The organism is Lactobacillus sp. M0390, assembly GCF_016102085.1.
Classification (GTDB): domain Bacteria; phylum Bacillota; class Bacilli; order Lactobacillales; family Lactobacillaceae; genus Lactobacillus; species Lactobacillus apis.
On record NZ_JACFPH010000003.1, the window covers coordinates 57672 to 173014 of the forward strand.

The 115343-nt window shown below is 36.7% G+C and carries 113 protein-coding genes, 2 pseudogenes, 1 riboswitch and 1 other annotated feature (2 of these 117 cut by a window edge); of the genes and pseudogenes, 34 read left to right on the forward strand and 81 right to left on the reverse strand.

Annotated features, from left to right (window positions below; genetic code table 11):
• Positions 1–1029 carry the 5' portion of a sigma 54-interacting transcriptional regulator gene (locus H3R25_RS06635; protein WP_198194661.1) on the reverse strand. The gene continues 1533 nt to the left of window position 1, outside the view, so 1029 of the gene's 2562 nt are visible here — the first part of the coding sequence; the start codon lies at positions 1027–1029; the stop codon falls past the left edge of the window.
• Positions 1030–1497: 468 nt separating this feature from the next.
• Between H3R25_RS06635 and H3R25_RS06640 the strand changes: the two genes are divergently transcribed.
• The 4 genes from H3R25_RS06640 (at position 1498) to H3R25_RS06655 (ending at position 5572) form a co-directional block, all read left to right on the forward strand.
• The gene (locus tag H3R25_RS06640; protein ID WP_198194662.1) at positions 1498–2469 is read left to right on the forward strand and encodes an ABC transporter substrate-binding protein; all 972 of its coding nucleotides are present in this window, start codon (positions 1498–1500) and stop codon (positions 2467–2469) included.
• Between the two features lie 402 nt (positions 2470–2871).
• Positions 2872–3843 (forward strand): ABC transporter substrate-binding protein, encoded by a 972-nt coding sequence (locus H3R25_RS06645; protein WP_198194663.1) that lies wholly within the window; start codon positions 2872–2874, stop codon positions 3841–3843.
• 30 nt (positions 3844–3873) lie between these two features.
• The gene (locus tag H3R25_RS06650; protein WP_109715083.1) at positions 3874–4791 is read left to right on the forward strand and encodes an ABC transporter permease; all 918 of its coding nucleotides are present in this window, start codon (positions 3874–3876) and stop codon (positions 4789–4791) included.
• Positions 4769–5572 carry an ABC transporter ATP-binding protein gene (locus tag H3R25_RS06655; RefSeq protein WP_109715082.1) on the forward strand — a complete coding sequence of 268 codons (804 nt, stop codon included), beginning with the start codon at positions 4769–4771 and terminating at the stop codon, positions 5570–5572. The genes H3R25_RS06650 and H3R25_RS06655 overlap by 23 nt, the downstream gene beginning before the upstream one ends.
• A gap of 40 nt (positions 5573–5612) precedes the next feature.
• Here H3R25_RS06655 and H3R25_RS06660 read toward each other — a convergent pair whose 3' ends face one another.
• The 19 genes from H3R25_RS06660 to rsmG form a co-directional block, all read right to left on the reverse strand.
• Positions 5613–6098 (reverse strand): TetR/AcrR family transcriptional regulator, encoded by a 486-nt coding sequence (locus H3R25_RS06660; protein WP_074425993.1) that lies wholly within the window; start codon positions 6096–6098, stop codon positions 5613–5615.
• 27 nt (positions 6099–6125) lie between these two features.
• Entirely contained in the window at positions 6126–7487 is a 1362-nt protein-coding gene (locus H3R25_RS06665; RefSeq protein WP_198194664.1) for a DHA2 family efflux MFS transporter permease subunit, read from the reverse strand.
• A 337-nt stretch (positions 7488–7824) separates the two neighbouring features.
• Entirely contained in the window at positions 7825–9369 is a 1545-nt protein-coding gene (locus tag H3R25_RS06670; RefSeq protein WP_198194665.1) for an ATP-binding cassette domain-containing protein, read from the reverse strand.
• A gap of 411 nt (positions 9370–9780) precedes the next feature.
• Positions 9781–10488, reverse strand: coding sequence for a coenzyme F420-0:L-glutamate ligase (locus H3R25_RS06675; protein ID WP_198194666.1), 708 nt, complete (start codon positions 10486–10488; stop codon positions 9781–9783).
• A gap of 95 nt (positions 10489–10583) precedes the next feature.
• Positions 10584–11330: an aspartate/glutamate racemase family protein gene (locus tag H3R25_RS06680; RefSeq protein ID WP_198194667.1), complete on the reverse strand. Its 747-nt coding sequence runs from the start codon at positions 11328–11330 to the stop codon at positions 10584–10586.
• 16 nt (positions 11331–11346) lie between these two features.
• Positions 11347–12915, reverse strand: coding sequence for a UDP-N-acetylmuramoyl-L-alanyl-D-glutamate--2,6-diaminopimelate ligase (locus H3R25_RS06685; RefSeq protein WP_122034203.1), 1569 nt, complete (start codon positions 12913–12915; stop codon positions 11347–11349).
• Between the two features lie 43 nt (positions 12916–12958).
• Complete coding sequence (locus H3R25_RS06690) at positions 12959–14113, reverse strand: cell wall metabolism sensor histidine kinase WalK (RefSeq protein ID WP_198194668.1); 1155 nt, start codon at positions 14111–14113, stop codon at positions 12959–12961.
• A gap of 6 nt (positions 14114–14119) precedes the next feature.
• Positions 14120–14806, reverse strand: coding sequence for a response regulator transcription factor (locus H3R25_RS06695; RefSeq protein WP_046305986.1), 687 nt, complete (start codon positions 14804–14806; stop codon positions 14120–14122).
• 165 nt (positions 14807–14971) lie between these two features.
• Positions 14972–15952, reverse strand: coding sequence for an ABC transporter ATP-binding protein (locus H3R25_RS06700; RefSeq protein WP_198194669.1), 981 nt, complete (start codon positions 15950–15952; stop codon positions 14972–14974).
• Between the two features lies 1 nt (position 15953).
• Positions 15954–17480 carry an ABC transporter permease/substrate-binding protein gene (locus H3R25_RS06705; RefSeq protein WP_198194670.1) on the reverse strand — a complete coding sequence of 509 codons (1527 nt, stop codon included), beginning with the start codon at positions 17478–17480 and terminating at the stop codon, positions 15954–15956.
• A 216-nt stretch (positions 17481–17696) separates the two neighbouring features.
• Positions 17697–19565 carry an ABC transporter ATP-binding protein gene (locus H3R25_RS06710; protein ID WP_109715077.1) on the reverse strand — a complete coding sequence of 623 codons (1869 nt, stop codon included), beginning with the start codon at positions 19563–19565 and terminating at the stop codon, positions 17697–17699.
• Positions 19566–19568: 3 nt separating this feature from the next.
• Positions 19569–21293 (reverse strand): ABC transporter ATP-binding protein, encoded by a 1725-nt coding sequence (locus H3R25_RS06715; protein WP_122034197.1) that lies wholly within the window; start codon positions 21291–21293, stop codon positions 19569–19571.
• 143 nt (positions 21294–21436) lie between these two features.
• Positions 21437–22219: a DUF1129 family protein gene (locus H3R25_RS06720; RefSeq protein ID WP_187158522.1), complete on the reverse strand. Its 783-nt coding sequence runs from the start codon at positions 22217–22219 to the stop codon at positions 21437–21439.
• 9 nt (positions 22220–22228) lie between these two features.
• Positions 22229–23329 carry a redox-regulated ATPase YchF gene (gene ychF / locus H3R25_RS06725; RefSeq protein WP_074426017.1) on the reverse strand — a complete coding sequence of 367 codons (1101 nt, stop codon included), beginning with the start codon at positions 23327–23329 and terminating at the stop codon, positions 22229–22231.
• A gap of 27 nt (positions 23330–23356) precedes the next feature.
• Positions 23357–23632, reverse strand: a complete 276-nt coding sequence (locus H3R25_RS06730; protein WP_187158523.1) for a DUF951 domain-containing protein — start codon at positions 23630–23632, stop codon at positions 23357–23359.
• Positions 23625–24512 (reverse strand): ParB/RepB/Spo0J family partition protein, encoded by an 888-nt coding sequence (locus H3R25_RS06735; protein WP_187158524.1) that lies wholly within the window; start codon positions 24510–24512, stop codon positions 23625–23627. Before H3R25_RS06735 ends, H3R25_RS06730 begins: the two co-directional genes overlap by 8 nt.
• Entirely contained in the window at positions 24490–25269 is a 780-nt protein-coding gene (locus H3R25_RS06740; protein WP_122034307.1) for a ParA family protein, read from the reverse strand. Before H3R25_RS06740 ends, H3R25_RS06735 begins: the two co-directional genes overlap by 23 nt.
• Positions 25270–25285: 16 nt before the next feature.
• Positions 25286–26122 carry a nucleoid occlusion protein gene (gene noc, locus H3R25_RS06745; protein WP_198194671.1) on the reverse strand — a complete coding sequence of 279 codons (837 nt, stop codon included), beginning with the start codon at positions 26120–26122 and terminating at the stop codon, positions 25286–25288.
• Positions 26123–26137: 15 nt separating this feature from the next.
• Positions 26138–26860, reverse strand: coding sequence for a 16S rRNA (guanine(527)-N(7))-methyltransferase RsmG (rsmG, locus tag H3R25_RS06750; protein WP_198194672.1), 723 nt, complete (start codon positions 26858–26860; stop codon positions 26138–26140).
• A 158-nt stretch (positions 26861–27018) separates the two neighbouring features.
• Here rsmG and H3R25_RS06755 point away from each other — a divergent pair, with 158 nt between their 5' ends.
• Together H3R25_RS06755 and H3R25_RS09185 are read left to right on the forward strand one after the other, a co-directional pair.
• Positions 27019–27555, forward strand: a complete 537-nt coding sequence (locus tag H3R25_RS06755; protein ID WP_122034185.1) for a CvpA family protein — start codon at positions 27019–27021, stop codon at positions 27553–27555.
• Positions 27556–27717: 162 nt separating this feature from the next.
• Entirely contained in the window at positions 27718–28806 is a 1089-nt protein-coding gene (locus tag H3R25_RS09185) for a C39 family peptidase (RefSeq protein WP_370567447.1), read from the forward strand.
• Positions 28807–28884: 78 nt separating this feature from the next.
• On the opposite strand, the gene H3R25_RS06765 is transcribed toward H3R25_RS09185, so the two are convergent.
• The 11 genes from H3R25_RS06765 to yaaA form a co-directional block, all read right to left on the reverse strand.
• Complete coding sequence (locus H3R25_RS06765; RefSeq protein WP_198194673.1) at positions 28885–29814, reverse strand: FAD:protein FMN transferase; 930 nt, start codon at positions 29812–29814, stop codon at positions 28885–28887.
• An 8-nt stretch (positions 29815–29822) separates the two neighbouring features.
• The gene (locus H3R25_RS06770) at positions 29823–30614 is read right to left on the reverse strand and encodes a tyrosine-protein phosphatase (protein WP_198194674.1); all 792 of its coding nucleotides are present in this window, start codon (positions 30612–30614) and stop codon (positions 29823–29825) included.
• Positions 30615–30698: 84 nt separating this feature from the next.
• Positions 30699–31247 carry an NADPH-dependent FMN reductase gene (locus H3R25_RS06775; RefSeq protein ID WP_187158530.1) on the reverse strand — a complete coding sequence of 183 codons (549 nt, stop codon included), beginning with the start codon at positions 31245–31247 and terminating at the stop codon, positions 30699–30701.
• An 11-nt stretch (positions 31248–31258) separates the two neighbouring features.
• Positions 31259–31798 carry an NADPH-dependent FMN reductase gene (locus tag H3R25_RS06780; protein ID WP_187158531.1) on the reverse strand — a complete coding sequence of 180 codons (540 nt, stop codon included), beginning with the start codon at positions 31796–31798 and terminating at the stop codon, positions 31259–31261.
• A 144-nt stretch (positions 31799–31942) separates the two neighbouring features.
• Entirely contained in the window at positions 31943–32581 is a 639-nt protein-coding gene (locus H3R25_RS06785) for a TetR/AcrR family transcriptional regulator (protein ID WP_187158532.1), read from the reverse strand.
• Positions 32582–32685: 104 nt separating this feature from the next.
• On the reverse strand, positions 32686–32904 hold the full coding sequence (locus H3R25_RS06790) for a hypothetical protein (RefSeq protein ID WP_122034173.1): 219 nt from the start codon (positions 32902–32904) through the stop codon (positions 32686–32688).
• Between the two features lie 484 nt (positions 32905–33388).
• Positions 33389–34063 (reverse strand): ABC transporter ATP-binding protein, encoded by a 675-nt coding sequence (locus tag H3R25_RS06795; protein ID WP_198194675.1) that lies wholly within the window; start codon positions 34061–34063, stop codon positions 33389–33391.
• A 1-nt stretch (position 34064) separates the two neighbouring features.
• A complete protein-coding gene (locus H3R25_RS06800; protein WP_198194676.1) occupies positions 34065–35126 on the reverse strand; it encodes an FtsX-like permease family protein in 1062 nt (353 codons plus the stop codon).
• Positions 35126–35647, reverse strand: coding sequence for a TetR/AcrR family transcriptional regulator (locus tag H3R25_RS06805; RefSeq protein ID WP_198194677.1), 522 nt, complete (start codon positions 35645–35647; stop codon positions 35126–35128). The genes H3R25_RS06800 and H3R25_RS06805 overlap by 1 nt, the downstream gene beginning before the upstream one ends.
• A 157-nt stretch (positions 35648–35804) precedes the next feature.
• A complete protein-coding gene (locus H3R25_RS06810) occupies positions 35805–36410 on the reverse strand; it encodes a histidine phosphatase family protein (RefSeq protein ID WP_198194678.1) in 606 nt (201 codons plus the stop codon).
• A 29-nt stretch (positions 36411–36439) separates the two neighbouring features.
• Positions 36440–37207 carry a peroxide stress protein YaaA gene (gene yaaA / locus H3R25_RS06815; protein WP_198194679.1) on the reverse strand — a complete coding sequence of 256 codons (768 nt, stop codon included), beginning with the start codon at positions 37205–37207 and terminating at the stop codon, positions 36440–36442.
• A 62-nt stretch (positions 37208–37269) separates the two neighbouring features.
• Between yaaA and H3R25_RS06820 the strand changes: the two genes are divergently transcribed.
• Entirely contained in the window at positions 37270–37926 is a 657-nt protein-coding gene (locus tag H3R25_RS06820) for a hypothetical protein (RefSeq protein WP_198194680.1), read from the forward strand.
• 189 nt (positions 37927–38115) lie between these two features.
• On the opposite strand, the gene H3R25_RS06825 is transcribed toward H3R25_RS06820, so the two are convergent.
• The 5 genes from H3R25_RS06825 to H3R25_RS06845 are packed head-to-tail and all read right to left on the reverse strand — an operon-like array spanning position 38116 to position 41147.
• The gene (locus tag H3R25_RS06825; RefSeq protein ID WP_278956181.1) at positions 38116–38460 is read right to left on the reverse strand and encodes a DUF202 domain-containing protein; all 345 of its coding nucleotides are present in this window, start codon (positions 38458–38460) and stop codon (positions 38116–38118) included.
• Positions 38432–39274 (reverse strand): PTS system mannose/fructose/sorbose family transporter subunit IID, encoded by an 843-nt coding sequence (locus H3R25_RS06830; RefSeq protein ID WP_198188964.1) that lies wholly within the window; start codon positions 39272–39274, stop codon positions 38432–38434. The genes H3R25_RS06825 and H3R25_RS06830 overlap by 29 nt, the downstream gene beginning before the upstream one ends.
• A 2-nt stretch (positions 39275–39276) precedes the next feature.
• Positions 39277–40140 carry a PTS sugar transporter subunit IIC gene (locus H3R25_RS06835; protein WP_198188963.1) on the reverse strand — a complete coding sequence of 288 codons (864 nt, stop codon included), beginning with the start codon at positions 40138–40140 and terminating at the stop codon, positions 39277–39279.
• Between the two features lie 45 nt (positions 40141–40185).
• Positions 40186–40689 (reverse strand): PTS sugar transporter subunit IIB, encoded by a 504-nt coding sequence (locus tag H3R25_RS06840; RefSeq protein WP_187158540.1) that lies wholly within the window; start codon positions 40687–40689, stop codon positions 40186–40188.
• 17 nt (positions 40690–40706) lie between these two features.
• Entirely contained in the window at positions 40707–41147 is a 441-nt protein-coding gene (locus H3R25_RS06845) for a PTS sugar transporter subunit IIA (protein ID WP_198188962.1), read from the reverse strand.
• Between the two features lie 199 nt (positions 41148–41346).
• Between H3R25_RS06845 and H3R25_RS06850 the strand changes: the two genes are divergently transcribed.
• The 4 genes from H3R25_RS06850 to H3R25_RS06865 are packed head-to-tail and all read left to right on the forward strand — an operon-like array spanning position 41347 to position 45646.
• A complete protein-coding gene (locus H3R25_RS06850; protein ID WP_198194681.1) occupies positions 41347–42360 on the forward strand; it encodes a substrate-binding domain-containing protein in 1014 nt (337 codons plus the stop codon).
• Positions 42360–43682 carry a sensor histidine kinase gene (locus H3R25_RS06855; protein WP_232354580.1) on the forward strand — a complete coding sequence of 441 codons (1323 nt, stop codon included), beginning with the start codon at positions 42360–42362 and terminating at the stop codon, positions 43680–43682. The genes H3R25_RS06850 and H3R25_RS06855 overlap by 1 nt, the downstream gene beginning before the upstream one ends.
• The gene (locus H3R25_RS06860; RefSeq protein WP_187158544.1) at positions 43675–44364 is read left to right on the forward strand and encodes a response regulator transcription factor; all 690 of its coding nucleotides are present in this window, start codon (positions 43675–43677) and stop codon (positions 44362–44364) included. The genes H3R25_RS06855 and H3R25_RS06860 overlap by 8 nt, the downstream gene beginning before the upstream one ends.
• Before the next feature lie 19 nt (positions 44365–44383).
• Positions 44384–45646, forward strand: a complete 1263-nt coding sequence (locus tag H3R25_RS06865; RefSeq protein ID WP_198194683.1) for an ABC transporter substrate-binding protein — start codon at positions 44384–44386, stop codon at positions 45644–45646.
• 57 nt (positions 45647–45703) lie between these two features.
• Here H3R25_RS06865 and H3R25_RS06870 read toward each other — a convergent pair whose 3' ends face one another.
• The 7 genes from H3R25_RS06870 to H3R25_RS06900 all read right to left on the reverse strand — a co-directional run bounded on the left by H3R25_RS06870 (position 45704) and on the right by H3R25_RS06900 (position 52337).
• A complete protein-coding gene (locus tag H3R25_RS06870) occupies positions 45704–48034 on the reverse strand; it encodes an SLAP domain-containing protein (RefSeq protein ID WP_198194684.1) in 2331 nt (776 codons plus the stop codon).
• A gap of 204 nt (positions 48035–48238) precedes the next feature.
• A complete protein-coding gene (locus tag H3R25_RS06875) occupies positions 48239–48586 on the reverse strand; it encodes a hypothetical protein (protein WP_198194685.1) in 348 nt (115 codons plus the stop codon).
• Between the two features lie 100 nt (positions 48587–48686).
• Positions 48687–49535 carry a PTS system mannose/fructose/sorbose family transporter subunit IID gene (locus H3R25_RS06880; RefSeq protein ID WP_198194686.1) on the reverse strand — a complete coding sequence of 283 codons (849 nt, stop codon included), beginning with the start codon at positions 49533–49535 and terminating at the stop codon, positions 48687–48689.
• Positions 49532–50353, reverse strand: coding sequence for a PTS sugar transporter subunit IIC (locus tag H3R25_RS06885; protein ID WP_198194687.1), 822 nt, complete (start codon positions 50351–50353; stop codon positions 49532–49534). The genes H3R25_RS06880 and H3R25_RS06885 overlap by 4 nt, the downstream gene beginning before the upstream one ends.
• A complete protein-coding gene (locus H3R25_RS06890) occupies positions 50350–50826 on the reverse strand; it encodes a PTS sugar transporter subunit IIB (RefSeq protein ID WP_198188956.1) in 477 nt (158 codons plus the stop codon). Before H3R25_RS06890 ends, H3R25_RS06885 begins: the two co-directional genes overlap by 4 nt.
• Positions 50807–51256: a PTS sugar transporter subunit IIA gene (locus H3R25_RS06895; RefSeq protein ID WP_198188955.1), complete on the reverse strand. Its 450-nt coding sequence runs from the start codon at positions 51254–51256 to the stop codon at positions 50807–50809. The genes H3R25_RS06890 and H3R25_RS06895 overlap by 20 nt, the downstream gene beginning before the upstream one ends.
• Positions 51243–52337: a tyrosine-protein phosphatase gene (locus tag H3R25_RS06900; RefSeq protein WP_198194688.1), complete on the reverse strand. Its 1095-nt coding sequence runs from the start codon at positions 52335–52337 to the stop codon at positions 51243–51245. Before H3R25_RS06900 ends, H3R25_RS06895 begins: the two co-directional genes overlap by 14 nt.
• A gap of 297 nt (positions 52338–52634) precedes the next feature.
• On the opposite strand from H3R25_RS06900, the gene H3R25_RS06905 reads away from it, so the two are divergent.
• Both H3R25_RS06905 and H3R25_RS06910 read left to right on the forward strand, forming a co-directional pair.
• On the forward strand, positions 52635–53435 hold the full coding sequence (locus H3R25_RS06905; RefSeq protein WP_198194689.1) for a MurR/RpiR family transcriptional regulator: 801 nt from the start codon (positions 52635–52637) through the stop codon (positions 53433–53435).
• A gap of 149 nt (positions 53436–53584) precedes the next feature.
• Complete coding sequence (locus H3R25_RS06910) at positions 53585–54031, forward strand: hypothetical protein (protein WP_198194690.1); 447 nt, start codon at positions 53585–53587, stop codon at positions 54029–54031.
• A 45-nt stretch (positions 54032–54076) separates the two neighbouring features.
• Here the strand turns inward: H3R25_RS06910 and efp are convergent, their stop codons facing one another.
• The 4 genes from efp to helD all read right to left on the reverse strand — a co-directional run bounded on the left by efp (position 54077) and on the right by helD (position 58572).
• Entirely contained in the window at positions 54077–54649 is a 573-nt protein-coding gene (efp, locus tag H3R25_RS06915) for an elongation factor P (protein WP_122034148.1), read from the reverse strand.
• Positions 54650–54796: 147 nt separating this feature from the next.
• Positions 54797–55711, reverse strand: coding sequence for a type I pantothenate kinase (gene coaA, locus H3R25_RS06920; RefSeq protein ID WP_198194691.1), 915 nt, complete (start codon positions 55709–55711; stop codon positions 54797–54799).
• 105 nt (positions 55712–55816) lie between these two features.
• A complete protein-coding gene (locus tag H3R25_RS06925) occupies positions 55817–56266 on the reverse strand; it encodes a GNAT family N-acetyltransferase (protein ID WP_198194692.1) in 450 nt (149 codons plus the stop codon).
• An 11-nt stretch (positions 56267–56277) separates the two neighbouring features.
• Positions 56278–58572 carry an RNA polymerase recycling motor HelD gene (gene helD, locus H3R25_RS06930; protein ID WP_198194693.1) on the reverse strand — a complete coding sequence of 765 codons (2295 nt, stop codon included), beginning with the start codon at positions 58570–58572 and terminating at the stop codon, positions 56278–56280.
• A 206-nt stretch (positions 58573–58778) separates the two neighbouring features.
• On the opposite strand from helD, the gene H3R25_RS06935 reads away from it, so the two are divergent.
• The 3 genes from H3R25_RS06935 to H3R25_RS06945 all read left to right on the forward strand — a co-directional run bounded on the left by H3R25_RS06935 (position 58779) and on the right by H3R25_RS06945 (position 60914).
• Positions 58779–59408 carry a matrixin family metalloprotease gene (locus H3R25_RS06935; RefSeq protein WP_187158555.1) on the forward strand — a complete coding sequence of 210 codons (630 nt, stop codon included), beginning with the start codon at positions 58779–58781 and terminating at the stop codon, positions 59406–59408.
• A 28-nt stretch (positions 59409–59436) separates the two neighbouring features.
• Entirely contained in the window at positions 59437–60084 is a 648-nt protein-coding gene (locus H3R25_RS06940; RefSeq protein ID WP_198194694.1) for a histidine phosphatase family protein, read from the forward strand.
• A 212-nt stretch (positions 60085–60296) separates the two neighbouring features.
• Positions 60297–60914 carry a matrixin family metalloprotease gene (locus H3R25_RS06945; protein WP_198194695.1) on the forward strand — a complete coding sequence of 206 codons (618 nt, stop codon included), beginning with the start codon at positions 60297–60299 and terminating at the stop codon, positions 60912–60914.
• A 70-nt stretch (positions 60915–60984) separates the two neighbouring features.
• Here H3R25_RS06945 and H3R25_RS06950 read toward each other — a convergent pair whose 3' ends face one another.
• The 10 genes from H3R25_RS06950 to H3R25_RS06995 all read right to left on the reverse strand — a co-directional run bounded on the left by H3R25_RS06950 (position 60985) and on the right by H3R25_RS06995 (position 72077).
• A complete protein-coding gene (locus H3R25_RS06950) occupies positions 60985–61695 on the reverse strand; it encodes an ABC transporter ATP-binding protein (protein WP_122034135.1) in 711 nt (236 codons plus the stop codon).
• Positions 61696–62478, reverse strand: a complete 783-nt coding sequence (locus H3R25_RS06955; RefSeq protein WP_198194696.1) for an ABC transporter ATP-binding protein — start codon at positions 62476–62478, stop codon at positions 61696–61698.
• A gap of 3 nt (positions 62479–62481) precedes the next feature.
• Positions 62482–63438, reverse strand: a complete 957-nt coding sequence (locus H3R25_RS06960) for a branched-chain amino acid ABC transporter permease (protein WP_046305924.1) — start codon at positions 63436–63438, stop codon at positions 62482–62484.
• An 8-nt stretch (positions 63439–63446) separates the two neighbouring features.
• Positions 63447–64325 (reverse strand): branched-chain amino acid ABC transporter permease, encoded by an 879-nt coding sequence (locus tag H3R25_RS06965; protein ID WP_046305923.1) that lies wholly within the window; start codon positions 64323–64325, stop codon positions 63447–63449.
• A 48-nt stretch (positions 64326–64373) separates the two neighbouring features.
• Positions 64374–65570 carry an ABC transporter substrate-binding protein gene (locus H3R25_RS06970; RefSeq protein WP_198194697.1) on the reverse strand — a complete coding sequence of 399 codons (1197 nt, stop codon included), beginning with the start codon at positions 65568–65570 and terminating at the stop codon, positions 64374–64376.
• A 399-nt stretch (positions 65571–65969) separates the two neighbouring features.
• Entirely contained in the window at positions 65970–67781 is a 1812-nt protein-coding gene (locus H3R25_RS06975; RefSeq protein ID WP_198194698.1) for an FtsX-like permease family protein, read from the reverse strand.
• A 28-nt stretch (positions 67782–67809) separates the two neighbouring features.
• Positions 67810–69636, reverse strand: coding sequence for an FtsX-like permease family protein (locus H3R25_RS06980; protein ID WP_198194699.1), 1827 nt, complete (start codon positions 69634–69636; stop codon positions 67810–67812).
• 11 nt (positions 69637–69647) lie between these two features.
• A complete protein-coding gene (locus H3R25_RS06985) occupies positions 69648–70397 on the reverse strand; it encodes an ABC transporter ATP-binding protein (RefSeq protein ID WP_198194700.1) in 750 nt (249 codons plus the stop codon).
• A gap of 149 nt (positions 70398–70546) precedes the next feature.
• Positions 70547–71161: an ECF transporter S component gene (locus H3R25_RS06990; protein ID WP_109715047.1), complete on the reverse strand. Its 615-nt coding sequence runs from the start codon at positions 71159–71161 to the stop codon at positions 70547–70549.
• Positions 71162–71288: 127 nt separating this feature from the next.
• On the reverse strand, positions 71289–72077 hold the full coding sequence (locus H3R25_RS06995; protein ID WP_198194701.1) for a DUF4931 domain-containing protein: 789 nt from the start codon (positions 72075–72077) through the stop codon (positions 71289–71291).
• Positions 72078–72188: 111 nt separating this feature from the next.
• Here H3R25_RS06995 and H3R25_RS07000 point away from each other — a divergent pair, with 111 nt between their 5' ends.
• A complete protein-coding gene (locus tag H3R25_RS07000; RefSeq protein WP_198194702.1) occupies positions 72189–73400 on the forward strand; it encodes a L,D-transpeptidase family protein in 1212 nt (403 codons plus the stop codon).
• Positions 73401–73518: 118 nt separating this feature from the next.
• Positions 73519–73935 (forward strand): hypothetical protein, encoded by a 417-nt coding sequence (locus H3R25_RS07005; RefSeq protein WP_198194703.1) that lies wholly within the window; start codon positions 73519–73521, stop codon positions 73933–73935.
• A 127-nt stretch (positions 73936–74062) separates the two neighbouring features.
• Here the strand turns inward: H3R25_RS07005 and H3R25_RS07010 are convergent, their stop codons facing one another.
• The gene (locus tag H3R25_RS07010; protein WP_198194704.1) at positions 74063–76600 is read right to left on the reverse strand and encodes a M1 family metallopeptidase; all 2538 of its coding nucleotides are present in this window, start codon (positions 76598–76600) and stop codon (positions 74063–74065) included.
• Positions 76601–76758: 158 nt separating this feature from the next.
• Between H3R25_RS07010 and H3R25_RS07015 the strand changes: the two genes are divergently transcribed.
• Complete coding sequence (locus tag H3R25_RS07015; protein WP_198194705.1) at positions 76759–77124, forward strand: aggregation promoting factor surface protein; 366 nt, start codon at positions 76759–76761, stop codon at positions 77122–77124.
• 55 nt (positions 77125–77179) lie between these two features.
• Here H3R25_RS07015 and H3R25_RS07020 read toward each other — a convergent pair whose 3' ends face one another.
• From H3R25_RS07020 to H3R25_RS07055, 8 genes are all read right to left on the reverse strand, one after another.
• A complete protein-coding gene (locus tag H3R25_RS07020) occupies positions 77180–77707 on the reverse strand; it encodes a hypothetical protein (RefSeq protein ID WP_198194706.1) in 528 nt (175 codons plus the stop codon).
• Positions 77708–77778: 71 nt separating this feature from the next.
• Positions 77779–78045, reverse strand: a complete 267-nt coding sequence (locus tag H3R25_RS07025; RefSeq protein WP_074426060.1) for a hypothetical protein — start codon at positions 78043–78045, stop codon at positions 77779–77781.
• A 175-nt stretch (positions 78046–78220) separates the two neighbouring features.
• Positions 78221–79036, reverse strand: a complete 816-nt coding sequence (locus H3R25_RS07030; protein WP_198194707.1) for an alpha/beta hydrolase — start codon at positions 79034–79036, stop codon at positions 78221–78223.
• Positions 79033–79794 carry a YibE/F family protein gene (locus tag H3R25_RS07035; RefSeq protein WP_046306197.1) on the reverse strand — a complete coding sequence of 254 codons (762 nt, stop codon included), beginning with the start codon at positions 79792–79794 and terminating at the stop codon, positions 79033–79035. The genes H3R25_RS07030 and H3R25_RS07035 overlap by 4 nt, the downstream gene beginning before the upstream one ends.
• Complete coding sequence (locus tag H3R25_RS07040; RefSeq protein ID WP_370567451.1) at positions 79791–80873, reverse strand: YibE/F family protein; 1083 nt, start codon at positions 80871–80873, stop codon at positions 79791–79793. Before H3R25_RS07040 ends, H3R25_RS07035 begins: the two co-directional genes overlap by 4 nt.
• A 163-nt stretch (positions 80874–81036) precedes the next feature.
• Entirely contained in the window at positions 81037–81816 is a 780-nt protein-coding gene (locus H3R25_RS07045) for a transcriptional regulator (RefSeq protein WP_198194708.1), read from the reverse strand.
• Between the two features lie 27 nt (positions 81817–81843).
• The gene (locus H3R25_RS07050) at positions 81844–82929 is read right to left on the reverse strand and encodes a D-alanine--D-alanine ligase family protein (protein WP_187158571.1); all 1086 of its coding nucleotides are present in this window, start codon (positions 82927–82929) and stop codon (positions 81844–81846) included.
• Between the two features lie 229 nt (positions 82930–83158).
• On the reverse strand, positions 83159–84205 hold the full coding sequence (locus tag H3R25_RS07055; RefSeq protein ID WP_198194709.1) for a helveticin J family class III bacteriocin: 1047 nt from the start codon (positions 84203–84205) through the stop codon (positions 83159–83161).
• A gap of 125 nt (positions 84206–84330) precedes the next feature.
• Between H3R25_RS07055 and H3R25_RS07060 the strand changes: the two genes are divergently transcribed.
• Complete coding sequence (locus H3R25_RS07060) at positions 84331–85317, forward strand: CAP domain-containing protein (RefSeq protein ID WP_198194710.1); 987 nt, start codon at positions 84331–84333, stop codon at positions 85315–85317.
• Positions 85318–85360: 43 nt separating this feature from the next.
• Here H3R25_RS07060 and H3R25_RS07065 read toward each other — a convergent pair whose 3' ends face one another.
• The 6 genes from H3R25_RS07065 to H3R25_RS07090 all read right to left on the reverse strand — a co-directional run bounded on the left by H3R25_RS07065 (position 85361) and on the right by H3R25_RS07090 (position 90153).
• Complete coding sequence (locus H3R25_RS07065) at positions 85361–85834, reverse strand: nucleoside 2-deoxyribosyltransferase (RefSeq protein WP_187158574.1); 474 nt, start codon at positions 85832–85834, stop codon at positions 85361–85363.
• Positions 85835–85882: 48 nt separating this feature from the next.
• A complete protein-coding gene (locus tag H3R25_RS07070) occupies positions 85883–86710 on the reverse strand; it encodes a hypothetical protein (RefSeq protein WP_198194711.1) in 828 nt (275 codons plus the stop codon).
• 11 nt (positions 86711–86721) lie between these two features.
• On the reverse strand, positions 86722–87405 hold the full coding sequence (locus H3R25_RS07075) for a TetR/AcrR family transcriptional regulator (RefSeq protein WP_187158576.1): 684 nt from the start codon (positions 87403–87405) through the stop codon (positions 86722–86724).
• A gap of 139 nt (positions 87406–87544) precedes the next feature.
• Complete coding sequence (locus tag H3R25_RS07080) at positions 87545–88525, reverse strand: ribose-phosphate pyrophosphokinase (RefSeq protein ID WP_046305895.1); 981 nt, start codon at positions 88523–88525, stop codon at positions 87545–87547.
• A gap of 129 nt (positions 88526–88654) precedes the next feature.
• Positions 88655–89311 carry an alpha/beta fold hydrolase gene (locus tag H3R25_RS07085; protein ID WP_046305893.1) on the reverse strand — a complete coding sequence of 219 codons (657 nt, stop codon included), beginning with the start codon at positions 89309–89311 and terminating at the stop codon, positions 88655–88657.
• The gene (locus H3R25_RS07090; protein ID WP_046305891.1) at positions 89308–90153 is read right to left on the reverse strand and encodes a glycosyltransferase family 2 protein; all 846 of its coding nucleotides are present in this window, start codon (positions 90151–90153) and stop codon (positions 89308–89310) included. Before H3R25_RS07090 ends, H3R25_RS07085 begins: the two co-directional genes overlap by 4 nt.
• 141 nt (positions 90154–90294) lie before the next feature.
• Between H3R25_RS07090 and H3R25_RS07095 the strand changes: the two genes are divergently transcribed.
• On the forward strand, positions 90295–91260 hold the full coding sequence (locus H3R25_RS07095) for a DUF1002 domain-containing protein (protein WP_198194712.1): 966 nt from the start codon (positions 90295–90297) through the stop codon (positions 91258–91260).
• Here the strand turns inward: H3R25_RS07095 and H3R25_RS07100 are convergent, their stop codons facing one another.
• The gene (locus tag H3R25_RS07100; protein ID WP_198189070.1) at positions 91261–92061 is read right to left on the reverse strand and encodes a ribonuclease H family protein; all 801 of its coding nucleotides are present in this window, start codon (positions 92059–92061) and stop codon (positions 91261–91263) included. It abuts the gene before it with no gap.
• Positions 92062–92133: 72 nt separating this feature from the next.
• On the opposite strand from H3R25_RS07100, the gene H3R25_RS07105 reads away from it, so the two are divergent.
• Together H3R25_RS07105 and cls are read left to right on the forward strand one after the other, a co-directional pair.
• A complete protein-coding gene (locus H3R25_RS07105; protein ID WP_046305886.1) occupies positions 92134–93066 on the forward strand; it encodes an alpha/beta hydrolase in 933 nt (310 codons plus the stop codon).
• 18 nt (positions 93067–93084) lie between these two features.
• Positions 93085–94542, forward strand: coding sequence for a cardiolipin synthase (gene cls / locus H3R25_RS07110; RefSeq protein ID WP_198189069.1), 1458 nt, complete (start codon positions 93085–93087; stop codon positions 94540–94542).
• A 60-nt stretch (positions 94543–94602) separates the two neighbouring features.
• Here cls and H3R25_RS07115 read toward each other — a convergent pair whose 3' ends face one another.
• On the reverse strand, positions 94603–95079 hold the full coding sequence (locus tag H3R25_RS07115) for a hypothetical protein (protein WP_046305882.1): 477 nt from the start codon (positions 95077–95079) through the stop codon (positions 94603–94605).
• A 131-nt stretch (positions 95080–95210) separates the two neighbouring features.
• Positions 95211–95452 (forward strand) — a binding site (T-box leader).
• A 59-nt stretch (positions 95453–95511) separates the two neighbouring features.
• Here H3R25_RS07115 and asnA point away from each other — a divergent pair.
• Positions 95512–96525 (forward strand): aspartate--ammonia ligase, encoded by a 1014-nt coding sequence (asnA, locus tag H3R25_RS07120; RefSeq protein ID WP_122034085.1) that lies wholly within the window; start codon positions 95512–95514, stop codon positions 96523–96525.
• A gap of 121 nt (positions 96526–96646) precedes the next feature.
• Here asnA and H3R25_RS07125 read toward each other — a convergent pair whose 3' ends face one another.
• Positions 96647–97288 (reverse strand): hypothetical protein, encoded by a 642-nt coding sequence (locus H3R25_RS07125; RefSeq protein ID WP_198194714.1) that lies wholly within the window; start codon positions 97286–97288, stop codon positions 96647–96649.
• Between the two features lie 230 nt (positions 97289–97518).
• On the opposite strand from H3R25_RS07125, the gene H3R25_RS07130 reads away from it, so the two are divergent.
• Entirely contained in the window at positions 97519–98223 is a 705-nt protein-coding gene (locus H3R25_RS07130) for an NAD-dependent protein deacylase (RefSeq protein ID WP_046305875.1), read from the forward strand.
• Positions 98224–98344: 121 nt separating this feature from the next.
• Positions 98345–99118: a TerC family protein gene (locus H3R25_RS07135; RefSeq protein ID WP_198194716.1), complete on the forward strand. Its 774-nt coding sequence runs from the start codon at positions 98345–98347 to the stop codon at positions 99116–99118.
• Here the strand turns inward: H3R25_RS07135 and H3R25_RS07140 are convergent.
• Positions 99119–99478: pseudogene (locus H3R25_RS07140) on the reverse strand (DUF488 domain-containing protein).
• A gap of 45 nt (positions 99479–99523) precedes the next feature.
• Between H3R25_RS07140 and H3R25_RS07145 the strand changes: the two are divergent.
• The 5 genes and pseudogenes from H3R25_RS07145 to H3R25_RS07165 all read left to right on the forward strand — a co-directional run bounded on the left by H3R25_RS07145 (position 99524) and on the right by H3R25_RS07165 (position 103793).
• A complete protein-coding gene (locus H3R25_RS07145) occupies positions 99524–100156 on the forward strand; it encodes a DNA-3-methyladenine glycosylase (RefSeq protein ID WP_198194719.1) in 633 nt (210 codons plus the stop codon).
• Between the two features lie 104 nt (positions 100157–100260).
• Positions 100261–100436, forward strand: a riboswitch (Lysine riboswitch).
• 111 nt (positions 100437–100547) lie between these two features.
• Positions 100548–102167: an ABC transporter substrate-binding protein/permease gene (locus H3R25_RS07150; RefSeq protein WP_198189064.1), complete on the forward strand. Its 1620-nt coding sequence runs from the start codon at positions 100548–100550 to the stop codon at positions 102165–102167.
• Complete coding sequence (locus H3R25_RS07155; RefSeq protein WP_198183768.1) at positions 102167–102916, forward strand: amino acid ABC transporter ATP-binding protein; 750 nt, start codon at positions 102167–102169, stop codon at positions 102914–102916. Before H3R25_RS07150 ends, H3R25_RS07155 begins: the two co-directional genes overlap by 1 nt.
• 152 nt (positions 102917–103068) lie before the next feature.
• Positions 103069–103281: pseudogene (locus tag H3R25_RS09065) on the forward strand (NUDIX domain-containing protein); the annotation flags it as partial.
• Between the two features lie 110 nt (positions 103282–103391).
• The gene (locus H3R25_RS07165; RefSeq protein ID WP_198183766.1) at positions 103392–103793 is read left to right on the forward strand and encodes a hypothetical protein; all 402 of its coding nucleotides are present in this window, start codon (positions 103392–103394) and stop codon (positions 103791–103793) included.
• Between the two features lie 87 nt (positions 103794–103880).
• Here H3R25_RS07165 and H3R25_RS07170 read toward each other — a convergent pair whose 3' ends face one another.
• Positions 103881–105203 carry a replication-associated recombination protein A gene (locus H3R25_RS07170; RefSeq protein WP_198194721.1) on the reverse strand — a complete coding sequence of 441 codons (1323 nt, stop codon included), beginning with the start codon at positions 105201–105203 and terminating at the stop codon, positions 103881–103883.
• A gap of 161 nt (positions 105204–105364) precedes the next feature.
• Here H3R25_RS07170 and H3R25_RS07175 point away from each other — a divergent pair, with 161 nt between their 5' ends.
• Together H3R25_RS07175 and H3R25_RS07180 are read left to right on the forward strand one after the other, a co-directional pair.
• Positions 105365–106888 (forward strand): SLAP domain-containing protein, encoded by a 1524-nt coding sequence (locus tag H3R25_RS07175; RefSeq protein WP_198194723.1) that lies wholly within the window; start codon positions 105365–105367, stop codon positions 106886–106888.
• A 197-nt stretch (positions 106889–107085) separates the two neighbouring features.
• Positions 107086–108609, forward strand: a complete 1524-nt coding sequence (locus H3R25_RS07180; protein WP_198194725.1) for an SLAP domain-containing protein — start codon at positions 107086–107088, stop codon at positions 108607–108609.
• 57 nt (positions 108610–108666) lie between these two features.
• On the opposite strand, the gene H3R25_RS07185 is transcribed toward H3R25_RS07180, so the two are convergent.
• Entirely contained in the window at positions 108667–110502 is a 1836-nt protein-coding gene (locus H3R25_RS07185; protein ID WP_198194727.1) for a BspA family leucine-rich repeat surface protein, read from the reverse strand.
• Between the two features lie 180 nt (positions 110503–110682).
• Here H3R25_RS07185 and H3R25_RS07190 point away from each other — a divergent pair, with 180 nt between their 5' ends.
• A complete protein-coding gene (locus tag H3R25_RS07190; RefSeq protein WP_198194729.1) occupies positions 110683–112206 on the forward strand; it encodes an SLAP domain-containing protein in 1524 nt (507 codons plus the stop codon).
• Positions 112207–112275: 69 nt separating this feature from the next.
• Here the strand turns inward: H3R25_RS07190 and H3R25_RS07195 are convergent, their stop codons facing one another.
• From H3R25_RS07195 to H3R25_RS07205, 3 genes are all read right to left on the reverse strand, one after another.
• Positions 112276–114216, reverse strand: a complete 1941-nt coding sequence (locus H3R25_RS07195; protein ID WP_198194731.1) for a BspA family leucine-rich repeat surface protein — start codon at positions 114214–114216, stop codon at positions 112276–112278.
• Positions 114217–114257: 41 nt separating this feature from the next.
• A complete protein-coding gene (locus H3R25_RS07200; protein ID WP_198194733.1) occupies positions 114258–115184 on the reverse strand; it encodes an HNH endonuclease signature motif containing protein in 927 nt (308 codons plus the stop codon).
• Positions 115185–115294: 110 nt separating this feature from the next.
• Positions 115295–115343, reverse strand: partial view of a hypothetical protein gene (locus H3R25_RS07205; protein ID WP_090094091.1) — the 3' end only. 92 nt of this gene lie beyond the right edge of the window; only the last 49 of its 141 coding nucleotides appear in the window; its start codon lies beyond the right edge, outside the window; its stop codon occupies positions 115295–115297.

Sequence of the window (115343 nt, forward strand, 5' to 3'; positions counted from 1 at the left end):
CTGACCATAATCTTTAAAAAGTGGTAAAGAATTGGTCCGTAAATTCTTTAATGCCAAAGTAATGACATCAGCATCTTGCTCATCATGATAAGCAGCAGCACATGAAACCTTGATAATGTTTTTTAAATGGCCAATATTACCTGAGTGGTTGAGCTGAACAAGCGATGAAACGACTCGCTTATCAACTATTATTTGTTTATCGATTTTTTGAGCTTCTACATAGAAAAGCGAACTAATTAATTCCAAGCGCTCATCAACTGGCCGATCGATAAAATCAGGCAAATCCACTCTTACTGGTATTCTACGTAAAAAAGTTGGGAGCAAAACTTGCTCTGGCTTCTCTGTAGTTGCCATCACTAGACGGACACTTGCACTTACGGGATGAACATTATCACCAACTTTATAAAATTGTCCTGTGTCTATAAAACTGAATAATTTCTCTTGATTTTCATTGCTCAAGCGATGAACTTCATCTAAAAAAAGATACCCACCGTCTGCTTGCTTTAATAAACCTTCTTTTTCGTTATCAGCTCCTGTATATGCACCTTTAACATAGCCAAATAACATACTGGATATCAACTCTGGATTATTAGCATAATTAGCACAGTTTAGAACAACATAGGGTGCTTTTTCTGTGATAGCACCTTCTTTTTTAGCGTATGTAAAAATTTTGCTCGCCAGATAGCTTTTTCCTGTTCCCGAATTGCCAGTAATTAGCACATCCAACCCGTTTGGTGGATAAGTTACTGCTGCACTTACCTGCTCAAGCACTTTTTCTAGTGAGCCATGATTTCCAATAACGTCGTCAAACTCAGGTGGATTTCTTGTAACTTTTCCTGAAACTTTAGTCCACTTTACAGGACGCTCATCAATCTTTTTTACTTTACCATCCTTAACCAATTGATTAAGATAATGGCTTACAACTGATCTTGATAAATCCAACTCATCAGCTAACTCACTAGTGCCAATTGCTGCATTAGTGGGCAAATTATCAATTTGTCTTAGGACTCGGTTCTTAGCAGTACCCATTATTTCAAACTCCCTCAACTTAACTACCTGTTATAGTTATAAATAATAGCGCTTTCCATTGCAAAAAACTAAAGAAATTTTGAAAAATGTTTTTCCTAGGCGAAAACACTAATTAATAAGCCTTTTGCACTGCCGCATATATTTAGATCCAGTTGACACTTTTTTATTAATAATTTATGCTAAAAGTATTAAAGGTTTGGAGGTAATTTGATGATTTCTAATCAACAATTACAGCAGAATAACCGTTATTACTATAGCTACTATAGATAAGGTCTAAGTTCATCTAGATGAATTTAGACTAAAAAGTTTAAATTTATCTATGATGGCTATAGCTTTTTGAGTGTAATTAGTCACATAGGTTTCTAAGTGGCTAATTATTAGAGCAAAATAGTACTAATAATTAATTTACAGATTAGTTAATGATACCCACTTAGAAATAAGTGGGTATTTTTTATGGAGGATTGCAAAATGCAAATCAAAAAATTAATGGCAGGATTAAGTTTAGCTGGATTACTATTATTAGGAGGCTGCAGCAATGATAAAAAAGCTGATAATGATTCAGACGTAAAACACGTTGGTGTTTTACAAGTCGTTCAACACCCTTCTTTAGACAAAGCATACAAGGGCTTTAAAAAAGGGTTAAAGGAAGAAGGCTATGTCGAAGGTAAAAACCTTAAGATTGATTACCAGAATGCACAGAATAATCAAGATAATCTGAAGAGTATGAGTGAAAAATTGGTTAATGAGAAATCCGATTTAATGCTTGGTATTGCAACTCCTGCTGCTCAAAGTTTGGCAAATGCTAGTCAAGATATCCCAATTGTGGTTACCGCAGTCACCGACTTAAAGGCAGCTAAGCTAGTTAAGTCCGATGCTAAACCCGGTAAAAATGTTACTGGGACCACTGATATGGTTTCAATCGAGAGACAGATTAAGCTACTTCTATCAATTGTTCCCAAGGCTAAAACAAGCGGTATTATGTACAATGCCGGTGAGTCAAATTCAAAAATTCAAGCAGATTTAGCTACAGCTGTTCTTAAAAAAGCAGGAGTCAAAGTTTTAATTAAGACCGCTAACTCAACTAACGATGTTCAACAAGTAACTGAAACTTTAGCTTCAAAGGTTGATGGTATTTTCGTTCCTACTGACAATACTTTTGATTCCGCTGCAGACGTTGTTGGTAAAGTTGTTAAAGAAAAGAAAGTCCCACTAGTGGCAAGTTCAGTTGATCAGGTAAAAACTGGTGGACTTGCTTCAGTCGGAATTGATTACGAATTACTTGGTGAACAAACTGGGAAAATGGCAGCTAAGATTTTAGCTGGTAAAGCTAAACCAGCTGAAATGCCGGTTGAGAAAGCTCATGACATGAAATTAGTTGTCAACAAGAAAATGGCTAAGGCACTTGGAATTAATCCCAAGTCAATCAAAGCACCTAAATAACTGTAAGAAGTATGATTCTGGTCGCTGATATCAGCGACCTTTTTTATTCTGCTAAAACATCCTCCTTCCCTTTTTCCAGATACAACTATTACAAAACTTGACTTTTTCTTCTTTTTTTCCTATAATTTTTTCATCAAGGTTGGAGGTATTTGATAATGAATATTTGTCAAAATTCACAACTGAATAACCGTTATTACTTTAGCTACTTTAGATAGTGTTTGAATTCATCAAGGTGAGTTCAAACAAAACGCAAGTTTGAGTTTATCTATGATGGCTAGAGCGATTTGTTTACGGTTAGCCACATAACTTTTAAGTGGCTAGGCGCAACTATTAAAATTACAAAATAATTTTTGTGATACCCACTTAGAAGTAAGTGGGTATTTTTTTATGGAGGATTGCAAAATGCAGATCAAAAAATTAATGGCGGGGCTAAGTTTAGCCGGATTACTCTTATTGGGTGGATGCAGCAATAATAAAAAAGCTGATAACAGTTCAGAAGTTAAGCATGTGGGGGTTTTGCAAGTTGTACAGCACCCATCCCTTGACAAAGCATATGCTGGATTTAAAAAGGGTCTAAAAAAAGGTGGTTACGTTGAAGGTAAAAACCTTAAGATTGACTACCAAAACGCTCAAAATAGTCAAGACAACCTAAAGAGTATGAGTGAAAAACTTGTGAACGAGAAGTCAGACTTAATTCTTGGAATAGCAACTCCAGCAGCACAAAGTGTGGCTAACTCAACTCAAGATATCCCAGTAGTTGTCACTGCCGTAACGGATTTAAAAGCTGCTAAGTTAGTTGATTCAACCGCAAAACCAGGCAGAAATATTACTGGTACAACCGACATGGTTTCAATTGACAAGCAAATTAAATTGCTTTTATCAATTGTTCCAAAAGCTAAAACAATTGGTGTTATGTACAATGCTGGTGAATCAAATTCAAAGATTCAGGCAGATTTAGCAATCAAGGCTCTTAAAAAAGCTGGTGTAAAAGTAGTAGTTAAAACAGCTAATACAACTAATGACGTTCAACAAGTAACTGAAACTTTGGCAGGAAAAGTTCAAGGCATCTATGTTCCAACTGACAATACCTTTGCTTCAGCTGCTTCAATCATTGGTAAAGTTGTTAAAGAAAAGAAAATTCCGTTGGTTGCCGGCTCAACTGACCAAGTTAAAACTGGTGGTTTAGCTTCAATCGGTATCGACTATGAATCACTTGGCGAACAAACAGGAAAAATGGCCGCTAAAATTTTAGATGGTAAAGCTAAACCTGCTGATATGCCAGTTGAAAAAGCAGAAAAATTACAATTAGTTGTTAACAAAAAGATGGCTAAGGCACTTGGAATTGATCCTAATTCCATTAAAGCCCCTAAATAAATAGCAGAAAGGTAGCGTGAATGTAGAACAATGTTAAATACTTTTTGGGAATTACTTCTCTCAGCATCCTCACAAGGATTGCTTTGGTCACTAATGGCCATTGGCGTATACTTAACTTTTCGGATTCTTGACTTGGCCGATATGACCGCAGAAGGCAGTTTTCCCTTGGGCGGAGCAATCGCCACAATGTGTCTAGTTAAAGGTGTTAACCCTTTTATAGCTACACTAGCAGCTTTTGGCGGTGGCTTAATTGCAGGACTAGTGACAGGAGTTTTAAATACTAAATTACGAATTCCGTCGTTATTAGCCGGAATCATCACAATGACTGGTTTGTACTCGATTACTTCAAGAGTCATGCAAAATGCCGCTAATGTTTCTCTCTTAGGTAAAGAAACAATTTTCTCAATCGCGCAAAAATGGGGCTTATCCAGAAATAATGCAGTTATAGTTATGGGATTAATCATTGCCCTACTAGTAATAGCTTTACTTGTAATTTTCTTCAGAACTGAAATTGGTTTAGCAATGCGTGCAACTGGTGATAATCCACAAATGAGTGCCGCAAATGGTATCAAAACTGAACAAATGAAGATTTTAGGTTACATGATTTCTAACGGTTGTATTGCTCTTTCCGGTGCGTTACTTGCCCAAAATAATGGTTTTGCAGACTTAAACTCTGGTGTAGGTACCCTAGTTATCGGTTTAGCTTCAATCATTATCGCAGAAGTTCTTGTACGCAACTTGCCAATCTGGGGACGTTTACTAACTTTAGTCTTGGGTGCAATTATTTACCGCTTGATTTTAGCGCTAGTTTTCCAGATGAACGTTGAACCTGCAGATGCCAAATTGGCTTCTGCCTTAGTTCTAGTTGTTTGTCTTGTATTACCTAATTTCCATTTACCGCGTAATCTAAAGGGAGGAAAAAATCATGCCAGAAGTACTAAAGATTAAAAATTTACACCAAACTTTTGAAAGTGGAACCGTTAATGAAAACAGAGTGCTGCGCGGCGTTAATTTAGATTTAGAGGCTGGTGATTTTGTTACCATTATCGGTAGTAATGGTGCTGGTAAATCCACTTTACTAAACAGTATTGCTGGAACCATTCCGGTGCAAGAAGGACAAATCATTTTAAACGGAACTGATATTACCAAATTGCCTGTTACCAAGCGTGCTAAAAATATAAGCCGAGTTTTTCAAGACCCTAAAATGGGAACAGCAGTAAGATTGACTGTAGAAGAAAACTTAGCCTTGGCAATGAAACGTGGACAAAGACGTGGCTTTCGTCCGGGAGTTAAAAAGCAAGATCGCAAGTTCTTCAAAAAACAACTCGCTCAGTTAGGACTTAACCTTGAAAACCGTTTGGATACAGAAATTGGTTTATTATCAGGTGGTCAACGTCAAGCAATTACATTATTAATGGCCACATTGCAACGGCCAGATTTAATTTTACTTGATGAGCACACTGCTGCTCTTGATCCCAAAACTTCAATCACAGTAATGGAATTAACCGAAAAGCTAATCAATGACCAAAAGCTAACTGCTTTCATGGTTACACACAACATGGAAGACGCTATTCGCTACGGTAATCGACTAATTATGTTGCATCAAGGAAAAGTTGCAGTTAACTTAGCAGGTGAAGAAAAGCAAAGCTTAACAGTGCCTAAGTTAATGGAATTATTCCAAAAACAAGTTGGTGCTGAAGTTGAAGACGATGCTATGTTACTAGTATAAAAATAAAAAAGCTAATCTACATAAGTAGGTTAGCTTTTTATTATGAACTATGAAGATGTGTTTGAATTACTTTAACAAGATCATCAACTGGCTCTAAACAATCATTTTTTAACCATTCATCTATGACAGCGACTATACCGTTGCGGAAAAAAATTTTGTCATAGTAATTAGTACCTTGCTCCTTTTTACTATTTACAAATCTGTCAGCAATTCCGTTTTGTAAATTTAATTTAAAAAATAAACGATATAGCTCTTGATGTTCTTTAACATGCTGTAATAAATTTGAAAAAGATGGCTCTTCCATATCTTCTTGTATACGAACATACTCGCTAACTAGATATTCTCGAAGTTTATCAATTAAATCATAAATATCCGTGTAGTTATCATAAAACGAAGATCGATTAATTTGTGCTTTTTTACATATCGTAGTAACTTTTAAATCATGTAATTCATGATCTTTCAAAAGTTCAACTACTGCAGTTTGAATTTTCTTACGTGATTCTGTTCGCTTTCGTTTTTTGTCCATTACGTTTAATATAACCTTAAAATTGTACTATTGCTTCTTTCTTAGTCCAATTATACTTATAATCAATTGAATTAAAGCCAAAAGTGTCATTATTTTGAAAGTAAATTTAACACCATAATAGTTTGCAGTTGAATTTGCATTATAAAAATGACTTGCACTAGTCATCACTTCCATAAAAACTGCAGTACCTAATGCACCACTTAGAGTCCTCAGAGCAGTTATAATTGCTGTTCCATTTGCCATCTCTTCTTCAGGCAAACTTTGCATTCCCCATGTAACTATCGGCATCATAAGACATCCAACACCCAAAAGGCGAAGTAAATATAGTATACCTAATAAGAAAACATCCCTCGTTGAATTAATAAAGGTTATTCCAAAGCAACTAATCATAATTAGCAAACTGCCACTAATTGCCAACTTATTGATTCCAAACCGATCGTAGAACATCCCTGTAAGTGGATTAATTAGTGCCATTGCCAACGATCCTGGCAGCATTATTAGGGCAGAAACAACTGCTGATTTCTTCATCACTGTCTGAACTAATATTGGATAAATAGTTGAACTGCCCATCATTACAGCATATAAAAGCATACTAATAATTACCGCCATTCTAAACTTACTATTTTTTAAAATTTTTAAGTTTAAGAAAGGTAGATCACTACTTATTTGTCTTCTACTAAAAATAAAGATTAGTATAATACCAATAACCAGTAAAATTATGCTCTCATATAAATTTGTACTGATGCTACTTAGTCCTACTAAAATCCCTGTTAAACCACCGCTACACAATAATAATGAAACATAATCAAGTTGAATCTTATTCACTGGTGAAACATTTTTAACGCTAAAAGTAGCAAAAATAACAATTACTAATGAAATTATTCCTGTAATTAAAAATATACTGCGCCATCCCCAAGAATCAATTACTATCCCAGTCAGTGTTGGGGCAATTACGGGAGCAGCCCCTGAAGCTAGCCCTAAAATCCCCATAGCCGTACCTTGTTTTTCTGTAGGATAGAGCGTCATAATCACCACTTGTGTCAAGGGTAATACAATACCACTACCTAATGCTTGAAAAATACGACCTAATAATAAAACAGTAAAATTACTTCCATACCAACTAAGTAATGAACCAAATGAAAATAAAATCATTGAAGAAATAAATATTTGTCTTGTAGTATATCGTTTAATCAAATAAGCAGAAATCGGAACCATTATTGCCATTGCTAAACTAAAAGCGCTAGTAAGCCACTGTGCTTTTAGAGCAGTTAATGATAATTCCTGCATAATTTTAGGTAGAGCAGTTGTTAAAGATGTTTGCAATAAAGCCGTAACAATTGCTCCAGTTAATAAAGTGGTAAAAACAAGATTAGCTTTTTTTGTTGTCATTTTTTTATACTCCTTTTTTAATTGTTTCCAATTATATCTGTATAAAAAAAGCAAACAACCAACAATTTGTGTTGATTTGTTGGGAAATATAGAATTATGCCCTCTTATCAAAAGCCCAAAAGGCATACCTTAATATGATACAACAATGACATTATCATAAAATTTATGTAGTTTCCCTGATATACGTTTTGATAGTTAATATCAGTTTTTAAAAAAGGCAGCTATGGTTTTTCTTATCACACTTGTTTCTTTTATCATTTCAGAAACTATGTATCTACACGACAGAATGGAAAAAAATGAATTTTAAAGTAAGCCTCAATTTTTGAATAGCAAGGAACTATTTTTGTTCTTTCTCTAATTCTGCTATCTGCTTAGACATTTCTTGAATCTGGGAAATAGGAATCGAAGTGTCAGCCATCATTTCATCTCGCTTGTATCTTAACAAGCTTAATTCAGCGTTTGTATCCTTGCTTGCTGCATTTGGCAACAGTAACTTGCCTTTAGCAATTTGCCATTTTGGAAAATTCAACTCGTTTATGATACTTTTATCATGCGTAACGATTATTACGGAAAAAGGATAATTTTTTAGAAATGAAGTTAATGCTGTTATAGACGAAATATCTAAAAAGTTATCTGGTTCATCAAGTATTAACATATTATGTTCACCTAACAAAATTTGAGCTAACTTATAGCACACTAATTGTCCCCCACTCAGGCTTGATACTGATATATTCAAGCAATTACCTAAGTGTAAGTCGCCCAATAGCTGCCTAGTAGTCGTTTCATCAAAAACAGTGCTTTTTTTGATTTCATCACCGACTTTTTTAGAGTTGTTAACCTCACTTATAACATCTTGTGTAAAAAAGCCTATTTTTGCTTTAGGATTTATCCACTCAGCTAATAAATTGTTTATCAATTCAGTTAAAAAGAATGTTTTTCCAGAGCCATTTTCCCCAGTCAAAATAATTTTCTCTTTATTCTTTATTTTTAATGTTTCATCAATTTTGAAAAGCGCTCTATTTTCCCGATAAATAGTTTGTGCATCAATTCTTACCAAACTGTCTTTTGCCTTCAACTCTAAATCGGAGACTTTGAAATTATTCAATGTAATTGGATGCCGCGTAACTGGCTTTTTTAATTGACTCACTTCGCGGTCTATCTTTTTAGACATAATTTTGCTTGAGTGTAATAGCTTTTTTTCAATTTTATTCGAGTCCTTTATTTTCCAATCAGACCAAGAGCTATTCTTTTTCTTCTTAGTGGCACTATGCCCTTTACTCTCCAATTGCCTTTGTACTTTTCTTAAGTTGTTAATTTTCTTTTTCTTTAATTGATATTGTGTTTCTTCACGCCGTATATCATCTTCTTCCTTTTTTTGATACTCAGCATATGTGCCCTTAAATTCATTGACGCTATTATCTTCGATATACCAAACGGTATTTACAACTTCTCTAAGAAATTCTTGGTCATGACTTACGATTAGCACCGGCTTACTGAAACTATTAAGTGTCTCAACCAACCATTTTTGTTGAACAATATCTAAATTAGCTGTCGGCTCATCAAGTAATAACACAGCTTGTTTACTTTTATTTACCTTTTTGATTGCAGAAGCAATAGCTTCTTTTTCCTTTTCTCCCCCACTTTTTCTGTCATGATTTAAAAGCTGTGGCACCATATATGTATCACAAAGCCTTACTATATTTTCTTTTATGTCCATTGTACTTGGTTGCTTATTAATTATTCTTAACATAGTAGTCTTGCCAGAGCCGTTAAGTCCTATTAAGCCTATTTTTTGGTGTTGAGTGATGCTTAAGTTGGCAGCAGTAAATAGTTCTTGACCATTATTGTTTACTTGTAGATTTACAATTTTTATATATTCCATAATTAATCTCCTTACATGCTTAGCGTAAAGACTGATATGCAAGTATATTTAAAGTTTCAATATTTTTAGCAAGACATGCTTAAGCTCACCACTGAACTTCGTTATAAAGAAAAAAGATCAATATGTTAATAACATATTGATCTTAGTTTTTTATTCAGATAAACAAAAAATTATCGTATGCGGTAAGACAGTCTAGTAAGATTGATTGGCTCACAAAGACTAGCAAAAGATGGTGCATCTTCTATATCAATATCTTTAACATTTAAATTCAAGTGCATATTTAATCTTCTGCTAATCATCTTTATAATTCCTTAATTTTTATTGTTTATTATACACGTTTTTGCACTTAATAGGCAAAAATTTAATCAGACCTACCATAGCCTCTTTAAAAATTTCCATCAACGTTTTATTTTAATTAACCGTATCCTCAATACTGCTTTGGAAATCCTCTTCATATTTCAGTCCATGTATGCAAGCTAAAGGAATATTAACTCCGCGTTGACCCATTACTAAGCCTGCAGCAGACGCCAACATGTCACACAGTGTTTCAGCAGTTCCGGCAGCCTCATTAATTCTTAAACCTTTTAGACCATACAATCCAACAGCTATTTGGTTTGCACCTTTTTTATCTTTCCTTCCATCACTATCAGTGATAATCACACCAACTTTAACACCTAATTCTTGTAAAAAAGTTTGGCTAATTTTTTGCGCAGACGCATCACAATTTTTCGGTAAGGTAATTGCAGTATTATTTTCACCCCTATCCACTCCGCCACTGGTCAAGCAAAGTCCATTAGGTAACCATGCCCCAATATAGCCACCATCCATTTCTAGCCTTTTGCCAGTTGGATCCCCAGTTTGATCAATTATCACTTGAATTAGACGAGAATCCTTTCTTGGAATTTGTTTATGAATTTTCTGTGCTAAAGCAGAAGGTAATACTTGGTTTAAGTCGACAATATTACCTTCTGCCAATGAGCATATTTTAGAAGCCACACAAATAATATCGCCATTGGATACATTAAATTTCTCTTTTTTTATAGTTTTTGCCAATATCTTTGGTAAATCACATACTGTAGTAATTTTTGGTACACCATTAAGTCCGTTAATTGTAATCATCTTTGTCCCTCTACAATATATTTCGCCTTTTAATAACGAAATATCATTTATATAAAAATAAAAAGTTTCACTCACAATTGCAAGTGAAACTTTTTTTAGTATAAATATTTCTTTACTGCCTCTTTAGAATTCATCCCCGCACGAATTTTCAATTCTAATTCAATCGCTACATCAGCAATGATTGATTGAGGATCAATCACCTTATAAGGATGATCAGGAGCTTTTTCTTGGGCTAAGGAAAGTTCAGTGCAGCCTAACAAAATAACATTACAGCCGTACTCATCATGCATCTTACGCAAAATGCTATGATATAATTCTGCATCCACTATACCCTTTTGCTTGATATTAGTATAAATCAGTTCAGTAACCATCGGCTGAATCTCAGGCCCACCTAGTTCTGCCTGACGGCCAACTGCCGTAATTTCATCAACATATAAATGGTCATAAATTGATCCCTCAGTCGCAATTACACCAATTTTCTGTTCATTAGGATATTCTTCAACAAACCGGTGCACTGCAATCCGCATCATATGCAAAAAAGGGACATCGGTTAGACCAGCAAGGTCATCATAAAAATAGTGTGCTGTATTACACGGCATGATAAAGAAATCTGGACCTAATTGCGCCTGTTGTAAAACATCTTCACGCAAATTGATGAAAAAGTTAGGTTTGGAATGGTCTTTAATATATGCTGTTCGATCAGGTACTTGGGCGTCATTAACCAAAATATAATTTAAATAGTCTTGGTCTTTAGTGATTTTAATTCGGTGGTTAAGCTGCCTTGCAAGACTTTCAGTTGCAATTGTCCCCATACCACCAAGAATTGTAAAAAAGTTTCTCATTTTTGCGCTTTTCTCACTATTTAAAGTGCTCGTTCTGTCCTTCCAGCTCATTAATCATTTGCTGGGCTACATTGATGTCAGAAGGATAAGGAGTATTGACTCCACGAACTTTTTGGAAGCCATCTTCACCCTTACCACAGATTAGAACGACGTCACCATTTTTTGACATACTAATTGCATCATAAATTGCTTTTTGTCGATCTAATTCGATTGTGACATCAACTTTAGAGTGGTCAATTCCCGCGTCAATTTCCTGGCAGATCTCCATTGGATCTTCAAAACCTGGATCGTCAGTTGTCAAAAAGGCCTTGTCAGCATAGGCATTCAAACTCTTACTAAAACCAGGACGTCGTGAAATACCCTTATCACCAGGTGCACCGACTACTACTATGATTTTTGGATTATCAAATTCGCGTTGCATGAAGCCCATTAAAGCCATCATTGATGCTTCATTATGAGCATAGTCAACAACTACCACACCATGATCCTTGGTAACTTCAGTTTGCATTCTTCCGGGAACAGATACTTGGCTTATCCCTTTGGCAGCAGGATCATGTTCCATGCCAGCCAAACCTGCACCAATAACTGCTGCAGTTCCGTTGGATTCGTTAAAATCACCAAGCATCTTCAACTGATAATCACCAGCTATCTTAAGCTGCTTTGCCTTGTCACTAACACAAAGAACTTGGAACTTCGTACGAGCCATATCAAGTTCTTCCGTAGAAAAGCGGAAGTCAATTGTTTGCTTTAAGCTCGGATTGGTGAACTTTTCATCCGCAAATAAGTAAATGCTATCGGGATCTGTTGTTGTGGTAGCTGCTGCGTAGACTTCGTCAAAGTGGGCTGTTTGCGCATTGATAATACACTTGCGCGCATTAACCAACAGCTGTAACTTACAATGCAGATAATCCGCAAAGTTGGGATGTTCATTTGGTCCAATATGATCAGGCGAAATGTTCAAAAAGAAGCCTAAATCATAAGTTAAGCCAAAGACGCGGTTACGCTTATAAGCCTGACTAGAAACTTCCATTACCAAATGAGTCATTCCGTTGTCAACTGCTTCACGCATATCACGGAACAAATCAAGCGACTCTGGTGTAGTTAAACTCGACTTAAAAGTATCTTCTGGCTTTTGACCAACAACATTGTTAACAGAAGAAATTAATGCAGTACGTCCACCATTAACCTGATCTAGCATCCCCTTTAAAAAGTAAGAGGTTGTTGTCTTGCCCTTAGTTCCAGTAATTGCAATTACATACAAATCATCTTGTGGAAAACGGAAAAATGCCGCAGATAGCAATGCCATTGCCTTTGAAACATCGCGAACAATCAGTGCGTGCATCCCTTTACCTTCTGGGTATGGCTGTTCAGCCACATAACAGTTAGCACCATTATCTTTTGCCATTGATAAATAAGTTGGTCTAAAACCGGCACCTTTGCAGAAAAACAAGGTGTTGGTTTTAATATCACGTGAATCGTATGACACATATTCCATTTTGGTCATAACAGTATCTTGAACTGCGCTCGATTTAAGTAAGTGATGTTCTTTTAATATTAAAATACAGGTATTTAAAGAAATACTCATGCTATACCCCTCTATTTGTTATCTAGTCAAAATTATAACACAGCTAGGCTAGAGATTTTGTATTCTTTGGGTCTAATGGCAAACAAATGATAAAACGTGTCCACTTATCGTCGGATTCACAGCGAATGTTGCCATGGTGCAAGTCGACTATGCTCTTCGTAATAGCTAAGCCAAGTCCAGTTCCACCAGTTTGAGTATTCCGCGAGCCTTCCATACGATAAAAGCGCTCAAAAATTTTCTTTAAAGAGTCCTTGGGAATGCGCTCACCGTTATTTTCTACCCGTAATTCAACCTCATTGTTATTAACTAAATTGGCAATCAAGTTTATTTGGGTAGCACCGGTACCATATTTCAAGGCATTAGTAATCAAGTTATTATACACACGCACTAATTTTTCTGGGTCAGCTTGAATCGTCAAGTCTTTGGGTCTTGTTTCAATGTTAAAAACAACCCCCTTTTCATCTGCTTCAAATTCAAAACCAGCTGCTACTTGTTCAAGCATTGAAAAAATATGCAGGGAGGTCAGGTTCAAACTAGTATTAGTAGATTTTAGCGTTGTATATTCAAGCAAATCATGTGCAAGTGACTTCATTTGTTCCGCTTTAGAATACGCAATGTTAAGGTAGCGTTGCTGTTCTTCTGGATCGTCTACACCAGATTTAAGCAAGCCGAGATAACCGATAATTGATGTTAATGGCGTCCTAATATCATGTGAGACGTTGCTAATTAATTCATCTTTTGATTGCTCAATTGCCCTTTCTTCATTAATTGCATTTACAGTACTGTCAACTAAAGAATTGATTGAATCAATTACCTTTTGTAAATCGGTTTTCACTTTAAACGAAATAGTGTGGTCAAAATGACCTTGAGCAATATAGTGCAGCTCTGAAATAACATGGCGCAACTGCATTTGATGATATCGTCTAATTAAACGCCAATATAAGACAATCAAATCGCCGATGCCCATCATGACCAAAAACGTATTTTGCCAGGACCATAGGTGCCGACCCCCAGCAAACGTGATTGTTTTTTTCAAAAAATAAATACCGTTTACTAAGTTCTTATTTTGCAAAATCGTTAAATTGATCAAAATAACAATGGATAAATTGAGTAATAGGAGTAGCACAATTGTAATCACGCCTTCAGCAAACAGTTCACTTTTTTCCGTAGCTGTTAACTTGACATGTTCTTTATTCATTTTTATTTAGGCCTCAACCTTATAACCTACACCCCAGACAGTCTGGATAACGTCTTCGCCGCCAGTAGCTTTCTGGATTTTGTCACGCAAATGCGAAACGTGGACCATTACAGTCTTGGCCGAGACAATAGATTCCTGTTGCCATACTCGTTCGAAAATTTCGTCGGCAGAAAAAACACGATTTGGGTGACTAGCAAGTAAATACAAAATGCCAAATTCCAAAGCTGTTAATTGAATATCTTTGCCATCAATTGTTTTTACTTCGTGTGAATCGCGGTTAATAACTAGAGGGCCGATTTCCAAAACATCTGGTTCATCATCCTTAACTTGCTTTTGACTCCGACGTAAAAGTGAACGTACCCGAGCCATTACTTCAAGCGGATTAAATGGCTTTGAAACGTAGTCATCAGCACCAGTAATTAGGCCCTGAATTTTATCCATGTCGCCGGTTTTAGCTGACACAATAATAATTGGAATATCAGAGTCCTTCCGAACTTCTTTAATTACATCAATTCCGCTCATACTTGGCATCATTACGTCCAAAATCATTAACGAAATATCAGGTGTAGTAGTTAATTTAGTGATAGCTTCTTTACCACTATATGCTATAACCGGAGTATAACCTTCATTCTTTAGATAAATACTCAATAATTCGACAATTTCTTTATCGTCATCGACTACTAAAATTTTCATAGGGCTTTGTCCCTTCTTTTTATTTATTAATTATTGTGAATAATCTCTACCACTTATAGTGTAGCAGACTCTATAATTCATATTTTAGCTAATTTTGTTACAATCACCTAACATTCACACATAACTTATCTTTTTGTTAAAAAAGCTGGGCACTTGGCCCAACTTTTAGCTAAAATCATTTATTCCATTTAAGTATTTAATTATCCATTGCCGGTCAATTAAACCAATAAATTTACCATCATGATCCTGAACCGCAACTTTTTCGGCATTACATAAAAGGCTGAGCACTTTAGCCAACTTTTCATCAACGCTGATTGTTGGAAGCTGCTCGCTTTCTTGTCCATAATCTTCAGCCAGCTGATTGAAGAGGATTGCTTGTCTTACAGGCGTTTCGTAGATATCCTTACCCAAGCTGCCACGGAAAAAGTCTTGGACGAATTGATTAGCCGGATGACGCAAGATTTCATTGGGCTCGCCCACTTGAAGCAGCTCACCATCTTTCATGATTCCAATTCGATCTGCTATTTTAAGTGCCTCGCTCATATCATGGGTGACAAAAACAATTGTGTTATGTAGATTTTCATGCAGGTCGACAACTAAGTCTTGTAAATTAGTTCGAGATAATGGATCAAGCGCACTAAACGGTTCGTCCATTAAAACAATTGGCGGCTGAGAAGCAATCGCACGTAAAATACCTATTCGTTGCTGCTCTCCGCCAGATAGTTCACTAGGATAGCGAGAAGAATAGCTTTTAGGATCAAGTCCTACTTCGGCTAACAATTGCTCAGTTTTCCTTTGCTGCTTCTTATCATTGCGCCGACATTCGCCCTTAATTTCTGGAATTAGCGAGATGTTTTGAGCAACGGTCATATTCGGAAATAATGCAATTTGTTGTAAAACATAACCAATATTCCAGCGCAATTTCTGTAAATCATATGAAGTAGTTGGTTGCTCATTTACCAGTACTTGTCCGGTCGTAGGGTCTTCCAATCGGTTAATCATCTTAATTGATGTTGTTTTACCACTACCTGAATTTCCAACTAAGACGAACAATTCACCCTGCTTAATTTCAAGATTAAGGTCATTAATTACTAACTTATCGGCAAAAGATTTTTTTACATGCTCAAATTTTATTGCTGTCGTCATCTTAATTCTCCTTAATCAAATGATGCTTAACCAAATATTGGTGTGCAACTTTGCCAGGATCAACGTTTTTTACGTTAACTTCATAGTTCATTTCCTGCATTTCTTTTTCAGTAATCTTACCGGCAAGCTTATTTAGGCTTTGAACAATCTTTGGATGTTTATTGGCAAAATCTATGCTCATTAAAGGCGCACCCTGATAAATGGGAAAATTATGTTTATCATCCCGCAGAATGCTCAAGTGGTATTGTCGTAGCTCACTGTCAGTAGAATAAGCATCAACAACATTTACCTTATTTTGTTGAATTGCTTGGTAACGTAGCGCTGGTTCCATTGACTTAACAGGAAAGTCAATATCATAACGCTTTTTAATTCCTTTGAAACCATCACCACGATCAATGAATTCCATGGTCATTCCACCCTTTAATTGAGACTGAATTGGTGCTAAATCGCTGATTTTATGCAGATGATGCTTGTTCATAAACGAAGTTTTTACTGCTAACGCATATGTATTGTCGTACGCCATTGGCTTTAACAAAGCCAACTTGTCTTGCTGCTTCATTAATTGCCGAGCTTTTTGATAAGTTTGCTGTTCATCAAGTCCGGAAGTTGAAATTGGCTTTTTAGCAAAAGTCTCTAAGATTGTTCCGGTAAATTCTGGATAAATATCAATTTTATTATTTTTAAGTGCACTATATAAAAAAGTAGTCTTACCAAAATTCGGCTTCAAAACAACTTTAACGTGTGCATCACCATCTTCAATTAATTCCTTATACATATTAATCAAGATTTCTGGCTCTGAGCCAAGTTTACCTGCAATAGTAATTGTTTCCGTGCGATTCTCCACAGCCTGATAAATGCCTGAGCCTGCTAGGAAAAACAGACAAACTGCAAAAACGCCTAAAGCCTTTTTCACAGATGCATGCTCAAGCCATTTAATTAGAGCACTCAAGCAGATTGCCAGCGCACCTGAACAAACCGCACCAATAATAATCAAAGCAGTATTATTGCGATCAATTCCCAGTAAAATAAAACTACCTAGACCACCCGCACCAATTAATGCAGCCATTGTCGCCGTTCCAACAATTAATACCAGCGCAGTTCGAATACCAGAGATAATTGTTGGTAACGCTAGCGGTATCTCAACCTTGCATAACTTCTGCATCCTTGACATTCCGAAAGCATTTGCAGCTTCTTCTAGTGCCGGATCAATTCCAGTTAAGCCAATATAAGTGTTCTGAAAAATTGGCAGTAATGCATAGACAACAAGTGCAATCACTGCTGGAACAGTCCCAATTCCAACAAGTGGAATTAATAATCCTAAAAGGGCTAGCGAAGGAATCGTTTGTAAAATACTAGTCACCTGTAAGAGAAATTCCGCCGCCTTTTTGTGCTTCGTTGCCCAAAAAGCAAGCGGCATGGCAATTATCATCGCCAACAATAGCGAAACAAGCGAAATTTGTAAGTGCTGTAAGAGTGCTACCCACAAATCGCCCCTGCGTTCGCTCAGAATTTGAAGTATTTGGTTCATCACTAATTTCCTTTTATTAATACCACATGCATGCTAATGCTGAATATAGTATTTTTAACCTATCATTATAATTTTATCTTTGTATAATGATAACACAAACAAGTGTTCTAAGCCAAACATCTGCTTTACGGTATTTCCTTTATTTGAGCGCTTTTTATGAGCATACAAAAAATCCCAACCTCTTCTAATAAGAGATTAGGATTTCTTAATTTAAGACTATTCGATTTCCTTTTTACCAGTATATAACTCGTAGTAATAGCCTTTTTCTTTCAATAGTTCTTGGTGATTACCAGCTTCAATAATGTGACCATGGTCGAGAACCAGAATCAAGTCAGAGTTAACAATTGTCGATAACCGGTGGGCAATTACAAAACTAGTTCGTCCAGCCAACAGGTTATCCATTCCTGCTTGAACAAGTTTCTCAGTTTGAGTATCAATACTTGAAGTTGCTTCATCCAGAATCATTACTGGCTCATCAGCAATCATTGCTCGTGCAATACTTAGTAACTGCATTTGACCTTGAGAAAGATCTCCACCATTACCATCAATTACAGTCTTATAGCCTTCATCTAGATTATGGATGAATTCATCAGCATGCGATAAATGCGCTGCTTGGTAAACATCATCATCACTTGCTTCCATATTACCAAATCTGATGTTATCCATTACAGTTCCGGTAAACAGGTGAGTTTCCTGCAAAACAATTGATAGTGAATGACGCAAGTCATCCTTCTTGATTCTGCTAATTGGAATGCCATCGTAGGTAATTGTTCCTGAATTAATCTCATAAAACCGATTAATCATATTGGAAATAGTTGTTTTACCCGCACCGGTTTCACCAACAAGTGCAACTTTCATTCCTGGTTTTGCATCAAGAGAAATGTTATACAAAATTTGTTTATTTGGTGAGTAGCCAAAGTTAACATTGTCAAATACAATGTGCCCTTTGACAGTTACTTGCTTAACAGATCCATCTTTTTGAGGAACATTCCAGTGCCATGCACCCTTAACGTCACGGTCCTTAGTGATAGTTACATCACCATCATCAGTTTCAACCGGTTCATCTTCCAAATCAAAAATTCGTTTAGCACCAGCCAAAGCCATTACGATTGAGTTTAACTGTTGCGAAATTTGTGCAATTGGCATTGAGAACTGTTTTGCTAGCTGCAAGAAGGCACCAATCACACCCAATGAAATTGGTGCGAGGTGGTTAAGTGAAACGGCACCACCAATAACTGCAATTAAAACATAAAGTAAGTTACCCATGTTGCCCATAATGGGGAACAAGACAGTAGCGTATGTATTTGCCTTACCAGCTGCATTTTCTAGGGCATGGTTGTAAGTTTCAAACTCCTCTTCAACTTCTGGCTCATGACTGAAGACCTTGATAACTTTCAGTCCATTAAGCATTTCTTCGTTATAGCCGTTAACTTGCCCAAGTTCTTTTTGTTGCAATTGGAAGTAGTGCGATGAACGAGAAGTTAGGAAACGCACAATTCCTAGTGACAGCACAAACATCACTAAAGTGAAAATTGTTAACTGCCAACTTAAAGTAAACATTGCCACTAAGGCGAAGACAATGTTTAAAGTTGAGTTCATAAATTGCGGAATTGACTGGGAGATCATTTGCATTAATGTATCAATATCGTTTGTATAACGACTCATGATATCGCCATAGTCATTTTCATCAAAATATGAAATTGGCAATTTTTCCATGTGCTCAAACATTTCATTACGTACCCGATACTGAACCTTTTGAGCTAAAACAGCCATTAAGACGGCAAACAGGTAACTAGAAATAAAACCAATTGCATAAAAACCAAACATCACCACAATTGCTTGCCAAAGTGGACCAAAATTTGGATGTGCTTGTTTTGTTAGAGGAATAATATAAACATTAATTAACCGTTCAATAAATAGTGATCCAATTATGTTAGCCCCTGCCGACAAAATAATGGCGATGATAGATGTAATAAGCATCCAAGGACTAGTATTTGCGATTAACTTCAATAATCTAAATAAGGTAGTAGTTCGCTGCCCCTTCATTTCTGCATTTTTATTTGTCACTGCTTTATCCAAATTCATCACCTACTTCTTTTGTTCTTCTTGGAATTTAGCAATTGAGCTATACAGATCGTTACGTTTCATCAACTCATCATGGTTACCAATATCTTGAATGTTTCCATCATCCATTACGATAATTCGATCTGCATCCTTAATTGAAACAATTCGTTGGGAAATGATAATTTTAGTTGTATCCGGCATTTCTTGTGCTAACGATTCACGAATTTCACGTTCCGTTTGCGTATCAACAGCCGAAGTCGAGTCGTCCAAAATTAAAATTTTCGGTTTCTTCAAAAGTGCTCTGGCAATAGTAATTCTTTGTTTTTGTCCACCAGAAACGTTGTTACCGCCTTGTTCAACCATTGTGTCGTATTTATCAGGCATTTCTTGAATAAAATCATCCGCGTGGGCAATCTTTGAAGCAGCTAAAATTTGCTCGTCAGTTGCATTCTCATTTCCCCATTTCAGATTGTCCTTAATTGTGCCAGAGAATAACACGTTGTTTTGCAAAACAACTGCAACATTATCACGTAAAGTCTTTAAGTCATAAGATTTAACGTTATGTCCAGAAACGCGAACTGCACCCGAGTCCGTATCATATAAGCGCGGAATCATTGAAACTAAAGTTGATTTTGATGAACCAGTTTTACCAATGATACCTAGTGTTTCACCAGGCTTAATTTTTAAGTTTATATCATGCAAAGCATAGTTCTTATCATCCGGATTGTACTTAAAGTTAACGTGATCAAAGATGACTTCACCATTAGTAACTTCTTTTAATGGCTTACGTGGGTTTTCAATAGATGGCTTCTCATTGATTACTTCAGCAATTCTTCGACCACTAGCGGCTGAAACGACAAGCTGGGTAAAGATCATTGCTAAAATATTCAGACTGTTTAAAACGGAGTTTGAATATGAGAACATTGAAATCAATTGACCGGCTTGTAAAGTACCACCAACGATTTCCTTTGCACCAAACCAGCAAATTGCTAAGTTTGAAATATTCAAAACAGCTATCACAACCATTGAGTTAAGTGACATGATTTTTTGTGCTGTTGAAAATAGCTTGTAAATAAAGCCAGACGACTTCTTAAACTTAGTCGTTTGCTCATCTTCTTGAACATATGTCTTAACTTCACGAATACCACGAATGTTTTCACGAACCACTTGGTTCATCTGATCGTAGCCCCTAAAAATTTTAGGGAAATATGGGTTAGCACTTTTAATAATAAGTGCCATGATAATCACGAAAACAGGAGCAATAACGACAAAGATTAACGACAATCTAGGGCTGATGATTAGAGACATAATGATTGAAACAATCAACATCATTGGTGCTCTAACAGCAATTCTGATCAGCATTTGATATGCCATTTGAATGTTGTTAACATCTGTCGTCATTCTAGTTACAAGACTGGAGCTGGAAAATTTATCGATATTTTCAAACGAAAAGTCTTGAACATGGTAAAACATATCTTTTCGCAGATTAGCAGCAAAACCTGCTGCAGCGTGAGCGGAGAAATAGCTCGCACCTGCACCTAAAACAAGTGACACAATTGTAATCACGAACAACAGCAAACCTGTTTTCATGATATACGGCATGTTACCCTTCATGATTCCATTATCAATTAAAATACCAACTAAATATGGTATCAGCATTTCAATGATAACCTCACCAATAACAAAAAGTGGGGACAGCAAAGATTGCTTCTTGTACTGCCTAATTGATTTACGCAGTGTATTAATCATTAAGTACCTCTTTCTATCCACGGGAAAATAGCTATTTCTCGGAGTGCAAATTTTAATTTAAAAGGATAAATAGACTTAAAAATCTATTTATCCTTGTAAATATATAGTTATTTAATTATAGACCTTTTTTTTACAAAAAGCACCTATTTGTTTGTTGTCGCCGGATTAAAAACTGAACCAATTATTTGGAAGTGACGACGGAATACCCAACGAATTCCATATGCTGCAACTGCAATAATAATGTTAGCTACTCCAGACAAAACAGGATTAATAATTCTTAATGCTGGAATTGCCAATACCCAGAAGCAAGCAAACAGAATTACCAGCATCAGGACAAAGCCCCAAATCAATTTTGACCAAGGAATTTTTCTGTTCTTTCCAGCTGAAGGTAAAACCCATTCATTATATTTGGTCATGAAAACGCCCATTACACCACCTACAAGAACTAGTGACAAAATTCCCATTTGCGAATTATTCTTTGAGTTTGGCGTAAAGAGTGCAATAACACCAAAAATACCAACAAATAATGCAATATATAAAAGTGCACTGTCTACTGCATATTGCCAAAATGGAATATCAGCCGCAGTCTTTTTCTTTGGCTTTAACATATCAGCTGCCTTGAGCTTTGGTGCCATGCCATAAAAAGTAGAAGCTGGTTGACCATGACGTTGAGCAACGACTAGGTCAGCCAATAAATCATCAACCCGTTTATTTGCATCTTCAGCGCTCATTTTGCCTTGAGTTTCTAATTCTTTTTGCAAGCGATAAATGTAATCAGAGTTTTTATTACTTAACTGCTGACGCAGTTGCTCCGGATTCATTTCCTTCACTTCATCGTCTTTGTTTTGACTCTCAACTTTTTCTTTCAGCTTTTCCTGCTTACTCGTATCTATTTTTACTTCTTCTTCAGTTTTCTTTTCAGCCATTATCTTTTCCTAAACATTAAATCTAAATTCAATAATGTCGCCGTCTTCGACTTCATAGTCTTTTCCTTCAAGGCGCAACTTGCCGGCTTCTTTAACCTTTTGCATTGTTTCATATTTGTCCAAGTCAGCAAATGAAACAACTTCAGCACGGATAAAGCCACGTTCAAAGTCTGAGTGAATTACACCAGCAACTTGTGGGGCTTTCATACCTTCATGGAAAGTCCACGCACGTGTTTCTGGTCCACCAGCTGTGAAGAATGTTCTAAGTCCTAAGATATGATATGCTGCTCTGATTAAACGGTCTAGTCCTGACTCACTGACACCTTCAGCCTCTAAAAATTCAGCTTTTTCATCATCATCAAGTCCAGCTATTTCTTCTTCAGTAGCAGCTGAAATTCCTAAGCACTCAGCATTTTCACTTTCTGCATGCTTTTTAACGATTTGGAAGTATTGGTCACTTTCGGGATCAGCCATAGAATCTTCAGCAATATTGGCAACATAGATAACTGGCTTAGCTGTCAATAGGAACAAGCCTTTAACAATTTTTTGCTCTTCTTCATTAAAACTGATTGAGCGTACGGCCTTGCCTTCTTCTAAAACTGGTTTGATTTTTTCCAAAACATCAAGTTCAGCTTTAGCCTCCTTATCTTTTTGTTGTGCAAGCTTCTTTACCTTGTCAATTCTACGATTAACTGCATCCAAATCGGAAATTGCCAATTCCAAGTTAATGGTGTTGATGTCCTCTTCTGGATCCACCTTACCAGTTACAGAGGTAATGTTGTCATCTTCAAAAGCACGTACTACATGAACAATCGCATCTGTTTGACGAATGTTTTCTAAGAACTTGTTACCAAGCCCTTCACCTTTTGACGCACCCTTAACCAAACCTGCAATATCAGTAAATTCAAAAGTTGTGTGAACAATTTTTTTCGCAGGTACTAATTCCTGAATTCGTGCCAAACGCTTATCAGGTACTTCGACCATCCCTACATTTGGTTCAATCGTGGCGAATGGGTAGTTAGCCATTTCGGCCCCCGCCTTAGTAATTGCGTTAAATAAGGTTGACTTCCCAACATTTGGCAATCCAACAATACCAGCAGTTAATGACATCTTTATCCTCTTCTTTTTACTTCTAAATTAATTATTATCTTGATTAAAATTTGGTTGGGCAATATTTTCCTTTGGTACAAAGAATTCATTTTTCTTATTTACAGGATCATTTGCCTTAGTTAAAACTTTTTTGAGATTATGTTCAAACTTTGATCGCGGCATCATTACAATGTGACCACAGCCCATACACTTTAAACGAATGTCAGCGCCCAAGCGCAAAATTTCCCATTCATTCACTTTACAGGCATGAGGTTTTTTCATCAAAACTGTATCTGCCAAGCTATAAGTGATTGCCTTATTCATCAAGATCAACACCCAAGATATCGAGAATTCTGTTCAGCTCATCGACTGAAGAAAATCCAATTGATAAACGACCGTTACCTTTTTTGCTTTCGGAAATATTAACTTTGGACCCCAACTTATCAGATAATTGATGTTCACTTTCCCTAATAAAGGCTGACTTTTTGGTCGTTTTCTTATGAGGCTTCTTTGCGTTAAGACTAGCTACAAGGGCTTCTACCTTGCGAACAGGCATCCCCTCTTTAACTACTTGCTTGGCAACCTCATCAATTTTATCTTTGTTTTTTAGCCCTAACAGTGTTCTAGCCTGACCCATTGAAAGGTCACCATGCTGCAGAAGGTGCTTGGTTTTGCTAGGCAAAGTAAGCAAACGTAGGTAGTTGGCAATATATGGACGTGATTTGCCCATCCGCTTTGAAACTTCTTCTTGTGTTAAACCCAAGTTCTTTTGCAGCATTTCATAAGCTTGCGCTTCTTCTAACGGTGTCAAATCCTCACGTTGCAAGTTCTCAAGAACAGCCACTTCCATCATTTGGCTTTCGGTAAAGTCACGTACAATCGCTGGAATTGTTGTTTTCTTGGCTAGCTTGGAAGCACGATAACGACGCTCACCTGCAATAATTTCATAACCATTAACGGATTTACGGACAATAATTGGTTGAAAAACGCCGTTTTCCTTAATTGAATCCGATAATTCTTTCAGGGTTTTATCGTCAAAACTCTTACGCGGTTGATAAGGATTGGGCCTGATATCGCCGAGATCAAGGTCCTTGATTTCTTCTTCAGTTTCTTCAATCTGTGGCTCATCCTCAAACAAAGCTTCAATCCCACGGCCAAGACCGCCTTTTCGCTTCATTTCTTTATTTTTTGAGTCTCTTTCCATGATTCTTCAACACCTCCTTAGCTAAATCATCGTATACCTTGGCACCTCTTGAATTAGGTGCGTATTCTGTAATTGCTTCGCCATAACTTGGAGCTTCTGCCAGTTTAGTTATCCGAGGAATAATAGTTTTATAAACCTTATCTGTGAAGTAAGATTTTACCTCTTTAACAACTTCTGCGCCTAAATTAGTTCGTGCATCCAGCATAGTCATCAATACGCCTTCAACACCTAAGTCCTTGTTAAAGTGCTTTTGAACTAGACGAATGGTATTAAGCAATTGACTTAGCCCTTCCATTGCATAGTACTCACTTTGAACTGGAATTAAAATTGAATTTGAAGCTGTAAAGGCATTAATTGATAATTGTCCTAAAGAAGGCGGACAATCAATGAAAATGAAATCATAATCGCCACTAACTGTATCAAGCGCTGACTTTAGTCTTGTTTCGCGTGCCATCATGCTGATTAGTTCAGTTTCTGCTCCTGAAAGATTAATGGTGGCTGGCACCAAATCCAGCTTATCAGTTGAAGTATGGAAAATTGTGTCTTTGAGTGGAACATCGTTAATCAACACACTGTAAATATCTTGATCAATTTCCGATTTTTCAATTCCTAAACCAGAAGTTGCATTCCCCTGAGGATCAATATCGACAATTAAAACGCGATAACCACGTTCTGCAATCGAAGCCGCCAAATTAATAGTGGTGGTGGTTTTACCAACGCCACCCTTTTGGTTAGCAACCGAAATTACACTTACCATATTTTCCATGTGCAACCTACTTTCTCTTTAATTCAATCGTAATCATATAGTCGTCAGGCGTGTTATTTTCTTTGACCTTAACCTTGATACCCGATTCCTTGGCTAACTTAACTGCACGCTTGATTGTGTTAATTTGAACCTGCATGTCTTTAGGTACCCGATTAACAGCACGCTTTGTCTTTTCTGCCTTATCTTGGTCTTTTTTGTTTTCAAAGTAGCCATCAATATCTTTGACAATTTTTTCTGTGTCGCTAACGTTGAGGTTATTAGCCAATATTTCGTCTAACACACGTCCTTGGTCCTTCTGACTTAAACCTACCAGACAACGGCCATGACGTGGCGAAATTTCTCCACTAGCTAGATAACTTTGAACTTTAGGCGATAACTTCAACAATCTCATTTTGTTGGCAACATATGATTGAGATTTACCAATATTTTGCGCAAGAGCTGTTTGCGTCAAATTATTTAGTTTCATTAAATTATTATATGCTTGCGCCTCATCGATTGGATTTAAGTCTTCTCTTTGTAAGTTTTCAATCAGCGCTAATGATGCAGCTTGAGCTTCATCCATATTGTTAACAATTGCAGGAATGGTTTCCCAGCCTAATTGCTTAGCAGCACGAAAACGGCGCTCACCTGCAATAATTTCATATTGCTCGCCCTGTTCGCGAACCACAATTGGTTGCAGCAATCCTTCCTTATCAAGCGTCGTTGCTAATTCACGAATTGACTCATCGGAAAACTCACGTCTTGGTTGATAAGAATTTGGAACGATTTTAGTTAATTCAATATCTTGAATTTGTTTATCTTTAGGAATTTCATCGTGATGTCTTAAAGAAGAAAATAGTGACATGTGATTGTCCCCCTATTAATGAATTGGTTTACGATGCGGTGTTCCCGCTTGTCGTGGATATTTCTTGGGTGTCATTTTGACTTTTTGAACAAGAATCAGCGTTCTTTCTTCGTCACTATAAGGTAATTGCAGTTCTTCAACCTCACTGACCTTGCCACCAAGAGTTGTGATTGCCTTTTGACTATCTTTTAACTCATCATCAGCTTTAGGCCCCTTAAGTGCAATGAAGCTACCATCTTTTTTAACTAGCGGTAAGCAATATTCACTCAATACCGCCATATTGGCAACTGCACGAGCAGTTACAAGATCAAACTGTTCACGGTATTGCTTATTTTGACCGACATCTTCGGCGCGACCATGAACAAGTGTTACATCCTTTAGATCTAACTTATTAACAAGTTCTTGCAAAAAAGTTAATCGCTTACCTAGAGAATCGACAATAGTGACTTTGATTTCTGGTTTTATAATTTTGAGCGGAATTGATGGGAAACCCGCACCAGCACCAACATCGCATAATTCACTGCCTGATTTAAAAAGTTCATCAAACATGAATAGTGGCGTAACACTATCAAAAAAGTGCTTAAGATAAACATCATTTTCTTCAGTAATTCGCGTGAGGTTAACATGCTGATTAGCTTCAATCAAACTAGTAAAGTATTGGTTAAATTGGTTGATTTGCTTTTCATTTAATTTAAAATTACGCTTTGATAATTCTTGGACAAATTGTTCAGGATTCATTTTTCACCCGTGAAACCTTGTTTCACACCCTATAAATTTAACGCTAAAAGCGGCTTATTGTAAAGCCATTATATCTTATTAATTATGAAATATTTTTTGACTGCCGTCAAAGTCTAAATCAGCAAAAATACGCTATAATATCGTCAAAGGAGATCTATATGATTGTTACTTTAATTGTTTTAGTCTATTTGGCCCTAAAAACATATAAGGGATACCAAACCGGTTTTACCAAATTAATTATTAATTTAATTTTCGCAGCAGTTGTTTTTATCGCTGCAATCTTATTCCAAAATCCTGTTGGCAATTGGCTCTATAGTCAAATTACTGGTCAAAACATTCAAACCAGTTTGACTCCCAGTACCAATTTAATGATTTTTCGGTTCTTAGCCTTTTTCATCATTTTATTTGTTGGTAAATGGTTAATCAAAATTGTTAAGGGCTGGTTTCCAAGCAAAAAGCCACACTCAACCAGTTTTGGTACCCTTTTAGATGGTGTTTTAGGCGCAACCGCTCAATTTTTTGCTAGCTACTTTTTCGTTTATATAATTTTGTCAATGCTCAATGCTTTGCAAAATCCATGGTTTATTCAACAAACACTTAATTCACCATTTTTACGTTTTATAATTTATAGTACACCAGGCCTATCTAACGGTATGTTCAACTATATTTTTAGTATTAGTCGGACAGCTGCATAAAAAAGTCAAATAAATGAAAAAGCAACTACGATTGCTTTTTTTGTTATCTTTTTTCAGATTAACTTTTTCCATTTAAAAATATGACAAATTAATTGGTGATTGTAGTAAACTAGTTTTGGTAAGATTATTTAGCAATAATATATGAAATTTTGGAGGAAAAAAGTGGATAAAAAATCAGTGCTTAAAAAAATAAAGACACTTTCTGCTGCAATCTTGCTTGCTGCTCCGGTTGCAAGCTCAAGTATCGTTTCAGTTGTTAGCGCTGCTGATGAGGCTCAATCACCTCAAAGCAGTCAAACAGCTCAAACACAGCAACCTAGTCAAACTGAACAATCAGGTAAAACTGACCAAACAGATCAAACTGGGAAAGCTGATCAAACAAAGACACCGTCTTCATCTGATCAGACAAAAGCGCCTTCGACCACTAATAAGGGGCAAACAACAACAGCTTCAAATAAAAAGGTTAAGACTTTTAAAGTAGCAATTGTTAAGAAGAACTACGGCATTTATCAAGGCAATTTTGAGAACAAAAAATCTAGCTCAAAATACTTCCACAAGACTTTTAATGTCAGCAAAACTTTTACCCACAACGGTAAAAAATACTACTGGATTAACCAAAAGGGCAAGCCAACAATTGGCTATATTAACAAAAACGCTGTAGCAACACCTAACCAAGCTAAAATTGTTAAGGCGCCATATGTCAGCCAATATGTTCCAGTTAAAACACCTTGGGGCTGTGCAGGTGCTTCAATGTCAATGCTACTTGGCTCACAAGGTCAAAAGATTACTGCAAGTTTCTTAAAGAAAGTACAAGACAACTTACCAATGCAACCAACTAAGGGTGGTCAAAAAGGTAATGTTTATACTGGTGTCGGTTTTGGCTATGTAATCAGCCCAGGTGCTTTAGCTAAATATGCTCGTACCTTTAAGACAGGTAAAAATGTTATTAACATTTCTAGCAAGAAATTAACCTTAGACGACATTAGAATGTACGTTCAAGGTGGAAAGCCAGTTCTTTACTACGGCTTCTCTTCATACCAAAAACCTGGTGACAATGTACGCAACCACTGCAAAGTTATTGTTGGCTATGAAAAAGGTAAATTCCTAGTTTATGACCCTCTATACTACTCAAAGCATGATGGTGCTGGTACTGGTGGTAAGAATATGAACTACGACCATGGTGCAATTGCTTGGCTTCCAAAAGCAACAATTCAACACGAATTTTGCCACAAGGCTATCACTATTAAATAAACTCAATTATCTTAAAAACCGAAGCTGATTAAATCTCAGTTTCGGTTTTTTGCTACTTAATAAAAACAGTTTTTATCTCTACAGATCAAAATTATCATATTCAACGTGTTCATCATTATATACAAAAACGGCACCAATTCGATCAGGATCATCATGCCAGCCTTCAATTGGATGTCCCGCAAAGAAAAGCCGTTTGCATTCGATTTCAGCTTCAACTGAATCCTTAGTAAAAGTAGTTATACCAGCCAAATCAGTTTCTACTGGATAGCCAGTTCTTGGATCAATCAAATGATGATACTTATGACCATCTACAACTAGATAGCGCTCATAAGTACCACTGGTTACAGCTGAGCACTCTGGAACCGTTACTGTTGAAATGTTATTACCACGTGGCTTTTTAGGGTCTTGAACACCAACCGTCCACTGACCACTCGCACGCTTAGGCGAATCATTAACAAGCAAAATGTTACCACCAAGATTGATGATGCCAGCTCTAACGCCGTAAGCATGCCAAAAGTCACGAATTCGATCAGCAATCCAGCCCTTAGCAATGCCACCTAAGTCGAGTTCCATTCCCGGTTTTTTCAAATAGACTGTTTGATTTTCATCATCTAGTTCAACACTAAATGGATCAATTAATTTCATTTTTTCTTGTATCTGTTCATCAGTAGGAACATGCGCATCCTTAAAGCCAATTGCCCATAGTTTAACTAACGGACCAATCAATGCATTAAAGCCAAAGTTTTCGCGGCTTTGTTCAACTGCTAACTTAACCAAACCATAGACAGCACTTGAAACCTGCACTGGTCGTTGACCTGCAGCGTGATTAATATCCATTACTTCTGAATTTTCACGATTTACCGTCAATAAATCTTCGTAGTGATCAATCAGATCAAACGTTTCATTAATCAAAGTATCATCAGTTGTACCAAAAATTTGTAAAGTAATTGAAGTACCTAAGGCATGATGCTGACCTGTTGCCTGCTCTAAAGTTAAATTTTCAATCATTATGTTTTCTATTTCTCCAAGTATTTTTCTCTAATTAGTTCTTGCATTTGGTCATCAATCTCAAGTTCATTAGTAATGTATGAATCAAGACCACCAAAATTTTCATTTATAGTGATTAAGCTGGTGTCAAAATAAGAATTAGCAACCGAGCCTAAAACACGCATATTAGCGCGGAAATTATCATTTTCTCCTACCTGCTTAAAGTGCTGATCACGAACTGCACGATAATCATTCAACATGTAGTTTGAATAAAGATAGTCCTGCCGAATTACTTCCATATCTACGCCTAAAATGTATAAAATGATAATCGTTACCAGACCTGTGCGGTCCTTACCTTCAGAACAATGGTAAAGAATTGCCCCGTCATCATTTTCTGCTATCAATTCAATAATATGATGAAAGCTTTGCTTGGCTGATTTGCTAAGGATATGGTGATGATAACGTCGACACATCAACTTAAAGCCTGCATATTGGTCTTTACGATATTCAGCAAATTCTTTACTCATATCCAGTCCGTGCCCGCCAGTATTATCTTCAGCAGAAAGTGGACAAGCATAATGCTCTACATTGTCCAGCTCTTTATCTGGATTTTGTTTACATTCAGCTGGTGAACGTAAATCAATAATTGTACGTAAACCGTATTCTAGCAAGTACTGCTCATCAGCTGGCGTTATTTCACTTATATTACCAGTTCTCAGTAGACGGTGTGTTCGAATTTTACGGCCATCAGATCCTACATATCCTCCAATATCACGGGGATTACGAACAGATTTTATTGGCAAGACAATTGGGGCAGTCATAGACAATTTCCTTCCTAACAAAAATAACCGGATAGTTAATCCTATCCGGTTATTTTACTCTCTGCTAAACAATCTAGCAAAAGATTATTTGTTTGCTTGTTCAATAAACTTGAAGAAGTTATCCATCATACCGTCTAATTGCTTGATTGTTGCTTCGTCAGTTAATTCACCAGTTTCTTTGTCAAACTTGCTTGGAGCTTGACCAATCAAAACTTCGTTACCTGGCAAAACATTAGCACTCATATCTGGTGAAAGTAAAATTTCACGCATATCTTCTTGTGCACGACCAGTACCTTGAGTACCGTATGAAGCACCAGCAACAGCAACTGGCTTCATCTTCATTACGTTAGGACCAGCGTGTGAACCTAACCATTCAAGACTGCTCTTTAATGCAGCAGGAATAGTGTGGTCATATTCTGGTGTAGTGATGATGATACCATCAGCATTCTTAACGTCTTCAATCCAAGGCTTGATAGTTTCATCAGCCATTTCTGTTCTACAGAATGGTGTTAACTTATCAATTTCTTTTACTTCAATATCTGCTTTGTCACCATAACGCTTAGCAATAAACTTTGCTAAAAAACGATTGTATGAGAAATCAGCGTTTGTACCAACAATTGCTAAAATTTTCATTCTTGGTCCTCCTACTTAGTAACTTGTGCGTACCAACTATCAACTTCATCGAAGAAGTGACCTAAGAATTCAACAGAAGACTTATCAGTTAAGTCACCATTTTCATCAAATTGTTGAGGTGCAACACCCATCATAAACTCATCGCCGTTAAAAATCTTAGCACCAAAGCCAGGTGCAGTCATCAAACTCTTTAAACGACTTTGTGAACGTGAAGCACCTTGAGGCATTGGAGAAGTTGAAACAATAGCAACTGGCTTACCCTTAAATGGGTGTGTTGCACTTGATAACCATTCAAGTGCGCTACTTAAAGCACTAGTTACAGAGTGTTGTTGCTCTGGTGAACCGATCAAGACCAAATCAGCATCTTCAATTTCTTTAGTCAAAGTTTGAATAGCTTCAGGAGCGTCTTCACCTTCTTTAAACATTGGCAAGCCTTTAACAGTTGCTAGTTTAAAGTCATATTTGTCAGCAAATTCCTTAGAGATAAACTTAAGTAATGCTTCATTAAACGAATTATTGGCATTTGAACCAGATAATGCAAGGATTTTCATAAAAACCACCTTTCAAGAAAAATAATTTCTTAAATAATTATAACATCATCTGTATTTTTTGAACAAAAAACATAATCATAAACCTATAGAAGTTTAATCTTTTTATTCTATAACCCTTGTTATATATGGGTTTTTCTTAAGAAATTATTTTTTATGATTTTTTTTCTTTTTTGCTCTAGCTTCTTTAACATCTTCAGTATCGAACAGAGAAACGGTGCTAGTCTCACTTAGCCAATCGTTAATAACCGCGTCATTAAGCTGCGCAGACAGCACGTTTACGATTTGCGTTTGCGAAAAGCTTGCAATGCCATTAACGATTAAAGACGCAATTCCGATAGTGGTAATCCAATTGGCAATTACAATGTTTTTGATTTTTTCATTTGTATGGCTGTCATCCGGATACTGCTCTTTAAACTTAAGAATTCCGAGCTCAATCAAAGTATCTGAAATAACTTTGCTGCCAAACTTTCCATCAACAAACATTGCACGAAAAAGATTTTCATGTTGCTCAGCAAATTCAATGTACGACAAATCCATATCTACCATAGGTTCACTGGTATATTGCTTTTGCAAAATATTACTTCTAAGGCTGTCCGCAATTTGCCGCAAAACCTCGTTGCGCAGCTCATCCATGCTCTCAAACTCAAGATACAATGGCTGTGTTGAAAAGTGGCCTGCTTTAGCAATATTTCGGGCAGTTAAGCTTTCAATACCATCTTTAACAACCATTTTATAAGCAATAGCTAAAATTTTCTTTTTCCCAATTTCTTTTTTTCTTGCCATAAGGTTTTTTCCTTGATTAATTTAGTACCTATAATTTTCCCTGCTCGTTATTAGGTAATTACGGCAGTCAAACCATTAAACTGCCCATACCTGCAGAAAACTCTTTAATTTTCGTTATCCGAAAATTCATCGTAATATGACGAAACCATATCACTAATTTCGTCTTTACTTAGACCTTGTGATGCGCAAAATGAAAAGAATGCAGCTGATAAAATATAGCCTCTCTCGCGATCATCCGTTAAATTGTCAGAAAATCTCAAGTTAATACTTTGATTCTCATAATCTGTTGTTATTTCAATTGCTTTATCTTCTGGAAGTTCCATTTTCTACCTCAATTTTTCATTACTTAACTCTTGGCTTGTCACTCAATTTTCTATAGCTATTTGCTATGGCGTAAAATCGCGACTCCACAATACAAAAACATCTTCTTTAACATAATTTTTTGCTATTTTCTCTTAAAAAAACATTTCGGTTCAAATGACTAATAATTGTCTTAAAGAAACCTAATTTTTAATCGGTTTATTGAATTGACAACAGTACCATCTCATAAAATAACAATTAATTATCCAATGATAAGAATAGTAAATTTAAAACTATTTTGTCAAGAACAATATGCTATTTTATACCTAAAAATATTAGTTACTCTAATAGTATCAACGAATAACGTTACCTAATAATAAACCCGAAAAGTGAAAATTTACTATTAAAAAGCAATAAAAAATAGCTAGTTTAATTATTGTTAAAACTGTTCGTACACAATAACAAAATAATTAAGCCAGCTATGACAGGTATATACTAATTAAAGAACTACTGTTTTTTTATCATTTCACCATCCATCATTTCGTAAATATGATCAGCATATTTTTCCAATCTCGGATCATGGGTCACTAAAATGACTGCCTTTTGGTAATTTTTGGCAAGGTTTTTAAACAAATGACCTACTTCATCTACATTTTTACTATCAAGTGATGCTGTTGGCTCATCTGCCAGTAAAATTTTGGGGTTGGCATAAAGTGCCCGAGCAATTGCGGCACGTTGCTGCTGACCCCCAGACAGCTCACTCGGATACTTATTTACTAGTCCGGTAATTCCCAACTGCTCTAATAAATTGTCCATTGTTGCTTGGTTAAGATTTCCCTGCTTCTTCACATGATCAACAAGTTCAAACTGCTCTTTAACTGTTAAAAAAGGAATCAAGTTGTATGCCTGCAAAACAAAACCAATCTGATTCAAACGCAATGCATTACTTTGCTTAGCAGAAATATTAGCAATATCTTCACCGTTAATGTAAACCTGTCCAGAAGTTGGTTTTTGTAAAGAACCTGCGATCGTTAAAAAGGTGCTTTTACCTGCTCCAGACGGTCCCATGATTAGGACGACTTCGCCTTCATTGGCTTTGAAATCTATTTGCTTGAGTGCCTGAACTTCTGCCGCACCTGTTCCGTATACTTTTTGAACATTTTTTAATTCAATAACTGCCATTTTATTCACCTATCGCCTTAGCCGGATCTACCTTTAAAATTGATCTAACTGGAATTAAGCTACCGATAATTCCAGTTAATAGCATGCCGCATGTTCCACTTAAAATAATTTGTGGTGTAAAGCTCATTGGAACCGCAGCAGGCAGAACTTTTGCTGTTAACCACATTGCAGCCAAACCAATAATTACCCCAACTACAACCAAAATAACCGATTGGCTGACTGTTGCTGCTACTAAAGTTCTACTTGGAATTCCTTGAGCCCTCATTACAGCAAAATTATGCATCTTTTGCATTGTCAGAATGTACAAAAAGACTGCAATAATAATTAACGAAATAACGAACAGAAAGCCAATCATTAATTGGAAAGTCATGTTTTGAGCTGTGTAACCCGGCAGCTTTTTAATGAACTGAGCAATCGGGTAAGTCTTACTGTTAGCGTGATTATAATTGTAATTTGCATTCCGAGAAATTATTGCAGATGCCTTTATATTAGGCATCCCTTGACGTAATTTGCGCCAACTTGCTAACGAACCATAAATAATTGGTGCAATATTTATTTTGGCATTTTTGACAAAACCAACAATACGATACTTGTTTGCGGAGCCGTTTAATTCAAGCTTGTCACCTAGTTTATAGCCTTTTGTCTGAAAGGCTTGATCGACCACAACTTCGCGATCTTTTTTGGCTTTTCTACCAGCAATTAATTCTTGATCATCGTAAATAAACTGATCTTTCTTTACCCCAATAAACTGGGCCGAAACCTGTGGGCGGTTACTGTTTTTAGCAACTACTGGTGTTTGACCAAGTAAGGCTTCATTTTTAGTTAGCTTGGTTTTGCTCAAATCATCTTTAGTTAAAAGTGATTGACTCATGCTCACATTAGCATTTTTATTTAATACGACTTGCTTGGCATCCCAAGACTCAATTGCCTGCGTATTTTCACTCGCTAAACCAACTGCTAGTGACGACAAAATAAAGATTAAGTAGCTGATTAGGAAAATCATTAAAATGATTAATCCGTAACGCAGCTTTTCCCGTTTAATTTCTTTAATCGCTAAAAACATTAATCTGACTCCTTCTTAAGTAGCGTCAAGCCCGCCTTAAGCTTAGAAAAGACAAGCTCCTTTTGCGCTGGTTCAACCAGTATTTCCTTAATAGCAGCATGGCTGAGAACCATAGCGCTCCAATTTTGTGGACTTAATTTAACTAACACATCCTGAGGAAATGGTTTACTAACTGTGCTTTCGTTATACAACATTTGCATTTTAACTAATTTAGCATATTTACTACCTTGCGTTTGATTAATGAAATCAACCACATTCTGATAAAAAGTTTCAGGCTGATAGTCTGCTGGCGCCTTAACAAAAGAATGAATCTCTTTCATTGCGAGCTGATACAGATATCTGTAAGCATCAGACAAATCTTCAAAGTACTTGTAAAAAGCTCCACGCGCAATTTCAGCTTCTTTAACAATCCGGGCCACCTGTGCCTCAGCCAACGGATGATTGCTAAATTCGTTGAGTAAAGCTTGGGTAATCTTCTCTTTTTTGTCCTGCGGTAAATTTACGAAAGTTGGTTTTACCATTTCCTCATCTCCTTTTTTTCAAAAAGTGACGCTGTGTCACTTTTTGAAAAATATTAACTCTTATAATTTTTTCCGTCAATCAAAAAGCTCCCGCAATTTTTAGCCAGCCTAAAAATTGGGCAATAAAAAAGAGCTCTTTTTCAAACTCCTTACCTATTTATTTAAGCTCTAACAAACGATTGTAATATTTTATCCTGGCCACATGATCACGGTATGAGATTTTAGCTAATGCGCAGTTATCAATTGTTTCAAATGCATTGATGTCTCCGGCTGTAAAATAGTGGGCAAACATCATTCTAATTAACGTGCCATGACAAACAACCAAAATCTTTTTATCGAGATATTTTTCCTGTAATTCATCAAGGAAGCTGCCGCAACGTTGATCAAGTTCCGCAAAAGTCTCGCCGTGTGGCGCGTATTTAACGTAATTGGCTGCCGCTTTTCCCCATGGATCAAGCGCATCCGGATACTTTTTACCTAATTCCGTTAGGTATTTTCCATCCCACTCACCGAAATTGAACTCTACTAAGCGCTCATCAGTAATTATTTCTTTTTGTCCTTTGGTAAAAATTTGTGCTGTCGTCAACGCCCTTTTCATCGGACTACAAAATACAAGGTCAAATTGATTAGGATCAAAATTTGCTGCAGCTTCTTCTGCATATGTACGCCCTTCTTGGTCAAGGTCATGATCAAACCGTGACCCCTGAATTTTCCTAGTCTTATTTAAATCTGTCTGACCGTGCCGTACAAAAACAATTTCCATGCTAATCTCCATTTACTAACTTATCGGTACTAATGTCGCTTGAAGTCAAAGTCTGTTCGAAAGACATACCTACTAGATGTACTTTCTTCAGCAACAAACTGAAAGCCAAAATCATCAAATTGCTGCAAATCTTCTGGCTGCTTAAGTTGGTTTTCTGAAATAAAACGAACCATTTCACCTCGTGCCATTTTAGCATGAACGCCAACTGTCTTCCATTGCCCATTTTTTTGTTCCTGAAAATCAATCGTAATCATTTGTCGTTTACCAGATAAGTATGGCGTAATATTCTTTGAATATTCCTTTGAAGCCAAATTAATTACGACATCATTTTTATCAAAGAGATTATTGGCCAAAGTTTCGCCCCAATATTTATAAAGGTTGGGTTCTCTAAAACCCAAAACTTTGTTCTTCATCTCTAGGCGGTATGGCCACACACCATCAAATGGCCGCAAAACACCATAGAGACCAGACAAAATGCGCACATTTTTCTGCAGGTATGCCAAGGCTTTAGCCGTAAACAGGTCTGGCGCCATATACTGATATTGAATGCCTGAATAAGAAATAATTGCTGGCGTTAAGCCATCTACTTCAGTTATGTCCAGAGTAGAGAGTTGTTTTTGTCCTTCTTCAGTAGTACGGTCGCTTCCACCCCAAATCGACTTTAATTGCGTGAAACTGCACTTTTTCAAAAAGTCGGATAGTTCTTTTGCCTGAGTTAAAAACTGTGGTTGTGATTTCGCTGCAAAGGCATTAGTATCAACTTTCATTTTCATTGCTGGTGAGATAATAATTTTCATCTTTCGTATTTACCGCCTTTTAGGTTAAACTTAATAGTATGAGTATTAAGGAGAGAGATTTAATGAATCCTGATTTTGCTATTATCTTAAATTTTAAACTAAAAAGTATCAAAGATGTAGATGCTGATTTTTTAGTAAAAACTGCACGCAATATTGGTGCTAGAGCTGTTGCAACCGATCAATTACAAGCTGACTTCGAAAAGGCTTGCGCTAAATATACAATTGCCCTAGTTGATGCACAAACTGGAGTTGATTTAACTCCTGTCAATGTAATTGATGAAATTGTTAATCACCGTAAAGAAGGAAACAGCATATTTATCAATGTTGAAGTGGATTCTGCTAATTCACTTAGTGAGAGCACGACAGAAATGTTCACTACAATCAACAATTGGATGCACATTTTTGGCCATGCTTTAAACGAAAGCGAACCATGCGCATGCACCAGCGACAACGGTTTTATCTTGCAAAACCGTCACATGCAATATCAAAAATATGTTTTTGTTAAAAAGCCACTGGCACAAGAAGTAGTGGTAGATGGTATTGCAGTTGAACCTAACCGAATCGAAATGATCGAAAAACGAACTGAACCAAAATTTAGCTATGAAGATGGCAAACTAACTATTGATTTAGCAGATATTCCTGAAAGTGATTTTGACTGGCAAATTATTCGTGTACAGGAGCACAGGCCAGAAGACGATATTAAAGAAACTAAATTTTAAAATAATAAAGCGGCTAATTATAGCCGCTTTATTTATTTTCTCTTCACATGAGTTTGTGATGTCTCATAAGTATCTTTACTACAATTAATCTTCTAAAGGTCTCAATTAATCTAGTCAAATTGAACGTCAAAAAGGCTAATAAATTACGCTATTCAAACGTAAATTTATTAGCCTTTTACTTTAAATTTTTTATTTATTCTTTAGAGAATTTATTTTATTTTCGTAATCGGAAATTACTAGTTTGACATTTTGCTTGCCCCGATGCCTGCCATAGGCAACAATTGCTGCTCCAAGAGCTCCAATGACTAGCAAAACCACACCTATAATAAAGAGTCCAGTATTTCTTTCATAGAAATAGTAACAAAGTACAAAGCCGATTGCTGCAACTGCTAGCAAGGTCTGTAACCAAGACTGTAAGTTTTGCAGCATCTTCTTTTGATAATTAACTTCGTTTTCATAACCTACTTTTATTTTTTCGAGGTCCATTGTTACACCATTTTTGTTTCTAGTATTTGAGTCCTGGATTAAATACACCGAGAACAACACCTACGAAAGCAACACCAATTAGAATTATCATAGTCCAGATAGCAGAAACGTGCTTTTTAGACATTAGCCACCAGCAAAATAATGTTACGATTACTGTCAAAATACCAGGAAAAATTCCGTCTAATTGCTTTTGTAAATCAAGGAATACATGACCGGTATTGTCTTTCAATTGCAAAGAAGTCGTAACGTTGACCCAAGTAGCAAGAACACCACCGACAACCATACCACCAACAATTGAAATTGCTCGTCTAACAGCTTTTCCCTGTTTTCCTACTAAGAAGCCTACAGCTTTATCTCCTAGCTTATAGCCTCGGAAGTAAAGGAAGCGTTGACCAAAGTATGCAATAATATCCCATACAATAATGTAAAAAATAGCACCAACTGGTGACCCATTTCTCGACATCCCTAAAGCAATACCAAGTAAAATTGGAATTAAGGTACCATCAATTAAAGAGTCACCAATTCCGGCAATCGGCCCCATCAAACCTGCACGCATGTCGTTAATAGTTTGACTATCAATGTTTTCACCATTTGCTCGTGCTTCTTCAAGGCTGGCTGTAGCACCAACGATAACTGACCCTAGCATTGGGTTGGTGTTGAAGAAAGCTGTATATGCCTTAATGTTATTAGTCTGTGTTTCATTATCATTTGGATATAATTCCTTGATAATTGGCAGCATAGAACATAAATAACCAAAAGTTTGCATGTGTTCTTGTGAAAAACAAGTTAATGCGCCCCAAAACCAGATGTTAAACGACTTGCTTAGAGTCTTATGGCTAATTTTTCTTTTTTCTGCATCCATTTTTAGATGTCCTCCTCTTCTTCATCATCAATCCCGTTTTCATTTGATGAAGCATAACTTGCTCCTGGAGTTTCTGATCCTTTTGCCATTTCAATTTCGTACATAATTACAGCAAATAATAAAGAAATAACTGTTACAGCTACAAGGTTTAGGTGCAATGAAGCAGCTAGAGTGAAACCAACTAAAAATGGAATAAAATCAAGTGCCTTATTAATAATTTGACGCAGTAAGATAGCAATACCAACACATGGTAGCATCGCACCAACAGTAAACAGGGTCTTCATTGGGATGCCGTCCATTGGTAACGCAGTTCTCAAAGCAGTTACAGCTTGTGAACCATAGTGCGTCATTAAAACTGTTGGTAAGAATGAAAATACTAGATGGGATAACCAAGGCCAACCAAAATCAACTCCGTAAAGTCGATTCAATTTACCTTTTTCAATATCCTTCCAACCGAAGGCTTGCCAAATTAAGTTCATAAATGCTACTGCATAAAATAAAACTGAACCAACTGTACCAACAAGTGTAGCAAGGGATTTAGCCATATTAGCGGCTGCTGAGCCCATAGGATCAAGGCCACGTGATGAAATTGCAACCATAGCAAGAGGAATACCTATGTATGAAATTGCTCGTACATCGGCAGCAACAGTACCACCAGGTGTAACTAAAGCAATATAAACTAACTGAGTTGCGACACCACAGGCTATTCCCAAAGGAAGATTGCCTAAAACAATACCACATACCAGACCACCAACTAATGGTCGTCCAATAGTATAATTACCGACTGCTTGCCCAGCCATACAGGAATTTGAGCACAAACATGCAAACACTCCTAGAATGGCTGCTTGAAACCAACTTATAGTCATTTTTTCTCCTTCTTTTGATAATCATTAGAACTACATAGATTTATCTTAATAACCAAATTTTCCTTTGAACTTATCCCAGTAACCTAATTGCTTATCTGGTAATAAAGCAAAATGAATTTTGTATCCTTTTTGACTAATTGCCTCAAAGGCATCACCTTCTTCTTGGGTAAAAGACTGATTGCTGCCTAACTTTATTGCCCCTGGACGATCGTTTCCTGGCCCAACTATTAACTCCTTTTGATCACTTGGAACAAAATCAAGATCAACCAAAATATGTTTCATATCTTGTGGATTCTTTGTTATCAAAAAGTAGCGTGTCTTCGAATTTAGAACCTTATCCTTAACATCATTGAAATGATCCATCGTCCAGATAAACGTTTTCTTACCCTGATCTTCACCTGCGGATTTATAGGCGGATTTTAAGATTGGATTTGTTGCAGACTTATCATTTACTGCTATGATTCCGTCACAAGGACGTTCTTTTGCCCAACGCGTTGTAATCAACCCGTGAATTATCCTGTCATCAACTCTAATTAATGAAATAGTCATTGCTTTTCCTCCGAAATTTAAATATCATCCTCGTCATCAAACGAACTTTGTGGGATTTCATATTGCTTTATTGCCTTCTCACCCTCACTCAAAGCTGACTTAATTAACTCTTCCTTAGGCATAGTATCTAAGGAAACAAGTGCAGTTAGTGCCATCGGAAAGTTCATTCCACCTATCACAACAGTGTTTGCAAAATAGCTATGCTCAGAAAAGACATTTAAAAAAGTGGTCAATGGACTCCCACCAATTATGTCGGCAATAATGACGAATTCATCTTCTTTTTTAAACTCTTTTTTTTGCAGAAAGTCTTTAACTTTGTTAGAAAAGTCCTCAGCCGAATCACCGTTATGAAGACATAGTGCAAAACATTGCTCAATGGCATCTCCAGCAAACATTTCCAATGAAGTTTTTACTCCTTCAGCAAATTGCCCATGAGATACCAAAATCAAATATTTCAATAATTCATTCCTCTCTTCCTTAAGCTTAAGTTAAAATTAGCACAATCTTTATTTATGCTAACAGTGCTAAATGTCATTAAATAGAGTGTGACAATTGTCATTAATTTAAAGCGCTTTCTATAATTTTATTGAACGAATTTATTTTTTCAGCAATAATGACTACATAAGCGATAGACTTTTAAATAAACGAGATGATGACATGAAATTAATCGATAGAAAAAAGCAGCATAATAAAGATTCTACCCGCAAAACAAGTATTATTTTTGTTTGTGAAATAGTCGTTGCTGCTTTTTTTGTTTTGTTAAATTATGTAGCTTTTATCATGTATCCCAGTAAAAATGAACAAGTTAAAATCGGCTCAACTTATATGACAATGAATAACAGTTTCTACCCCGTTCTAAATGAACAGATTGCTAATTATGTCGAAAATCATCATGGCAGACTGTATAACAGAGATCCTGCTCTAATAGTAAACAAACAAGTTGAAGAACTTCATTCATTTATACGTCAAGGCGTTAAAGCAATTATTATCAATCCAGTTGATGGCAATAGCATGAAAATTCAAAACGCTCTCCGGTTAGCTAAAAAGAAAGGAATCAAAATTATAATAGTCGACTCCCAAATGAAATCTGCTGACTACGCCGATTGCACAATCCTATCTGATAATTATCGTGCCGGACAATTATGTGCTGAACATTTGTTAGCACATAAAAATGCTGCGAAAATCCTTCTTTTAGAACACTATTCGGCTTATTCAGCTAACAATCGAATCCAAGGGTTTACCGATACAATTAAAAAATCGCCAAAAGCTGGTAATTTTCATATTGTTGGCAAAATTAATACTTACGGCCAATCAGAAATAGCTTTACCTTTGGTGGAAAAAGCCATTAAAAAAGGACCCAAATTTAATACAATTATGGCTTTAAATGATCAGGCAGCAGTTGGCGCTTTGGCTGCAATCGATGAAGTAAATCTAAAGCGTCAAATAGATGTCTATAGCGTTGATGGATCAGAGAACATGAAAAAGCTTCTAGGCGTTAATCATAATGCCATAGCTACTTCTGCTCAAACCCCAGTAAATATAGGTAAAACTGCTGTTAAAGTTGCATATAAATTAATCAACGGTCAAAAAGTGCCGAAAAAAATAATTTTGCCTGTTTATTTAATTACAAATAAAAACATCAATCATTACAACGTTTTAGGGTGGCAATGATGCCTAAATTTAAAGTTTTAATATTTTTACGAAGAACTATGCTGTGGCTAAACTTTTTTGCCATTTTATTTAATGCCACCCTATTTGTCTATACCACAGACTACGTAATCAAAAGTTCCCAATCATATCAATTTCTTGAATCATTACATCATATTCCTGATTCGCCACAAGCAATTTTTTGGGAAAGTATGATCAGTTTCTCAGTCCTAGCAGCCGTAATGGCTTTTCATCATCATTATGTTAAAGACAATGCTAAGTTAAGCAACACAACTGTTTTCATAGAATTTACATTAGCAATTTTTGTTTTTCTATCTTTACGTCTAACATATAACGGCATTTTCCTACTAGTTTTTGTGGATTTTATCATCAGTAACCGGAATCAATATGACTTTCGTGACTATTTAGTATGGATTGTCGTAGTTGCGTTTTTGCTTTTCTTACTGGTAATTACAGATTATTCAATTCTTAGTCACTTTATGACCTTACCTGATTTAACTATTTATCTAAATTTTTTACCTGTTAGCATTGGACCAAAACTACTAGTACTAAAAAACTTTATGACCATTCTAAACCTGTCTCTGTTCGTTTTAATTTTAATCTACTTCGCTATTTATCAGTTAAATCAGGAAAATGATATTCAAAATAAATTGGCACTTGCCTCCAAAGCAAATTATGAATTGAAAAACTATGCTGCACTGTCGGAGTACATTGCTAAAGATCGCGAACGAAAGCGCATTGCGCGGGATATACATGACTCAGTGGGCCACGCCTTAACAGGGATCGCGGCGGGGATTGATGCAACTCTAGTTTTAATTGACATTAATAAAGATGAAGCTAAAAGCCAGTTGGAAAAGATTCAAATCGCTGTTAAGCAGGGGATTAAAGATGTGCGCAAAGCTTTAAACCGAATCCGTCCTGGAGCGTTAAATAATTATACTTTAAAAGAGTCTTTGAAAAAGATGCTAAAGGAATATGCTGATATTTCCCGCATTAAAATTGATTTTTCTTATCATTGGGGCTCGGCAGACTTTGAAAAAACAACTGAGGATGTAGTTTTTCGTATTATTGAAGAGTCGATTACTAATTCACTTAGACATGGACATGCAAGCCAGGTTTCTATTGCATGCACTAAGCCTGAGCAAAATACTTATCAAATGGTAATTAAAGACAATGGCTTAGGAGCTAAGAAAATTATACCTGGTTATGGTATTACTCAAATGAAGGAGCGTGTAGCTATTATAAATGGCAAAATCAGTTTCGACGGTCAAAATGGTTTTAAAATTGTGGTCGATATTCCAGTAGAGGATGATTCATATGATTAAAATAATGATAGCTGATGATCAACAACTAATAAGAGATTCGCTAAAAATAATTCTTGAAGCTAATAAGGACTTTTCCGTTACAGATACTGTTGCAAATGGGCAAGAAGTTTTGGAAAGCATAAAAAAGAAAAAGCCCGATATTATTTTAATGGATGTACGCATGCCCGTGATGGACGGTACTGTTTGTACAAAATATGTCAAAGAAAAGTACCCGAACATTAAAGTGATAATCTTGACTACTTTCGATGATGACGATTTTATCTTTAGTGCATTAAAATATGGGGCTTCAGGTTACTTACTAAAAGGTGCATCAACACAAGAACTCTATAAAGCAATCCAAACGGTCTACAATGGTGGTGCAATGATAAACCCAGATATCGCTGAAAAGGTTTTTCGTCTCTTTTCCAAGATGGCTCAGGCAAATTATGCAATCCAAGTTAATGACAAGGACACTCAAAATTTTTCTAAGCATGAGTGGCGTGTAATTCAACAAGTTGGTTTGGGACTGTCTAATAAAGAAATTGCAGCTAAACTATTTTTATCGGAAGGAACTGTCCGTAACTATATCTCAAAAATCTTAGATAAGTTACAACTGCGTGATCGTACACAATTAGCAATTTGGGCTGTTCAAACTGGAGTTACAAGCGAGAATATTAAGGACGATAATGAAACTCAGAACTAAAATTTTTATATTTGTTTGTATGCCTATTCTAATCATTAGTGGCGCCCTATATTGGCATATTCATACGAAAGAAAATGAAAAGACACTGACAATAGGTATTTATACCAGCAGTAGTTGGAATGTGCCCAATGGACATCAATATAAAGTAATAGACTACGCCATCCGTAAATTTAAGCAGGAACACCCTGATATAAAAATCAAGTATGAGAGTGGCATTCAACAAGATGATTACCGCAATTGGCTAAGTGAAAAAATCATTGAGAATAAAACCCCAGATCTTATTATTGTTCCTAATCGTGACTTCAATGCATTAGCAAGTGAAGGAGCGTTTAAAAACTTATCATCTTTTATGAAAAAAGATGATATTAAGCAATCAGCTTTCTATTCAAGTGCACTAAAAGCTGGACAGTATAATAACCAGCAACTAGCCTTACCCTATGAAGCCAATCCCACTTTAATGGTAATGAATAAAACACTACTTAAAAAATTCAAAATTAACACACCAAGCTATAATTGGACACCACAAAAATTTTATCAATTGTGTCACAAAGTCACCTACTCAAATACTAAGAAAAAGTACTATGGTGTAACTATGAATTATAATTGGCAAGACGCCCAATATGCCTATGGAGCTCAATTTTTTAACAAGAATGATGGCAGTGTTGAATTAACTTCCGATCGTTCTAGACGTGCTTTTACACTAATAGAAAATATTATTAATGATCAGTCAACTTTTAACGTTACATCACAATTATTTGACAAAGGTCGTGTGGCTTTTATGCCTTTAGGTCTTGCCCAATATAGGACGTATACCTCATACCCCTTTCATATTACTAGGAATAATGCTTTTTTATGGAAATGCACTAAAATGCCTGGAGTAAAAAGCACTAAAGCAACGCCAATTGAGACTACAATGTTTGCTATTTCGAGTAAAGCTAAAAATCCAAAAGGTGCATGGGAATTCATGAAACTTCTTTGTACTAATAAATCAGTTCAAAAAGAAGTAATGAAGACTAATATGGGATGTTCCGTTTTACCTGCTGTGGTAAATAATAAGCAGACGCAAAAGATTCTTGATAAAAAAGTAATCAATTTTCATAATTTAACGATTAAAAAGCTTGATTTAATAATGAAAGATGGTGTGACTACTCCGAAGTTTAAAGATTATAATGATAAATCAGAAAAATTAGATTATAAAATACAAAATGCTCTAAAAGCTGGTAATTTAGAAACTCAGCTATTCAACATTCAATTACAAGTTAATCAAAGTGAAACAAATTAAGCAGCATCAAAAAAGCACACTTTTAAATAAAGTGTGCTTTTTATTTGTTAGTAATTATTAAAAATTAGCTTTTTTAACATACATGTTTTTATCAACTATGTAGTAGAGACTCTTTCCTAATTTTATAGCACCACCGTAGGTCACTACAGCTTTATTCTTTTTAAGGAAATATCGTTTAATCCTTTGTCCCTTATCATTATAAATAAAGGAATTATGGCGCAAAGTACGCTTAACACCTACCACATTGGTTGCCAGAACATATTGATTACTTGCCAAAGAATAATAGTTTTTCCCGTTAATTTTTTTAGTGCCATAAGTAGAAATTGCTGCACCAGCTTTAATCTTAACTAGCGTCTTTTTACCTTTAGCATCATAAACCCAAGAATCATGCATGACCGTTCGTTTATGGCCTATCTTACTATCCTGAGTTGAGCTTGTTTCTTCATCGGTTTTAGACTCGTTTTTATTCGAAATAGACGTAGTACTTTCATTAGAATTATTCGCTCCAGTAGTATTGGAGTTATTACTTGAACTATGACCATTATCATTAGAACTAGTAGAAGTCTCTTTTTCTTCAAATCCTAATAAATCTTTTCCTACTTGACTATAGCTTATGTCATATTTGTTGTTCTTACTTTCGTCCTGAGCATCTACTGCTACGTCCTGTATGTTATTAACACAAAAGCGTGCAACAGTCGCTGTTTGACCATTGTCAAAGAAAATTTCAATGGCATTTTTATCGGTGAAAACAGTTATTGTAAAATCATGTGTACCCTTTAAGCCGGAATCATTAATATAGCCCATACCACTTTCATAGCCATTTTTATAATAATTGGCTGCATTCCCAGATAGTTCACTACTTTCACCATCAAGTCGATATTTACCAGAAGCAGGATCAAGTATCAAAGTATTATTGTCCTTGCCTTGATTAAAGATAATTCTTACAGCACCTTGATATGCATTTCCGTCTTTAGTTGAAAAGTGTAGAACATATTTACTATTTGCAGGCTGTTTTGTTAAATTCAGTAAACTATAGTATCCATTATCTATCTCTTTTTGACTAGAAACTTGGCCTTCACTGTTTTTGGTAGTTTTCTCTTCAAGCCCAGTTGTTATTGGAGAACTAGTAACTGTTAAATTATCTTCCAATTTTATTTTTCTTGCCAAAGAGTACGTTCCAATTCGATTCGAGTCTGGCAAAAAGCCTTCTTGGTTAGCCTTTATACCAGAATTAGTATAGTTCCAATTGCCAATCCATCCCATTGAGATAAGCGAGTCATCAGCTTTTTCTAAATCGCTACTGCCACTAAAGTTGGCTCCATAATAGTCAGTACCTTGATCTAGCCTTTTAGCTTCTGTTTCAGCAGTAAACATTCCCTTATCATCTAAATGACCAACCACATAATAAGTTCCCGTTGTTTGCTTTGCCTGAGGTGATTTAGCCCCAAAGAACAGTACTTGGTTTGTCTTTCCACTTGCAGTCGTCATACTCCTCAAAACAGGACATTCAACCGGTGCTTCAAATGGTAAACCTTTGAAGAAAACACTATTTGGGATTTTACTGTCAGTTTGATTTTCATTAGCATTAGACCAATTAGTGCCATCATCAGATTTATAAACCCCTATGTTATCACCTTCAGCGATATACATAACAAGTTTACCGTGCCAATAAAAAACTGCAGGATCACGTTCATCTGATCTATTGATTGACGTCCAAGGCCAGTAATGATCCAATATGATTTTTTTATCATTCAAAGGATGGGAAAATGTTTTTCCATTATCATCAGACCAGGCTGCCCAAACATTTTGCTGGTTGTCTTTATTACTTAATCCTGAAAAAAATGCAACCTGAGCACCTTTAGGTACACCAGATATGTTGCCTTGATTAACAACAATTGAACCTGTCCATGCACTACTCCATGCGTCTCCAATATCGCCCTTTAAATCCTTTATAGCGATAGTTGGTTCGGAAAAATTAATGAAATCCTTAGTAGTTACTCTCTGCCAGTTCTGTTTGGCACCTGCATCGCCATTAATCACTTTCTCTGTATGTAAGTAATAAATAACCCACTCTTTGTTTTCACTATCATACATTATTGTTTGCAAGTCATTAGACCAGCCTTCTTTCGTATCCAAATGATACGAGCTGGCTCTTTCGGATGAGGTATTTGTTGGATTGAGGTAAGTGTAACCATTGTCTGTGTAGCCATTAGAAACATATTTTCCATTTAACAAGGGGTCATCACTTTTTTTAGCAGTATTTTCCTGCTGTAATAACACTGCAGGAGTATCAACTTTGTCTGCTTTTACCTTAACTGAATTTAGGCAAGCAACACTTAAAACCGTCGAAATAGTGGCTTGTGTAATAAAAAGATATTTTTTATTCATTTTTGTCTCCTAAAGAACTAAATTATTTTTATATGAAGCGCTTTCTTTATCATGACAAAGTAATTATATCTACAAAGTAATATATCTTATAGATGATAAATGTCACTTTTTGACCGAACTGACATTTTTGATAATAAAAAAAACGGATAACTTTCTATTTCGAAAGTTATCCGCTTCTAAATTAAACTACTTTACATTTTTAAATTATTTTTGCTCTAGATACTCTAATATTGGTTTGAGATCCTCTTCTTTTTTCTGTTTTGGAATATCAGGGTTTTTCAGGATTTCAAATGCAGGCTGAACTACCGCATATATCTCCCTGTTCTCCAAACTATCAATCGTCAAATAACTAATTTTAAAGTAGGCTTCCAAACCAGTTGTATCATTTTCATCTAAAGCCTTTTGTATGAGGAATATAAACACCTTTTTCAAGTTACGAGTTCTTTTCTTTTTTTCACGTTTCTTATCATAGACAGGTAAAAATAGCGCTACGCAAACAGCAGCAATCTCTGCTATAGCTGTTACCCACTCAGATAATGGTCCTATTTCCATGATATCACCTCTGTTCAATTATACTATTGCATCAAAAAAGCACTAGTCTTTCAATAGTCTAGTGCTTTAAATGCTTGCTTATCAATATAAAAAATTCATCTTATAAAATTTTAAAATATGTTAATCCAACAACAATAACCATCATAGCAATAATTAGCATTGCTGCATGTTTACCATTAGTTTTCTTCAAAATGTAGTAAACCAAAATAGTTACAAGCAAACTCAATAAACCTGGCATAATCTTATCAAACATTGTTTGTAAGCTAATTACATTGCCACCTACTTTGTTAGATACGTTCGAGTGAACGATAATTTTTAAAGGAGTCTTTACCTTAATTACAGTTGAAATTAATGCTCCAACTACCATTAATCCAACCACATTAGCCATTGTAGAAATACGTTGAATAACATCGCTTTGCTCATTATTATTTAAAAAAGCAATTCCTTTTTTATAACCGAATGAGACAGCATAATATCTTGCTCCCATATTAATTATGTTATATAAAATGAACATTAAAATCGGGCCGAAAATACTACCACCAAAGGCAATTGATGCGCCAATACTACCAACGATTGGCAGCCAAGTGAATTTAATTAGGCTATCGCCTAAACCTGCTAAGGGTCCCATTAGCCCCGTCTTTAGTGGATTGATTCCGTCTTTTTCATCTGGATCTGTTGTTTCTTCCATTGCAGCAGATAATCCGAGAATTACAGCGTCAAAATTAACGTGAGAGTTGTAAAAGACCAAATGCCGCTTCATGGCTTCAGATAAATCCTTTTTATCTGGATAAATCTTTGCAAGAGCTGGCGCAATTGCTCGCATAAAACCAACACCTTGAAGTGTCTCATAGTTTAAGGTGATTCGCATTGTATTAAGTCGCATAAACATGCGCCAAATGTCTCTATTATTTAATTTATGCTCTGGAGCAGTTAATTTTTCTTCACTCATAGGTCATAATCCTCCTCGTCATCTTCCTCTTCACTACTTGAATTATTGACTGGAGCGCTTGGTGCAACCTGTGCTTTGACACTAGGCTCACGAGTTGCTCTTTCATATAGAAATGCAAATACTATGGCAATCAATGTAATAGGCAGTATGTCTAGCTTTAAGTAGGAGGATAAAACAAACCCTAAAATGATAAACATCCACAATTCACCCTTTTTAAGCATTGTCATCATTAATAAAGCAATACCTACTGAAGGAATTATTGAACCTGCTGTACTTAAACCGTTAATTATAAATTTAGGCAAGTCATTTATAGCTTGTTGAATTGCTCCAGCACCAAATTGTAGAGCTAAAAATGTTGGAAATGCACAGGCAAATCCATATAAAAATGCAGGAGGCCAAGTCAGCCAAAAAGTACCTTTAACATCAGCATTGTCAGCTAATCGTTTAGCCCAACCATTGAGCGAACAGTTAACTGTTTCAATTAAAACAAGTAATTGTTGGGCCAAAATTGACGTGGGAACAGCCAATGTAATAGCAGTTGCGACCATTGTCGAAATGTTGCCATTAGAATTACCCATAATCGCCAGTGAAGTACTAATCATTGTACCAGTGATAATATCTGGTGCCATATATGCACCTACATCACCAATACCCATCCACATAACTTCAAGTGTAGCGCCAATAATAAGACCAGCTTGTAAATTACCTAAAATAATACCTACGATTGGTGCAATTAATAGTGGTCGCCTAAACATCTTGGTACTGACATTATCAATTCCTAAGAGAAAGGCCAAAACCGTTAAGATAAAGATTTTCATTTTTGTAAAACCTCACTTAATTTAACGGCTCCATCTGTTGGAACCATTTGAATTTCTATATCTACGCCTAAATCTAACAATTTTTCTAGCGATTTCTTTTCTTCATCAGTTAGAAAAACTGCTTTGGTGTATTGTTTACGTTCATCATTGCCTCTAATGCCACCAATATTTAATTTAGGTATTTGATATCCACTGTCGACAATTTTTTCTACTGTAAATGGCGACGCAAATAAGAGCATAGTTCTTCTAGATACTGGGTTGTTAGGAACAATTTTGAGAAACTTTTCAGTCGAAAAAATATGTAATTTAATGTTGCGAGGTACACTCATTTTTAATACATTCGATTGGATTTTATCCTTGGCAACCTTATCATCAACAATTATTACCTGTTCAATTTGCTTAACGTTAAGCCACGTAGTTACTACTTGACCATGAATCAATCGATCATCAATTCTACAAAATTCCACTGCCATCTTCGTCCTGGTCCTCCTCTTTAAACCTAGCTGAAATATTTTGAAAACCCATATCATAGGACTTTTTTAGTGAATCAGCTAGCTCGTTTAAGCTTCGGTCGCGATTTGTAAACAAGTCTAATAACATAGGAAGATTCAATCCACTTAAAACCAAAATATTGTCTTTTTCCAAGCAAAATGTGCCACTAACATTTGATGGCGTGCCGCCAAGAATGTCACATAGGATAATTGTTCCCTTACTTGTATCCAGTTCATCGTACATACGATTCATTTGTTCTTTTGCTTGTTCCAAATTTAAATCTTCTGTAACAGCTAAATACGCGCAATTATCTTGCTTACCAACAATCATTTCTGCACTTCTTAGTGCTTCTTTTGCTAAATAACCATGGCTCGCTAAAATAACTGCTACTCCCGACTTACTGTCTGTCATATTGAGCTCCCTCCTCTAAATAAAAGTCTCTTGCACTATTGATTTCCTCTTTTGTAAAACCAAAATGCTTTTGAAAATAATTTTCAGAGGTACCGTATAGTTCATAGATTTTTGAGATTGCAGCTTTAATGTAACTTTCACGAGTGTCAATCATCGCCATCAAGTAATCGAGATAAGACTTTTTTTGAACTAATTCACTATATAATTCATACTTTAGTTGATTGCGTTTCTTACGAATCTCCTTAGTTAGCATGTAATCTTGAACTATCTCATCATCATTAATATTTAGCAAAAGCAAAATAAGCATTGAGCCGAACCCTGTTCTGTCCTTGCCTCCACGGCAATGATGAAGTAGTGGCAAACATTCATGTCTGACAACAGCTTTGAGCATACGACCATAAGATTTTTGAGCAACGGGTGATGTGACCAAATCCTGATAACTTTCAATAACATTTTCACCACGGTCATTAATATACTTTTCAGGAACTTCACCATTTTCAAGAGATTGAACTAATTTTTCATTTTCTCCTTTTAAATCAACAACGTTGGCAGCTGCTTCAGAAAAGCTTGACTGTGGATCGCAATTTAAAATTTCCAAAACTGTAGGTATAAACTTATTTGGATGATATTTGCGTTCATGTGGTGAACGATAATCAACAATTGTCCCAATTTGATGATTTGTTACTATTTGTTGATCTTCTTCATCCAAATTTGTTAGTTGATCACCTCGATAAAGTAATCCCCATTTTAAATAGCGACCATCTTTTGCTTTATAACCTCCCATATCTCTAATATTGATTGCATTATTTAAAGGAATTAATCGTTCAGAAAATATATTGGTTGAATAAGTGTTATCAGCAGTTTTAATTACAAAATAGGCTGGTAGGCTTTTTCGCGGAATTTTCACTTTGAATATTCCTGAAAAGCTCTTTGATAACAAATGATTAATTTCCTTTATATTTGGCTGCTTACCAACTAACAATTGATATTCACTTTTTCTTGGGTTTTTTAACCTAATTGTCAATTCGTCATTATTTCGACTCATATCAATTTCTGGTATAACATACGGTTGCTTATTCATTACTATTGGTACCCCTTTCATTACCGATAATACTACAAGAAAATAATTTACACAATATATAATTTTAGAAAATTATTTTCATAAAAATACAAAAAAAGGTATCGTTAAAAATAGTTTTAAGAGAAATTCAGTTCTATTTGTACTTTATTTAAGAAAATAATTTCAAACTTGCATTTTCTTAATTCTAAAAAAATTTACAAGTTTTATTTTTTTAGGTAAAAATTTTCACACTATCAGTATAATATTTATTGATAAACAAAACTATTTTAGAGGTAAGTCATTTATAGGGGTATCAAAATGAATCCACTTGTCGCCATTCAAAAAAACTACTTAACTTTTTCAAAAAGAGAGAGAATTATTGCAGATTACATTTTGCAAAATAGTCCTAAAATTAATAATATGAAAATCACAGAATTAGCACATGAAACAAGTACCTCATGCGCTACCATTACACGTTTTGTAAAAAAAATTGGTTGTGCAGGATACTCAGATATGAAAGTTAATATTGGGCGTCATTTAATAAAAAATGTTTCTAAAGACAATGACAATATTTTGAATGAGGTTTTTAGTTTCTATCAAACTGTTATCAAAAATACTCAGCAAATGATTGATATGAATTTGATCAAGCAATTTGTAAACTTACTCAAAGAGCAAAAGCATATTATTGTTATTGGCTCCAGTAGTTCTGGTGTTTCAGCTAGTACTTTTGGACTACGTTTGATGAGAATGGGGCTTGATGCCCAAAGTTTCATTGATCCTAATTGGATGAAAATGCGTGCCAGTATTTCAAACGGTGACGATCTCTTTTTAGCAATTTCAAACAGTGGGACTACTGATTGCATTGTTGATACTTTGACTACGGCAAAGGAAAATAAAGCAAAAATAGTTTCAATCACTAGTTATATGGACAATCCAGTTGCTCAAGTAAGTGACTTAGTTTTTCACGTTTATAATCCGCGCTTTGCAAATAACGAAAAATTCATTAATTCTCAATTTTCAAACATGTATCTTGTAGATATTTTGACGTCTTGTTTGCAAGAAGACAGCCATTTCAAGAACGCAATGAGGACAACAAGAATCGCAGTCAACGATATATAAAAATTATAAAAATCCAATCACTTTTATCACTGCCACTTGCTAAATATTATTCATACTGTATTTTTTTATAGTGAATTTACACCACAAAATTAACTATATGCAACATGAATAATTTATAATAAACCAAAACACATCTAGGAGCGTTATAAATGAAATCTAACAAACCGTTTTATCAAAAGTGGTGGCTTTGGCTAGTTGCCTTCTTTGCCCTTACCTTTTTCGCTAATGATTCAACTTCAAGCGAGCATCAGAGCAATCAAACTAATGAAGCTCTCTCTGTAGAAGTTACCCACAAAAAAGATGCACCACAAGCCAAAGCAAAAGTTCAGGAACTTGTAGTTAAACATAATAATCAAAAACCCACAAAGCAAGTACAGACCGTCAACAAAAATGCTGCTCAGAAGACGCAGTTCAGTCAAGTAAAATATCGTCCTCAAGGAAAGAGTCGTGTTGTTTATATTGCACCTACTTCTGGTAAAAGATTTCATTATAATCCTAATTGCCGTGGCCTAAGGCGAGCAAGAGGAAATATCACTAAAATATCCAAGAAAAGCGCAGTTAGCCGAGGCTATACTTTATGTAAATGGGAAGATTAACTATGAAAAAAACGCAGTCATTTTCGACTGCGTTTTTAAGTGTATCTATTTATTACCTTCGGCTCTTGATTTATATTCGCCTTCGGATGTGTTAATAATTAGTTCTTCGCCCTCTTTAATAAAATCAGGAACTTGAACTACTAAGCCAGTTTCCATTGTTGCAGGCTTACCTGTACCAGTAACTGTAGCACCCTTAATACCAGGTTCAGTATGAGTAACTTTCATTGTAACAGTTGCTGGTAATTCAACCCCAAGGAGCTTACTGTCATTAGCAAATTCCAATTGAACTTCAATATTTGGCATCAAATAAAACTTATCATCACCAAGTTGTTCACCAGAAACTTCGTATTGTTCATAAGTTTCGGAATCCATGAAAGTATAAACATCACCTTCGTTATAAAGGAATTGTGCTTTCTTTTTAGTAATGTCGATTAATTCAACCTTTTCAGTTGGACGCATCGTCTTATGAACCACCGCACCACTTTCAATGTTACGTAAGTCCATTTGCATAACAGTATTGCCCTTACCAGGTTTATGATGATTTGCCTTAAGCACCCGAATCATTTTACCGTCTTGACTAAATACCATACCCTTTTTTAAGTTAATTGCCTGTACCATTGTTTTTTCTCCTTTTTATTTTAATCGTGTTTAAATTCCAGAAAAAAACTTTACGCTGGAGGCAATGCAAATTTTTTAATTAATAATAAATAAATCGTATTCATACCGTTTAGTATAGCAAAATTGACCCAAACTAGGTACTAAAAGTTAAAACTGCCGCAGATAGATTTCATCAATTTTATGGCCGGTTGTTTTATGCAAAATTAAGCTGGCCCGTTGTTTAGTTGGTGCAATATATTCACGCAAATTAACCAAATTCACCATTTGCCAAGTATCTTGTGCTAATTGAATTGCATCTGCTCGAGGACCGTTAGCCATCTCATAGTAAAAATTAGTTGGATCATTTTTATTCATTTCAAGCACGCGTTCAAAACGTTGCATAAACCATTTTTCAATTAGTTCTTCATCAGCATCGATGTAAATTGAGAAATCAAAAAAGTCACTGGTAACAATTTGCCCATTAGTTGGTAACTGTAAGGTATTAATTCCTTCAATGATTAAGATATCTGGCTGCTTTACATGTCCATACTTACCTGGAACAATATCACTTAATTCTTGTGAATAAAGCGGATAGGCAATATTTTCTTTGCCGCTAAGGACATCCTTTAGAAAGTCACTCAATAAGTTCATATTGTAACTTTCAGGAAAACCCTTCCGATCAAAAAGGCCACGCCGTTTCAATTCCTCATTCGGATAAATAAAGCCATCTGTTGTCATTAAATGAACATTTAAGTTAGGAAATGTTCGGCTAAGTAAAACTTGTAGAAGACGAGCAGTTGTTGATTTACCAACTGCAACCGAACCAGAAATACCAATGATAAAAGGTGCAGCTAGCACATGCTGCCTTAAAAATTCACTCTGCTTTTGCTGCAAAGTACGTTTTTCTTGGTACACCAAATAAAGATAGTTAATTAGGCTACCATAAATTTCTTGAACATCCGTTAAATTAATGACATCCCCTAATGATTTAATTTTTGCAAGTTCGTCCTTCGTTATTCTAACAGCATCATTAGAAGAAAAAGATGCCCATTCGTCTCGATTAAAACGCAAATAATTTTTCATCTTTAGTCTTTCCCTTACCTTATGTTCAAATCATTACCGATATCAAGTTAAATTATCTCATTGCAAAAGAAAAACTCACGTTAAAAACGCAAGTTTTACTTCTTTTTATAAGTTATAGTACATCATAATGTGGTCAATACCCGCTTCAGTAAAAACTTCACCCTTAGTTTGATAGCCTAATTGATCATAGAAAGGTTTAGCTTGCATTTGAGCATGGCAAATTAATTGCTTAACACCAAGGTCGCGCAGATATTGGTGCACCTGTTGCATCATTTTTGTACCAAGATGTTGCCCACGTGTTTGAGCAGCAACTGCTACACGGCCAAGAACCCACTGATCATTTTCTTTAAAAATACGGCAAACAGCAAGTGCTCTATTTTGCTCTTCGTTCAGCAAAAAGACCTGAATTGCAGTAAAATCTTGATCATCAAGTTCAGGCTCAGTGATTTTCTGTTCTGTAACAAAAGTATCAATACGCAATCTTGCAACACAATACATCTCTTGACCCGACATATCAGCAATTTTTTTAAACTTAAATGTTTCCAGTTTCTCCATCTTAGCCTCAACTATTTTTCTTCGTAAGTGTCTTGATCAACATCAAGAAGTGGACTTTTGGTGCCTGTATAAATCATATCAAGCTTATACATTGCACGCGAAGTGATAGTGTAAACCAGTTGCGTTTCATCAAGGCGGTGATAGCTCTTCTTTGAGGCATCCCACATAATGACAGAATCAAATTCCAAGCCTTTAGCTAAATATGACGGAATAATCAACGTTCCATCAACCAGTCGCTGATTAGCGGTTGCAATCAAAGTGGCTTTTACACCATTTTTCTTCAATTTTTCTGAAACAAACTTAGCACTTTCAAGGTCTTTAGTAATCACCGCTGTTGTCAACTTGTTTTGCTCATTTTCCATTAATACTTCTTGCAAAACCTTTAACGCCTCAGCCTCGTCATCTCGTCCCCAAACGACAGGCTTTGGTCCTTGCCTGTTAAAGGACTCAATTTTTTCACCCTGACGTAAAATTTGCTTAGTAAAATCTGTTAATTGCTTGGTTGAACGGTACGATTTAGTTAGCTGAACAACATCAGTTTTCTTAGGATCGAACAAGCCACTAATTTGTTTAAGTAAGCTTCGACTCTCATCCTTAGTGAAAATAGCCTGATTTAGGTCTCCCAGCATTGTGAATTTGGCGCGTGGAAAATTATATTTAAGGTAGCAAAGTTGAAATGGCGTGTAATCTTGAATTTCATCAATAAAGGCATAACGCATTTCATAATCAACGTGCCGTCCAGTAATCATGTCATACAAGTAAAGATAGGCAGAAACATCATTCATATGAATGTAGTGGTTCTTAAAACTAGCTTTGACTTCTTCAACATGGTCATTCCACTGATCCTCGGTAATATTCCATTTAGAAAGATCAGTCATTTTGGGAACGCGACGCAAGAAACTAAGGTATTGCGCACGCATATTAATAAAGTTATTACGCTTAATTTGTTGGAAAACTTTATCCAGTGCCTTAACCACAATCTTGCGGCTTAAGAACTTTTCTTCTTTTTCTTCAGATTCAAACTCTTGATCAGGTCGGTCATATAGCTCGTTAAGCTGTTCTTGACTCAGGCTTTGAATCTCATCAGCTACCCAAGACTTTTTAGCTTCAGAATTAATCTTGCGGTTAAGCAATTTAATTAACTCTTCACGCGTTGCATCAATTCGGTTGCTTAAATTGTAGTTCGAATTGTAGGAATAATAAATTTCATTGATTTTTGCTTTTTCAAAAAATGGACGCTTTTTGTCACGGAAATAAATGTTCTTAAAGATTACACCACGTTGATTAAGGTGTTTTGCATAGCGAGTCAGCAAGTCAAAGAAACTAGTTGAATCTTTAAATTGACTGATTGCTGAATCGGCAGCATCATCCTCAAACTGATCAAACAGATTTTCGACATTCATGCCAGGCAAACGACGTGCAACAAATTGCCAGTATGTCATTTGCACCATGTTCTGTTCACCCATCTCAGGCAAAACATTTTTAATATAGTCATTAAATAGCTGATTAGGGCTGAACATGATAACATCACTGCTTGTTAAATTACCGCGGTACCGATAAAGCAAGTATGCTATTCTTTGTAAAATTGCAGAGGTCTTTCCCGAGCCAGCAGCACCTTGAACAAACAATAAATCAGCACTTGTATTACGAATAATCTTATTTTGCTCGCGCTGAATTGTCGTCACAATCGACTTCATTTGCGTGCTGGACTTTTCACCCAAGACCTCAAGCAACATTTGGTCACCAATCGATTCATTGGTATCAAACATATTGACAATCTTACCATCTTCAATCATGAATTGTCGCTTCTTGGTCATCTCAACGGTGATTTCTCCTTCAGGGGAAACATAAGAGACGTCGCCGAGTTTGCCATCATAATAAATTGAAGAAATTGGGGCACGCCAGTCATAAATTAAAAAGTGATCATTTTTGTCAGCAAAGGAGCCTAAACCAATATAAATAGTTTCTGCAGGCTGACCATTTTCTTTAAAATCAACTCGTGCAAAATACGGCTTTTGCTCTAATTTCTGGATTGTCGTTAATTGCCTAGCTGCATGTTGCCATGCATTCTCGCGTTCATCAAGAAGTTGTTGCTGTTGATGAATTGACAAAGCTGTTTCCATTGAGGTGGAATAGCCGTCATAATCTAGTTTTACATCATCAAAAAAGTGAGAGTTAAGATCCTTAGCTTCTCCTTCTGCCGACTTAATTGAAGAGGATAACTCCGCCTTTTTGGCTCTAATCATTTTTAAGATATGATCAAGGTGCTCTTGCTCAAACTTTTTTTCATCCTTTGCGTTTAACATAACGTCACCTGCATTTTTAAAACTTGCTTATTATTTTAACATTAAACATGATTTATATATATACAACATCTCATTTAATTACTTTTGAATCTTTTTGAGTACAATCCGTGAAAACTAAAGGACTTGCGTCTATAATAAAGTAAACGGGTCGTTTGAAAGTTTTGTAATTATCCTCGAATAACATAAAGTAACGGAGCTGATAAATCATGAGGAACTTTCGCCATTTTTTAAATAAACTAACTTACGCTTTAATAGCAGTTATCGCACTTAGCGGCTGCTTTGAACCACTCGGCAACAATCTTTTGTCCAGTATGCCAAATCAAGTCGTTTATGCAAAAAAGGCTAAAAAACGCGCCAAGAAGTCAAGAAAAGAGACCGCTTCTGCTGAATGGAAATGGGCTCAGCCTAAAGCCAGTGTTTATATTGACCTAGATGGTGATAAAAACCTGACCGCAGCTGCCAACCATGCAATTCAAGTGTGGAATGACACCGGAGCATTCACTTTTACTAAAACCAAAAACAAAAAGAAAGCTGATATTACAATAGAAAGTGTTTATAGTCCAAACACTACTTATGCTGGCTATACAACTTTTCACTTCTATGTAAAATCAGGACTATTATTCTCTGCTGACACTAAATTAAACACCTTCTACCTTGACAATTTCTCAAGCTACAATTACAGTTATGAACGAGTTGTCAACACAGTTGAACACGAGCTGGGACACGCAATTGGACTTAAGCACAATAACGGACAATCAGTTATGTATCCAACTGGCTCTATCTATTCTATTCAAGAAACAGATATTGAAGCTGTCAAAAAACTTTACAATAAATAAGTATATTAAAAAAATCTAAGTAGGTAAAATGAAAAGAATCTATATTGTCCGCCACGGTCAAACTTATATTAATCGCTACAACAAAATGCAAGGTTGGTGCGATACACCATTAACTGATAAGGGAATTGCTGATGCTAATGAAGCTGGTGAAACCCTTAAGAACGTTTCATTTGACATTGCTCTTTCTAGCGACTTAAAACGTGCTAGTGATACTTGTGATATTATCATGTCACACAACACTAATCGTGACACGTTGCAACATATAGCTTCCCCATTTTTCCGCGAACACTTTTATGGTTACTTTGAAGGTATGGATTCTGATGCAGCATGGCAAATGATTGCTGGACCTCATGGTTACAAAAATCATTATGATTTGTTCCAAAAGGAACCACTTGATAAGGTTAAAGACTGGATTAAAGAGGCAGATCCCTTTCATGATGCTGAAAATGCAGAAGAATATTGGAAACGACTCGATCAGGGCTTCAAATTGATTAGTCAGCTTGATGGCGCTGAGAACATCCTACTTGTGACCCACGGTTTTACCATCCGTAGTATTGCAGCAAAGTATGGTGACTTTGATATTAGCGAAGGCCCCCGTAATGCCTCAATCACAATTATGAATATGACTGACAAAGATAAAAAAGTAATTTCCTATAATAAAATGAAATTATCTTAATTACACTTTTCTATCTATGGATATCCTCAATTATTTTGATAATTGAGGATTTTTATTACCCTAAAGCACTTATTTAGCACACCTCCAAGCGCCATCATCAATTCATACTCAGACTATTCAATAATAAAATAAATTGATAATTTACACGCTTTAATTGGTTTACTGTTATAATTATCATTAATATTGTAGTAGTAAGTAAAAAGGTAATTAAGATGAAAAAAAGCCATCATTTTATTAAAAAATCATTCTATGCACTATTTGCTTCAATAACTCTCATCGGATCATTTATTCTAAACAGTGGTCCCAATTCACCCAATTCTTTTAATCAAATCACCTATGCTAAAAAGACTAAAAAGGCTAAGAAAGTTAAGAAGGTACCACACCGCAGATGGAACAAAGCCAAAGCTTCGATTTACCTTGATTTAGGGAAAAATGACGATTTAATTGCCGTAACTAATGATGCAATTAAAGAATGGAACGAGACAGGTGCATTTACGTTCACAAAAACTAAGAATAGGAAAAAGGCTCAAATCACTGTTGTACCTTGGTATAATTCAGAAACCCGCTATGCAGGTTACACTCATTGGCGCTATTACGTAAAAAGCCACCGTCTCGTTGCTTCAACTATCCAGTTAAACACATATTACTTGTGTGATTTTGCAGATGATGCTGAGCGCTACCAACAAGTACTTCAAGCTATCGAGCATGAGCTAGGACATGCAATGGGGCTTGATCATAATACAAAGGTGCCATCCGTCATGGACACTGAAGGAAGATACCCTATTCAGCCAGTCGATGTTAAAAACGTTAAGAAACTCTACCGTAAATAAAGCTTGCTCCATAAATTAAAAGACCATTCATGTTTTTAGTGAATGGTCTTTTTACTCTTAAAGTAACTGCTTAGCCACCGAAGTACACTTTCTGCACTTCCGGATTAGCTAATAGTTCCTGTCCTGTACCAGTTAATTCAATTTTACCAGTTGCCAATACATATCCTCGATCAGCAATCGAAAGTGCTTGCTTAGCATTCTGCTCAATCAACAAGATTGTTGTACCCTTTTCATTCAGCTCTTTAATAATCTTAAAAATTTCCTGAATATACAAAGGTGACAGTCCCATCGATGGTTCATCAAGTAAAAGTAATTTAGGTTTAGCCATCAACGCACGACCAATAGCCAACATTTGTTGTTCACCACCTGACAGAGTTGCAGCATCCTGATTTTTACGCTTTTGTAAAATTGGAAAACGTTCAAAAATTTCTTGATAACCCTTGTTCACTTCACTACCATTTTTTTGTAAAAAGGCACCCATCTGTAGGTTTTCCATTACCGTTAGTCCGGAAAAAATATGCCGTCCCTCTGGAACTTGTGAAATCCCGTCTAATACTATTTGCGGAGCCTTTTCTTTAACAATGCTCTTACCCTGATATGTGATTTGACCATCCTTAGGTTTAAGTAGTCCAGAGATTGTTTTAACAATTGTCGACTTGCCGGCACCGTTTGCACCAATCAAAGTCACAATTTCGCCTTCATTTATTTTGAAACTTACCCCTTTAACAGCTTGGATAACACCATAGTTAACGGACAAGTTTTCAACTTCGAGCATTGCCATCTAGACTTCACCTTCTCCCAAATATGCCTCAACTACTTTATTATTTGTCCTGATTTCCTCAGGGGTACCAGTTGCAAGTAATTCTCCTTGATCGAGAACATAAATGCGTTCAGCCAAGTTCATAACAAGAGACATGTCATGCTCAATCAATAAAACAGTTATGCAAAACTCTTTTTGCACCCGCTTAATTAGGTTAGTTAAATCTGCTGTTTCCTCTGGATTCATTCCAGCAGCAGGTTCATCTAAGAACAAAATTTTAGGCTGTGTTGCCAAGGCTCTAACTATTTCTAAGCGGCGCTGCGTTCCATAAGGTAGATTTTCAGCTAATAATGCTTGGCTATCTGTTAAATCGAAAATGTCTAGCAGTTTTTCTGCTGCTGCTCTCATTTCCTTTTCAGTTCGATAATAGCTTGGCAAACGAAAAACAGTTGTCAAAAATCCTTCTTTGTACTTATTTGTCATGGCAGTTAAAACATTGTCCATAACTGTTAAATTTTTGAACAAACGAATATTCTGAAAAGTTCGTGACAAGCCTAAATCAGCAATTTGGACAGCATTCTTACTGGTTAAATCATAAGTTTGCTTGTCAACTCGTAAATCTATTTTGCCGCTAGTTACAGGAACCATCCCTGTTAATAAGTTAAACAGCGTTGTTTTACCAGCACCATTTGGACCAATAAGGGCAACCAATTCATGTTCATCTAGATGAAGTGAAACATCGTTAACTGCGGTTACACCACCAAATTTACGTACCGCGTGTTCTACTTGCAGTAAATGCTCCATGTGCTAGCCCCTTTCCTTTTTACCAAAATGTTTACCAAGATTCTTTAATGAAAATTCCCAGTTACCGAGCAGTCCTGATGGCTTGAAGATCATAATTAAAATCAGTGCAATTGCATAAATAACCATTCTTAGCGCACCAAAGTTTTGTAAGACCGTATCTAACACGCCTAAAACAACTGCTGCTAAAAATGTTCCGGTCATACTACCAACACCACCTAAAACAACAATTACAAGAATCGAAATAGACTCCATAATTCCAAAGTTTGATGGTGAAATAGTTTGGATATAGGATGCATGCAAGCTACCAGCAATCGCAGCTGTTGTCGCACCAATAACAAAAGCGGCTACTTTCCACTTTGTAGTGTTAATTCCCATCGCTTCAGCAGCAATTTCATCTTCACGTACAGCTTTAATTGCTCGTCCGTTTTTAGATCTAATAAAGTTCATCAAAACTAGGGTCGTTAAACAAACCAAAATATAAACAGTTGGCCAAGAGCATAGTTGAGGAATATTAAACATCCCCGCTGAGCCACCAGTAATCTTCAGGTTATTGATGATGTTACGAATAATTTCAGCTGCACCTAAAGTCGCAATTGCTAAATAATCACCCTTTAATCGAGTAAACGTTGCTGTTCCGACAACTAAGGCAATAAGTGCTGCAAGCGCCATCCCAACCAGCAATGACACAATAAAACCTAGTTCAGTGCTTACGTGCTGGGTAATAATCGCGGTTGCATATGCACCAATTGCCATAAAACCAGCGTGTCCAAGTGAAAATTGGCCACTAAAACCGATAATTAAATTCAATCCTGTTGCCAAAATAATATTGATTCCGATTGTGACCAACATATTTTCAATAAAGTCATCAATCACGCCTACCATAATCAACGCATTGATTAGATAGAAGCCCGCAATCATAATTACAAGCCACGACAAGATGTATTTCAAATTTGCTTTCATTTTGCCACCTAAACCTTTTCTTTAGTATTTTTGCCAAAGATACCGGCTGGTAAAAAGAGCAAAATAACAATTAAGACAAAGTAAACGACAGCATCTTTGTATGCAGATAAACCGATTGATTGGAAAAATGTTTCCAAAATACCAATCAGGAAGCCTCCTAGTGATGCACCAGGTACTGAACCAATTCCGCCCAATACGGCTGCCACGAAGGCCTTGATTCCCGGTGTCATTCCCATCAGCGGATCAATTTGGTTATAGTACATCCCAATCAGAATACCGCCAGCACCGGCTAAGGCCGAGCCTAAGGCAAAAGTAAATGAAATCGTATGGTTCACATTTACACCGACTAACTCAGCTGCATCTGGATCAACCGAAACTGCTCTCATTGCTCGTCCCATTTTGGTTTTTTTGATAATTACCTGCAGCAAAACCATTAAGATCAACGCTGTAGCCAAAATCAAAATTTGAATATTAGAAATGACAATGCCACCAATGTTGTAATTAACTTGTTCCATTACTTGGGGAAAGCTGCGTGCATTAGAGCCTACTAAATATGACATACCATTTTCTAGCAAAAACGATACACCAATAGCAGTAATCAAAACAGCGATTCTAGGTGACTTACGTAGAGGTCGATATGCAAAATATTCAATCACTACACCAGCTAGTGCACTAACAATCATTGCTGTAAGTAGAGCGGTAATAAAGTTAAAGTGCCAAAGGCTAATTACGTAGTAGGCACAAAATGCCCCTAACATGTAAATATCACCATGAGCAAAGTTAATTAACTTAATAATGCCGTAAACCATGCTATAACCCAACGCCAACAAGGCATATATCGAGCCTAATGATAAGGCATTGATAATTTGCTGTAAAACTATCTGCAAATTTGATCGCTCCTTTGAAATATCTCTATTAACTAAACGTGTTTTTCGTTAATCAACCTTGTAAGAATTACTGATTTTTCCGTTAGTCATTTCCTCAGTTATGATTGGTCTTTCAGGGTTGTGCTTTTTATCAATCGTGATTTCGCCAGTAACGCCCTTGAAGTTCTTAGTCTTGGCTAAGCCTGCAGTAATCTTGACTGAATCATCTGATTTTTGTGTTTCAATTGCATTTTTAACTAGGTATACCGCATCATAAGCAAGTGCTGAGAAGGCAGGAGCATCAGTGTGGTAACGTGCCTTGAAAGCCTTCATAAACTTCGACGCAAACGGATCCTTAGCTGCAACACGAGTAGAAAATGGTGTGGTGTAGAAAATATTTGTGGCATTCTTGGGACCTGCGATTTGTGGTAACTTCGGATCAGCCATTCCGTCACCACCAACGATTGGAACCTTGATACCCATTTGACGTGCTTGCTTGATGATCAAACCTACTTCAGTGTAGTAACCAGGAACATAAATCGCATCAACGTTTTTCGACTTAAATGAAGTTAAAACAGCGTTAAAGTCCTTATCACCTGCTGAGTAGGTTTGGTTAGCAACTACCTTACCCTTATATGTATTTTGGAAGGCCTTAGCAAGTCCTGTTCCGTAATCACTTGAATTATCAGCGTAAATAGCAACACGCTTGGCCTTTAATTTATCCATTACGAATTCTGCTGCTTTAGTTCCTTGGAAATTATCTTGGAAGCAAGCACGGAAAACATACTCTTGAACCTTACCGTCTTTTTGTAAAGTATATTTTGAATCCGTTGCTGATGGACTGACACTTGGCACAGCTGCTTTCGTAATATTTGGAATTTCAGCAGTACCTGCACTTGTGGTTGCAGGCCCAACAATTGCCGCAACCTTGTCCTTAGTAGTTAACTGAGCTGCAACAGAGGATGAAGTAGCAATTGCCGACTTATTGTCACGTAAAATCAATTTAATTTTCTTCTTGTGGCCATTAACGTTAATTCCACCGGCTTTATTGATTTCATCAACTGCAAGTTGGACACCTTGTCTTTCCGCATTACCATAACCGGCAGCAGCTCCAGACAGCTCTAAATTGGCACCAATTTTAACAATATCATGTGCTTGGGTTGTTCCCTTGCTACCACTGTTTTTAGCAACGGAACAGCCCGCCATCATAAATGCAGCCGCTCCTAATGTGACAGCACTCATTACTTTTTTAGTAAACTTACTCATTTTTTCTCCTTTGACATTTACCTACAAAAATACCTCATTCAACTTAATGAATGAGGCGCTAGGTCATTTATGAGTTAAGCCCCATTCATCAAGAAGCAAACAAGGGCTCAACTTTACAAACTGCATTCAGCAATCTACTTAGGTTAAGTCCTACTTGACAACAAGGCAATAATTATCTTTTGCGTATTGACTATTCTAATATTCTTTTTATTTAATTTTGTAATTTTCATTAAAATAGCCTCCTCAAAATTTAATTTAACACTTAGAATTATAGGTATCTTGTTTTTGGGTGTCAAGAAATATTTTAAAAATAATTTAATTTAACCAAAAAATCTTGAATGAATAGTTAGCTTTCTCAGCAAAAATAAAAAGCTGTAATCTCACTGATTACAGCTTTTTTCACCCTTTTGTTAAAACAAGTTTTTCATACAATTTGACTGTTAATAAATAATAAAATGAATAAAGAATAATAAAAATAGTAAACGGAATCCAGATACTACGGTATGGGTTTTCTAACAAATCTTTGAAAAGTTGAAGTCCAAAAAGAACATCAATCACACCTAGAAGTGCTGGTAAGAGAAAAAGAACACCGATTTCTGCTTTGATAGAACGCCGTAGTAGCTGTTTCCTTGTCCCCATTTGGTAGAGCATCCGGTACTTCGCTTTATCGCCAGCAGCACCACTTAAAACTTTAAACATTAATGTTGAAGCAAGCATAGTCAAAAAGGCAAAGCCAAGAAAGAAGCCCATGAATTCAAACGAACTACTGTAAGCAAGTGAGTTGCCGTAAAAAGCCGCTTTAGACTGAGGCACGAGGGCGGAAAAAGCAGGCTTTTCTTTTACTTGCTGACTTTCCATTTTAGCGATAATAGGATAAGCCTGGCGAAAATCTTTAACTCGAAGAAGACTAACAAAGTTTTTCTGACCACTAAGTTTGCTTAACTCCTTTGACGAGACAAGCTTAACTTTTTGCTGGCCATGGTTTGGAACCATCCGCATAAAAATAGTATTATCTATTGCATTGCTATCAGATATTTTATTTACTTGCAGTGCTTTAACAGTATATTGAGTGACACCTCTGTTATTGGAATAATTAACACTAACATATTTCACTGGCTGTTTCGAAAGTTCAGCTTGATCAAAGTAAAGAACTTTTTTGGTTTCCTTGTAATGGTAGGTCTGTTTACTAATTACATCCAGTTTTGACTCGGCCTTTTTGACGGCAGAAGAATTGCTAACAATTGTTGCATCGTAATAAACAGACTGCGTTGCTAAATCATTGAGCGAATCAAAGTTCAAACCAACGGTGATTGCACCAAGTGCTAGAGCAAACAGCAAAGAAATCATTGTCAAAACTCGAGTATAGCTTTGCAGCCGGAATTTCAGCTGCCCCAGCGTAAACATGCGAATGCCATGGTAAGAGAAACTTTTCCTTTTTAGCAAAAGCCCCACAAGCGAACTAAATACTGCAGCAAAAATCAAGTATGAACCAATTACAATTGTTACCAAAGCGGTTGGAATAATTTTAAAAACTTGCTCCTTTGGCAGTGTCATTACGTAATAACCTATTGCCAGTAAGAAAACACCGCCTGCTGCTTCGATTACTCGTAAAAATGGGCGATAGCGAAATTTTACTGGTGCCTGATCTTCATGCAACAAAGTAATAACAGGCGTGTGCGTTAACTTATATACGTTAGCCAAGGCCACCACCAAAAATATTACTAAGAAAAACGCAATCGTAATTATAATCGCATTAGGTAAAATGGCCTGAAAATGTGGTATTTCTAAGCCTAACTTGCTAATCAGTATTTTTAGACTAATCCAGGTTAAACCAAACCCAAGTATAAGTCCTAAAAAAGTGGCTAAAAGACCAGTGATTAGGGTTTCACCAAAAATCAGTCGCCCTATCCTAGTGCTTTTAGCACCCAGCATCATGTACATGCCGTAATCATGCTTACGCATGCTGAGTAAAAACGTATCAGCATACAATAAATAGACTAAAGTAATAATGACTAATAAAACAATGCCAAAAATAAAAATATATTTTAAGTAATCTGTTCTAACGTGGATGTCATTTTTTATGAAGGCTGGGTTAACTGCAATTGCTAAAAACATATAGAAAACCATGCTAGCAACAGTTAAACCAGAAAACAAAACCAGATAGTCCTTTAGCCTGCTTTTTATTCCCGTTAAAGACAACTTCCAAATCATATGCATTCCTCTTTCCTAAACTAGGAGCTCATTCTCCTTTGTTGAGAACACTATCCGATTTCAAAACGATTTTTTCATATAACTTCACTGTTATTAGGTAATAGAGGACGTACAAAATGATAAAAATTGTAAATGGAATCCATAAGTTGTGGTACGGGGCTGGAAGGAAAACTCTAAACATCTGTAAACCAAATAGAACATCGATTACGCCTAATATTCCCGGTAAAATGAACAAGATACCAATCTCATTTTTAATTGAATTACGTAAGACAGACATTCTAGTGCCCATTTCAAACAACATCTGATAGCGAATTTTATCGCTAGCAGCACCCGTTAAAATTTTAAACATTAAAGTAGAAGCAAGCATAGTTAAGAAAGCAAAGCCCAAGAAGAAGCCCATGAATTCAAAGCCACTGCTAAAGTTCATAACTAGCTGATAGGCTCCTGCCTTACTCGATTGGTAAACATTGGCATAATTTTTGCTTTCTTCTAGCTGCTGCTTTTCAATTTTTAAGAGGATTGGATAGTCTTGCTGAAAATTCTTTACGGTTAGAAGGGTGACAAACTGCTTGTCGCCCTTTAAACTAGCCCACTTTTGCTGTGAAACCAAACGAATAGGTTTATGGTGCTTAGCAGGAAGCATTGAGTTCAAAGCGTTATTAGCAGTTGTTCCCTGCTTAGCCAGATCAGCAATTTTCAAATTTACTGTCTTATAAGCTGGTGTGTCATTTTTGACATAGAATTCATTGTTTTTGACTGGATTAGCACTGAATTCAGCCCGCTTAAAGTACAAATACTTTTTGTTTTCTTTATAATGATATGTTTGTTCATGCTTGATATGCAGCTGTCTCTTAGCTTCTTGAACCGCAGAAGAGGAACTTACAATCGTCGTGTCATAATATGTGCTTGCAGTAGCTTGATCTTTAAGTGTACTAAAGTTCAATCCCACCGTGATTGCTCCTAAAGCTAAGGCAAAGAGTAGCGAAATAATTGTTAAGATCTTGGTGTAGTCATGAATCCGAAACTTTAACTGACCTAGTGTAAACACCCGGATTCCGCGGTAAGAAAAGTCTTTTCGCTTTAATAGAAAGCCAATAAATGCACTGAAAAAAGAATTAAATGTAAAGTATGATCCCGCTACAATCGTCACTAAAGCAACTGGAATGATAATTAAAATCATTGCTGCGGGAAGACCGAGCGTATAGTAACCTATGGCTAGCAGAACTAGGCCAGCAATTGCTTCTACTGAGCGCAGCCCCGTTTTATGACTCATTTCAGCTGGCTTTTGCTCGTCTTTCAAAAGGCTGATTACTGGTGTACGTACTAATTTACGTGCATTTTTGAGCGCGCCGAAGAGAAACATTAAAGTGAAAAAGATTAATGTCCACAAAACGGCATTAGGCAAGATGGGACTAAAATGAGTAACCGTTAAACCCAATTTATCAATTAGTAATTTAGCAACAACTGTGGTCAAGCCAAAGCCCAGAATAATGCCAGCTGAAGTGGCTAAAATCCCAGTAATCAATGTTTCTAGGAAAATTAGCAACCCAATCTTGCTACTCTTGGCTCCTAGCATCATATACATGCCATAGTCGTGCTTACGCATGCTCAGCAAAAACGAATTAGCGTAAACAAGATAAATCATTGAAATAATGACTAGTAATACAATGCCAAAGCCAAATGTAAATTGAACATATGAAGTTGAGGTTTGAATATCGTTTTTGATAAAGGCCGGATTAATTGCAATGGTCAAAAACATGTAAAAGATCATGCTTGCAACAACCAAGCCAGAGAATAAGACCGTATAATCCTTAAAACGATTTTTGATTCCTGTTAAAGATAATTTCCAAATCATATTCGTTTCCTCTATTCATCGGTGTCTAAATGATCAATCAATAAGTGATAGAACTCTTGCCGCGACAGCTCGTTTTTCAACATTTGCTTACCAATCTTACCGTCTTTAATAAAGAGAATTCGACTGGCAAAACTAGCGGCAAACGGATCATGAGTAACCATCAATGTTGTAATGCCATCATTTTGATTCAAATCTTCCATTGTATCCAATAATTCGCGTGCACTCTTTGAATCAAGCGCACCAGTTGGCTCATCTGCAAGTAAAATTGCTGGTTCATGAACTAAAGCTCTGGCTGCTGCTACCCTTTGCTTTTGACCTCCGGAAACCTCAGCAGGATACTTGGCTAATATTTGCTCAATTCCAAGTCGTCCAGCAATTCGATCGATTAACGGATCAATTCGCTTAGTTGATATTCCACGCAAACTTAGCGGCAAAGCAATATTTTCGCGATTTGTTAAGTTTTCCAGCAAATTAAAGTCTTGAAAGATAAAGCCAATTTGCTTACTTCTAAAATCGGCTAATTGATTGGCGTTTAACGTACTATTATCGTCATGATTAATAAAAACATGACCACTTGTTGGCTTATCGAGAGTTGACAAAATGTTAAGCAGGGTCGTTTTCCCTGAACCTGAAGCACCCATAATAGCCACATACTCACCCGAATTAACCGTGAAGTTAATGCCCTTTAGTGCCTGATATTGCTTTTCGCCGCGCTTACCATACGTTTTGGTTACCTGCTCTACACGTAGTATTTCAGTCATGTTTTCTTTTCCTCCTATTAGTCACTGTGTATTATATATCTAATACACTAATCCTGTTTTGATATTTTGTCAAACAAAAAAAGCACTTACTTAAGTAAGTGCTTTTATCAGCTAAGTTTTGCTGTACTTCTAGCATATAAAATTAAGCTTTAGCCAATTCTCTTCATCACTTTTTTTAGTGGTATCACAATAATCGGTGTAACTATTGCTGTAAAAATTGCTTCAATCAAGCCGTTCATCCCTAAGGCAATAATCAAAGCCTCGATTAATGGCGTTCCTTTGGCAAAATTGCCCATATAACCAATTAGTCGACCTGAATCATTCATAAAAACAAGGCTGGTTAATAATATGACTAAGACTGTATTGGTTAAAGAGGTAACCGCACCTGCAATTGCATAGCTGGCTTCTCTTATTCCATTTTTCTTATTCTGAAAGAGTTTGCCTATTAGACCAGGAAAAAGTCCAGCACACACACTTGGAATTACTGCGATGAAAACATTTTGAAAGAGCATCAAGCTGACAATATCGCCTGGCTGTGTAAACGCCAAGATCAATCGTAAAATTCCCCAAAACAAACCAAAAACCGCTCCAGCCACTGGACCCATTAATAAGGCGTAAATTGCAACTGTTAATGGCGCAGTCGTAATTGCAGGTAACCCAGGCAGGATACGAATGTAACCAATGTTAGGAACAAAAGTCTGAAGTAAAAAAAGTGCGATGAATAAAGCTGTAATTGCCATGTTTCTTGTTTGTTCTCGTCTCATGTAAGTTTTCTCCTTAATAACATTTCGCTATTATATTGCTAAACTTTTTAAGTCGCAAACAATTATATTGGTTGCTAAGACCATGATAATACAGGTTTAAACTCTAACTATCCTTATATGCTTTTTCCTAATCCTGTTCTTCTTCAAAAAAGGCTCTAAATTGCTCGGCCTCTTGGAGCAATTTTTCACGATTATCGACCTGCGATAACTTATAACCCACAAAATAAGGTGAAGCAGCAAATCGTGCAATTAGCTTAGCACAAATTTGGCCACCTTCACGCGGATAAAAGAATAAATTATAGGAATCACAACGCCCCTTTGACACCACATTTAACATGTACTTGGTTCCCGCTTGAATCCAGTCTGCCCATAAGTCAACACTAGACAAATCACATAAATTAAGATTTAATTCAACATAGCCATGAATTGGGGCAGTTGAAACGTTAACCTCAACTCCAGCTTCATCAAAGAGGGTTATACCCTTAAAATTAGCTTCATCAATGTTCCGATAGCCGTCTTGCTTTTCTAGTCCAACAATTTGCATGTGTGGATGCACAAGTGAGCCACCTGAATTTGGACCAAAGTTCTTATACCATAAAACGGACTTGAACTGTTTTTGTGCCCTCATCTTATCGAAACAGCTCAGAGAAAACCGAATTAATTGTCGATTGAACGCTTTAGAATAGGTCGCAATATCACCATGATGATCACTCGACTCAATTAGAACAGTTTGAACCGTATCACGTAGCGTTGGATACTTATTACGCAACCAGATCATGTCACCATTTTTTTGATAGATATTTTCTAAACTGTCAACTTCACAAAATGGACAGCCCGAATTATTCTTTACTTTACGATATGAATTAGGTTTATTTTTTGCAATATTTACATCAAAAATTAACGGGTCAATATCCATCATATCCTCCAAAAAATTCTATCTTATCTATTGCATTTTACTAGCGCCGCAATAGATGATAAACTGGAACCGCAATTATTTTATAAAAAGTTATTTATAGTGGGTAAAATTATGCAATCTAGAAAAGACTTAAAGAAACACAACAATCGCAACAACTTTTATTTAATTATGGTTGGCATCTTCATGATTTTAGCAGTTGTCTTTGGTGTTATTTTATATAACCGGCACGTTGAATCGCAAAAGGCCGCCAAAGAATTTGCTATTACTCATTTTAACCCTAATGTAACCATTTATGGTGTAAAAGTAGGAAATCTAACTGTTGATAAAGCAACGAATAAAGTTAATGCAAAAGCTAACAATATGGTTGTGTTGGAAAAAGGTAAGGTTTCAATTGAACGCGATCCCAAGCTTAAAACAATCCAGCGCGAAGAAGTTAAAAAATATTTCGATAAACAGCACACGACAATGCCTGATAAACGAATTTTTGACTACAAATACACAGATCTTGCAGCAGCTAATGATGCGCTTAAAAATGTTAGTCAAGCAAAATTGAATTATCAAATCGCTGGCAAGTCATACAAATTGCAGGCCCGCGACTTGCTTAACGAAGTTACTTTCAAACAAGGCAAGTTTAACTTCATTAACTCCGAAAACTTAACTGCCAAACTTAACCAGATTGACCAGGAAGTCACAACCTTGCACAAGAGTTATAAATTTACTGTTCCGGTCAAGAAAAAATTGAATGGCAAGGAAATTACCGTTAAAAATGAAAGTTATGGCTGGGGTGTTAACGTTAAAAAAGCACAAGCAGCAATTGAACAAGCATTCTTAACTGGTAAAACCAAATTAGATGGTAAAGACTATATTTACGGTCTAGGTTACAGTACCTACGGACTCGGCTATGGTCAAAATAATCATGGCATTGGTGACGACTATATTGTTGTTTCCTTGAAAAAGCAGGCACTTTGGATCGTCAAAAAGGGAAAATTGGTTGTTTACCTAAACGATGTAGTTACAGGAACCAAAAATGGCGGTAAAGGCAACAGAACTCCTACTGGCGTTTGGTACATTCACTATAAAGAATCCCCATCTGTTCTTCGCGGACGTAACAATGACGGCTCAAAATATGCATCACCAGTTAAATATTGGATGCCATTTACCTTAAGTGGTTGCGGCCTGCACGACGCAAGTTGGCGTGGTGATTGGACTAAGACCGCCTATCTTCGTGGTGGTTCACACGGTTGCGTTAACATTAAACCAGCTGAAGCGAAAAAAGTTTGGCGTAACGTAACTAAACATGAACCAGTGATTGTTTATGACTAGAGCTATACCAAACTGCCCTCGTGGATGACATGGCTGTGCCACTTTAAGCGGTAAAATTGATTGCTTCATAGGAGATATAATGTTTCCAAGCACAGCCTTTTAAACAGGAATGATAAAAATGAATGATGAACAATTTTTCAAATTAAGAAAGATACTAGATTTTTTTGAAAAACAAGCTCCGACAGCTATTATTGAAGAGAATGTAAATAGCGTTGAAAATTATAAGGCAGAATCTGTTGATGAGTATAATAGAGCAAAAAGATATCTTGGCGAAAATAATAATTCGTTTAAATCTTTTCATGTAAGTGTGGATTCAGCAAAAGATTTCTTGCTTTTATTGAATTTGCTGGGTGCAATACATGCAAATTTTAATATATGTTCAAAGCCTTTTATAATAGAAGGAGAAGAAAGCAGTAAGTCGCTAAAAGAAGAGAACGACTATTTTAACAATTGGATGGAGTGTTTTTCAAACTATGAATTTGTGATAGTTAATTTTGACGAAACTGCTTTAGACCATGATCAATATTACGGCTAATTTCATTAAAAAAGGCAGTAAAGTAAAGTGGCCCCCAAATTTAGGACAAATTTGGGGGCCACTTTATTTAGCATTGCTTTTCTTTTATCTAAAAATCATGACGCGATCGCCAATATTTTTAATGAAACTATTTAGTAATAGCTTCCTTAATCTTCTGGTTAACAACTGCCTGTTCTTTAGTTACCAAGTCAGCCTTGGTAGCAATAACCTTAGTATCCATTTGAATCTCTCGACCTAAACCAGGTTGATCAATTTTTGGTTCAAAGAAAGTAGTGAATTCCTCTAAGCGAACTGAAGTATGGAATGCTTTTGCCGTAACAGTTATAAAACTGGTAAATTCCATATCGCCACCGATAGTCTTTTCAAGCCAAGCCCATTCAGCACGAATCCAATCCCAAGCTAGTTGCTCACCTTGCTTGTTAGAAAGAACTGAGAAGTACCATGAGCGCAAATCTTGTGGTTTGATAATGTCATTGTTTTCAAAGTTATCAACAATTTGCTTAAGGTCTTCTTTGTCCTGAGTTGAAGTTATGGCTGCCATAAGGTCTTGCTTAAAGTATGGATCAACTGCAGTTTGATACTCTTTAACTAGGCGTTCAATAAGCTCTGAACTGTGGTAGTTTTTAGCTTCATTAATCAAAACATATGGTCGAACTGAAGCTTCAATCTTAATTAAGTCTACCTCGTTTTGGACAAAAATTTGGTGACCTGCTTTTATCACAGCTGGGTTGCCAGCATATAAAGCAGCTGATAATTCAGTTGGACGAATTTGTAGTTCATCAGCAGTATCTGTTTCTTTAGCTTCCCAGCCAAGACGTTCTACTTGTTTACTTGAAAGTTGATCAGTAAATTGCTTTAAGTTCTTTTCTTCATCAGAATCTGGTGTGACAAACTTACGTAAGCTAGCCACAGCACTGAATAAAGCACCAATTACGATGTTAGAATCAGAGTCAGCAAATTTTGGTAACAATGGCACGAGTTCTGCATATGAAATCTGGTTGCCTTGAGCTAAAAGACCCAAATCTTGCAATAATTGTAATTGATCAACAGGCTTTAAGTCGTCAACTTCAGCAATAATATCAGCCATCAGCGTTTCGTCGTAGTTAACGATAAAGTGTGAACTATTACCAACATTAAGGCGTAGTGCGTGACCTGCTTTTGCACGTAAGTCACTATAATCACCAAGATCGAGTTCTCTATCAGACATAATCTGAGGTGCGTCAAAGTTTGCATTTAGCGGAATTGCCCACTTGCGGCCAACTTCCTTACCTTCGCCAGCAAAGAATTGCTTCTGTGTTAAGATCAAATGACCATTTGCGTCAACTTTAGCACTAACTACAGGGTAACCAGGTTGATCTAACCAAGTATGCATAATTTTGCCAATGTCCAAATCAGTTGCAGTTGATAAGGCATCCCAAAGGTCATCACCAGTTGCATTGCCAAACTTGTGTTGGTCGAAATAATATTTGAGGCCTTTACGTAAGGCATCATCGCCAAGCAATGCTCTTACCATTACAAGCATCCTTGAGCCCTTAGCATAAACAATCGCACTGTCGAAAATCGAATCAATATCAGCTGGATGTTCTACTTCAACGTGAACTGATTGAACACCATCAGTTGCATCACGATTTAAAGCGGCCGGAACTTCAGAAACTTGGTATGTGTTATCCCAGACATGCCACTCAGGTTCAAGTGCATCAACTGAAACGTATTCCATCATGTTGGCGAAACTTTCATTAAGCCACAGGTCATCCCACCACTTCATTGTAACCAAGTCACCAAACCATTGGTGAGCCAGTTCGTGAGCAATTACAGTTGCAACATACGCTTTTTGGTCAGCCGTTGCATTATCTGGATCAAGTAAAATTGCTGCCTCACGGTAAGTAATTAGACCCCAGTTTTCCATCGCACCAGCTGAAAAGTCTGGCAATGCAAGTTGCCAAGAATGTGGTAATGGATACTTAGTTTGATAGAATTCTTCATAAAATTCAATTGCTCGCTTAGCAATGTCTAAAGCAAAGTCTAATTCTTTTGCTTGGTGTGCCTTTGTTGCAAAGACACCAACTTTTACACCATCTTTGGTTTCAGTCATCTTAGATTGTAATTCACCAAATGCAAAAGCAATTAGATAGCTGGACATTCTAACGGTTTTTTCAAAGTAGTGTACACCGGCTTCAACCTTAATTTCAGGCATGTTAGCAATAGTTGTTTCGCCTTCATGTTCATCATATTTCAGTGCTAAAGAAAAAGTAGCTTTAGCTTCTGGTTCATCAACACATGGAAAAGCTTGACGAGCAGAGGTTGTTTCAAACTGTGTACCAATTATCTGCTTCTTAACCCCATCTACTGTGTAATATGACGGATAAATACCCATCATGGTATCAGTTAATGGAGCAGAATACTTAATTTCAACTTCTGTCTTACCGGTCTTACCCAAATCTATTTTAATTGCTTCTTTTTCATCGTCGACTGTAAAAGGAACCTCTTGGCCTTCACTAGTCACTGAAGCAATTGTCAGGTATTTTTGGTTGACCATGATTGAATCCTCAATGGCCTCACCAGTAATTGTAGTAGTACCCTTAATGGTTTTCTGTTCCCGGTTTACCTCAATATAGAGATCATAATGCTCGGGATGGAAAGTTTCATAAAAATGTTTTACTGTCATTGTCTGCCTCCTAATATAGCAATATAACAAATTTTACCAAAACTATTCGGAAATGACATTAAAACTCGTTTGTAAGGTTTGCGTGTCTGTTTTGTAACAACAATGAAATATTGCTTGTGTAGTATTATCAGTATCAATAAATCAAGTTTGAATAGGGAATGAAGAAATTGAAAAAAAGTAAAAGTATCATTTTAAAGTTAGTCGCCGCGTTAGCCTTATCGTTTGGCTTTACCACAATTGCACAAGTAACTACTGACCACGCCAGTGTTCAAACAGTTCAAGCTGCCAAAAAGCTATCAGGTGCTGAACGTGCTGCAAAAAACTGGATTGCCATGCGTGAATCTGGTGGCAACTACTACGCTAGAAATGGTGTTTGTTACGGTAAATATCAATTAAATATCAACTACTTAAAAGGTAATTTATCACCAAAGAATCAAGAACGTGTTGCTGATAACTACGTATATGGTCGTTACGGTTCATGGGTTAACGCCAAGAACTTCTGGTTAGCTCATCACTGGTATTAAAATTCATTCCCTAAAAAAAAGTCTAACAATTTGTTAGACTTTTTTATTTACTTAATTATTTTGTTCTAAGTATTTGCTCGATCTCGGCAAAATATTTTTCCCACTGGTTTTCTTTTTGTGTGCCACATTCCTGCTTTAGCAAATACGCTAGCAATTTCTGCTTATCAGGGCGATCAAGAAACAGGTAGCTTTGCGGTATAGTGATTTCAGGCATGACACTACGTAACTGCTCCAGAGTGACCTTTTTCACTGCGCAATAATTGAGAATCGGAATAATGCAGCCATCATTTTTCGGCATAAAATAATCATATATTTCTTCATATTGGTCGTGTTGAATCAACTGGCCAATTTTAGCCAAGGTATTCGCATCATTTTGAATTAATGAGGGACATTTAATAAACAATTCAATGCCACCATTTTTACCAGTTGTGTACACAAAGGCCTGGAAGCTGTCCTTAAAGAATCGTTTACGATACTCAATCACCTTTTGACCGATTAAAATCTCGTTTACGTATTCTTCATGCATTGATAGTAATAAGGTGGGTAAAAATGGATCGTATACGCTGTTTTCAACTGTCTGCAATATTCTTCTCCCTTAAAAAATAGAAAATAAAAAGCTGTTCCTCCATCAATTGAGAACAGCTTTTTTGCTTTTTAAGCTCTGTGTCGTAATAAATGAGCCTTAGCCGGTTCTGCCTTAAGCCAGTTGGCAAAGAAGGCAAAGCCAAAAACCATCAGCGCAATAATTGCAGTCAAGATAAACAAACCATTATTACTGTTCAAAGCAATTGTTTGCTCATCTTTTAAAAAGGCGTCTGACTCATTAACTTGATTGCACAATCCAAAGAATAACATGATTAGACTGCTCAAAGTTAGTACGCCATTAATTGCTGTCAAAACTTTTATTTTCGTTAACTTCAAAAAATCATGTCCTTTCTTTTGATTCAAATATGTGCCATTATATACCCTCAGCAAATAAATGCAATACTCTTCAGCTAAAATAGTCCATTATTTAGGCACTTTTTCAAGTCTATTCTTGTTTATCAATTTAACTTTCCAAGTTAATAAAAAAAGAAGCTAATCTCCACTTCTTTTTTTACCATTCACTCTTTAACCATTCTTGTGCTAGTTCGAACCAGTGACCAGCATGTGGATTATCTTGCCATTCTCTTCCCTTAACTACCATATCAGTTCGAGCAAGTGAAAAGCCGTGACCACCACGATTAAATAAATGCGCTTCACACGGCACATTATGTTCACGTAAAGCTTCAAGGTATTCCAAAGTATTGTTGACGAGTACAATTGGATCATCCCACGCATGGAAAATAAAGGTTGCTGGTGTTTCAGCGGTTACACCTAATGCACTATTTTTAACGAAATCGTCAGCAGGCACCTTGTCCAATTCATCTTCTGGAATATCAAAGCCAATTTTAGCTAGGTTAATTAGTGGGTAGCCTAGAATAGTCTTATTTGGCAATACCGCTTTACTGGTAAAATTAAATTCTTTTTGGTATTCCGATGAATTGGCCATGCTATTAGCCAAACTAGCAACGTGTCCACCGGCCGAAAAGCCAACTGTAACAATTCTTTCCGGATCAATTTCATATTCAACAGCGTGATCACGGAAGTATTTAACCGTGCTTAAAACGTCAAGTCCTGCATCAGGGTATATATCGCCCTCATCTTGAACCAGATTATATTCCATCACTACACTATTAAAGCCGCAATTATTAAAAGCTAATGCAACCGGCTCCCCTTCGCGCAAAGATAAATGATCAAAACTACCACCAGGAATAACAATTGCGAGCGGATGTTTAGCGGTTACTAAATCTCCAATCGAATCCAAAGTGTATGTGTGCACGTTAAATGCCCTGTTGTTAAAGTTAGTTAATGTTAAATCTGTTACTTTCATTCTTTTACCTCATGCTTCACCATATTCTTTGCCAAGAAAGCCGTTGATAGGGGTACCGTTAGCAGTACGGCAATCAGCGAGTACATGACAATCAAAATTTCATTAACAAACATCTTTTCGTTGAGAATTTCACCTAAAGTGTAATTTAGCCTAATATACCATAAAAATAGGGATAAAAAGCTGCCAAACATTCCAAATAAAATCGTATTCATTGATGTTCCTAATACATCATTACCTATTTTAGACCCACTCGCCATCAAGTCTTCATGTGAAATTTCAGGATTGTGCTTTTTGATCTCTAATAAACCAGAGCTCATTGCAACTGCGGCTTCGGCAACCGCACCCAAGGTCGAAAAAATCGCAACAGCGACAGCAATTAGTGGGTAGCTTAAGCCTGGCATTTGCGATAAGCCAACCAAAATTTCACCCGCTTCTGGCCCAAGACCCGCAGCTTGAGCAAGCCATTCACAGCCTAAAATCAGCACACTGACGACTAAGCAGACAATAAACGAACAGGTAAACGAATTTTTGGCCACCTGATAGTCATGTGTCCCTAGGAAAATAATTGTTACTAATTTTAGTGGAATAAAAATCAGAATTAAAATTGGAATATTAATGCCCCATGAGATTAAAATTGCTAGCAAAATTAATAGCAGTGTGTTAATTAGTACACTGAAAAAGCTTCTAATTCCAGTTTCACCGCCAACGATGGTCATCAGAATTGCTAAAACAATAATTAGTGCCATTAACGTACTCAAATTTGCTTCCACTCCTTTCTCTTTTTCTCTTCCAAAAAGAGAAGACTACAACCTGTTGCAAAGACAACGGTCAACACAATTCCAATGGCCGAAATTACGCTTTGCGTTACGCCAAGTGATAATGTAAAGCCAAAGGTTGAGCTGAGCGTATTATTGTCACGCAAATAAATGATTGTCAGTGGTAATTCTTCTGACATAAAAATCAGCACTAGCACATTGATTAAGGGACCCATTATTTCCTGTCCCATAGTGCGACCACTTTTGACTAACTGCCTCGCCGTCAAGTCCTTTTTAGTTTGGACTAGTTCATATAAGCTAGAAACGATGTCTGTTGCCTCATCCATGACTGCACCGAGGATTCCCAGCAGCGTTTGCGCCAGGAAAATTCCGCGTGGATCTTGTGTTGCATAATCGCCTGTTTCATATTTGATTTCCGATTCTCCTGTCAGTCGCATAATCAAATAGCATAATGCAAAAGAAACAACCGTGCCAAGGATTGTGGCTAACCATGTCGCCAGCATTTTTTTATTTAAACCCTGAACAAGAACTAAACTGAAAAAGGAGAAGACAATGTCTGCTAAGCCAAACAATAGCACGATATATGAACCGTTTAATTTAATATCGGTCATAATCAACAGGTAAAACAAAGCCCAACTTAACGCCATTGAGCACATCAAGCCCAGTGCTTTTTTACCAGAAACGGCCACCATCAGTGTCATCATGATCGTAAGTGCGAGCGCAAGTATCCAATCCCTTTTAGGTCCCTGAATAGCTGGATCATTGTGCTTGATATTAACAAAAATCCGTTGACCCGCCCGATATTTTTGCGTAATCAATTGCGAAGGGTAGTAATAGTTTACTGTACGGAAGGTTTGCCCCTTGTATTTGCCCGATAAAATTTTTAAATGTAAAACTTGCTTTCTTGTTTCGTCCTTGTTGTCATAAACATCTGTACTTTTTTCGACCAGCGTATCTTTAATTTGCCTATCGCTGATGACGGCAACATCATGCTTAGTATAGATGTCTGTGGCAAAGTATGTACAAGCCGTCAAAATCAAACCAATGACTGCAACAATCATAGCAACAAGATAGCGTCGCTTAATTCTCTTCAATTTGACCATCCTTAAATCCATAATGGTTCTACTCTACCGCAAAAATAGCAATTTGGAATCTTAATTTAGCTTAATAAGTTAAAACTTAATATTAATAAAAAAACGGCTTTAAAAAGTCGTTTTTAATTATTTAGATATCCAAAAATTTTTGCCACCAGTGAGTCTTTTTGGGTTCAACCTGCATATCAGTCAAAGTTCGCAAACCACTATTGTTGGCACTTTTTTCGGCATTTTCCTTGGCTTTAGCTAATATTTCTTCATGGACTTCTTCACTTGATTTTTGGCCATCATCGACAACTTGGGCGCGCTTCTCCGCAGCCGTTAACGGTTTGTCGATGTCAGGATCAGCTTGATCGAGTAAATCTGTTTCATCATCGGTAATAATACCTGAAATATCAGGTAGCCCAGCAAAGGCACTTTCGTCAGAATCTTTTTGGCCTAGTTCTTTTTGCTTAGCTAGCAAGTCTTTGTTTTGCTTTTCAATTCGGTTCAACTGTTTCTGTAATTTATCAAGTGCCGAATTTTGTTGCACAATTGTTTGCTGTAAAGCTGTTAGCAATTTTCCCATTTGCGAAGGCGACATCACTTCTTGTTTTTCCTGCTCAGCTTTTGTTTGAGCAACTTTCTTAGTTTTATCTTTTTTATCACTAACAGCAAAAATCTGTTGGGCCGCCTCTTGTAATGTCAAACCATTATCTTGAGCTAATTTGTGAAAGTCCTTGAGGTCTTGTAAATCCTTTTTACTATATAAACGGGCTTTTTGCTTTGTCCGTGCATAATAGTCCGGCTTACCCGTCACTTTTTCAACAATCAATGAATACTTCCGCAATGTCGGGACACTTATTTTTAATTCTTTAGCAGTAGCAGCAGGTGCAGTTAACTCTTCAAAATCATGCTTATCTTTTGTCATTGATTAATACTCCCAGCACAATCTAATTTAATCATGTTTATGTAGCAGTGTCTTTTTGTGCTCGTAGCGTTCTTGAGCGTATTCAATTAGACGTGTGATTAATTCAGAGTATGGGATGCCTGCTTCTTCAAATAACTTAGGGTACATACTTATGTTAGTAAAACCAGGTAGCGCATTGATTTCGGTTAAAATTAGTTGATGATCACTTTCACGCAATGTTGAGTCAACACGTGATAAACCACTACATTCTGTAGCTTGATATACCTTCAAGGCATTTGAACGAACTTTTTCGGTAATATCTGCTGGTAAATCTGCCGGAATCTGCAACATAGTTGTTGAGTCATCATCATACTTATTTTCATAACTATAAAAAGTACCTTCAGCGTTGATAATTTGACCAACACCAGAAACGATTGGCTTATCATTACCTAGCACAGCAGTTTCAACTTCAGTTCCATGAATTGTCTCTTCAATTAAGACTTTGTCATCATATCTAAATGCATCTTCCAGTGCGTCATTGAATTCTTGTTCATTAGTTACATGATGAACCCCAACGGAAGAGCCTTGATTAGATGGCTTCACAAACAAGTCGCTACCTAATTTTTCGCTAACTTTTGCGTAATTGCGCTTATCATTATTTGCATCTTCGTATTCAAACCGCTTAATTGAAATCCAGTCAGCAACTGGTACGCCAACGCGTTGAGCTAAGATTTTCGTAAACTCTTTATCCATTGTAACTGCAGATGCCAAAACATCATCACCAACAAATGGCTTGTCGAGAATACGGAAAAGTCCCTGCAAACAACCATCTTCACCTAAATTGCCGTGAACAATTGGAAAGAAAACATCGATTTCAGGTAAATCAGCCAGCTCAATCAGATTGGAAATGTTCGCGACTTTATGTGGATTTTCTACAGTATACTTGGGATCTTCAAGAACTTTAAATGAGTCTTCCTTACTTGCCAAATAACCGTCATTGGTAATCCAAATTGGACAAACGTCAAACTTGTCCTTATCAATTGCATTATAAATATTGTGGCCCGACATAATTGATACTTCATATTCGGAGGAATTGCCACCAAAGATCAGACCAACCTGTGTTTTTCTAGTCATTTATTCTACCTCTTAACTAATGTTTCTAACTTTTTAATTATACGGCAATAAACTTGTAAAAAAGTGTAAATTAAACGATTTTTTGAAAAAATTTCCTTATTTGTTCTCTTTAATGTAAAAAAGCCCCCATTTACTGCGGCTTAGGGAACTTTTATTATGAAACAAGAAAGGTGAATTTACTTATTTTGCTAGTTACTAACTCGCTTTTTAAGTCCAGCCGTAATCTTACTTAATTATTGCTTTTCCACGTAACACGATAAAGTTTGTTGATTTTAGTGGGATTTTTCGCCAAAAATTGCTGATGGTATGCAACTGTTAAATAAACTTCATTATTGCCAATTAACTGTAAACCCTCAAGTTCGGTGTAATAGCCGGGAATTTCTAATGCAGGCTGCTCAGTCAAGTCAACCAGTTCCCAATTAAGCGGATTAGGTTCGCGCCACGGAATTTTCACAATTTTTCGATCATGTCCTACCTTGTCGCTAGCTGGCTGGCTAGATATATATAAGTCATTTTGTTCTTTGCCACTTTGATCAAAATAATGGTTAAGGGCAAAGCCCTGCAACGAGCCAACTTGACCCCTACTCCCAGACAAATTAGGAATCATAAATGCGTCCAGACAGTTAAGCTGAGTAATATCAACGGCTTTATTAGGTGCTTTTGCCTGATCAAGAGCGGTATTGAGCTCATTTAACTGATAGAGCGCAAAATAGCCATTATGATCATTGTCACCGTATGCAATTAGTGCAGCTTCTCGATCGGACGAAACAGCCAGTTCCACCCTTGCAAACTGATTACTGGCACAGCTAATTCCAAACTTATTGCCGGCATGATTTAAGCTGGTTAGGCATGGCACACCCCTAAGATTAGTTAACGGTCTAAGTCGTGGTAACTTTAGGCGAGCAATTTGGGAAGACCAACTAGACCAGCCTTGCTGCTGATTCATGTCATTGGGCTTGACCCCAACAAACCATTGCTTCTTTCGCCCAGCATTTTCAAAAGTCTGAGTATGACCTGCTACTTTTTGGGCTATTCGCAAAGTTGGCCAGCTTTTTTTAAAAGAAACATTGCGCCCTTTGAGACCGCGGTAAACAAAAGATGCGCCACCGACTTGCTGCAAGGCATACGCATGCTTTTGCCCTACATAAGTCTTTTGGACCACTACTTGACGCAAATCACGATCGACTGGACCAGTTACTCCGTCCCAATCATCTAAATCAGTAATTAATTCAATCTGAATATTATGGACTTTAGGAATTCTCTGATTAAGCGGCATTATCTTTCTCCTACACTTAAAACATACTGAAATTAGCACCTTTATTTTAGTATTTTGCAAATTTTAGCACTGGTTTGCAAACTTTTGACTTATAATAAATTGAGGATTAGGAGGAATAAAGTAAAGTGTCACGTAAAATCATTTTAATATTAACTAGCTTACTTTGTGTTCTTCCTTTTAACACTAGTGCGGTTAGTGCTGCCGAGTTCACACCAGCTGAGACAGCCAAAATTCAGCAGCTTCGGCAAGACTATAATGCTCTAGACCGTACTACCTTTAATACTACTAATCTTTATGCAGTTAAACCGCAATTTAGTCGCAAATTTAAAGAAGGCATACTAGCACCTACTTATCTTGAGCAGCAACTGGCTTATATTAACTATTATCGTCAGCTTTTCAACTTAGAACCAGTTAGTGACAATCATCAAGACAACATTAGTGCTCAAAAAACAGCAGCAGTGTTAGCGCTACTTAATGCCAACCCTTTAATTAATCAGCATAATTTACCTTACGAAAAAAGACCGAAAATCGTCAATCGCGGAACTTGGAAAATTGCACGTTCGACCTCTAATGCAGCAAATCTGAACTTTAATACATGCAATCAGTCTGCTGGAGACGTCGTAACGGATTTACTCACTGATTCATACAATCTCTCAGGAACAGATACGGGACATCGCGCCTGGCTACTGTCAACCAGGCTAACTACCATTGGACTTGGTGCAGCTTATGGCAAAAATGGTTATCGTTATTCAGTTCAAAAAGTCATCAATTCAACTGATGCTTTTCGTCTGGCTAGCCAGGCGCAAGTCGCTTATCCAGAAGCAGGTGTTTTTCCCATCGAACTTTTGAAAGGGAAAAACATTGCTTGGTCACTTTATTTTTCTGATCAAGTAATTGAAGGAACTCCGCAAATTACAATAACTGATGAAGACACTGGCATCAGTTATCAAGCTGAAAAAGTTGAAAACTTTAGTGATGCCGGCTATGGTAACTTTCAATCAGTTATTAGCTATTTACCGGGTGACACACCTTTAATTTCCGGACACGAATACCGCATCGATATCAGCGGTATCACCAGCTACCGTTTTAAATTATTTCAGTTAAAACAATAAAAGCACGATTCCCCTTAATAATGATGGAATCGTGCTTTTTTTATTAGAGATATTTTTTAACTGCTTCAAGTAAATCAGCTTCGTTATTAACAATTGTACCATTAAGTTTAATTAACCCGGTTGTATACAAGTTAACATAATGGAACTGATTCTCGGCAATTTGTCCTAATGCCTGTAGCTTTTGTTGGTTACTACTACCCTGTTGACGTGTGTCCGTATAAAGACCGATAATTGGAATTTCTTTTGCATAAGCAACACCAATTTCGCTGGCTACGCCATTATCAATGCTTAACCCGTCAAGAACTGCCACCATCAAATCGCTGGCAAGCAATTTTTCTGTGTCGGCTTGGGCAATCATCTTGGAATCAGCGTAAGCCTGCTTGTCATTGATTGAGTCGTTTTCTTGAGGTAAGTATAAATCAATCGTTTGATCTAATTGTCTAATTTTAGCTGCGAGTTGTGCATTGTAATTAAGTTCTGCCTGAGAAAACAGTGCGTTTGCAAAATAGATTTTCATGTTTGACTCCTTTGGTCATTTTTCAATCACGTATAAATAGCTGAAGCCTTAATTATTAGGAGAAGTAATCTTCCAAGGAATTGCACTGAAAACGTACAAAAGCACGCCAACAATCACAAAATCAAGGAAAATACTGCTGCCAATTTCAAGTAAATAGCCTAAAACTGCAACACCTTCAACATTAATTATAACTGGAATAAGGGCAAATATTCCTGCAACCAGTATTAGCCAAAAGCCTGCCCACATAATTGATGCGGTCATAACATGTATCAGCATCTTTTTAGTAAAAACTGCTCTTATTTCATTGAATAATGAGCGCAGACTAATTATGGCCATTATCATTAAAACAATATTTAACAATAAAAGACCAAAGGCAACATTTCCACCAACAGTGATGGTGTTCAAACTGAATGCATCCATTACTTCATATGGGGCATTACTACCTTGCTTTTTCAATTTTTCTTGTACTAGTTGCGCATCGCTTGATGCGCCCTGGTCAATATTTAAATTGATATCATGCAAAATATCATTAGCCAAAGTTAGCTTGTTTACTTTAAACCATGGCTTTAAAGTGTAATCAATAATGTGGTCGGCAATTGGTTGTGTCTGCTTAGTTGTTAATAAATTGGCATCATCAGTTTGCCGCGCCCCAATTTCCTTTGCAAGTGTATTAAAGTGCTGATTGACTTGTCTGACAACCACAACTTGATTGCTATCAGACCTAATTTGTCCTTTCATAAAAAAAGGATTGAGAAAAGTCACTGAGACCATTACCAAGGTTACAATTAATAAAATAATAAATGATAAAGCCTTTTGATATTGGTGCTTTTCTTCCTGAGTGACTCTACGCAAATCTGTTTGCGCACTGCTTGTCATATATGTCCTTTCTAGCAGACGATCTCCTTATCTTCATCAAACATTGTGTCAATTGCATCGTGAATTGCTTTAATGTCAATTGACTTAATTATCTTATGACCTGCTTCAAGTGCCTTATCTACTTGCTCTTGATTACAATGCAAAAAGCTATACATCAATGAACTAGTAGCATAATCTGCCAACTGTTCTGCAGAAAGATTGAATCGACTGCTATCGTGATAGAGGCGTCCAACGCCCGTTACAACAAAAGCAATACCATATTCTACTTCATTAAGATTGAAGTGATCTTCGTCAAAAATCTGGTTTTCTTTTACCCAGCTATTGAGCATACTACTCCAGTTATCAAGCGTTTCATTGCTACTAAAAACTTCCGAAATAATTCGCTTCAGTCCTTTGTCATAAATACCGAGCATCGCAACTGTGTAAATAAACGCTTTGGTACGAGCACAAATGTTACCTTCCTTAGTAGGATTGAACTTTTTAACCTGCTCATCCAACGTATTAAGGATATTGCGAACCACATCATCAGTTAATTTTGCTTTATGCGGATAGTAGGATTGAAGAAGCGACTTGGAAATCCCAGATTTTTCTGCAATCATCTGAAAGGATACATTATCCATTCCATTTTCCCTAATCAAATTGAAGGTATTACTTAAAATAATTCGTCTTCTCTTGAAGTTTTTACGTCGTGCCATTTATGGTTTCTCCGTTCTTACACATTTTGTTCTTATTATATCAGTGTTATGAAATAAATAAACAAAAAGACATCAAAATAGCACAATTATTGCCACGCAAAGGTTTATGCGTACAGTAAAAAGTGTATAAAATGTTAAATTACTTCAAGTCGCTCTCGCTTAATAAGTGCATAGAACGATCATTATAAACATAGTTAATTCCTCGCGCTAGCAGTAAGTCAACTGAAATACGAACCATCCGGTCAGGATAGTGATTATGTTTGATTGTGTCAGTGACAACAATCTGTTCAATTGGTAACTCATTAAGTGTTTCTAGCGCGTCTTGTGAAAGAAGTGCATGAGTTGCAGCAACATAGACCTTATTAGCACCAGCGGCCAAAACAGACTTAGTTGAAGAAGAAATTCTTGAACCAGTATCAATCAAATCATCAACAATGATACACTTTTTGCCCTTAACATCACCAATCATGTCATGAACATCAGCGTCATAGCGTGCACGGCGTTGATCAACGATTGCAATTGGGGCATCAAAGAATTGCCCAAAATTACGTGCCAATTTTGCGCCTGAGTGATCTGGTGAAACAACAACGATGTCATCCTCTTCTTTAGTTGCAATACCATTGTCAAGGAAGTATTGCGCTAAAAGTGGCATAGCGTGTAAGTGATCAACTGGCACATTGTAGAAACCTTGAATTTGCGAAGCGTGAAGATCCAAGACAATCAAGTGATCCATACCTGTTATTTGCAGTAAATTAGCAATCAACTTAGCAGTAATTGGTTCACGTGAACGTGTTTTGGTATCTGAACGTGAATATGCTAAATAAGGGATAACCACGTTAATCCGATGTGCAGAAGCACGATGGAGAGCGTCTAACACAATCTCAAGTTCCATGAAGTTTTCGTTTACTGGATCTTGAATTGACTGAATAACAAAAACATCACAACCTCTGACGCTTTCACCGATATTAACTTGAATTTCGCCATCGCTAAAATGCTGAACGGCAGTTTCGATTAACGGTTTCTTTAAAATTGTGGCAATCTTTTCATTTAAAACCGGATTCCCACTTAACCCAATTAACTTCATTGGGTGCATCAACTGAAGAATTTCTTCTTTATTCATAGCTACCTCTTTATTTAAAATACTAACTTTGCATGACCTATTATAACTAAAAAAGACTAGTAATGCCCAGAAAAGGACAAAAATCAAACAAAAAGCCGAAAAAAATCTTCGGCCCTTGTATATTGATAATTATTTAAAAAAATCTTCCATTAAATTAAGCAGTTTAAAACTTCTAACTGCATAACTTTCATGCTTTTGGCGCGGCATAATCATTAATTGTCCTTGGGGGATAATTTGACTATACCAGCGAACATGCTCAACTTTAACCCAGTCTTTTTCGCCCACAACACAATATGTTGGAATTGAAATTGCCTTTAAGCTGTCTACTGACATGAAACTTTCAGTCAATTCAACTTCGCTATCACGGTTGCGTTTTAAAAAGCGCATTACGCCTTCCGTTAAATAATGATACGGCTTAATGCCATTACCATTGACGAAAACACCAGCTACCATTAATTTCTTAAAAATAGTTTGATCTTGGCTTGCAAGCATCATTGCAACCAAACCACCAGCGTCAAAGCCAAAACAATAGCAGCCCCTAATGTCAACTTGCTTAATAAAAGCAGCGACATCATCAACTTCAGTTTGATAATGCTTGGCAATTTCACCCTCACTTAAACCGTGCCCGCGCATGTCGAGGACATAGACAGTATAATAAAGGCCAAGCGGCGCAATAATTTGATCAAACATCCCGCCATCAAGGTGATGACCATGCAAAAGAAGAAGCGGCTCGCCTTTACCAAGCTTGCTGTAATAGAGTTCATTACCATTGACTAGTTCTTTCATCGCTGATCCCTTTCACTTGCCTCAATTAGCTCATGCTTAGTGCCTTTTTCTTTTTTATGCTCTTGCCACAAGCTACGAATCATTGTTCTAATGATGAAGTAATTTGCCTTAAAGTTATCGGGAATCATTTTCAAGTTAAACTTGTGAACCATGCTATCCTTGCGTTGCCAATAATGATATAGCGGTGTACTATCGCAATAAAAACCATCGGTTAACGCAAGATATTGAACAGTAAAAATCTGGTCCTCCATAAAGGCCAAATCGCTCATAAAATGCAAATGATTATGTTTAACTACAGATAATTTATAGCCCTTATTCCACGTATAGCCCTTAACTGGTGTAGCTAAAAAATGATTGTCCATCAGTGAACCTAAGGGATTACCTACTAACTGGTATGTACGCAATTTATTCTTCATACCATGAACATTTTTCTTAGTGGCCGGAATTGACCCTTCTTTATTTTCGTAATCTAACCAAAAACCACAAGATACCATTGCTGCATCAGGATGATCATGAAAAGCACGAACGAAAAAGGCTGTGTAGCCAGAATCGACCCAATCATCGCCATCATGAAAAGTGAAATATGGTGTATCGACATTTTCAATCCCAACATTACGCGCATCCGAAAGACCGCCATTAGGCTTATTAATTATGTTGAAATAGCGGAATTGATCACGATATTGTTCCGCAATTTTTCTTGTGCTATCAGTTGAGCCATCATTAACAATTAACAATTTGAAGTTTGGATCGTCTTGCTTAGCTAAATGATCAAGCGCACGAGCCAAATATTTTTCAACATTGTAAACTGGCATGATGACAGTTAATTCAGGTTGCTGAATCATCGCACCCCTCCTTTATTGAGTTATATTATACCATCTTAAATATTAAAAATATCGTAAACTAGCCGCCTTTAAACTCGATTTTAAACTTTTATAAGCAGCATTTAGTATAATTGATAGCGATAAAAGGAGTTGATTATTTTTATGAAAAAAGCAATCTCACTTGTCGCTACAATCACGACACTGTTATTTAGTACTATTGGTCTAGTCAGACCGCAGCAGACAGTTAAGGCTGATGACCTACCGGTTGTCTGTCTTGGTTCATCCCTTACAAATAGCCAGCGCAGCGGTACTTTAAGTACTCTTAGCGATCCACTAAACGGGGCAAGCTACCAAACTATCAACATTACTGGGGCAGACTTAGTTAAATACCTCAATCCTTCGGGTTCCAACTTTACAACCAATTCTGGTGTTTGGTCCAGTGCGATGATTCAAAAAACAGCGCAAGGTAGTGGTATTAATGTAAGGATTCTTGACTATCAAGGAAGAAATAACATTACCACGATTACAGCCAATCAATACAAGAATGCAGCTGTTACCGCCGGAATTGCAGATGCTAACATCTATGTTACTAGTGCTGTGCCAATTGATGGTTCAGGCGCACTTGCCGGCGTTTACGCTGCTTACAGCAAAACAGGCGAAAATCTTAACCAAAGCCAGGTTAATGCTGCTCAGGATGAGATGGGCACATTAAGCAAAATTACCAAAGAAAACAAAGATAAAGACGGCTATTCTGATGCCCAATTGAACAACGCGGTTGCAGGAGCAAAACAAGAAATGGGTAAAGTTGGTAACAACATTAGCGATAGCCAAATTCGTGACATCGTCAACAATCAAATCAACATTAACCATTTGGGTGACACTATTAACAACAACCAAAAACAACAGATTATTAATGTTCTAATTGAAATCCGTAATTCTGGTGCGTTAAAAGACAACAAGTTCAAAGAACAAGCCGGTGTTATATCCGCGAATATTAAGAAAAACGCCAAAAATATTTTTGACAAAATCAACACACAAGAAAACCGCAATTGGCTTGAGAGAATGTGGGATAATGTTACCAACTTCTTCAGCCATCTCTTTGGTGGAGTAATTGTTATTAACTTCTAGTTACATTTGATCCATGAACTGATTGAGAGTGTGGTCTACAAATTCATTACCGCGATTATTTGCATGGCCTTTTGTCCATTCAAATTGAGCGTCGGTAAACTGATCTAGTAGTTGATCCAGTTCTTGCCAGCATCCCAAGTTAGCAATTTCGCCTGGCGTGCTCTTCTTCCAGCCACGTTTTTTCCAGCCCTTAAGCCAGCCTTTGGTGATTGGATTTAAGACATACTGTGAATCAAGGACAAATAATAGTGGTTTCTGATTAAAGCCTAATTCAATTAGTTTTTTCAAAGCTTCAATTAGCGCCGTTAATTCCATTTTATTATTGGTAGCGCCGAACTCACCATTTGAATCATAAGTTGAGCATTTTTTACCCGCTTCATCCCACTCAATTAAGTAAGCCCAAGCCGCTTTGTCCGTTTTCTTAACGTGACCACCTTTAAAGTTGCCAGTATTGCGGGTCCCGCCGTCCGTGTAAATTGTCGCAAAAAACGCTGCTTGGTCGTGCTGCATATTTACTGAGCCCTTGAGTTCTTTAGGCTTACGTTCAGCGACCGGTTGTTTTTGCTTAACATCATGGCTAGCCTGCTGAATTTTGGCAATTGCTTGTTTAAGCGAGTCTTCATCTTTTTGAAAGACCTGATCAATAGTTGGTTGATCCCAAGCCAAATACTCGGTAGCGTCAGTTACCTTGGTAAAAGATTTATATTCGGCATTAGGATAGCCATCAACTTGTTCTTTGGCCGCTTCCCAGGTGCGATAAACACCCGGCTGGCGGCCTTTTTTTACTGCATAAAATTTCATATGTACCTCAGTCACTAAAATACGATTAGCAATGTTAGAATATAGATAGTTTAATTTTTTAAGGTGGCATGTATGTTCTTCAATACTAAAAAATATAAGGAAGAAGCAGAGAAAAACCGCAAACTCAATCTAGCAGAAGAGCCAAGTAAATTCAATATGATCTCTTTGGCTATTTTAGCAACAATTGCTCCTTTGCGGATTTTTTTGCGTCTACATAAAAGAAAGATTGAGGACAACGTCACGGTTGAGAATAAACGCGGATCATTTGAACAGGTTCCAATTATCTACTTTCATGGTTTCCGCGGTGGTGATTACACCACTCAAATGATGGTTAAACAAGCCTTAGCAGATAAAGGAGACCCTCATTTTCTCAAGGTAACAGCGGATTTATGGGGTAACTTCAAACTCGAAGGAACTTGGACGGGCGACAAGAATCCAATTGTTCAGGTTGTCTTTCGGCAGCGAATCGTTGGTGTATATGCGATTGACTATTACTTACGGTTTATTTTACCCTTTTTAGCTAAAAGATATCATTTTACGCACTACTCAGCAGTTGCCCATTCATTAGCCTGCCCCTGCATTGTCAGAACGGAAATGCGTAAGTATCGGAAAAAGAATTTTCCGCACTTAGCCAAATGCGCTTTTATTGCCGGGCCTTTTGATGGCGTTACTTACATGGGTGATATACCTAATGTAAATGAACTTAACAGCAGCGGACGACCCACTGTCATGAATTTACATTACCTCTATCTCATGCTTCGACGAAAACATTTCAATTCAAATATTTCTGTCTTGAACATTTATGGTAATGTACTTGATAATACTAACAGCGATAAATTTATTTCTGTGATTTCTGCCAAGAGCATTCGTTATATTCTGGCTCCTAACGTTAAATCTTACCATGAAGTTGAAATTCGTGGGAAAAAGTACGCCGAACATAGCTGGATGCATGATAATCCACTTGTAATCAATATCATAGATAAATTTATTGGACTAAAAGATTAATTTTTCTGGAGGATTCACGTGACCCTGCTCCGCGACATTTTTTACATTATCATTATTACTAATACTATTTTAGCCTTTTACATTGTCTTTCATCGACGACGCTCAGTTTCTACCACATGGGCTTGGCTGATTATTTTGCTAGTATTTCCTGTGATTGGAATTACACTTTACGGCTTTTTTGGCCGCGGAATTTCACAGGAAAATATTTTTGCTATCAACAAACAGCACCATATTGGTTTACGCAATGTTCAGAAGTCAATTACTAAGGCACCGAAAAAAATCAGTGCTTCTGACACCTCTAACAAGGCCAAAATGGTTGTGCACTTTTTCGACCGCAACAGTGAGTCACCATTAAGTAAGAACAATCACGTCAAGTTATATACTGACGGCGAGCAAATGTTTCATGACATGATAAGTGACATTGAAAATGCTCAACAAACAATCAACGTTGAGTTCTATACTTTTTACAATGATGATATCGGCAATAAAATGCTTAATTTATTGATTAAAAAAGCCAAAGAAGGTGTCAAAGTAAAGCTACTTTACGATGCATGGGGGTCTCTCGGTGCCACTAAGGCCTGGTTCGACCAATTAAATAAAGCCGGTGGGGAGGTTCTTCCCTTTGTTACTTCCAGAAACATGATTACGCGGTATCGAATTAACTATCATTTGCACCGTAAAATTGTGATTGTCGACGGAAAGACTTCATGGACCGGTGGCTTTAATGTTGGTGACCAATACCTTGGCCGCAAAAAGAAATTCGGCTACTGGCGTGATAGCCAAGTTCGTATTGTTGGTTCTGCATCATTACTTTTGCAAGAGCGTTTTGTTATGGATTGGAACGCCTCAATTCAAGATGAAGCCCAATTGATCACCTTTAACACCCTGCTTTTCCCTGATTTAGATGAAAATGAGATTCATCCTGGTGATGTAGCGACCCAAATTATTTCTGATGGTCCCGATCGTGATAACGCCAATATGCGTAACGGGATCATTAAACTAATGTTCCAGGCGAAAAAGCGCCTGTGGCTCCAAACACCTTATTTAATTCCAGATGATGCGATGTTTGCTACTTTGCAAACAATTGCCATGTCAGGCGTTGATTTGCGCATCATGATTCCATGCAAGCCAGATCATCCCTTCATTTATCGGGCAACGCAGTGGTATGCAAACGAGCTTTCACGCTATGGCGTTAAAATTTATATTTATGACAAGGGCTTTATTCATGCCAAAACGATTGTTGTCGACGATGATTTTTCAACAGTTGGCTCAATGAATCAGGACTATCGTTCCTACGACCTGAACTTTGAAGACGTAGCTGTTTTTTATGATAAGAATTTCACTGAAGAAGTAGCAAAATCATTCGAGCAGGATATGCAAGACTCTACTTTGCTTACTCCAGAAATGATTGAGCAGCAAGGACGCTGGTTGCGGACTTTGCAAAGCTTTTCAAGAATGCTATCACCTATTTTATAAACAAAGAAAAACCCAATTCCTTTACGTTAGGAATTGGGTTTTAACTTGCGTTTAACACATTTATAGAATATCTTGAATTTCAATTCTAATACTGTTGTGTGCGTAGCTTTTAATTGTTTCAACAATCTGTGCTACACCAGTAGAAAACTGTAAATAATATTGCCGATTTTTCTGGGTTGTAATTATGCAAATAACAGCATTCTTCTTTGGGTTCGGCACTTTGATTAAAGTTACCAAAGCTATTTCTGAATATGGCACCGTACGACGAAAGTAACCGGAAACTACTACTCTTTTAGAAGCAAAACCAGTGAAACCATCAATGATGCTCATCAATAAAATGATGGCTAAAAAGATGGCTATTCCCGGATCGCCTTTTTCAAGCAGCTGCCAAGCAAAACCAATCCAAATGAAAATTATCGCCCAGATAATTGAAGAGGAACGGTAATGTCCTCTCAAGTTAATGTTGGCCTGCCAATACCAGCTATAACAAGTATAACCAAGCAGTATGGCATCCATAATAAGATAAAAACTTGCCATAAAAATTCCTCTCAGTAAATATACTTACCCATTATAACAGAACACGGCTTTTTGGTTTGCTAAAACAATTTTTGAAATAAAATTAATTTTTGCTTGCATTTTAATTAAAATAATTGTTAAATAATATTAAATTAAATGCAATGAAAAAGACGAGTAAATAATTTATCTCTTTAAGTGAACTAGTGATAGTGCGAAACTAGCAGACCCTGAATTATCGAAAAACACTTTGAGCTGCACACTGAAATGATTCCAAAGTAGGTGGCGCCGTCTCCAGTACGTTACCACGCTGGTGAAGCATGATTGTGCTTCATGAGTTGGTCCGAATTTCGGACAATCTAGGTGGTACCGCGGAAAAAAGCCTTTCGTCCTTGTTCTATTAGAATAAGGCGAAGGGCTTTTTCTTTGCTTTAATATTTTTTGGAGGTAAACAACATGTCCTTAATTTTGCCAGAAAAATACCAACCAACTCTAACTATTCGTGATACAGAAGCAGCAATTGTCTTCATCCGCGAACGATTCCAAGAAGTCTTAGGACAAAAATTACATTTACAAAGAATGTCGGCACCACTTTTTGTTGAAAAAGATACCGGATTGAACGATAACTTAAACGGGGTTGAACGACCAGTTGCCTTTGATGCAAAAGATCTACCTAAAGATGATACAGTTGAAATTGTCCATTCACTTGCCAAATGGAAGCGTATGGCGTTAAAGAAATACGGCTTTGGTATTCATGAAGGTCTTTTTACCAACATGAACGCTATCCGTCGCGATGAAGATTTGGACAACTTCCACTCAATTTACGTTGACCAGTGGGATTGGGAAAAGATCATCGCCAAAGAAGAACGGACCGAAGACACATTAAAAGAAACGGTTAGAAAAATCTTTTCAGCAATTAAGCAAGTAGAAACTGAATGTGCCGAACGCTATCCTGCTTCTACCTACCGACTCCCAGAAGATGTTCACTTTGTTACTACGCAAGAACTTGAAGATGCCTGGCCAGACTTAAGTCCTGAGGAACGCGAAGACAAGATTGCGAAAAAAGAAAAAGCTGTTTTCATTATGAAAATCGGTGATAAGTTAAAGCGTAGTGGTCAACCACACGATGGCCGTGCTCCTGACTACGATGACTGGGCATTAAACGGTGACTTAATTTTCTGGTATGAGCCTCTAGGTCAAAAACTTGAAGTTTCTTCAATGGGCATCAGAGTCAGTCCTGAAAGTCTCCACGAGCAACTTGAAAAAGCTGACTGCCTTGACCGTGAAAAATTGCCTTTCCACCGTCAACTACTTAAAGGTGAATTACCTTACACCATTGGTGGCGGAATTGGTCAATCTCGTTTATGTATGCTCTTACTTGGTAAAGCTCATATTGGTGAGGTTCAGGCAAGTGTTTGGCCAAGCGAAATGCTCAAAGAGTGCGAAGAACATCATATTCAACTTCTATAATTAAATTGTAAAAGCCCCTAGCTTGGAAAATTCCACCTAGGGGCTTTTACTATATCTTAAATTAATAACCGAACTGAAGTTACGTGCTTTAAAAATTGCACTAATAGATCCAGCTTCTAGCCTATTTATCAATTGTTAGTGCGGGAAGATAAGTGTACGGATAATCGCCATCGTAATTAAGCCAGGCTTTTAACTCCTTAATTGATTTCAGAGCAATTTTTCTGTTATGACCATGAAGCTTCTTTGCCTCCGCTTCAGCCTGTTTCAATGAAACCTTTTTCCCGTCAGATTTTTGATCCATAGCCTTTGTTTCAGCCTTAATCAATTTCTTTAAAGCTTTTTTCTTAGCATCTACGTGATAGAAGTTTCCATTGACTAAGCTAATCCAGCCTTGCTGCTTTCCACTTTGGTCAACAAGGTGGCCCATAATTTCTACCTTTCCCAAACCAAATTCTGTAATCTTGAACTTGGTCTTCTTTTCCGCCATTTTTTCAACCCAGTCCTTATTGTATGGTTGAACATCATACTTAGAAGAATTAGGGCATTCAGGATATACAATGGCCTTTGGTGAAAGTACAAACACATAGCCATCTTTTGCCAAACGTCCTGCAGGCACATAAGTTATATCGGGTTCTTTGACCTGATTAGTTTCTACTGGCTGCTCCGCACTAGCTGCTTTTACTTCAATTGAATGACCCAATATTGTAAAAGAAGAGAAAACGGCTACTGAACATAGAAGGTTTTTCAAAAATTTATGTTTCATTTTTTGTCCCCTAAATTAAAATTAAATAATAAATTACATAATTTTATTTTACATTTATTACAAAACCATTTCAATATTAACTACTTATTAGTTACAAATAAATTACAAAATATTAATTAACCGATAAGTGTATAGTCAATTTCCCCTAAGCTTTTGTTCATTAAGAAGTTAATCTTCGCAGCTAAAAGCAGTATAGTAGATGGGAACAGATTTTTAGAAAGGACATAAACATGATTGATTCAACCCAAATAACAGAACTTAAAGATGATCTTAACCAGGCACAACACATTACTTTTTTAACAGGTGCTGGTGTTTCTACCCACTCAGGTATTCCCGACTACCGCTCAAAAAACGGGATTTATGATGGAGTTAATGAAAGCCCTGAGACCATTTTAAGTGAGGAAACGCTCTATCAGCGACCTGAATTTTTCTATCAGTTTGTCATGAATAATATGTATTTTCCTGATGCCCAACCTAATAAAATTCATCAAAAAATTGCGGAACTTTGTAATGAAAAAGGCGACCTAATCACACAAAATGTTGATCACCTTGACCATAAGGCAAATAATCACCATGTAACAGAATTTCATGGTAGTTTATATGATATTTACTGTACAAAATGTCGTCAGCCAGTTTCATATCAAGAATATGCTAACTCTTTCCGCCATAAAAATTGTGGCGGCATCATTCGTCCCGGTATTGTCTTATACGGTGAGCAAATCGACCAAACAAACCTTTCTAAGTCAATTAATGCTATGAGCATGTCAGATCTAATAATAATTTGCGGCACCAGCTTTGTAGTCTATCCTTTCGCTCAGCTTCTTTCTTACCGTCAGCCGGACGCAAAGGTTTGGGCAATCAATAAAACGGCTATTCCTGCTGCAGGCATTTCCGCCATCATCGGTGATGCACTGGATGTTTTCCAGCAAATCTAAGTCTATAATTTATTTCACTTATTAGGAGCACTCCTCTTACCTTGTGGTAAAATACTAGCAATTGTTTAATGCGTGAACTGATTATTTATTCAGTTTGAGCACTTAGAAAAGAGTTTTTTAAATGTCAATTATTAAAATGTATGCTCCATTTTTTAGTGCTAGCAATTGGCTGCATGTTTTAACCAGTGGCAAGGACTGGCTAATCATTCTGACACTTATTTTAATGGAATGTCTGCTTTCAGTTGATAATGCAGTTGTTTTAGCCGCACAGACTAAGATATTACCCACCAAGAAAGAGCAAGAAAAATCGCTATTCTATGGTATGTGGGGAGCCTATATTTTTCGCTTTATTGTAATCGGAATTGGCACTTACCTAATTAACTTTTGGGAAATTAAGTTAGCGGGCAGTTTATACCTGTTTTACCTAGCCTTTAAGTTTTTCTACGATCAGCGTCATCCGCAAAAAGCGCAAGCTGAAGAAAAAGCCGAAGGCGAAAAAATTGCACAGCATTCACCCAAAAAAGGCAAACACTTTTTATCACTCTTCTGGCGAACAGTTATTTCAATTGAAGCAATGGATATCGTCTTCTCAATTGATTCTGTTTTGGCTGCACTAGCCGTCTCGAGTAATCCAGTTGTTGTTTTAATTGGTGGCATGATTGGAATTTTATGTATGCGGGGCGTCGCCGAAATAATTATCAAATTAATGGATATTATTCCTGAATTGCAGCCAATGGCCTACGTCCTGATTGCAATTATCGCCTTAAAACTGCTTGTTTCATTACCACCACTTCACTATGAATTACCAAACACTGTTTTTGCAATCATTGTTTTTGGTGTCTTAATTATCACAATTGCGTTTCACTTTTTACGGCTTAAAAAGCATGGTCGTTAACTATAATTGAGAAATAATTTTTTCTTTGAGCGCAACTGCCTGGTTATGCTCTTTATTTTTAGCACCGTACAAAAACAACACGTCTTGTTTCGGCAACTGCTGTTTCACTAAGGACACAAACTCGGCCATGGCTGAATTTGCTTCAAGTTCTGCTAGATACCTTTGCTTAAATTGCATAAATTTACTATCATCATGATTAAACTACTTGCGAAGCTCTTTACTGGGTGCAAGTTCCTTAGCCCAAACATCAAGGCTGGCATCTGTCTTGCTTATACCTCGTGACCATAATCGATCCACTAAAATGCGATACCCCGCAGGCTGCTCTTTTTCATAAATTCGAACTAATTTTATCTGATTCACTTTATTCACCTCTTTGTTAAATCTAGTGTACTACTCAAGGAAAAAATGGATTATTCAACTTACTTTACTAATCACTCAACTGAAGAAATTAGTGCCGATCTACTTGGTCGGCCATTAACTTATAATGATGGCAAACGCACTCTTGGCGGTTATATTGTCGAAGCAGAAGCATACTTAGGAAAAAAAGATCGTGCAGCACATTCTTATGGTGGTCATCGTAGTCCTGCAAACGAAGGTCTTTATGGCCGCGGCGGAACAATCTATATTTATGCTCAACGACAATACTTCTTTTTCGATGTTGCAACTCAAGCAAAAGATGAACCACAAGGTGTCTTAATCAGAGCAATTGAACCTGCCTGGGGAATTGAACAAATGATCAGTAATCGCTCAGGCAAAGACGGAGTTTTATTAACAAACGGCCCCGCTAAAATGATGCAAGCTTTTGGCATTCATGATAAAAATTGGGATCTACATTTTTTAAGTGATTCACCCTTTGCAATCGACTTAAATGATCAACATCAAAAAAGACCGCAAGAAATTGCTAAGAGTGCCCGCATCGGTGTCAACCAATCTGAATTGGAATGGGCAAATAAGCCATTACGTTTTTTTGTTGCCGGCAATCCATATGTTTCGCGAATGAAGAAAAATGATTATCGTGCTAATAATGGCTGGCAATAAGTGCTAATTTTAAATATAAAAACTGGTAAGAGTACACATTTGATTTATAGCTGTTGACAAGTTAACCTTTTTAGCCTATCCTGTTGATTAAGTTAAATAATTTCCAATGCAATAGAGGTTGCGGTAATTACGAAACTAATCTGAGTGAACGAACACAATGAAGATTAGTGTAAGAGTTATCGCCGAAACAAAAGTGCTATTCGCTTTAACACTTTTGTTGGGCTGCAGGAGAAGATCTTGCAGACTGTCCTAGTTAATACTGGGGAGCGCTATATGATTTGTCTAAAATATGATCAATTATAACCTCGTTGTTTTGTAAACAGCGAGGTTTTTATTTACGCTTTTTATTGTATTGGCTTTATTTGAAACAAATTTCTCGGAGGTTTTCAAAATGAAGTCAAGAAATAAGTGGATTACCGCTCTAATCACGGTGATGCTTAGTTTCATCATTACAAGCAATTTTGGTATTACACAAGTTAATGCCAAAAAAGATGATGGTGAACTAAAGGTAGCAATGGAGGCCAACTACCAACCATATAATTGGACTCAAACTACAGACAAAAATGGTGCGGTGCCAATCGAAGGCTCACGCACATATGCCAACGGCTATGATGTTAAAATCGCAAAAATAATTGGTAAACAATTGCATCGTAAGGTTGTTGTAGTCAAGACTGAGTGGGATGGTTTACTTCCAGCTTTAACCAGTGGCAAAGCTGACCTGATTATTGCCGGAATGAGTCCAACTGCTGAACGTGCAAAAGCGATTAATTTTACTAAACCATATCGAAACAGTACTTTTGTTGTTATTACTAAAGTCAATAGTAAATACGCCAACGCTAAAACGCTAAACGATTTTAAAGGTGCTAAGTTAACTGCTCAGCAAGGTACTTCGCACTATGCACTAATTAAGCAACTTAAAGGTGCCAAAAGACAACCAGCAATGCGTGACTTTGCTGCAATGCGTCAAAGCTTAATTTCTGGTACCATTGATGGCTATATTGCCGAAGATACCGAATCAACCTCATTTAAAATGGTTGACCCTGACATCAAGGCAATCCCAATTAGTAAAATGGCAGGTTTCCGCATTTCTAAAGAGGATTCAACTACTGCAATCGGCATCGCCAAGCCAAACAAGGATTTACTCAAGCAAGTTAACCAAGTCTTAGCTACTATTCCAAACTCTGAAAGAACCAAGCTAATGACTACCGCCATTTCACAACAACCAAAAACTGATGAAACTAGCAAGAAAGGTAAACAAGATCCTTGGCTCGTCAGTGTTTGGAAACAATTTGGGGGCATGATTTTAAGTGGTATTGGTATGACCCTTCTTCTTGCTTCAGTTGGTACGATTGCCGGTTTCTTCATCGGTCTTTTCGTTGGTATTATTAGGACTATCCCTACCCCAACTAGCAGAGGTAAAAGATGGTTTTCGAAGTTTATTAACTGGCTTCTATCCGTTTATATTGAAGTTTTCCGCGGTACCCCAATGATGGTACAAGCAGCCGTAATTTATTATGGAATTGCTCAATTCTGGCACATCAATATCGATCGTACACTTGCTGCATTAGTAATTGTTTCGATTAACACAGGCGCATACTTGGCAGAAATTATTCGTGGTGGAATTATTTCCACTCCAGAAGGACAATTTGAAGCTGCCAGCGCATTAGGAATGACCCATAACCAAAGAATGTGGCATATTATTTTGCCTCAAGCTATTAAGAACTGTTTACCTTCAATTACTAACGAGTTCATCGTTAATATTAAGGACACTTCTGTTTTGAGTATCATTTCAGTCTCTGAACTTTTCTTTGTCGGTACAACAATTGCCAGTCAGACCTTTAAGTTCTTCCCAACTTACCTGACAATTTCAGCTATCTACCTGATTTTAACCTTTACAATTACCAGAATCTTTAATCTGATTGAAAAGCACTTGCAAGGAAACAAAAACTACAACTTAATGGCTAATCAAGTTCAAGTAGGCACAGCTCAGGATATGGAGGCCAAAAAATAATGACTGAATCAAATGAAACTATTTTAAGCTTACAGCATTTGCAAAAAACTTTTGGACAACACCAGGTGTTACGCGATATTTCACTTGATATTAAAAAAGGCGAAATCGCAACTATTATTGGCCCGTCAGGTGGTGGTAAATCAACCACTTTACGCTGCATTAATTTACTGGAAGAGCCCACAGCTGGTGAAATTCACTTCCACGGTGAAAATGTCCTTGAGCAAAACTATAATCGTAATATTTACCGTGCTAAAGTTGGGATGGTTTTCCAACAATTCGATCTTTTCGAAAACAAAAATGTTTTAGCTAATTGCATGGTTGGCCAAGAACTCGTCTTAAAGCGTTCCAAGGACGAAGCACGTAAAATCGCCCTTGCCAACTTAGAAAAAGTTGGGATGGAACAATATATCAACGCCCGCCCAAGTCAACTTTCTGGTGGACAGCAGCAACGTGTTGCCATTGCTCGTGCTATTTCGATGGATCCCGAAATTTTATTATTCGATGAGCCCACAAGTGCTCTTGATCCTGAAATGGTCGGTGAAGTTTTAAGCGTTATGAAAAACTTAGCAACAACCGGTTTAACGATGATTATCGTAACGCACGAAATGGCATTTGCTAAAGAAATTTCTGATAAAATGTTTTTCATCAGTGACGGAGTAATTGCCGAGCAAGGTAACCCAGACCAGCTATTTAATCATCCACAAAACGAGAAAACAGCGAAGTTCTTGAGTAATTTTCAAAACAACTAACTTTAAATAAAAAGATGTTCCAAAAAATGGAGCATCTTTTTATTTTTTAATTATACTTTGTAAAAAATCCCTATAGCGTGTTAGTCAATTCTAACAATGAAATATTATTGCAAAAACGCAGTGATTTTAAGCGTTAGGGTTTACCAGGTGTAGCTTTAGAGTTTGGCGAATCGGCTGAAGATGCCTGCAAACGTGAATTTCGCGAAGAAGCCGGACTAGAAGTTACAGTCAAAACTCTTCTTGGTGTTTCTACCAATCAAATTCAACACTACCCTAACGGTGACATTGCTCAAATTTTATATAATATATACAAAGGTATTTTATTTAGAAATAATTACATTATCGCTGCTCTATATCTTGCTTAATTACGTTTGACAAAAATCTATTTCTATTATTATATATAGATAATAGAACCCATCTTTTATATTAGCTGGTTAAACCAGTTTCTTTTACCTTATCAACAGGAGAAAAATTCATGAAGAAAAACGGCTACAAAATCAGCACCTGCGTTCTCGCACTTTTACTTATCGTAACATTAGGCTTTTTGCTCTATACCACTAGAAAACCGCCTACCATTTATGGTGGTTTTACTAATACTGCAACACCAGGAAATGCTTTAAATCCTCATGTAGAAATTTCCTGTGGCACGAAACCCAAATATGCCATATACGTAGACGGACACAAATTTGAAAGAGGCACTTATAAACGTGTAAGTAACAGCACTTTTACCTTAAAAGATACAGATGGCAAAGAGTCCGGCGTCGTTTTCTTATCAAACAATGGCTCTTACTTGTATCATTCCAAGCTAAAGAAAAAGCTGATTAATATTAAGAAACTTCCGGGTAAACCTACTGAAGAACCTATAAATATCCACTAAGTTAAAAGTATAAATGTTATTAGTTGTAACAAAAAAGGTATTAGATTTATGATCTAATACCTTTTTATATACTCTCTTAGTCTCGCCTTAATCATCGTTTTCTCTGTGCCATTCTTTAATCTGCTCCAGCCTCTTTTTAAAGCGGTCTTCATGACCTTGCGAAGTTGGCAAATAATATTCATGGCCTTCTAAACTCGGCGGCATAGTTTTCATTGTCGTTAACTTGTCTTTAGCATAATGAGCCAATTGGTAATCTTTGCCATAACCTAGGTCCTTCATTAACTTGGTTGGTGCATTGCGAATCTGTAATGGCACTGGTTCATCAATCGTCTTTTTGACATCATCTTCAGCAGCTAATCTAGCTTTATAAACCGCATTTGACTTTGGCGCAAGCGCCAGATAAATCACTGCTTCCGTCAAATGCACATCACATTCAGGCATCCCTAAAAACTGACAAGCCTGAAAAACATTGATAGCTACATTTAATGCATTAGTATCTGCCAAGCCAATATCTTCACTGGCAAAGCGCACCAATCTGCGAGCAATATATAGTGGATCTTCTCCACCTTCAAGCATCCGCGACAGCCAATAAATTGCCGCATCTACATCGCTGTTACGCATCGACTTATGAAGCGCTGAAATAATGTTGTAGTGCTCCTCACCGTCTTTATCATACAAGACTGACTTTTGCGTGACTAACTGCGACAAGCTATCCATGGTTACACTGACCATATTGCCAGTTTTATGACCATTTAAAACCGCCATTTCCAGCGTGTTCAATGCTGTTCTCGCGTCACCGTTAGCAAACTTGGCAATTGCTTTAATTTCTTGGTCGCTAATTTTAACTGACAGCTTGCCAAAACCATTAGGATTGGCAAGCGCATTTTTCAATAACTTAATAATGTCTGCAACTTCTAGAGGCTTTAAAACAAACACTTTACAGCGTGATAGCAAAGCCGAGTTGACTTCAAACGAAGGATTTTCAGTAGTAGCTCCAATCAAAGTAATACTGCCACGCTCAACGTAGGGTAAAAATGCATCTTGTTGTGCTTTATTAAAGCGATGGATTTCATCAACGAAGACTAGTGTCTTTTGCCCCATTTCGTGTTCTGCTTCAGCTTGCTTCATAATTTTACGAATCTTGGTAATACTGTTATCAACCGCACTAAAATTAAAAAAGCTGGCCTGACTTTGCCTAGCAATAATTTCTGCTAAAGTTGTTTTCCCAACTCCCGGTGGACCCCAAAAAATCATTGAAGAAACTTGATTATTATCAATAATTTCCCGCAATATTTTTCCTGGTCCCAAAAGTTGTTCCTGTCCTACAAATTGATCTAGATTTTGGGGACGTACACGGTTAGCTAATGGCTCATTTTCACCATTATTTGCAAACAATGATTCTTGCTTCATTATTACATCTTCTTTATTTACTTCTAAACACTTACTTACCCTAATTATACAAGTATTTGTCCGCTAGCAAAAATAAAAGAACATTGGTTTGCTCTAACTTTATTAACTAGTCCACGTTATAATTATATTGGGTACAACGTCACATATAATAAAGTGAAAATATGAAATTTTTTAAGAAAATTGGTCTTGGTATAGCCGCAGCAGTATTAACAATTAGTCCACTGCTGCCAAGTCTAAATCATGTTCAAACAGTCCAAGCTGCGCCAAAAACACAAAAATTAGCTAAAAACAGAATTACTTTAGTTAATGACGCACCCGTATATAATCAATATGGTCAAAGACTTAAAGCAAGAAAAAGCGGGAATTATTCTGTAATTGAAGTAGATGTTAATGGTTTCTGCTATGTTTCCTTTTTTGATGTCGACTCCTTAGATTATTACGGCACAATAATGATTAATGGGCAAAAATACTATAAAATTGGTCAAGGAGAATATATTAATGACGGTGATGTCAATAACGTTAACGGCAAAAGCTCTAAGACCGGTAAGCTGGTTTTGAATCACAGATCTGCAATCTATACTAAAACCGGTAAACTAAAAGGCGAAACTCTACCAGTCAAATCTGTCGTTAACTATCAGGGGCAGGTTAAGCAAACTCAATCCAAGCAAAAATATTACTTTGAAAAATTTAACGTTTCTGAGCAAAAGGCAACCTTTTATTATTTGCCGACAGAAACAGTTAATGGTAAAGACTGTTATGCAATAGGGAAAAATCGTTATATTAGCGCAAATAACGTTGATAGCATAGATGGGTATCCTCTTATGTATAATGGCGTTACTTATGCTACTGTTCTCAAAAAGACGTCAACTCAAACATTAGCCAATGATTCTACTAAGCACGTTCTAAAAAAGGGTCAAAAAATCAAAGTTGATTTAGCGGTTGCGCCTTGGGCAGAAGACTTTGAAGGCTATATCTATCGCCTGCACGATTATCCTAACGAATATGTTGGTCAAAGTTACATTAAATTGAGAAACTATTTGCCAACATCAAGTTACGATGAACTTACATTCACCTATGTAAGGCCTAATACTACGACAAATACTAAATTCTATAATTTTAACGGTACTCCAACAGGTATCAGTTACAGGAACCGTGAGCAAAACCTCTTGACCGTTGATGGTCTTTATTACTTATGGGTACCTAGCGAAAACAAAGCAGAACTGTTTTATCACTTTTTAACCTACAGAATAGACAGAAGCTATTTTGTTAATAACGACGGCACTGACCTTAAAAAACCAGAGTTTGATAAAAGCAATAAACTAATTGAATCGACAGAAGATAAGATGCGTTATACTAACAGCTTCGTCAAAGCTAGTGAAGTTACTTTTGCAAGCGGAATTAAACTTACTCCTCTCAATACTGCTAAAGATGCTGAGAACGATCAGAAAGTAGCAACAAATAAGGATAAGCAAGAATTGCAAAGAAAATTTGAGGAAAATAAGAATAACAAGAATGTTAAGTGTGAGCAACAAAGTGCAGTAAGTAATTATAATAATGCTTTGATGATTGCTTCTTCTATTTTACAATCTCCAAAAGCAACGATTGCACAAGTAAAACAGGCAATTTGGCTACTTGACACAACCAAAATTCAATTAAGTACTTTAAACTTCGCTGAATGGAGTTAAATTAAAAAAATGGAGTTAGTCCACCAAATAAGAGTGGTTTAACTCTATTTTTATTACTTAATTTGAAAACTAACTAAATCACGCGAAAATATTGAAAGCCACGCAAAAGTTTAGGTAATTTATATAATAAAACCATTTTAAATATCAGTTTAGGGTACAATGATATTAACTTAAGAGATTTTTTGTGAGGTCATAAAATGAAATTTTTCAAGAAAGTTGGCATTGGCTTAACAGCCCTGGCCCTATCCACCACTCTATTTTTGCCATATACCGCTAACCCCCAAACAGTAGAAGCAGCTCAGAAAATCAAAGGAAAAGTCACGCTGCTTGAGAGCGATTATGTTTACAACCCGTCAGGCCATAAAATAAAATTGAAGCAAAATCGGGGTACACATAGCTATAACATTCCTAACGGCTTTAGCGCTGATCCCCAAGGCTATTTAACTACAGAAATGATAGTTTATGATGATGACAGTAGAACCAGTTATCCCTACTACGGCACTAAAAAAATTAACGGACAAAAATTTTACTACTTAGGGCATAACTATTACATTAATAGTGCTAATGTTTTAAAAGTCAATGGGCGCAATATCACACAAGGTAAATTGACTATCAAACACGATGCACTGATTTACACCAAGACTGGCAAAACAACGGGAAAGAAACTAAGAACTAATACAGTTGTCAAGTACCAGGGAAAAGCTAAGACTGCTACTAAAACACCCAAATATTTTTACTACCTTAAGGATGTCGCAAGGTACTTCCAGCCTAAATACGTATCTACCCACAAAATAAAAGGAAAATATTTTTACTCTTTAGGACATAATAGTTACATTAAAGCAGCTAACGTCGGCTACATTAATGGTCACATTGCTCGCTACAACGGTGTTTCGTCAGCGACTGTTCTTAAGAACACTGCCAGCATAACGGTAAATTATTCTGCCGTTAAACGTAAACTGAAAAAAGGACAGAAAATTAAACTTGATTTAACTGTTATTCCTTACCAAAATGATGGCTTTGAGGGTTATCTTTACAGACTGCACGACTATCCGGATGAATATGTTGATGAGAATGATGTTAAATTGAAAAAGAATTTGCCTATCATTGACTATCGCGACTTAGTTTATACTTACGTTACGCCAGTGACAGACAACAGCGCTGAACTTTATGACACAGCTGGCAAGACAATTGGTAAACGCATTATAAAGCCACAATACAGTAATCTGAAAGTTGATGGCTTAATGTATCTCTGGGTACCCGAGGAAAATAAGGCGGAACTGTTTTATCATTGTTTAAATTACAGTGACGCTAGTGTGATTGATGCCAACCAACCAAACCCGGTGCCAAATTCAGAGCCAACTTACCCTGCAAAAAAGCAAGCACTAATCTATGGCAATAACTTTATTAAGGTGAACGATGTGAGATACATCAGCGGGTTAAAGCTTAAAGCCCTGAATACAATTGCGCAGGCTGAAAATGGGCAAAAGATTGCGACAGGAGCTGACAAACAGGAACTGCTCACACTTTTTAATGAAGGAAAAGATCTAGCACAAAATAGCGCTTATCATGATCTTATGTCTAATTATGATTGTGCCTTAAGAAACGCTTCTGCTATGTTAAGGTCTGATAAGGCAACTGTCACACAGGTAGATGAGGCTGTCTGGTATGTTAAAACCGCTAAAAAGCAGCTGACAACTATGTCTACTCCGCCGGGTGATTAATTTTTTAACATAAACAAAAAGACTAATTCGTAATTAAAACGAATTAGCTTTTTTGTATTATTTAAGTTTGAACTCTTTAGGCAGCTGCGCCTTTTTGCCATTATACATGACATAAGTTTCTTTAGGGCTCTTTTTAGCCGAATGGTTATACAGTTTAAGTAGCTGCTTTGCAGTATACTTTTTGCCCTTAGGCTTAGTAATTGCACCTTTGCCAACAGCTTGAATATGTTTAAATCCTTGACCTACTCCTGAAGTCTTACGTAAGCGATAATGCCCGAGCTTGACAACAAAGCCTTTTGGATTACCAGCATTCTTCAAAATCTGACTATTATGAATATTAAAATGACTTAAATCAACTCCAGCGAGTTTTTGATCATTAGCAAACATTTCCGTTGAATCATACATTTTTGGTAACCGCCAACCACGCAGATCAACAAAAACAAGATTATCACAGTCCATAAACATTTGGCTAACTCTGGTAACTTGGCGTGTATCCCAAGTATGCAGGTCAAGCTGCTCAAGACTTTTTGCGCCCTTAAACATTCTAAGCATATCAGTAACGTTGGTAGTATTAAAGTGTCTCAAGTCAATGTCTTTTAGACTGCTGTCGCCACTGAACATTGAATTCATCCAGCGTACGTTCTTGGTCTTCCAACCCGTTAAATTGAGTTTGGTCAAAGAGCTGTCCCCAGAAAACAGCGAGATCATATTAGTAACGCTACTGGTATCAAAACTACTTAAATCCAAACTAGCAACAGTCGGATTGTGGGCGAACATTTTTTCCATATCTTTAACTTTACTAGTATCAAAGTGACTGAAATTTAGCTGATCTAAATGAGCGAATTTTGCAAACATTCCCGACATATCTGTAACATTACCAGTATTAAAGCCACTTAAGTCAAGTTTAGTTAAGTCAGAACACCCTTGAAACATACTTTTCATGCTAGTGACGTTTTTGGTGTTCCAATTAGCTAAATCCAGATGATTGATGGCACTACCCGAAAACATTCTCTCCATATCAGTCACTTGACTGATATCAAAACTACTCAGATCAAGACTTGACAGATTTTCGGTACTGAAAAACATTCTAGACATATTTTTAACTTTACTAGTGTTAAAGTGCTTAAGATTTAGTTCAGGAACTTTTACTTCAGCAAACATACCAGCCATGTTAGTGACATTACTGGTATCAAAATTAGCTAGATCAAGTTCTACCACCTCGCTATCCGCAAACATCTCTCCCATATCGGTCACTTGGCTGGTATCAAAACTTTTCAGATTAAGATGTTTCATCAGGCTGTTTCTAAACATACCACTCATATTTGTGACTTTACTTGTATTAAAACTGCTCAAATCTACTTCTGTTAATGCCGTGTTGTCAAACATTCGTTCCATGCTAGTCACTTGACTGGTATCAAAGTGACTAACATCAGCTTTAGTTAGGGCTTTGTCATTGACAAAAAGCAAAGACATATTTGTCACCTGACTAGTATCAACTTTATCGAGGCCCGTAATATCCTCCAAATGCTCAAGACCGGCAAACTTTTCTGCCGAATTCGGAGCCATTTTAACCGGCGTTTCAAATACAATATGCTCAATATTGCCAGACCAGTTAAACTGCTCTAAAAACGGTGTGCTTGATAATTGACTGCTCTTTTGCGGACCACTAATCCGCAGGGTTCTGCTAATAATGTCATATTTCCATGTGCAGCCACCATCAGTGCCAGTCCAAAGACCGGCATCAGATGGCAAGTCAGTCGCACTAATTGGGACAACAGTAGGAGCTTCTGCTGCAGCAGCTACAGTTAAATTGGTTTGCACCGTTACGACTAAACCTAATGCCATTGCTGCAATGCCTATCCCTGTCTTTTTGACTAAATTGGGTAATTTCATCTTGACGCCTCTTTTCTCTTACTCTAATTATAAGGGTATTTTGTTCAAAACTAATTAATAATTTAAAACTTAAGTTAAACTTTGCCAGACTGTTATTCTTTTACTGTAAGACAGGTATTATTCTACCTATATATTAAGTTATAATAAATTTAATAGAAAGGATTAGTAAGGAGATAAATCATGAAACTAACAAAAAAGATTGAATTGGCTATGACTGCTTTGATTTTAGTTACCACTCCATTTCTAACTAATTTTAGCCAAACGCAAATAGTTGCCGCTGCTAAAAGCAGTAAAGTGGCCGCAAAGGGGAAAATCACGTTAATCTACGATGCCCATCTCTATAATAAATATGGTCATAAAATTAAAAATAAGAACAAATATCTGCCTTATGCTGACGATGATGTCAATGGCTATAAGTACATTCCAGGATTTAATGCAGATGTTATGCAATACTACGGCACCAAAATAATTAATGGTCAAAAATTCTATAATATTGGTAGTGATTGCTACATTAGTATGGCTGATATCAAAGAAGTCAACGGTAAAAACAGCAAAAAAGGCAAATTGGTTTTAAATCAAAAATCAGCCGTATACACTAAAGCCGGTAATAAGAGCGGTTATACTTTACCTAAACGAGCCATTGTTAAGTATCAAGGCGCAGTTAAAGAGGCCAAATCAAAGCCAAAATACTATTATAGTAAGTATTATAAATCAGATGACAATGAGCATTATTTCTATCTTCCACTTACTAAAATTAAGGGCAAAAATTATTATGCAATCGGACAAAACCATTATATCAAAGCCAATAATGTGACAAGTCTTGATGGTTACCCCCTAATTTATAATGGTGTCACAACAGCCACCGTCTTAGAAACGACAGCAACCCAAACTATCAAAAATCAGAAAACAAAACGTATTTTAAAAAAGGGACAGAAAATAAAAGTTGATTTAGCTGTTAAGCCTTGGGCCGAAGATTTTGAAGGCTATATTTTCCGCCTGCATGATCATCCTAACGAATACATATATGAAAATTATATCAGTTTGAGAAACTACTTACCTACTTCCGATTACCTTGCTCAAGTCTGTAGTTTCGTTAAATCAAAGGCTTCTACAAATGTTAAGCTGTATGATGTCACAGGTAATCCTATTGGGGTTAGTTTTAATACTGCAGAGCTGTCTGCTTTCAATGTTGATGGCTTATTCTATATTTGGAATAAGGCTGAAAACAAAGCTGAATTGTATTACCATCTTCTAAGCCGCAGCTTTAACAGAAAAGACCTCAACAATAATGATGGAACGCAATTAAGCAGTCCTACAGATGATGAAAAGACCAATGAGAATAGTTTATCTACGACTGAAAAAATAATTTCCGTTAACAGTTTCGTTAAAGCTAGCGATGTGAACTTTTATGACGGTATAAAACTTTCGCCTTTAAATACTCCATTAGAAGCTGAACAGAAACAAAAAATAGCAACTGACAACGATAAAGCACAGCTACAGAAAGCCTTTGATTCTGAGCAGCAAAATGATACTGGCAGTAGCCGCCATGCTGGGCTTGCACTTGGTTATGACTATGCTTTAGTCAACGCAGCTGTTGTTTTAAGATCAACTAAAGCAACATTGGCACAGGTAGACGAAGCACTTTGGCTATTAGAAACCACTAAAACACAGATAAAAACTTTATACTTCGAAGATTTTAGTTAAAGTTTGCTAGAAAGACAAACTAAAAAGGATTAGTTCAGAAATGAGCTAATCCTTTTATTTTGCTAAAAATTAAAAATGAAATGATTTTGGCAGTTGCGGCTTTTTGCCATTATACATGACGTAGGTTTCTTTAGGGCTCTTCTTGGCAGAATGACTATAAAGTTTTTGTAGCTGCTTTGCAGTATACTTTTTGCCCTTAGGGTTTCTAATTGTTCCTTTGCCAACAGCTTGAATATGCTTAAAGCCTTTACCCACTCCCGAACTCTTGCGCAACTTGTAGTGTCCTAACTTGACTGCAAAGCCATTAGGATTACCAGCTTTTAGCAAAATTTGACTATTATGAATATTAAAATGACTAAGATCCACGCCAGTCAGCTTTTTATCATGATAGAACATTTGCGTTGAATCATCTAGCTTGGACATTTTCCATCCACGTAAGTTAACGTATGTTAGATTAGGACAATCCATAAACATTCTAGCAGTTTCAACAACTTTACTCGTTTTCCAACCATGTAAGTCTACAGTTTCCAATTTGGTATCATTTCTGAATAGGTCAATCGTACTGTAAAGATTTTTGGTGTTCATTTTGCCCAAATCGACATTAACTAAATTTTTATCGTTTCTAAACATGTTGCCCATATCCGTCAAACTCTTGGGGTTCCATCCCTTCAAGTTTATTTCAGCTAAAGCTGTACAGTTTCTGAACATATTGAAAGTGCGCGTAACTTTGCGAACATCAAAGTGACTAACATCAATTTTCTTAACATTTGCGACTTTTTCAAACATACCAACCATATAAATGACATTGCGGGTGTCCAATTTACTTAAGTCCAGTTGATCAAGATGGTTAAAGCCGGAAAACATGCCTGTCATATCCTCAACCTTACTGGTATTCAAATTGCCCAAGTCGAAATCTGTTAGGCTATTCATATTTTTAAACATATACTGAGTGTCTGTTAAGTTACGTGTATCCCAGCCAGTGGTATTTACCTTTACTAAATCAGATGAGTCAGCAAACATATACGCCATTGTTGTTACATTTTGGGTGTCGAAATGGCTTAAATCAAGACTGGTTACTTTTTTAAGCTTCTCAAACATGCCGTTCATTTTAGTAACATTGTGAGTATCAAAATTACTCAAGTCTAAATCAGTTAGGCTGTCATTTGCAAACATCCCACTCATATCTGTCACTTTCTGCGTGTTAAAGTTTTTAAGATTAAGTTGTGTAACTTTAGCATCCGCAAACATTTTGGCCATGTTAGTTACGTTACTGGTATCAAAGTGGTCTAAGTCCAATTGATTGGCAACAGTATTGTTAAACATATTTCCCATATCGGTTACTTTGGATGTATTGAAATTCTTCAAATCCAACTGGTTGGCCTTTGCGGATTCAAACATGCTGTTCATGTTCACTACATTTTTGGTATCAAAGTGACTGACATCTAGTTCGGGCGCTCCTAGACCAAAAAACATTTGGCTCATATCAGTTACCTGGCTAGTGTCAAAGTGGCTGACATCAAGATCAGTTAAGTTCGAATCACTTAAAAAGAGCTTTGACATATTAGTTACTTTACTAGTATCAACTTTGTCTAGGCCTTTGATATCTTGTAGTGAACTTAATTGAGCAAATTTTTCTTTTGAATCAGGTGCCAGCTGTACCGGATTTTCAAAAGAGATGTGTTTAATATTTCCCGCCAAACTGAGCTCTTTAGTAAAAGGTGTGCTGGAAAGTTGTGCACCTTTAGCACCACTAATAGTCAATGTGTTAGTAAGAACATCATATTTCCACGTGCAATCTCCATCTGTACCTGTCCAAAAGCCCAGCTGAGTATTAGCAGTATTTGTGTTAGCCAGTTGTGTGCTATCGGTTTTATCATTTGCAGCAGGTGCAGTAGCGGCCGCAAAAACATGCGAGACAAGGCCGCTTCCACTCGTCATTCCTAAGAGTGCCAAAGCTACACCAATGCCTATTTTTGGTAGATTAGTTCGTCTTACTTTTTGAAATTTCATATTTTATTCCTCCTCTTACAACTTATTTTAGTCCTTTAAAATCAAATGATATCGTCTTTTTCCTTTTCCTGGGCTAATTTCCAGCCTGTCATAAAGTGCTGTTCACGTAAAGAACGCAACTCGTTATAGTCACTATCCAGGCTATCAATTGCATCCTGCAACTTTTTATTTTGCTTACGCATCTGATTTAGTTCTGGATCATTGACCACACCCTTAAGATGCATTTTTGCCGCTAATTCACGTCTTTTTTGTTCAAACTCTCCTTTAAGTGTTGCCAATACATTTTCATACTTTACCAGCTTCTGGTTGACTTGGGGAATCTGGCTGTTCAGCTTAACAAACAATTCATAAGGCATATTTGACTTAATTCGATTACATTCCTGACAAGAAAGAATTAAATTATCGAGATCATTATTGTGTGAAAGTGAAACGGGGTCCTTATGATCAACACTGCGTCCCCTTCGGCCACAGTATTGGCAGCGGTAATGGTACTTGGCCCGAATACGCTCACGATCAATATAGTCGACTTCATTAAGTTTAAAATCAACACTCAAGCCCATTTTTTCAAGGTTTTCGGCAAAGGTTAATTCAAGGCTGGGAAGAAAGTCGCTTTTTCCTGTTTCACTGTCAATTATTGCTTGATTAAACTCGGTTCGTTTAAGCTGCTGTTGGGCCAACTCATTTCCATCGTAATCTTGGATAAAGGCCTCATAACGTTTTCGCTGATCTTTTTTGGTCACCAAAAAAGCGGCCTCTTCATCATCTTCTGTTGTTTCATTTTTGCCAATAAAAGTATAGAGCAGTCCTTGGGCAAAAATTGCAACCGCCATATTGGCAAAGTCCGCTGGTTCTTTTCCACTTTGAATACAGATATCACAAATGCTGGTCAATTGTGGATTCATTAACCCCGCTTGTTTAAAGTGTCTTGAATTGATGCGCAATCCGCATGCACTGCATTGAAATTTCACTTTACCACTGCTCCTTTTGGCTAAATGCTTCTTAAGTCAATTTTACCCCAAACTATGGTAAGAAAAAAAGCGGATCACAATTGATCCGCCTTTATCGTTTTTATTTCAGACTATTTGTTTTCGTCTGCTTTGGCCTTGTTCAAGAAAGCAACAACTGCT

Coding starts and splice junctions, on each gene's coding strand:
- H3R25_RS06885 (WP_198194687.1), bottom strand. CDS start 50,353: ATGAAAATCTTTATCTTAACGGTTTTGGCCTTTCTCTTAGGAATTGAT.
- H3R25_RS06690 (WP_198194668.1), bottom strand. CDS start 14,113: ATGAATAAAGAACATGTCAAGTTAACAGCTACGGAAAAAAGTGAACTG.
- asnA (WP_122034085.1), top strand. CDS start 95,512: ATGTCCTTAATTTTGCCAGAAAAATACCAACCAACTCTAACTATTCGT.
- H3R25_RS06990 (WP_109715047.1), bottom strand. CDS start 71,161: ATGAGACGAGAACAAACAAGAAACATGGCAATTACAGCTTTATTCATC.
- H3R25_RS07010 (WP_198194704.1), bottom strand. CDS start 76,600: ATGACAGTAAAACATTTTTATGAAACTTTCCATCCCGAGCATTATGAT.
- H3R25_RS06765 (WP_198194673.1), bottom strand. CDS start 29,814: ATGATTGAAAATTTAACTTTAGAGCAGGCAACAGGTCAGCATCATGCC.
- H3R25_RS06830 (WP_198188964.1), bottom strand. CDS start 39,274: ATGGATGCAGAAAAAAGAAAAATTAGCCATAAGACTCTAAGCAAGTCG.
- H3R25_RS07000 (WP_198194702.1), top strand. CDS start 72,189: ATGCAATCTAGAAAAGACTTAAAGAAACACAACAATCGCAACAACTTT.
- H3R25_RS06695 (WP_046305986.1), bottom strand. CDS start 14,806: ATGAAAATTTTAGTAGTCGATGACGATAAAGAAATTGTCGAATTATTG.
- H3R25_RS07115 (WP_046305882.1), bottom strand. CDS start 95,079: ATGGCAAGTTTTTATCTTATTATGGATGCCATACTGCTTGGTTATACT.
- H3R25_RS07190 (WP_198194729.1), top strand. CDS start 110,683: ATGAAACTAACAAAAAAGATTGAATTGGCTATGACTGCTTTGATTTTA.
- H3R25_RS06705 (WP_198194670.1), bottom strand. CDS start 17,480: ATGAACCAAATACTTCAAATTCTGAGCGAACGCAGGGGCGATTTGTGG.
- H3R25_RS06655 (WP_109715082.1), top strand. CDS start 4,769: ATGCCAGAAGTACTAAAGATTAAAAATTTACACCAAACTTTTGAAAGT.
- H3R25_RS06640 (WP_198194662.1), top strand. CDS start 1,498: ATGCAAATCAAAAAATTAATGGCAGGATTAAGTTTAGCTGGATTACTA.
- H3R25_RS07005 (WP_198194703.1), top strand. CDS start 73,519: ATGAATGATGAACAATTTTTCAAATTAAGAAAGATACTAGATTTTTTT.
- H3R25_RS07165 (WP_198183766.1), top strand. CDS start 103,392: ATGAAGAAAAACGGCTACAAAATCAGCACCTGCGTTCTCGCACTTTTA.
- H3R25_RS06715 (WP_122034197.1), bottom strand. CDS start 21,293: ATGATTAATACACTGCGTAAATCAATTAGGCAGTACAAGAAGCAATCT.
- H3R25_RS06805 (WP_198194677.1), bottom strand. CDS start 35,647: ATGGTAAAACCAACTTTCGTAAATTTACCGCAGGACAAAAAAGAGAAG.
- H3R25_RS06995 (WP_198194701.1), bottom strand. CDS start 72,077: ATGGATATTGACCCGTTAATTTTTGATGTAAATATTGCAAAAAATAAA.
- H3R25_RS06835 (WP_198188963.1), bottom strand. CDS start 40,140: ATGACTATAAGTTGGTTTCAAGCAGCCATTCTAGGAGTGTTTGCATGT.
- yaaA (WP_198194679.1), bottom strand. CDS start 37,207: ATGAAAATTATTATCTCACCAGCAATGAAAATGAAAGTTGATACTAAT.
- H3R25_RS06735 (WP_187158524.1), bottom strand. CDS start 24,512: ATGGAAAGAGACTCAAAAAATAAAGAAATGAAGCGAAAAGGCGGTCTT.
- helD (WP_198194693.1), bottom strand. CDS start 58,572: ATGTTAAACGCAAAGGATGAAAAAAAGTTTGAGCAAGAGCACCTTGAT.
- H3R25_RS06875 (WP_198194685.1), bottom strand. CDS start 48,586: ATGGAAATAGGACCATTATCTGAGTGGGTAACAGCTATAGCAGAGATT.
- H3R25_RS07100 (WP_198189070.1), bottom strand. CDS start 92,061: ATGAAATTTTATGCAGTAAAAAAAGGCCGCCAGCCGGGTGTTTATCGC.
- H3R25_RS06980 (WP_198194699.1), bottom strand. CDS start 69,636: ATGATTTGGAAATTATCTTTAACAGGAATCAAAAATCGTTTTAAGGAT.
- H3R25_RS07145 (WP_198194719.1), top strand. CDS start 99,524: ATGGATTATTCAACTTACTTTACTAATCACTCAACTGAAGAAATTAGT.
- H3R25_RS07185 (WP_198194727.1), bottom strand. CDS start 110,502: ATGAAATTACCCAATTTAGTCAAAAAGACAGGGATAGGCATTGCAGCA.
- ychF (WP_074426017.1), bottom strand. CDS start 23,329: ATGTCATTAACTGCTGGTATTGTTGGATTGCCAAATGTTGGGAAGTCA.
- H3R25_RS06985 (WP_198194700.1), bottom strand. CDS start 70,397: ATGACTGAAATACTACGTGTAGAGCAGGTAACCAAAACGTATGGTAAG.
- H3R25_RS06940 (WP_198194694.1), top strand. CDS start 59,437: ATGAAAAGAATCTATATTGTCCGCCACGGTCAAACTTATATTAATCGC.
- H3R25_RS07125 (WP_198194714.1), bottom strand. CDS start 97,288: ATGAAACATAAATTTTTGAAAAACCTTCTATGTTCAGTAGCCGTTTTC.
- H3R25_RS06955 (WP_198194696.1), bottom strand. CDS start 62,478: ATGGAGCATTTACTGCAAGTAGAACACGCGGTACGTAAATTTGGTGGT.
- H3R25_RS06970 (WP_198194697.1), bottom strand. CDS start 65,570: ATGAGTAAGTTTACTAAAAAAGTAATGAGTGCTGTCACATTAGGAGCG.
- H3R25_RS07050 (WP_187158571.1), bottom strand. CDS start 82,929: ATGACTAGAAAAACACAGGTTGGTCTGATCTTTGGTGGCAATTCCTCC.
- H3R25_RS06895 (WP_198188955.1), bottom strand. CDS start 51,256: ATGACAGACAGTAAGTCGGGAGTAGCAGTTATTTTAGCGAGCCATGGT.
- H3R25_RS06960 (WP_046305924.1), bottom strand. CDS start 63,438: ATGAAAGCAAATTTGAAATACATCTTGTCGTGGCTTGTAATTATGATT.
- H3R25_RS06755 (WP_122034185.1), top strand. CDS start 27,019: ATGATTGTTACTTTAATTGTTTTAGTCTATTTGGCCCTAAAAACATAT.
- H3R25_RS06945 (WP_198194695.1), top strand. CDS start 60,297: ATGAAAAAAAGCCATCATTTTATTAAAAAATCATTCTATGCACTATTT.
- H3R25_RS06785 (WP_187158532.1), bottom strand. CDS start 32,581: ATGGCAAGAAAAAAAGAAATTGGGAAAAAGAAAATTTTAGCTATTGCT.
- H3R25_RS07130 (WP_046305875.1), top strand. CDS start 97,519: ATGATTGATTCAACCCAAATAACAGAACTTAAAGATGATCTTAACCAG.
- H3R25_RS06800 (WP_198194676.1), bottom strand. CDS start 35,126: ATGTTTTTAGCGATTAAAGAAATTAAACGGGAAAAGCTGCGTTACGGA.
- H3R25_RS07195 (WP_198194731.1), bottom strand. CDS start 114,216: ATGAAATTTCAAAAAGTAAGACGAACTAATCTACCAAAAATAGGCATT.
- H3R25_RS07150 (WP_198189064.1), top strand. CDS start 100,548: ATGAAGTCAAGAAATAAGTGGATTACCGCTCTAATCACGGTGATGCTT.
- H3R25_RS07135 (WP_198194716.1), top strand. CDS start 98,345: ATGTCAATTATTAAAATGTATGCTCCATTTTTTAGTGCTAGCAATTGG.
- rsmG (WP_198194672.1), bottom strand. CDS start 26,860: ATGAATCCTGAACAATTTGTCCAAGAATTATCAAAGCGTAATTTTAAA.
- H3R25_RS07170 (WP_198194721.1), bottom strand. CDS start 105,203: ATGAAGCAAGAATCATTGTTTGCAAATAATGGTGAAAATGAGCCATTA.
- efp (WP_122034148.1), bottom strand. CDS start 54,649: ATGGTACAGGCAATTAACTTAAAAAAGGGTATGGTATTTAGTCAAGAC.
- H3R25_RS06770 (WP_198194674.1), bottom strand. CDS start 30,614: ATGACTGCCCCAATTGTCTTGCCAATAAAATCTGTTCGTAATCCCCGT.
- H3R25_RS06645 (WP_198194663.1), top strand. CDS start 2,872: ATGCAGATCAAAAAATTAATGGCGGGGCTAAGTTTAGCCGGATTACTC.
- H3R25_RS06865 (WP_198194683.1), top strand. CDS start 44,384: ATGCCTATTCTAATCATTAGTGGCGCCCTATATTGGCATATTCATACG.
- H3R25_RS06880 (WP_198194686.1), bottom strand. CDS start 49,535: ATGAGTGAAGAAAAATTAACTGCTCCAGAGCATAAATTAAATAATAGA.
- H3R25_RS07055 (WP_198194709.1), bottom strand. CDS start 84,205: ATGCCGCTTAATCAGAGAATTCCTAAAGTCCATAATATTCAGATTGAA.
- H3R25_RS06670 (WP_198194665.1), bottom strand. CDS start 9,369: ATGGAATATATAAAAATTGTAAATCTACAAGTAAACAATAATGGTCAA.
- H3R25_RS06730 (WP_187158523.1), bottom strand. CDS start 23,632: ATGAATAAGGCAATCACTTATAGCTTGGCAGATACAGTTTTGATGAAA.
- H3R25_RS06870 (WP_198194684.1), bottom strand. CDS start 48,034: ATGAATAAAAAATATCTTTTTATTACACAAGCCACTATTTCGACGGTT.
- H3R25_RS06950 (WP_122034135.1), bottom strand. CDS start 61,695: ATGGCAATGCTCGAAGTTGAAAACTTGTCCGTTAACTATGGTGTTATC.
- H3R25_RS07085 (WP_046305893.1), bottom strand. CDS start 89,311: ATGAAAGAACTAGTCAATGGTAATGAACTCTATTACAGCAAGCTTGGT.
- H3R25_RS06910 (WP_198194690.1), top strand. CDS start 53,585: ATGAAATCTAACAAACCGTTTTATCAAAAGTGGTGGCTTTGGCTAGTT.
- H3R25_RS07015 (WP_198194705.1), top strand. CDS start 76,759: ATGAAGAAATTGAAAAAAAGTAAAAGTATCATTTTAAAGTTAGTCGCC.
- H3R25_RS06650 (WP_109715083.1), top strand. CDS start 3,874: ATGTTAAATACTTTTTGGGAATTACTTCTCTCAGCATCCTCACAAGGA.
- H3R25_RS06710 (WP_109715077.1), bottom strand. CDS start 19,565: ATGAATTTGGATAAAGCAGTGACAAATAAAAATGCAGAAATGAAGGGG.
- H3R25_RS06820 (WP_198194680.1), top strand. CDS start 37,270: ATGAATCCTGATTTTGCTATTATCTTAAATTTTAAACTAAAAAGTATC.
- H3R25_RS06685 (WP_122034203.1), bottom strand. CDS start 12,915: ATGAGTATTTCTTTAAATACCTGTATTTTAATATTAAAAGAACATCAC.
- H3R25_RS06935 (WP_187158555.1), top strand. CDS start 58,779: ATGAGGAACTTTCGCCATTTTTTAAATAAACTAACTTACGCTTTAATA.
- coaA (WP_198194691.1), bottom strand. CDS start 55,711: ATGAAAAATTATTTGCGTTTTAATCGAGACGAATGGGCATCTTTTTCT.
- H3R25_RS07080 (WP_046305895.1), bottom strand. CDS start 88,525: ATGAATAAAGAAGAAATTCTTCAGTTGATGCACCCAATGAAGTTAATT.
- H3R25_RS06700 (WP_198194669.1), bottom strand. CDS start 15,952: ATGACGACAGCAATAAAATTTGAGCATGTAAAAAAATCTTTTGCCGAT.
- H3R25_RS06775 (WP_187158530.1), bottom strand. CDS start 31,247: ATGAAAATTTTAGCAATTGTTGGTACAAACGCTGATTTCTCATACAAT.
- H3R25_RS06890 (WP_198188956.1), bottom strand. CDS start 50,826: ATGGCAGTGGAATTTTGTAGAATTGATGATCGATTGATTCATGGTCAA.
- noc (WP_198194671.1), bottom strand. CDS start 26,122: ATGTCACTATTTTCTTCTTTAAGACATCACGATGAAATTCCTAAAGAT.
- H3R25_RS07070 (WP_198194711.1), bottom strand. CDS start 86,710: ATGACAAGCAGTGCGCAAACAGATTTGCGTAGAGTCACTCAGGAAGAA.
- H3R25_RS07105 (WP_046305886.1), top strand. CDS start 92,134: ATGTTCTTCAATACTAAAAAATATAAGGAAGAAGCAGAGAAAAACCGC.
- H3R25_RS07040 (WP_370567451.1), bottom strand. CDS start 80,873: ATGATTGTTGCAGTCATTGGTTTGATTTTGACGGCTTGTACATACTTT.
- H3R25_RS06720 (WP_187158522.1), bottom strand. CDS start 22,219: ATGGCTGAAAAGAAAACTGAAGAAGAAGTAAAAATAGATACGAGTAAG.
- H3R25_RS06790 (WP_122034173.1), bottom strand. CDS start 32,904: ATGGAACTTCCAGAAGATAAAGCAATTGAAATAACAACAGATTATGAG.
- H3R25_RS07045 (WP_198194708.1), bottom strand. CDS start 81,816: ATGACAAAAGATAAGCATGATTTTGAAGAGTTAACTGCACCTGCTGCT.
- H3R25_RS06975 (WP_198194698.1), bottom strand. CDS start 67,781: ATGATTTGGAAGTTGTCTTTAACGGGAATAAAAAGCAGGCTAAAGGAC.
- H3R25_RS06925 (WP_198194692.1), bottom strand. CDS start 56,266: ATGGAGAAACTGGAAACATTTAAGTTTAAAAAAATTGCTGATATGTCG.
- H3R25_RS07155 (WP_198183768.1), top strand. CDS start 102,167: ATGACTGAATCAAATGAAACTATTTTAAGCTTACAGCATTTGCAAAAA.
- H3R25_RS06810 (WP_198194678.1), bottom strand. CDS start 36,410: ATGGAAATTGTTTTTGTACGGCACGGTCAGACAGATTTAAATAAGACT.
- H3R25_RS06680 (WP_198194667.1), bottom strand. CDS start 11,330: ATGAGAAACTTTTTTACAATTCTTGGTGGTATGGGGACAATTGCAACT.
- H3R25_RS07175 (WP_198194723.1), top strand. CDS start 105,365: ATGAAATTTTTTAAGAAAATTGGTCTTGGTATAGCCGCAGCAGTATTA.
- H3R25_RS06795 (WP_198194675.1), bottom strand. CDS start 34,063: ATGGCAGTTATTGAATTAAAAAATGTTCAAAAAGTATACGGAACAGGT.
- H3R25_RS07065 (WP_187158574.1), bottom strand. CDS start 85,834: ATGAAAATCTATTTTGCAAACGCACTGTTTTCTCAGGCAGAACTTAAT.
- H3R25_RS06740 (WP_122034307.1), bottom strand. CDS start 25,269: ATGGTAAGTGTAATTTCGGTTGCTAACCAAAAGGGTGGCGTTGGTAAA.
- H3R25_RS06840 (WP_187158540.1), bottom strand. CDS start 40,689: ATGACTATTTCATTAATTAGAGTTGATGACAGGATAATTCACGGGTTG.
- H3R25_RS06900 (WP_198194688.1), bottom strand. CDS start 52,337: ATGAATAAGCAACCGTATGTTATACCAGAAATTGATATGAGTCGAAAT.
- H3R25_RS06780 (WP_187158531.1), bottom strand. CDS start 31,798: ATGAAAATCCTTGCATTATCTGGTTCAAATGCCAATAATTCGTTTAAT.
- H3R25_RS06675 (WP_198194666.1), bottom strand. CDS start 10,488: ATGATTACAATTAACGGACTTAATGGTGTACCAAAAATTACTACAGTA.
- H3R25_RS06855 (WP_232354580.1), top strand. CDS start 42,360: ATGCCTAAATTTAAAGTTTTAATATTTTTACGAAGAACTATGCTGTGG.
- H3R25_RS06660 (WP_074425993.1), bottom strand. CDS start 6,098: ATGGACAAAAAACGAAAGCGAACAGAATCACGTAAGAAAATTCAAACT.
- H3R25_RS07180 (WP_198194725.1), top strand. CDS start 107,086: ATGAAATTTTTCAAGAAAGTTGGCATTGGCTTAACAGCCCTGGCCCTA.
- H3R25_RS07095 (WP_198194712.1), top strand. CDS start 90,295: ATGAAAAAAGCAATCTCACTTGTCGCTACAATCACGACACTGTTATTT.
- H3R25_RS07090 (WP_046305891.1), bottom strand. CDS start 90,153: ATGATTCAGCAACCTGAATTAACTGTCATCATGCCAGTTTACAATGTT.
- H3R25_RS07030 (WP_198194707.1), bottom strand. CDS start 79,036: ATGAAAGTAACAGATTTAACATTAACTAACTTTAACAACAGGGCATTT.
- H3R25_RS06665 (WP_198194664.1), bottom strand. CDS start 7,487: ATGACAACAAAAAAAGCTAATCTTGTTTTTACCACTTTATTAACTGGA.
- H3R25_RS07075 (WP_187158576.1), bottom strand. CDS start 87,405: ATGGCACGACGTAAAAACTTCAAGAGAAGACGAATTATTTTAAGTAAT.
- H3R25_RS06860 (WP_187158544.1), top strand. CDS start 43,675: ATGATTAAAATAATGATAGCTGATGATCAACAACTAATAAGAGATTCG.
- H3R25_RS06850 (WP_198194681.1), top strand. CDS start 41,347: ATGAAATTAATCGATAGAAAAAAGCAGCATAATAAAGATTCTACCCGC.
- H3R25_RS06905 (WP_198194689.1), top strand. CDS start 52,635: ATGAATCCACTTGTCGCCATTCAAAAAAACTACTTAACTTTTTCAAAA.